This window comes from Pseudomonas sp. C8002, from assembly GCF_013385765.1.
Lineage (GTDB): Bacteria > Pseudomonadota > Gammaproteobacteria > Pseudomonadales > Pseudomonadaceae > Aquipseudomonas.
The window spans coordinates 1-115,343 of record NZ_JACAPJ010000011.1; the positions used below are offsets into that span (position 1 = coordinate 1).

General features: G+C 59.7%; 85 protein-coding genes, 1 other RNA gene and 1 pseudogene (1 of these 87 running past the window's edge). 45 read left to right on the top strand and 42 right to left on the bottom strand.

Translation table 11 applies throughout. The features are described 5' to 3' along the window. Window positions 1-110: 110 nt before the first annotated feature. The 6 genes from recC to HX814_RS17045 all read left to right on the top strand — a co-directional run bounded on the left by recC (window position 111) and on the right by HX814_RS17045 (window position 11,774). Complete coding sequence (gene recC, locus HX814_RS17020) at window positions 111-3,560, top strand: exodeoxyribonuclease V subunit gamma (RefSeq protein WP_177010076.1); 3,450 nt, start codon at window positions 111-113, stop codon at window positions 3,558-3,560. Then, entirely contained in the window at window positions 3,557-7,234 is a 3,678-nt protein-coding gene (recB, locus tag HX814_RS17025) for an exodeoxyribonuclease V subunit beta (protein WP_177010075.1), read from the top strand. The genes recC and recB overlap by 4 nt, the downstream gene beginning before the upstream one ends. Beyond that, window positions 7,231-9,282, top strand: coding sequence for an exodeoxyribonuclease V subunit alpha (recD, locus tag HX814_RS17030; RefSeq protein WP_177010074.1), 2,052 nt, complete (start codon window positions 7,231-7,233; stop codon window positions 9,280-9,282). The genes recB and recD overlap by 4 nt, the downstream gene beginning before the upstream one ends. A gap of 161 nt (window positions 9,283-9,443) precedes the next feature. Then, window positions 9,444-10,013 carry a YfiR family protein gene (locus HX814_RS17035; RefSeq protein ID WP_177010073.1) on the top strand — a complete coding sequence of 190 codons (570 nt, stop codon included), beginning with the start codon at window positions 9,444-9,446 and terminating at the stop codon, window positions 10,011-10,013. After that, the gene (locus HX814_RS17040; RefSeq protein WP_177010072.1) at window positions 10,010-11,278 is read left to right on the top strand and encodes a diguanylate cyclase domain-containing protein; all 1,269 of its coding nucleotides are present in this window, start codon (window positions 10,010-10,012) and stop codon (window positions 11,276-11,278) included. Before HX814_RS17035 ends, HX814_RS17040 begins: the two co-directional genes overlap by 4 nt. 4 nt (window positions 11,279-11,282) lie before the next feature. Further along, entirely contained in the window at window positions 11,283-11,774 is a 492-nt protein-coding gene (locus tag HX814_RS17045; RefSeq protein ID WP_003214188.1) for an OmpA family protein, read from the top strand. A 136-nt stretch (window positions 11,775-11,910) separates the two neighbouring features. On the opposite strand, the gene HX814_RS17050 is transcribed toward HX814_RS17045, so the two are convergent. After that, window positions 11,911-12,858: a LysR family transcriptional regulator gene (locus HX814_RS17050; protein ID WP_177010071.1), complete on the bottom strand. Its 948-nt coding sequence runs from the start codon at window positions 12,856-12,858 to the stop codon at window positions 11,911-11,913. Window positions 12,859-12,989: 131 nt separating this feature from the next. On the opposite strand from HX814_RS17050, the gene HX814_RS17055 reads away from it, so the two are divergent. From HX814_RS17055 to HX814_RS17105, 7 genes are all read left to right on the top strand, one after another. Beyond that, a complete protein-coding gene (locus tag HX814_RS17055) occupies window positions 12,990-14,507 on the top strand; it encodes a CoA-acylating methylmalonate-semialdehyde dehydrogenase (protein WP_177010070.1) in 1,518 nt (505 codons plus the stop codon). 14 nt (window positions 14,508-14,521) lie between these two features. Next, complete coding sequence (gene mmsB / locus HX814_RS17060) at window positions 14,522-15,409, top strand: 3-hydroxyisobutyrate dehydrogenase (RefSeq protein WP_003214181.1); 888 nt, start codon at window positions 14,522-14,524, stop codon at window positions 15,407-15,409. Between the two features lie 868 nt (window positions 15,410-16,277). After that, window positions 16,278-21,011, top strand: coding sequence for a BapA/Bap/LapF family large adhesin (locus HX814_RS31335; protein WP_218175024.1), 4,734 nt, complete (start codon window positions 16,278-16,280; stop codon window positions 21,009-21,011). Between the two features lie 182 nt (window positions 21,012-21,193). Then, complete coding sequence (locus tag HX814_RS17090; protein WP_173883061.1) at window positions 21,194-22,591, top strand: TolC family outer membrane protein; 1,398 nt, start codon at window positions 21,194-21,196, stop codon at window positions 22,589-22,591. Next, a complete protein-coding gene (locus HX814_RS17095) occupies window positions 22,588-24,771 on the top strand; it encodes a type I secretion system permease/ATPase (RefSeq protein WP_177009247.1) in 2,184 nt (727 codons plus the stop codon). Before HX814_RS17090 ends, HX814_RS17095 begins: the two co-directional genes overlap by 4 nt. A gap of 26 nt (window positions 24,772-24,797) precedes the next feature. After that, window positions 24,798-25,988 carry an HlyD family efflux transporter periplasmic adaptor subunit gene (locus tag HX814_RS17100; protein ID WP_087693464.1) on the top strand — a complete coding sequence of 397 codons (1,191 nt, stop codon included), beginning with the start codon at window positions 24,798-24,800 and terminating at the stop codon, window positions 25,986-25,988. 35 nt (window positions 25,989-26,023) lie between these two features. Further along, window positions 26,024-26,887, top strand: coding sequence for a S9 family peptidase (locus HX814_RS17105; protein WP_177009251.1), 864 nt, complete (start codon window positions 26,024-26,026; stop codon window positions 26,885-26,887). Here HX814_RS17105 and HX814_RS17110 read toward each other — a convergent pair. From HX814_RS17110 to HX814_RS17120, 3 genes are all read right to left on the bottom strand, one after another. Beyond that, window positions 26,884-29,937: a UDP-N-acetylmuramoyl-tripeptide--D-alanyl-D-alanine ligase gene (locus HX814_RS17110; protein WP_177009246.1), complete on the bottom strand. Its 3,054-nt coding sequence runs from the start codon at window positions 29,935-29,937 to the stop codon at window positions 26,884-26,886. The genes HX814_RS17105 and HX814_RS17110 overlap by 4 nt on opposite strands. Window positions 29,938-30,176: 239 nt before the next feature. Beyond that, window positions 30,177-30,377 carry a hypothetical protein gene (locus HX814_RS17115; RefSeq protein WP_003212332.1) on the bottom strand — a complete coding sequence of 67 codons (201 nt, stop codon included), beginning with the start codon at window positions 30,375-30,377 and terminating at the stop codon, window positions 30,177-30,179. Between the two features lie 557 nt (window positions 30,378-30,934). Beyond that, entirely contained in the window at window positions 30,935-31,279 is a 345-nt protein-coding gene (locus HX814_RS17120; protein ID WP_003212331.1) for a cupin domain-containing protein, read from the bottom strand. Between the two features lie 389 nt (window positions 31,280-31,668). On the opposite strand from HX814_RS17120, the gene kynB reads away from it, so the two are divergent. Further along, entirely contained in the window at window positions 31,669-32,319 is a 651-nt protein-coding gene (kynB, locus tag HX814_RS17125) for an arylformamidase (RefSeq protein ID WP_023659373.1), read from the top strand. After that, window positions 32,316-33,173 carry a tryptophan 2,3-dioxygenase gene (gene kynA, locus HX814_RS17130; protein WP_008436669.1) on the top strand — a complete coding sequence of 286 codons (858 nt, stop codon included), beginning with the start codon at window positions 32,316-32,318 and terminating at the stop codon, window positions 33,171-33,173. Before kynB ends, kynA begins: the two co-directional genes overlap by 4 nt. Before the next feature lie 177 nt (window positions 33,174-33,350). Here the strand turns inward: kynA and HX814_RS17135 are convergent, their stop codons facing one another. The 4 genes from HX814_RS17135 to antA all read right to left on the bottom strand — a co-directional run bounded on the left by HX814_RS17135 (window position 33,351) and on the right by antA (window position 37,883). Beyond that, window positions 33,351-34,751 carry an amino acid permease gene (locus HX814_RS17135; protein ID WP_003212324.1) on the bottom strand — a complete coding sequence of 467 codons (1,401 nt, stop codon included), beginning with the start codon at window positions 34,749-34,751 and terminating at the stop codon, window positions 33,351-33,353. 71 nt (window positions 34,752-34,822) lie between these two features. Next, window positions 34,823-35,830: an anthranilate 1,2-dioxygenase electron transfer component AntC gene (antC, locus tag HX814_RS17140; protein WP_177009245.1), complete on the bottom strand. Its 1,008-nt coding sequence runs from the start codon at window positions 35,828-35,830 to the stop codon at window positions 34,823-34,825. 170 nt (window positions 35,831-36,000) lie between these two features. Beyond that, a complete protein-coding gene (gene antB, locus HX814_RS17145; protein ID WP_177009244.1) occupies window positions 36,001-36,492 on the bottom strand; it encodes an anthranilate 1,2-dioxygenase small subunit in 492 nt (163 codons plus the stop codon). Then, window positions 36,492-37,883 (bottom strand): anthranilate 1,2-dioxygenase large subunit, encoded by a 1,392-nt coding sequence (antA, locus tag HX814_RS17150; protein WP_003212318.1) that lies wholly within the window; start codon window positions 37,881-37,883, stop codon window positions 36,492-36,494. The genes antB and antA overlap by 1 nt, the downstream gene beginning before the upstream one ends. A gap of 312 nt (window positions 37,884-38,195) precedes the next feature. On the opposite strand from antA, the gene HX814_RS17155 reads away from it, so the two are divergent. After that, a complete protein-coding gene (locus tag HX814_RS17155) occupies window positions 38,196-39,194 on the top strand; it encodes a helix-turn-helix domain-containing protein (protein ID WP_008436676.1) in 999 nt (332 codons plus the stop codon). A 139-nt stretch (window positions 39,195-39,333) separates the two neighbouring features. On the opposite strand, the gene HX814_RS17160 is transcribed toward HX814_RS17155, so the two are convergent. After that, entirely contained in the window at window positions 39,334-40,209 is an 876-nt protein-coding gene (locus tag HX814_RS17160; protein WP_003212314.1) for a LysR family transcriptional regulator, read from the bottom strand. Between the two features lie 114 nt (window positions 40,210-40,323). Between HX814_RS17160 and HX814_RS17165 the strand changes: the two genes are divergently transcribed. The 3 genes from HX814_RS17165 to catA are packed head-to-tail and all read left to right on the top strand — an operon-like array spanning window position 40,324 to window position 42,727. After that, on the top strand, window positions 40,324-41,448 hold the full coding sequence (locus HX814_RS17165) for a muconate cycloisomerase family protein (RefSeq protein ID WP_003212312.1): 1,125 nt from the start codon (window positions 40,324-40,326) through the stop codon (window positions 41,446-41,448). A gap of 16 nt (window positions 41,449-41,464) precedes the next feature. After that, window positions 41,465-41,755: a muconolactone Delta-isomerase gene (gene catC / locus HX814_RS17170; protein ID WP_008436679.1), complete on the top strand. Its 291-nt coding sequence runs from the start codon at window positions 41,465-41,467 to the stop codon at window positions 41,753-41,755. Between the two features lie 42 nt (window positions 41,756-41,797). Further along, window positions 41,798-42,727 carry a catechol 1,2-dioxygenase gene (gene catA / locus HX814_RS17175; RefSeq protein ID WP_177009243.1) on the top strand — a complete coding sequence of 310 codons (930 nt, stop codon included), beginning with the start codon at window positions 41,798-41,800 and terminating at the stop codon, window positions 42,725-42,727. 124 nt (window positions 42,728-42,851) lie between these two features. Here catA and HX814_RS17180 read toward each other — a convergent pair whose 3' ends face one another. Then, on the bottom strand, window positions 42,852-43,325 hold the full coding sequence (locus tag HX814_RS17180; RefSeq protein ID WP_003212305.1) for an Lrp/AsnC family transcriptional regulator: 474 nt from the start codon (window positions 43,323-43,325) through the stop codon (window positions 42,852-42,854). A 142-nt stretch (window positions 43,326-43,467) separates the two neighbouring features. Here HX814_RS17180 and kynU point away from each other — a divergent pair, with 142 nt between their 5' ends. Together kynU and HX814_RS17190 are read left to right on the top strand one after the other, a co-directional pair. Further along, window positions 43,468-44,718: a kynureninase gene (gene kynU, locus HX814_RS17185; RefSeq protein ID WP_177009242.1), complete on the top strand. Its 1,251-nt coding sequence runs from the start codon at window positions 43,468-43,470 to the stop codon at window positions 44,716-44,718. 165 nt (window positions 44,719-44,883) lie between these two features. Beyond that, window positions 44,884-46,290 carry an amino acid permease gene (locus HX814_RS17190; RefSeq protein WP_177009241.1) on the top strand — a complete coding sequence of 469 codons (1,407 nt, stop codon included), beginning with the start codon at window positions 44,884-44,886 and terminating at the stop codon, window positions 46,288-46,290. Here HX814_RS17190 and HX814_RS17195 read toward each other — a convergent pair. Further along, complete coding sequence (locus tag HX814_RS17195; RefSeq protein ID WP_177009240.1) at window positions 46,236-47,132, bottom strand: LysR substrate-binding domain-containing protein; 897 nt, start codon at window positions 47,130-47,132, stop codon at window positions 46,236-46,238. The two genes, HX814_RS17190 and HX814_RS17195, sit on opposite strands and share 55 nt — an antisense overlap. 190 nt (window positions 47,133-47,322) lie before the next feature. On the opposite strand from HX814_RS17195, the gene HX814_RS17200 reads away from it, so the two are divergent. From HX814_RS17200 to HX814_RS17220, 5 genes are all read left to right on the top strand, one after another. Continuing rightward, window positions 47,323-48,087 (top strand): sulfite exporter TauE/SafE family protein, encoded by a 765-nt coding sequence (locus HX814_RS17200; RefSeq protein WP_177009239.1) that lies wholly within the window; start codon window positions 47,323-47,325, stop codon window positions 48,085-48,087. Window positions 48,088-48,204: 117 nt separating this feature from the next. Then, a complete protein-coding gene (locus HX814_RS17205; RefSeq protein WP_008436691.1) occupies window positions 48,205-48,795 on the top strand; it encodes an NAD(P)H-dependent oxidoreductase in 591 nt (196 codons plus the stop codon). 41 nt (window positions 48,796-48,836) lie between these two features. Then, a complete protein-coding gene (locus HX814_RS17210; protein ID WP_177009238.1) occupies window positions 48,837-49,733 on the top strand; it encodes a LysR family transcriptional regulator in 897 nt (298 codons plus the stop codon). Window positions 49,734-49,837: 104 nt separating this feature from the next. Next, window positions 49,838-50,731, top strand: coding sequence for an NAD-dependent epimerase/dehydratase family protein (locus HX814_RS17215; RefSeq protein WP_177009237.1), 894 nt, complete (start codon window positions 49,838-49,840; stop codon window positions 50,729-50,731). Between the two features lie 207 nt (window positions 50,732-50,938). Beyond that, on the top strand, window positions 50,939-52,384 hold the full coding sequence (locus HX814_RS17220) for a SulP family inorganic anion transporter (protein WP_008436699.1): 1,446 nt from the start codon (window positions 50,939-50,941) through the stop codon (window positions 52,382-52,384). 129 nt (window positions 52,385-52,513) lie between these two features. On the opposite strand, the gene HX814_RS17225 is transcribed toward HX814_RS17220, so the two are convergent. Then, window positions 52,514-52,906 (bottom strand): lysozyme inhibitor LprI family protein, encoded by a 393-nt coding sequence (locus tag HX814_RS17225; RefSeq protein ID WP_003212286.1) that lies wholly within the window; start codon window positions 52,904-52,906, stop codon window positions 52,514-52,516. A gap of 193 nt (window positions 52,907-53,099) precedes the next feature. Between HX814_RS17225 and HX814_RS17230 the strand changes: the two genes are divergently transcribed. Genes HX814_RS17230 through HX814_RS17245 form a run of 4 tightly spaced genes read left to right on the top strand, consistent with a single transcriptional unit; the run spans window position 53,100 to window position 57,238 of the window. Further along, window positions 53,100-54,503, top strand: coding sequence for a gluconate:H+ symporter (locus HX814_RS17230; RefSeq protein ID WP_017478510.1), 1,404 nt, complete (start codon window positions 53,100-53,102; stop codon window positions 54,501-54,503). Between the two features lie 11 nt (window positions 54,504-54,514). Further along, window positions 54,515-55,375, top strand: a complete 861-nt coding sequence (locus HX814_RS17235) for a MurR/RpiR family transcriptional regulator (protein WP_177009236.1) — start codon at window positions 54,515-54,517, stop codon at window positions 55,373-55,375. A gap of 1 nt (window position 55,376) precedes the next feature. After that, window positions 55,377-56,840 (top strand): amidohydrolase family protein, encoded by a 1,464-nt coding sequence (locus HX814_RS17240; RefSeq protein WP_177009235.1) that lies wholly within the window; start codon window positions 55,377-55,379, stop codon window positions 56,838-56,840. A 29-nt stretch (window positions 56,841-56,869) separates the two neighbouring features. Next, entirely contained in the window at window positions 56,870-57,238 is a 369-nt protein-coding gene (locus tag HX814_RS17245; protein WP_177009234.1) for a glyoxalase superfamily protein, read from the top strand. 651 nt (window positions 57,239-57,889) lie between these two features. Here the strand turns inward: HX814_RS17245 and HX814_RS31720 are convergent. The 6 genes and pseudogenes from HX814_RS31720 to HX814_RS17270 all read right to left on the bottom strand — a co-directional run bounded on the left by HX814_RS31720 (window position 57,890) and on the right by HX814_RS17270 (window position 70,069). Continuing rightward, on the bottom strand, window positions 57,890-58,753 hold the full coding sequence (locus tag HX814_RS31720; RefSeq protein WP_371132985.1) for a methyl-accepting chemotaxis protein: 864 nt from the start codon (window positions 58,751-58,753) through the stop codon (window positions 57,890-57,892). Next, window positions 58,745-59,842 (bottom strand): annotated as a pseudogene (locus tag HX814_RS31725) (methyl-accepting chemotaxis protein); the annotation flags it as partial. The pseudogene HX814_RS31725 and the gene HX814_RS31720, both read right to left, overlap by 9 nt. A 151-nt stretch (window positions 59,843-59,993) precedes the next feature. Next, a complete protein-coding gene (locus HX814_RS17255) occupies window positions 59,994-65,738 on the bottom strand; it encodes a membrane-targeted effector domain-containing toxin (protein WP_177009233.1) in 5,745 nt (1,914 codons plus the stop codon). Between the two features lie 64 nt (window positions 65,739-65,802). Then, the gene (locus tag HX814_RS17260) at window positions 65,803-67,605 is read right to left on the bottom strand and encodes a CocE/NonD family hydrolase (protein ID WP_177009250.1); all 1,803 of its coding nucleotides are present in this window, start codon (window positions 67,603-67,605) and stop codon (window positions 65,803-65,805) included. Between the two features lie 19 nt (window positions 67,606-67,624). Then, window positions 67,625-69,064 (bottom strand): YfcC family protein, encoded by a 1,440-nt coding sequence (locus tag HX814_RS17265; RefSeq protein WP_177009232.1) that lies wholly within the window; start codon window positions 69,062-69,064, stop codon window positions 67,625-67,627. A gap of 108 nt (window positions 69,065-69,172) precedes the next feature. Then, a complete protein-coding gene (locus HX814_RS17270) occupies window positions 69,173-70,069 on the bottom strand; it encodes a LysR family transcriptional regulator (protein ID WP_177009231.1) in 897 nt (298 codons plus the stop codon). A 172-nt stretch (window positions 70,070-70,241) separates the two neighbouring features. On the opposite strand from HX814_RS17270, the gene HX814_RS17275 reads away from it, so the two are divergent. Further along, window positions 70,242-71,465 carry an OprD family porin gene (locus HX814_RS17275; RefSeq protein WP_177009230.1) on the top strand — a complete coding sequence of 408 codons (1,224 nt, stop codon included), beginning with the start codon at window positions 70,242-70,244 and terminating at the stop codon, window positions 71,463-71,465. Between the two features lie 6 nt (window positions 71,466-71,471). Here the strand turns inward: HX814_RS17275 and HX814_RS17280 are convergent, their stop codons facing one another. From HX814_RS17280 to HX814_RS17325, 10 genes are all read right to left on the bottom strand, one after another. After that, the gene (locus HX814_RS17280) at window positions 71,472-72,929 is read right to left on the bottom strand and encodes a glycosyltransferase family 39 protein (RefSeq protein WP_177009229.1); all 1,458 of its coding nucleotides are present in this window, start codon (window positions 72,927-72,929) and stop codon (window positions 71,472-71,474) included. Between the two features lie 111 nt (window positions 72,930-73,040). Next, window positions 73,041-73,595, bottom strand: a complete 555-nt coding sequence (locus tag HX814_RS17285) for a nucleotidyltransferase family protein (RefSeq protein ID WP_177009228.1) — start codon at window positions 73,593-73,595, stop codon at window positions 73,041-73,043. After that, on the bottom strand, window positions 73,592-74,101 hold the full coding sequence (locus tag HX814_RS17290; protein WP_177009227.1) for a hypothetical protein: 510 nt from the start codon (window positions 74,099-74,101) through the stop codon (window positions 73,592-73,594). The genes HX814_RS17285 and HX814_RS17290 overlap by 4 nt, the downstream gene beginning before the upstream one ends. 110 nt (window positions 74,102-74,211) lie before the next feature. Continuing rightward, window positions 74,212-74,499 (bottom strand): DUF6124 family protein, encoded by a 288-nt coding sequence (locus tag HX814_RS17295; protein WP_102368051.1) that lies wholly within the window; start codon window positions 74,497-74,499, stop codon window positions 74,212-74,214. A 589-nt stretch (window positions 74,500-75,088) separates the two neighbouring features. Next, complete coding sequence (locus HX814_RS17300; protein WP_177009226.1) at window positions 75,089-76,903, bottom strand: hypothetical protein; 1,815 nt, start codon at window positions 76,901-76,903, stop codon at window positions 75,089-75,091. A gap of 219 nt (window positions 76,904-77,122) precedes the next feature. Then, on the bottom strand, window positions 77,123-78,973 hold the full coding sequence (locus tag HX814_RS17305) for an AIPR family protein (RefSeq protein WP_177009225.1): 1,851 nt from the start codon (window positions 78,971-78,973) through the stop codon (window positions 77,123-77,125). Continuing rightward, a complete protein-coding gene (locus HX814_RS17310) occupies window positions 78,973-80,040 on the bottom strand; it encodes a PD-(D/E)XK motif protein (RefSeq protein ID WP_371318526.1) in 1,068 nt (355 codons plus the stop codon). The genes HX814_RS17305 and HX814_RS17310 overlap by 1 nt, the downstream gene beginning before the upstream one ends. Beyond that, window positions 79,970-82,801 (bottom strand): Z1 domain-containing protein, encoded by a 2,832-nt coding sequence (locus HX814_RS17315; RefSeq protein WP_177009224.1) that lies wholly within the window; start codon window positions 82,799-82,801, stop codon window positions 79,970-79,972. Before HX814_RS17315 ends, HX814_RS17310 begins: the two co-directional genes overlap by 71 nt. Before the next feature lie 13 nt (window positions 82,802-82,814). Beyond that, the gene (locus tag HX814_RS17320) at window positions 82,815-84,260 is read right to left on the bottom strand and encodes an ATP-binding protein (RefSeq protein WP_177009223.1); all 1,446 of its coding nucleotides are present in this window, start codon (window positions 84,258-84,260) and stop codon (window positions 82,815-82,817) included. Window positions 84,261-84,348: 88 nt separating this feature from the next. Further along, window positions 84,349-85,950, bottom strand: a complete 1,602-nt coding sequence (locus HX814_RS17325; protein WP_177009222.1) for a DNA cytosine methyltransferase — start codon at window positions 85,948-85,950, stop codon at window positions 84,349-84,351. Between the two features lie 29 nt (window positions 85,951-85,979). On the opposite strand from HX814_RS17325, the gene HX814_RS17330 reads away from it, so the two are divergent. Further along, on the top strand, window positions 85,980-86,393 hold the full coding sequence (locus HX814_RS17330; protein WP_069077034.1) for a very short patch repair endonuclease: 414 nt from the start codon (window positions 85,980-85,982) through the stop codon (window positions 86,391-86,393). 41 nt (window positions 86,394-86,434) lie between these two features. Here HX814_RS17330 and HX814_RS17335 read toward each other — a convergent pair whose 3' ends face one another. The 10 genes from HX814_RS17335 to HX814_RS17380 form a co-directional block, all read right to left on the bottom strand. Beyond that, on the bottom strand, window positions 86,435-87,427 hold the full coding sequence (locus HX814_RS17335; RefSeq protein WP_177009221.1) for a hypothetical protein: 993 nt from the start codon (window positions 87,425-87,427) through the stop codon (window positions 86,435-86,437). Window positions 87,428-87,449: 22 nt separating this feature from the next. Further along, a complete protein-coding gene (locus HX814_RS17340; protein ID WP_371318527.1) occupies window positions 87,450-87,809 on the bottom strand; it encodes a hypothetical protein in 360 nt (119 codons plus the stop codon). Then, the gene (locus HX814_RS17345; RefSeq protein WP_177009249.1) at window positions 87,806-88,786 is read right to left on the bottom strand and encodes an integrase domain-containing protein; all 981 of its coding nucleotides are present in this window, start codon (window positions 88,784-88,786) and stop codon (window positions 87,806-87,808) included. The genes HX814_RS17340 and HX814_RS17345 overlap by 4 nt, the downstream gene beginning before the upstream one ends. Next, window positions 88,764-89,123 carry a hypothetical protein gene (locus HX814_RS17350; RefSeq protein ID WP_177009220.1) on the bottom strand — a complete coding sequence of 120 codons (360 nt, stop codon included), beginning with the start codon at window positions 89,121-89,123 and terminating at the stop codon, window positions 88,764-88,766. Before HX814_RS17350 ends, HX814_RS17345 begins: the two co-directional genes overlap by 23 nt. Next, window positions 89,107-90,507 (bottom strand): YfjI family protein, encoded by a 1,401-nt coding sequence (locus HX814_RS17355; protein WP_177009219.1) that lies wholly within the window; start codon window positions 90,505-90,507, stop codon window positions 89,107-89,109. Before HX814_RS17355 ends, HX814_RS17350 begins: the two co-directional genes overlap by 17 nt. 963 nt (window positions 90,508-91,470) lie before the next feature. Further along, window positions 91,471-92,727: an integrase domain-containing protein gene (locus HX814_RS17360; protein WP_177009218.1), complete on the bottom strand. Its 1,257-nt coding sequence runs from the start codon at window positions 92,725-92,727 to the stop codon at window positions 91,471-91,473. Between the two features lie 188 nt (window positions 92,728-92,915). Continuing rightward, window positions 92,916-93,309, bottom strand: a transfer-messenger RNA (tmRNA) gene (ssrA, locus tag HX814_RS17365). 103 nt (window positions 93,310-93,412) lie between these two features. Next, window positions 93,413-93,697: a hypothetical protein gene (locus HX814_RS17370; RefSeq protein ID WP_008436825.1), complete on the bottom strand. Its 285-nt coding sequence runs from the start codon at window positions 93,695-93,697 to the stop codon at window positions 93,413-93,415. Window positions 93,698-93,883: 186 nt separating this feature from the next. Then, complete coding sequence (locus HX814_RS17375) at window positions 93,884-96,694, bottom strand: FAD-binding and (Fe-S)-binding domain-containing protein (protein ID WP_134325712.1); 2,811 nt, start codon at window positions 96,692-96,694, stop codon at window positions 93,884-93,886. Window positions 96,695-96,764: 70 nt separating this feature from the next. Beyond that, complete coding sequence (locus HX814_RS17380) at window positions 96,765-98,459, bottom strand: lactate permease LctP family transporter (protein ID WP_134325713.1); 1,695 nt, start codon at window positions 98,457-98,459, stop codon at window positions 96,765-96,767. Window positions 98,460-98,720: 261 nt separating this feature from the next. Between HX814_RS17380 and HX814_RS17385 the strand changes: the two genes are divergently transcribed. Continuing rightward, a complete protein-coding gene (locus HX814_RS17385; protein WP_003212240.1) occupies window positions 98,721-99,488 on the top strand; it encodes an FCD domain-containing protein in 768 nt (255 codons plus the stop codon). Window positions 99,489-99,543: 55 nt separating this feature from the next. Here HX814_RS17385 and smpB read toward each other — a convergent pair whose 3' ends face one another. Further along, the gene (smpB, locus tag HX814_RS17390; RefSeq protein ID WP_003212238.1) at window positions 99,544-100,026 is read right to left on the bottom strand and encodes an SsrA-binding protein SmpB; all 483 of its coding nucleotides are present in this window, start codon (window positions 100,024-100,026) and stop codon (window positions 99,544-99,546) included. Between the two features lie 168 nt (window positions 100,027-100,194). Here smpB and HX814_RS17395 point away from each other — a divergent pair, with 168 nt between their 5' ends. Both HX814_RS17395 and HX814_RS17400 read left to right on the top strand, forming a co-directional pair. Beyond that, on the top strand, window positions 100,195-100,629 hold the full coding sequence (locus HX814_RS17395; RefSeq protein WP_003212236.1) for a type II toxin-antitoxin system RatA family toxin: 435 nt from the start codon (window positions 100,195-100,197) through the stop codon (window positions 100,627-100,629). Beyond that, window positions 100,622-100,936 (top strand): RnfH family protein, encoded by a 315-nt coding sequence (locus HX814_RS17400; RefSeq protein WP_177009217.1) that lies wholly within the window; start codon window positions 100,622-100,624, stop codon window positions 100,934-100,936. Before HX814_RS17395 ends, HX814_RS17400 begins: the two co-directional genes overlap by 8 nt. Before the next feature lie 62 nt (window positions 100,937-100,998). Here HX814_RS17400 and HX814_RS17405 read toward each other — a convergent pair whose 3' ends face one another. Next, a complete protein-coding gene (locus HX814_RS17405) occupies window positions 100,999-101,526 on the bottom strand; it encodes an outer membrane protein assembly factor BamE (RefSeq protein WP_003212232.1) in 528 nt (175 codons plus the stop codon). 98 nt (window positions 101,527-101,624) lie between these two features. Between HX814_RS17405 and fur the strand changes: the two genes are divergently transcribed. After that, window positions 101,625-102,029, top strand: coding sequence for a ferric iron uptake transcriptional regulator (gene fur, locus HX814_RS17410; protein WP_003212228.1), 405 nt, complete (start codon window positions 101,625-101,627; stop codon window positions 102,027-102,029). 96 nt (window positions 102,030-102,125) lie between these two features. On the opposite strand, the gene recN is transcribed toward fur, so the two are convergent. Beyond that, window positions 102,126-103,799 (bottom strand): DNA repair protein RecN, encoded by a 1,674-nt coding sequence (gene recN / locus HX814_RS17415; RefSeq protein WP_177009216.1) that lies wholly within the window; start codon window positions 103,797-103,799, stop codon window positions 102,126-102,128. 253 nt (window positions 103,800-104,052) lie between these two features. Between recN and grpE the strand changes: the two genes are divergently transcribed. The 8 genes from grpE (at window position 104,053) to HX814_RS17455 (ending at window position 114,519) form a co-directional block, all read left to right on the top strand. Further along, complete coding sequence (gene grpE, locus HX814_RS17420) at window positions 104,053-104,613, top strand: nucleotide exchange factor GrpE (protein WP_003212224.1); 561 nt, start codon at window positions 104,053-104,055, stop codon at window positions 104,611-104,613. Window positions 104,614-104,715: 102 nt separating this feature from the next. Further along, the gene (gene dnaK / locus HX814_RS17425; protein WP_003212222.1) at window positions 104,716-106,632 is read left to right on the top strand and encodes a molecular chaperone DnaK; all 1,917 of its coding nucleotides are present in this window, start codon (window positions 104,716-104,718) and stop codon (window positions 106,630-106,632) included. Window positions 106,633-106,948: 316 nt separating this feature from the next. Next, window positions 106,949-108,073, top strand: a complete 1,125-nt coding sequence (gene dnaJ / locus HX814_RS17430) for a molecular chaperone DnaJ (RefSeq protein ID WP_003212219.1) — start codon at window positions 106,949-106,951, stop codon at window positions 108,071-108,073. Between the two features lie 10 nt (window positions 108,074-108,083). Then, on the top strand, window positions 108,084-108,890 hold the full coding sequence (gene dapB, locus HX814_RS17435) for a 4-hydroxy-tetrahydrodipicolinate reductase (protein ID WP_003212216.1): 807 nt from the start codon (window positions 108,084-108,086) through the stop codon (window positions 108,888-108,890). A 259-nt stretch (window positions 108,891-109,149) separates the two neighbouring features. Continuing rightward, window positions 109,150-110,286: a glutamine-hydrolyzing carbamoyl-phosphate synthase small subunit gene (carA, locus tag HX814_RS17440; protein WP_003212214.1), complete on the top strand. Its 1,137-nt coding sequence runs from the start codon at window positions 109,150-109,152 to the stop codon at window positions 110,284-110,286. Window positions 110,287-110,391: 105 nt separating this feature from the next. Then, window positions 110,392-113,613 (top strand): carbamoyl-phosphate synthase large subunit, encoded by a 3,222-nt coding sequence (carB, locus tag HX814_RS17445; RefSeq protein WP_003212212.1) that lies wholly within the window; start codon window positions 110,392-110,394, stop codon window positions 113,611-113,613. After that, entirely contained in the window at window positions 113,610-114,086 is a 477-nt protein-coding gene (greA, locus tag HX814_RS17450) for a transcription elongation factor GreA (RefSeq protein ID WP_003212209.1), read from the top strand. Before carB ends, greA begins: the two co-directional genes overlap by 4 nt. A gap of 28 nt (window positions 114,087-114,114) precedes the next feature. Beyond that, complete coding sequence (locus HX814_RS17455; protein WP_003212207.1) at window positions 114,115-114,519, top strand: hypothetical protein; 405 nt, start codon at window positions 114,115-114,117, stop codon at window positions 114,517-114,519. Window positions 114,520-114,527: 8 nt separating this feature from the next. On the opposite strand, the gene yhbY is transcribed toward HX814_RS17455, so the two are convergent. Beyond that, entirely contained in the window at window positions 114,528-114,836 is a 309-nt protein-coding gene (gene yhbY, locus HX814_RS17460; RefSeq protein WP_003212205.1) for a ribosome assembly RNA-binding protein YhbY, read from the bottom strand. Between the two features lie 105 nt (window positions 114,837-114,941). Here yhbY and rlmE point away from each other — a divergent pair, with 105 nt between their 5' ends. Next, a protein-coding gene (rlmE, locus tag HX814_RS17465; RefSeq protein WP_003212203.1) for a 23S rRNA (uridine(2552)-2'-O)-methyltransferase RlmE crosses the window boundary here: on the top strand, window positions 114,942-115,343 show its 5' portion. The gene runs 249 nt beyond the window's last position; 402 of the gene's 651 nt are visible here — the first part of the coding sequence; it begins with the start codon at window positions 114,942-114,944; its stop codon lies beyond the right edge, outside the window.

A 115,343-nucleotide genomic window follows, 5' to 3' on the forward strand; every position in this document is an offset into this window, starting at 1 on the left:
GGCGGTCGGAAAGTATGGCGAGCGTCTCCAAGTGTTCCTCACTTGCAGCCTACGATTGTCTTCAATGCTAAAGTCCATCCCTCGATTTTGCTTTTCCCAAGGAAGCCGTTATGCCGGATGCGACGTCCCTCAGTGCTGGATTCATGGTGGTTCACGGCAACCGCCTGGATGAACTGCGCAGCCTGGTTGTCAGCTGGATGCGCCGTTACCCGCTGGCTCCCCTGGAAAACGAAATCGCCCTGGTACAAAGCAACGGTATTGCCCAGTGGCTGAAACTGGCGCTGGCTGAAGACCCTGAAGACGACGACATGGGCGGTTGCGGCATCGCTGCCGCTATTGATGTGCAGCTTCCCGGCAGCTTCATGTGGCAGCTCTATCGCATGGTTCTGGGCAAAGACGAGATCCCGCCCAAATCCCTGCTGGATAAAGCCCCACTGACCTGGCGCCTCATGCGCCTGCTCCCCGAGCTGATCGATCAGCCCCATTTCGAACCCCTGCAACGCTTCCTGACCCACGATACGGATTTGCGCAAACGCTACCAACTCGCGGAACGCCTCGCCGACCTGTTCGACCAATACCAGGTCTACCGTGCCGACTGGCTGGAAGATTGGGCCGCCGGTCGCCATCAACTGCGCAATGGCCGTGGCGAATCCAAACCCTTGAGCCCGGCCAACTGCTGGCAAGCCGAACTGTGGCGCGCCCTGCTGTTGGACGTAGGAGAGGAGGGCATGGCTCAAAGTCGCGCCGGAGTTCACCAACGCTTTATCGAGCGCATCAATAGCCTGGAGCAGGCACCGATAGGCCTGCCCTCCCGCGTGATCGTCTTCGGCATTTCCTCCTTGCCAGCCCAAGCGCTGGAAGCCCTTGCCGGCCTCGCCCGTTTCAGCCAGGTGCTGCTGTGTGTGCACAACCCTTGTCGCCATCACTGGTCCGACATCGTCGCCGACAAAGACCTGCTCCGAAACGAATACAAGCGCCAGGCACGCAAGGCCGGAATGCCGGTCACCATCGACCCGCAAACCCTGCATCAGCACGCCCACCCGCTGCTCGCTGCCTGGGGTAAGCAAGGTCGCGACTACATCAACCTGTTGGACAGCTACGACGACCCCAACAGTTACCGCTCGGCATTCCGTGACGGTCGTATCGACCTGTTCAGCGAGAGCGAGCCCACCACCTTGCTCAACCAACTCCAGGACGACATCCTCGAACTGCGCCCCCTCAACGAAACCCGCGACCTCTGGCCAAGCGTCGACCTGGCGCGCGACACTTCCATTCGCTTCCACATCTCCCACAGTGCCCAACGCGAAGTTGAAGTTCTTCACGACCAGTTACTGCAGCGCTTCAGCGCCGACCCCACGCTGCGCCCACGGGACATCATCGTCATGGTCCCCGACGTCGACAGCTACGCGCCGCATATTCGCGCCGTATTCGGCCAGCTTGAAAGAAGCGACCTACGCTTCATTCCGTTCACGCTCACGGACCAGGGCCAGCGCGGCCGCGATCCGTTACTGATCGCCGTCGAGCACCTGCTCAAGCTCCCGGACAGCCGCTTTCCGGTCAGCGAAATCCTCGACCTGCTCGACGTCCCGGCACTGCGGGAACGCTTCGCCATCAAGGAGCGCGACCTGCCGACCCTGCACCGCTGGATCGAAGGCGCCGGTATCCGCTGGGGCCTCAACGCCGAACAACGCGCCGGCCTCGGCTTGCCCCAGGAGCTGGAGCAAAACAGCTGGCGGTTCGGCCTGCGTCGCATGCTCCTGGGCTACGCCGTCGGTACGGGCTCTGCCTGCGATGGCATCGAGCCGTACGATGAAATCGGCGGCCTCGATGCTGCCTTGATAGGACCGCTGGTCGCACTGCTCGATGCGCTGCACGACGCCCACCAGGCACTTTCGCAACCTGCCGCGCCGACAGAGTGGGGCGAGCGCCTGCAAAACCTGATGCAGTTGTTCTTCCTCCCGAGCAACGAGCACGACGACTACCTGTTGGGTCAACTCGAGCAACTGAGAGAAACCTGGCTGGAGACCTGCGAGTCCGTCGGCCTGCATGACGAATTACCCCTGACCGTAGTCCGCGAGGCCTGGCTGGCAGGCCTCGACCAAGGCCGACTGTCCCAGCGCTTCCTCGCGGGAGCTGTCAATTTTTGTACCTTGATGCCCATGCGCGCGATCCCATTCAAGCTGGTTTGCCTACTCGGCATGAACGATGGCGACTACCCACGCGCGCAACCGCCGCTGGACTTCGACCTGATGGGCAGCGACTACCGCCCAGGCGATCGGTCACGCCGCGAAGACGACCGCTACCTGTTGCTCGAAGCCCTGCTCTCCGCCCGCGACCAGCTCTACATCAGTTGGGTCGGCCGCAGTATCCGCGACAACAGTGATCGCCCGGCATCGGTCCTGATCGGGCAGTTGCGCGACCACATTGCCAGCGGCTGGCACACCACCAGTGGCGAACCACTCCTGGAAGCCACCACCCAGGAACACCCGCTCCAGCCCTTCAGCGCCCGCTACTTCCATGAAGGTGACAAGCTGTTCAGCTACGCCCGCGAATGGCAGTTGCTCCACGCAACCCCGGACAGCGTGCCCGATACCGGCAGCCTCGCACCCTACACCCAGGAAGAACCGTTGAGCCTTGGCCAACTGCAAGACTTCCTGCGCAACCCGGTCAAACACTTTTTCAGCCAGCGCCTGAAAGTGTTTTTCGAAGCCGCCGAAGTCCCGCTGGAAGATGAAGAACCCTTCGTCCTCGATGCACTGCAGCGCTATAACCTGAGCGACAGTTTGCTCACGGCGGCACTCACCCGCCCCGACAACCTCGACGAAGCCCTCAACGCCCAGGCCTTGCGTTTGCAAGGCAGTGGCTTGTTGCCGATGGTTGGTTTCGGCGAATGCCTGCGCAAAGAACTGATCGAGCCTCTGCCCGACCTGTTGCAGCGTTACCAGCAACTCCTGGCACTCTGGCCCACTGCGCACACCAGCGCCGAACCGATCAGTTTTGAGCATCAAGGCATCCAGCTGGAAGGTTGGATCAGTGGCCTGCATCAACGCAGTGATGGCGGCTTTCTAAGCGTCACCGCCATCCCCAACAGCATCGGCTCGATCAAGACCCGTAAGTGGCATCGCCTGATTCGCCCATGGGTCAACCACCTGGTGGCCTGTGCCTGCGGCCTTCCGTTAAGTACCGGCCTGGTCGGCAGCGACGACACACTGCTATTGGCCCCACTTGAGCAAGCCACAGCCCGGGAGCTCCTCGGCAACCTGCTGCTCGCCTGGAAAACCGGCATGAGCGAACCACTGCCGGTCGCCGTTAAAACCGCATTCGCCTGGCTCGGTCAAACCGACCCGGCCAAAGCGCAAGCCGCCGCCAGCAAAGCCTACGAAGGCGACGGCCAAACCAGCGACGGCGAGCGCCGTGAAAGCCCTGCGCTCATCCGACAGTTCCCCGACTACGCCGCCTTGATGGCCAGCGAAGAGTTCGAAGGCTGGTGCGAAACCCTCTATCGACCGTTGATCAACGCTCCCTGGCGATCACTCACCAGCGCGGAGGCCAGCGCATGAGCGGTACAAAACCCCTGGCCCTGGCCTTCCCGCTCAAGGGCAGCCAACTGATCGAAGCCAGTGCCGGCACAGGCAAGACATTTACCATCTCGGCGCTCTACCTGCGTCTGGTACTCGGCCACGGAGGGGACGAATCGGGCTTCGGCCGCGAGTTGCTGCCGCCGCAAATTCTCGTCGTGACCTTTACTGATGCCGCCACCAAAGAGCTGCGTGAACGCATCCGAATCCGCCTGGCAGAAGCCGCGCGTTTTTTCCGCGAAGAAATCGAAGAACCCGACGCGTTGATCGCCGAACTGCGCGACCAATACAGCCCCGCACAATGGCCCGGCTGCGCCAATCGCCTGGACATCGCCGCCCAGTGGATGGATGAAGCCGCCGTCTCGACCATTCACAGCTGGTGCCAGCGCATGCTGCGCGAGCACGCCTTCGACAGCGGGAGCCTGTTCACCCAGACCCTGGAGACCGACCACAGCGACCTGCTCGGCGAAGTGCTGCGCGACTACTGGAGGCTGTTCTGCTACCCGATGCACGACGATGCGCTGAACTGGGTGCGCAACAATTGGGGCGGCCCGGCGGCCCTGATGCCACGGGTACGCGCGCTGTTCGGCAGCGAGCGGCCCACGGATGAAACGCGTGACCCCGCCGAGCTGATCAACGAATGCCTGCAAGAGCGCCGCCAAGCCCTCGTCGCGCTCAAGGCACCCTGGCAACAATGGGCAGAAGAATTGCGCAACATTTGCCTGCAGGCCGTCGCCGCCAAAGCCGTCGATGGTCGCAAGATGCAAGCCCGTTACTTCGAACCCTGGTTCGAAAAAATCAGCGCCTGGGCAGCTGACGAGTCTCTCGAACAACTGGACATCGGCACCGGTTTCACCCGCCTGACCCCCGACGGCATGGCCGAAGCCTGGAAAGGCGAACCACCACGCCATCCGGGTATCGACGCCATGGCCAGTCTCAAGGCCAGCCTCGACGCCCTGCCAACGCCCGATGCTGCTGTACTGCAACACGCCGCCGGCTGGGTGGGGAAACGCTTCGAAGAAGAAAAGCGCCGTCGCGCCGAAATGGGCTTCGACGACATGCTGATCCGCCTCAACGCCGCCCTGCAAGCCGACGGCGGCGAGCGTTTGGCCAGCGTGATCCGCGAGCAATTCCCGGTCGCCCTGATCGACGAATTCCAGGACACCGACCCGGTGCAATACAGCATCTTCGACAGTATCTACCGCATCGAAGAAAACCACCTCGACAGCGGCCTGTTCCTGATCGGCGACCCAAAGCAGGCGATCTACGCCTTCCGTGGCGCCGACATCTACACCTACCTGCGCGCGCGCCAGTCCACCACCGGCCGCCATCACACCCTGGGCACCAACTTCCGTTCGAGCCACGCCATGGTCGAGGCGGTAAACCACGTATTCCAGCGCGCAGAAAAAGGCCGTGGAGCGTTCCTGTTCCGTGAACCAGACGGTACGAATCCGGTGCCGTTCCAGTCGGTATTGTCCCAAGGCCGTAAGGAACAACTGCAGGTCAACGGTCAGACGTTGCCTGCGCTGAATCTCTGGCATCTACCCACCGACCAGCCGATCTCCGGCGTGCTCTACCGCCAACAGTTGGCCGCGTCCTGCGCCAGTCAAATCGTCGCGTTACTCAATGGCGGCCAGCAGGGAACTGCCGGATTCCTCGGCAAAGACGCTAGCTTCAAAGGCGTGCTGCCGTCAGACATCGCCATCCTCGTGCGCGACGGCAAGGAAGCCCAGGCCGTGCGCGGTGAACTGGCTGCCCGTGGCGTGCGCAGCGTTTACCTTTCCGATAAGGATTCCGTGTTCGCCGCCCAGGAAGCCCACGACCTGCTGGCCTGGCTCAAGGCCTGTGCCGAGCCGGACGTCGAGCGCCCACTGCGCGCCGCCCTGGCTTGCGTCACCTTGAACCTGTCGCTGCCCGAACTGGAGCGTCTGAACCAGGACGAACTGGCGTGGGAACAACGCGTAATGCAGTTCCGCGATTACCGTACGATCTGGCGCACCCAAGGCGTGCTGCCGATGCTGCGGCGCCTGTTGCACGACTTCAAATTGCCGCAAACCCTGATCACCCGCAGCGATGGCGAGCGGGTATTGACCAACCTGTTGCACCTCTCGGAATTGCTGCAACAGGCGGCCGCAGAGCTGGACGGTGAACAAGCGCTGATTCGCCATCTGGCCGAACATCTCGCGCTTTCCGGCCAGGCCGGTGAAGAGCAGATCCTGCGCCTGGAAAGTGATGAACAACTGGTCAAAGTGGTAACGATCCACAAATCCAAGGGGCTGGAATACGACTTGGTTTTCCTGCCGTTCATTTGCTCGGCAAAACCGGTTGATGGCAGCCGCCTGCCGTTGCATTACCACGACGCAAACGGCAAATCCCAGGTCAGCCTCAGGCCCACCGCCGAGTTGATCGCCCAAGCCGACGATGAGCGCCTGGCCGAAGACTTGCGTCTGTTTTACGTGGCGCTGACCCGCGCCAAACACGCCTGCTGGCTGGGCATCGCCGACCTCAAGCGTGGCAATAACAACAGCTCGGTGCTGCACCTGTCGGCCCTGGGCTACTTGCTCGGCGGCGGCGCCGCACTTGGCGAGTCCGGCGGCCTGGCCCGCTGGTTGCTTGACCTGCAGGAAGGTTGCCCGGCACTGCATTACGCAGAAATGCCCGAGGCCGATGCGGTCGTATTCCACCCGCCGCGTAACGAAGCCACCTTGCTCGCGCCGCTGCTGCCCAAGCGCAAGGCGGCAGAAAACTGGTGGATCGCTTCCTACAGTGCGCTGCGTATCGGCGAGAGCATGAGTGCGGCGAGCCTCGAAGCGCCGGAAAGCCCACAAGCGCAGAAGCTGTTCGATGACGAACGCCTCGACCCGGATGCCCCACGCGAAGTGCCGGCTTCCGGTGGCGATATTCACCGTTTCCCACGCGGGCCGAATCCCGGCACCTTTCTCCATGGCCTGCTGGAATGGGCGGGCGGCGAAGGCTTCAATGTTACCCCGGAGGCCATCGAAGATGCGGTCGCCCGCCGCTGCAACCGACGCGGCTGGGAAGGCTGGATCGGCACACTCGGCGGTTGGCTCGGGCATCTGTTGCAAGCCCGGTTGCCGCTGGGCAACGGGCAGGTGGCCCTTAGCGAGTTGCGGCAGTACCAGATCGAAATGGAGTTCTGGTTTGCCAGCCACAAGGTCGACGTCCTCGCACTCGACAAACTGGTGTGCCAGCACACTCACAATGGCGTATCCCGCGTGGCCGCCGAACCGGTGCTGCTCAACGGCATGTTCAAGGGTTTTATCGACCTGACCTTTGAACACGAAGGCCGCTACTACGTGGCCGACTACAAATCCAATTGGCTTGGTCCCGATGATTCGGCCTACACGCAGCAGGCCATGGAACTGTCGATCCTCGACCATCGTTACGACCTGCAATACGTACTTTACCTGCTGGCCCTGCATCGCCAGCTGAAGGCGCGGCTGCCGGATTACGACTACGACCGTCACGTCGGCGGCGCGTTGTACCTGTTCCTGCGGGGCACCCATTCCGCGAGCCAGGGCGCGTATTTCACCCGACCACCCCGGGAATTGATCGAAAGCCTGGACCTGCTGTTCCAGGGCAAACCGCTGCCACCCAAGGCCGAGCCCGCCTGGGAACAAGGAGAGCTGCTATGAGCCTGTCGCCGTTACCGCTTGAGGAGCTGACGCCCCTCAGCCGCGCCGCCGACCTGGTGCAACTGCTCGATCTCTGGGTGCAGCGCGGCTGGTTGCGCGCGCTGGACAAGGCCTTTGTCGGCTTCCTCCACGAACTCGATCCGCAGGCTGATCCTTTAGTCCTGCTGGCCGCGGCCCTGACCAGCCACCAACTGGGCCATGGCCATGTATGCCTGGACCTGTTCGAAACCCTCAAGGCCCCGGATTTCGCTCTGTCGCTGCCACCCGAAGGCGATGTGCAAACCGGCGTCATGCTACTGCCATCACAGTTGCTCGACGGCCTGGACGGCGCCCATTGGTGCCATGCCCTGGCCGCCAGCCGTCTGGTGGCACTGGCCGTCGACGGCAGCGAGGAGGCGCAAAGCCGGCCACTGGTGCTGTCGGGCAAACGCCTGTACTTGCGCCGCTACTGGACCTACGAACGGCGTATCGACAGCGCTTTGCGCCTGCGACTCGCCACCCGGGAAAGCGTTGCCGCCGATCTGCCCGAACGCCTGAATCGCCTGTTCGACCAGGCCCCGCCAGACGGTGTGGTCGACTGGCAAAAACTCGCCTGCGCCTTGGCCACCCGCGGTGCATTCAGCATCGTCACCGGCGGGCCGGGTACCGGCAAGACCACCACGGTGGTGCGTTTGCTTGCGCTGTTGCAGGCCCCCGCCGTGGAAGCGGGCAGCGCGTTGCGCATCCGTCTGGCGGCGCCCACCGGAAAGGCGGCCGCGCGCTTGACCGAGTCCATCAGCCAGCAAGTGCTGTCGCTGAAAGTGCCTGATGCGGTGAAGGAAAAAATCCCGACCCAGGTCACCACCGTTCACCGTTTGCTCGGCAGCCGTCCCGGCACCCGACACTTCCGGCATCACATCGGCAATCCGTTGCCCCTGGACGTGCTGGTGGTAGACGAAGCCTCGATGATCGACCTGGAAATGATGGCCAACCTGCTGGACGCCTTGCCACCCCATGCTCGCCTGGTACTGCTGGGTGACAAGGACCAGTTGGCCTCGGTTGAAGCCGGGGCGGTGCTGGGGGATTTGTGCCGCGACGCCGAAGCCGGTTTCTACAGCCCGCAAACCCGCCAGTGGCTGCAACAGGTCAGCGGCGAAGACCTCGGCGCCAGCGGCCTGCAGGAAGACCTCGACGGTAGCCATCCCTTGGCGCAACAAGTGGTGATGCTGCGTTACTCGCGGCGTTTCGGCGAAGGCAGCGGCATTGGCCAACTGGCCCGCTGGGTCAACCAGCAAAACCCTGAGCAGGCCCGCAAACTGCTGGCTGCCCGCAGCCATGCCGACCTGTTTTGCGTCAGCCTCAAGGGCGAGCACGACCATGCCCTGGAGCGCCTGGTGCTGGATGGCCACGGTGACGGTGCCCACGGTTATCGCCATTACCTGAAACTGCTGCAGACCGCGCGTCCGTCCCTGGAGACGCCACGGGATGACGAGGCCTGGACTCTGTGGGCGCAGAAGCTGTTGAAAGCCTTCGACGCCTTCCAGCTGCTCTGCGCCGTACGCAAGGGCCCATGGGGCGTGGAGGGCCTGAACCTGCGCATCACCGCCGCGCTGCTCAAGGCTCGGCTGATCGACAGCGACCAGCAATGGTACGAAGGGCGCCCGGTGTTGATGACTCGCAACGATTACGGCCTGGGCCTGATGAACGGCGATATCGGTATCGCCCTCAAGCTGCCCGAAAGCGACGGCGGGCCGCAGGTTCTGCGCGTCGCGTTCCCGCGCAACGATGGCCAGGGCGGCGTACGGTTTGTGTTGCCCAGCCGGCTCAACGACGTCGAAACCGTCTACGCGATGACGGTGCATAAATCTCAGGGCTCTGAATTCACCCACACCGCACTGATTTTGCCGGACGCCTTGAACCCGGTGCTTACCAAAGAGCTGATCTACACCGGCATCACCCGCGCCAAGGACTGGTTCAGCCTGATCGAACCCCGGGGTGGCGTATTCGAAGAGGCGGTGAGCCGCAAGGTGAAACGCTTGAGTGGGCTGATGCTGGAACTGGGCACTTGATCGTCAAAGAAGCTGACCAATGAGTCATCTAAATTTTCTGATCCAAATGTGTGATTTTTCTTAATAAAATGTCGGAATCCTCCTGGGTGTCGCCTCGGGGGTTTTCCGCCGTTGTGCTATCGTTGCGGCATCATCCCGAGAAGATCAAAGAGAATCGCTGCATGAACGTGGCTGTCTCGCCCACAGAGCGAAGTTTGAGCTGGAGACGAATGCTGCTGTTGGCGCTTCTGTGCGTGTTCACGCCCCTCGTTTTTGCCCAGCCGCCTGCCGGCATGGCCGATCAGCGGGCCAAGGCCGTCACCCAAGTGGTCCTGGGTATTCTCAGTTACGCCCGCTGGCCGGTAGAGCCCGCGCAATTGCGTTTGTGCATCGTCGGGCCAACCCAATACACCGATGACCTGGTCAAAGGCACCACCCAGGCTACCGGCCGTCCGGTAGTGGTGCAGCGTTTGCTGGCCGACCATCCAGACATCGCCAATGCCTGCGATGCCGTGTACATCGGCCAATTGACCAGCGACGAGCGCAGCCGCCTGTTCGCATCACTGATCGGCCATCCGGTGCTCAGCATCAGCGAAGGCGGCGACCAATGCACCGTGGGCAGCCTGTTCTGCCTGCGGGTGGCCGACGAGCAGGTGTCGTTCGAGGTCAACCTGGATTCCGTTGCCCGTAGTGGTGTGCGCATTCATCCGAGTGTGCTGCAACTGTCCCGACGTCGAGCGCCGGGGTCATGAGTGTCGATAAGGCGCCAGTGCGTCCTACCTTGCGTTCAGTGATCGGGCGCGGGCACCTGAGCCTGGCGCTGATGGCGGTCAGCATGGCCAGTATCTCCCTGACCCTGCTCGGCGTGCTCGCGCTGCGGGTGTATGCCGACCACAACCTGCACCTGATCGCCCGCTCCATCAACTACACCGTGGAAGCCGCGGTGGTGTTCAACGACAGCGCGGCGGCCACCGAAGCCTTGGCCGTGATTGCCTCGGAGGAAGAAGTGGCCGAGGCGGAAGTCTTCAACGTCGACGGCAAGCAACTGGCCCATTGGGAGCGCCCTGAAACCGGGATGCTGTCGATGATTGAGCTGCAGTTGGCGCATGCCCTGCTCGAACAACCCATCACCCAGCCGATCCTGCATCAGGGCCAGGTCATCGGCAGCGTGCACCTGACCGGCCACGGCGGCAGCCTGTTGCGCTTCCTGCTCAGCGGCCTGGCCGGGATTCTGGTGTGCACCGCCCTCAGCGCCTGGGTTGCACTGTACCTGGCGCGGCGTTTGTTACGCGGCATCACCGGGCCGTTGCACAGCCTGGCCTCGGTGGCCCACGCCGCCCGAAGCGAGCGGGCCTTTGACCGACGCGTACCGCCGGCGAAAATCGCCGAACTCGACAGCCTGGGCAATGACTTCAATGCCCTGCTCGACGAACTGGAGGCCTGGCAGACCCACCTGCAAAGCGAAAACGAAACCCTCGCCCACCAGGCCAGCCACGACAGCCTGACCGGGCTGCCCAACCGTGCGTTCTTCGAAGGTCGGCTGATCCGCGCCCTGCGCAGCGCCGCCAAGCTCAACGAGAAAGTAGCGGTCTTGTTCCTCGACAGCGACCGCTTTAAAGATATCAACGACAACTTCGGCCACGCCGCCGGCGATGCGGTATTGGTGGCAGTGGCTAAGCGCATTCGTGCGCAACTGCGTGAAGACGACCTGGTGGCACGCCTGGGCGGCGATGAATTCGCCATCTTGCTGTCGCCTCTGCACCGACTTGAGGACGCCCAGCGCATTGCCGAAAAAATCATCGCCAGCATGGACGCGCCCATTGCGCTGCCCGGCGACGCCCACGTATTGACCTCACTCAGTATCGGCATCGCCGTCTACCCCGATCATGGCGCCACCCCCGGTAACCTGCTCAACGCCGCCGATGCGGCGATGTACCAGGCCAAACGGCTTTCCCAGGGTGGCCAGCAAACGGCGGAATCGGAGTCCCCCGCCGCCGACGTTCAACACAGGAGTTGATCCCTTGTTCTCGACCGCACGCTTTTTATTCATCACCTTGCTCGTGGCTCTGCTCGCCCTGAGCGGCTGCCAGACCCCGCCGCCAAAAGGCCTGACACCGGCGCAAATCGCCGTGCTCAAACAGCAGGGTTTTGAACTGACTGACGAAGGCTGGGCCTTCGGCCTCTCGGGCAAGGTGCTGTTTGGCAGCGACGTCGAAAGTCTGAATGCCCCCAGCACCGAGATCGTCCAGCGCATCGGCAAGGCGCTGCTGGGCGTGGGCATTGAGCGCGTGCGGGTCGACGGCCACACCGACGCCTCGGGCAAGGAAACCTACAACCAGCAACTGTCCCTGCGCCGAGCCAAAAGCGTTGCGCACGTGTTGGCAGGCGTTGGGATGAAAGAAGAAAACGTACAACTGCGCGGGCTGGGCAGCAGCGAGCCGGTGGCGTCCAACGCGACAGCGGCGGGGCGCACCGAGAATCGCCGGGTATCGATTGTGGTGATTGCGGACTAAGCCGACGCCCTCGTTCGCTCTATGGAATGCGTTCAAAAATGTGGGAGCGGGCTTGCTCGCGAAGGCGGTGGATCAGTTGATGTATTGGGTGACTGACACACTGCTATCGCGGGCAAGCCCGGCTCCCACATTTTATTTAATCCGCAAACCTCATCTCCCGCGTTTCCCCCATCAACAACGGCTGATTCTGCTCCGTCACCTCACGGATGTAATCCCACAGCAGGGTGATCCGTTTCAACTTCCTCAAGTCCTCGCGGCAGTACATCCAGAACTGCCGCGTAATGTTTATCTCCTTCGAAAGCACCGGCAGCAACCGCGGGTCCTGTGCCGCCAAAAAGCACGGCAGGATCGCCAGCGAGCGCCCTTGCTGCGCCGCCACGTACTGCGCAATCACGCTGGTGCTGCGCAAACTGGCGCTGGCGCCGGGCACCACATTGGCCAGGTACAGCAGCTCCGAACTGAACGCTAAATCATCCACGTAGCTGATAAACGGATGCTCGGCCAGGTCCGCCGCCCGGCGGATGGGCGGGTGCTGGTCCAGGTATTCCTGCGTCGCGTACAGCTGCAGCTTGTAGTCGCACAGCTTGCAGCACACGTACGGCCCGTGTTCCGGCCGCTCCAGGGCGATGACGATATCCGCCTCGCGCTTGGACAGGCTGATGAAGTGGGGCAGGGGCAGGATGTCCACCGAGATCGCCGGGTAGGTGTCGACGAAGTGGCTCAGTTGCGGGGTGACGAAGAAGCTGCCGAACCCTTCGGTGCAGCCCATGCGCACGTGGCCGGACAGCGCCACGCCGGAGCCGGAAACCTGTTCGCAGGCCATGTGCAACGTGCTTTCGATGGACTCGGCGTAGCCCAGCAGGCGCTGGCCTTCGGTGGTCAATACGAAGCCGTTGGTCCGGGACTTTTCAAACAGGAGAGTGCCCAACGATCCTTCAAGGGAACTGATGCGCCGCGACACCGTGGTGTAGTCCACCGCCAGGCGCTTGGCAGCGACGCTGGCCTTGCGGGTACGCGCGACTTCGAGGAAAAACTTCAGGTCATCCCAGTTCAGGGAGCCCAGTGACGTGATGTTTTTTTGCATATTGGACCGGCTTTTATGTGCGTTCTTATTAGAAGTTTGCACATCTATACTCCAAAAACAGTCCGAACGCCTCATCCTCAAGGCGATTCAACGCCTTGGTTCTCTGCATACCTACAAGAATTGGAGACCACATGAACGCATCTGCCGATATTTCCGTAAAACAGGTCAAGCTGCTGATCAACGGTGAGTGGGTCGAATCCAGGACCACCGAATGGCAAGACATCGTCAACCCCGCTACCCAGCAAGTGCTGGCCCGCGTACCGTTTTCCACCCCTGAAGAAGTCAACGCTGCCATCGACGCCGCCCATCGCGCCTTCCAGACCTGGAAGCTGACGCCGATCGGTGCGCGCATGCGCATCATGCTCAAGCTGCAAGCCTTGATCCGCGAGCACTCCAAGCGCATCGCCGTGGTCCTGAGTGCCGAGCAGGGCAAGACCATTGCCGACGCTGAAGGCGACATTTTCCGTGGCCTGGAAGTGGTCGAGCACGCGTGCTCCATCGGCACCCTGCAGATGGGCGAATTCGCTGAAAACGTCGCGGGCGGTGTGGACACCTACACCCTGCGCCAGCCGATCGGCGTGTGCGCCGGCATCACCCCGTTCAACTTCCCGGCGATGATTCCGCTGTGGATGTTCCCGATGGCCATTGCCTGCGGTAACACGTTCGTACTCAAGCCATCGGAACAGGACCCGCTGTCGACCCTGCTGCTGGTTGAACTGGCGCTGGAAGCCGGGGTGCCAGCCGGTGTGCTGAACGTGGTTCACGGCGGCAAGGACGTGGTGGATGCGCTGTGCACCCACAAAGATATCAAGGCCGTGTCCTTCGTCGGTTCGACCGCCGTGGGGACTCACGTCTACGACCTCGCCGGTAAACACGGCAAGCGCGTGCAATCCATGATGGGCGCCAAGAACCACGCCGTGGTGCTGCCGGATGCCAATCGCGAACAAACCCTGAACGCCCTGGTCGGCGCCGGTTTCGGTGCGGCGGGTCAGCGTTGCATGGCAACTTCCGTGGTGGTGCTGGTGGGCGCGGCCAAGCAATGGCTGCCGGACCTCAAGGCCCTGGCGCAAAAGCTCAAGGTGAACGCCGGCAGCGAAGCCGGTACCGATGTGGGTCCGGTTATCTCCAAGCGCGCCAAGGCACGCATTCTCGACCTGATCGAAAGCGGCGTAAAAGAAGGTGCCAAGCTGGAGCTGGATGGCCGCGGCATCAAGGTGCCGGGTTTCGAGGACGGCAATTTCGTCGGCCCGACGTTGTTCTCCGGCGTGACCACCGACATGCAGATCTACACCCAGGAAATCTTCGGCCCGGTGCTGGTGGTGCTGGAAGTCGACACCCTCGACCAAGCCATCGCCCTAGTCAACTCCAACCCGTTCGGCAACGGCACCGGCCTGTTCACCCAGAGCGGCGCGGCAGCGCGTAAATTCCAGAGCGAAATCGATGTGGGCCAGGTCGGCATCAACATCCCGATCCCCGTGCCGGTTCCGTTCTTCAGCTTCACCGGTTCCCGCGGTTCGAAACTCGGCGACCTGGGCCCGTACGGCAAGCAAGTGGTGCAGTTCTACACCCAGACCAAAACCGTCACCAGCCGCTGGTTCGACGACGACAGCGTCAACGATGGCGTCAACACCACCATCAACCTGCGCTGATCGAGGAGACGACCATGAAGATTGCATTTATCGGCCTGGGCAACATGGGCGCGCCGATGGCGCGCAACCTGATCAAGGCTGGCCATGCGCTGAACCTGTTCGACCTGAACCAGACCGTGCTCAAGGAACTGGCGGAACTGGGCGGCACCATCAGCGCTTCACCGCGCGCGGCAGCCGAAGGCGCCGAGTTGGTGGTGACCATGCTCCCGGCTGCGGCCCATGTGCGCAGTGTGTGGCTCGGTGAAGACGGCGTGCTCGCCGGCATCGGCAAAGGCGTGCCGGCGGTGGATTGCAGCACCATCGACCCGCAGACCGCCCGCGATGTAGCGGCGGCGGCAGCGAAACAAGGCGTGGTGATGGCGGATGCTCCAGTGTCCGGCGGCACCGGCGGTGCCCAGGCCGGGACGTTGACCTTCATGGTCGGCGCCACCCCGGAACTGTTCGCCACCCTGCAACCGGTGCTGGCGCAGATGGGCCGCAACATCGTCCATTGCGGCGAAGTCGGCACCGGGCAAATCGCCAAGATCTGCAACAACCTGCTGCTGGGTATCACCATGGTCGGCGTCAGCGAAGCCATGGCCCTGGGCGATGCGCTGGGCATCGACACCCAAGTGTTGGCGGGAATCATCAACAGCTCCACCGGGCGCTGCTGGAGTTCGGACACCTACAACCCATGGCCCGGGATTATCGAGACGGCGCCGTCGTCCCGGGGTTATACCGGTGGGTTTGGTGCGGAACTGATGCTCAAGGATCTGGGACTGGCCACTGAAGCGGCCCGCCAGGCACACCAGCCGGTGATCCTCGGCGCAGTGGCGCAGCAGTTGTATCAATCGATGAGCCAACGTGGGGAAGGGGGCAAGGACTTCTCGGCGATCATCAACAGCTATCGAAAACCAAAGTAGGGCGATTGTCCTTCTTCACTGTGGGCCCCTGATTTTTACTGCGTAGACCTTCCAGCACCAGCTCACTACTGGTGCTTTTTTTTGACCTGAATAAACCCCTTCGCGACGTTTGTGGGAGGGCGGTATTACTTATCGACTAATGCCTAGGGATAAGGTTTTTTTGCATTGTTATAGTTGTGAAATAAACTTTTACAAGTTTCAGGTGTGACGCTGAAATATCATGTTTTTGATCATGGGTTATTCATTAGGTGAGTGTCCATGGGGCGCTCGATTATCATGCCGTTATAATTGATTTCTCGGTTATGTGTGTTCGGTTTGTCGTGGCTTCCCTCATTAAACACCCATGTTTATTGCGTGTTTACATTTCTCTTTGATGTTGACTATTGCCTCGCTAGTATCGGTTTTGCGAGCGTTGTCATGGTTGCTGCGTCTCGATAACTTCCGCCGAAGCGTTGTACTTTCAAAGTTGTGCAGGTGTGTCAGAGATGGCTAGCGAATGGATGCGTACATCGGGTTTCCCAGGGCTATCGGCCTCATCGAACGAGGCCGCCCTGGAACTTGAAAAAGCCCGCATCCTGGCCCGTCACCTCTCCCGGTTGCTCGACCTCTGGGCTGCGATGCAGTCCAGCCCAAGGCCCGGGCAGGCTTATTCTGACGCCAAGGATGTGCCACCTCATTCGGTGTCAGCGTGTTGCAAGCGCACGCGTGTGGGTCTGCAATGTCGTGAAGAAACCGGCGTCGGTTGATCGCTGTAAATCCTGACCAGTCCTATATAAACGCAAAAAGAGTTTCGTGCTCGGCGGTAACTACCGTCGTGGGCATTCGCTCGCGCTGAAATACGTGTGTCCATATAAAAAACGGGTGAGAGATGAAAAACATAACTATTGTCGACAAGGCAACGGGGACGGCGACAGAGCATGCTTTTGGCAACGCCAGCCTCAAGGGAACCAGCATTGTAAAACTGCCGTTCGGACAAGAAAGCGTTCAATCGTTTCAACAGTCCGGCCAAAACCTGGTGGTCACTCTGAAGTCTGGAGAAACCATCACCATTCAGAACTTTTTTGTGGTGGGAGCCGACGGCGCCGCTAACCAACTGGTACTGGAAAATGCCGACGGAACATTGTTGCTCGGCAACTATTCCACGCCGTATTCGGGTTTCAACTTCACCGAAATCTCGACCCTGGACGACCTGGGTGTGGCAGCCATTGCCGCTGACAGTGCGGTGCCGGACTGGGTGCTGTGGGGCTTGGGCATCCTCGCCGTCGGCGGTACCGCCGCGGCATTGAGCGGTGGTGGCGGTGGTGGTGGCCATCATCATCAAACGCCAGTTCCTGCACCCGGTGCTGCGACCGGTTTATCGGTCAACAGCGCGGGCACGGTGGTCAGCGGTAAAGGTCAGCCTGGCACCACAGTCACCGTCAAGGATGCCGCCGGTAACGTACTGGGCACAGGCACTGTGGGTACCGACGGCAACTTCCAGGTCAACCTGGACAAGCCGCAAACCAATGGCGAAACCCTGCAAGTCGTCCTCAAGGATGCCGCGGGTCAGGAATCGCAACCTGCGTCTGTGGTAGCGGGTGATACAACCGCCCCCGCCGCACCGAACGGTTTGGCCGTCAGTGCAGACGGTACAACCGTCAGCGGTAAGGGCGAGCCTAATTCGACCGTGATCATCAAGGATGCCAATGGCGAGGTCCTCGGCACCGGCACCGTGGATGCTGAAGGCAACTTCCAGGTCACCCTGGGAACTGCGCAAACCAATGGCGAAACCCTGCAAGTCACCCTCAAGGATGCTGCCGGCAATGAATCGTCCGCCAGCCCCGTGGTGGCTGGCGACAGCACCGCCCCGGATGCGCCGACCAACCTGGTGATCAGTGCCGATGGCGCAACTGTCAGCGGTAAAGGTGAACCGAACGCTGCCGTGAGCATCAAGGATGCCAGCGGCAATGTGATCGGTACGGGCACCGTCGGCGCGGATGGCAATTTCCAGGTTTCGCTCGACACACCCGCGTCCGAAGGCGAAAGCCTGGCGATCACGCTCAAAGACGCTGCCGGCAATGAGTCGGCTCCGGGTGCGCTGGTTGTTGCCGATATTGAGACACCGCTTGCGCCGCGCAACCTGGCAATCAGTGACGTGGGTGACACGCTCAGCGGTGAAGGCGCCGCGGCCCACAAAGTCATCATCCTCAACGATGCTGGTGAAGTGGTCGGCAGCGGAACAGTGGCAGATGACGGAACATTCCTGGTGCAACTGAACTCGCTGCACATCAATGGCGAGCGGCTACGCGTGTTCCTGCGCAACTTCTCGGGCAAGGAATCCCTGCCAGGCATCGTCATCGCGGGGGACACCATCGCCCCGGATGCCCCAACAAACCTGGTGGTTGGCGAAGATGGCAGCACCGTCACCGGCAAGGGCGAACCGCGCGCGACCGTTACCGTGAAAGACGCCGATGGCAACGTGATCGGCACTGGCACGGTCGGCGACGACGGTAATTTTCAAGTCACCCTGGATCCGCTTCAGGTTAACGGCGAAACACTGGCTGTCACATTGACCGATGCAGCAGGCAACGAGTCTGTTCCGGCTTCTGTGATCGCTGTTGATATTGATGATACGGACGCTGATGCGGATGCGGATGCGGATGCCGACGCTGATGCTGATGCTGATGCTGATGCGGATGCGGATGCTGATGCGGATGCCGATGCCGATGCCGATGCTGACGCCGACGCCGACGCGGATGCCGATGCCGATGCGGACGCTGATGCGGATGCGGATGCCGATGCCGATGCCGATGCCGATGCTGATGCTGATGCTGATGCTGATGCTGATGCTGATGCGGACGCTGATGCGGATGCCGATGCCGATGCTGATGCTGATGCTGATGCTGATGCTGACGCTGATGCTGATGCTGATGCTGATGCTGATGCTGACGCTGATGCTGATGCTGATGCTGATGCTGATGCTGATGCCGATGCCGATGCCGACGCTGATGCTGATGCTGATGCTGATGCTGATGCCGATGCTGATGCGGACGCCGATGCTGATGCCGACGCTGACGCTGACGCTGACGCTGACGCTGATGCGGATGCTGACGCGGATGCCGATGCCGATGCCGATGCGGACGCTGACGCTGATGCGGATGCGGATGCCGACGCGGATGCCGACGCTGACGCTGACGCTGACGCTGATGCTGATGCCGATGCGGATGCTGACGCGGATGCCGATGCCGACGCGGACGCGGACGCGGATGCTGATGCCGATGCCGATGCCGATGCCGATGCCGATGCGGACGCTGACGCTGACGCTGACGCTGACGCTGACGCTGATGCCGACGCCGACGCCGACGCTGATGCCGATGCCGATGCTGATGCGGACGCCGATGCTGATGCCGATGCCGATGCCGATGCCGATGCCGACGCGGATGCGGATGCGGATGCTGACGCCGATGCCGATGCCGATGCCGATGCCGATGCTGACGCTGACGCTGACGCTGACGCTGATGCGGATGCGGATGCGGATGCGGATGCGGATGCTGATGCGGACGCCGACGCCGACCTCGAAGCCTTCGACGACCTCGCCACCGGCGAAGTAACCATCAAACCCGTAACATCCAACACCGGCCTGGCCGATATGCGCGTGTTCACCCTGTTGGGTGTCGGCGGCATCATTCTGGGCGATCACACCAAGCAGCAGGAGTTCTCGGTTGCCGAGGGTTCCAGCGGAACGCTGAACCTGCAGTTTGCCCAGGCCGACCTGGTCTCGCTGTTGGGCGGTGGCTTCACTGCGACGCTGGAAGTGAGCGACGGTGCCGGTGGATGGTTGCCGGTGCAGCAAGGCAGCAACGGTTCGGGCTTGCTCGACCTGTTGGGGCTGTTCGGACAAAGCTCCAGCGCCAAAATCGAAGGCCTGGAAGCCGGGCAGTATCGCTTTACCCTCAAGCTCGACCCCAACCTGGTCAGCGTTGGTGCAGGGGCCACGGCCAAGTTGAGCGTCACCAATGACAGCCTCACCGACTTCACCGGGGAAGCAGGGCCGGATGTCACCGGCAACGTCATCACCGACCCGGGCATTGGCGGTAAACCGGATGAACCGGGAACCGGCGGGCCAGTGAAGGTGCAGGTCGAGGTCAACGGCGAATTCGTCGATGCCGACGCCACCACCGGCACGGTGCTGCAGGGTCAATATGGTCAGCTGACCATCTTCGCCAACGGCGAGTACAAGTACACCCCGAACGGCGATGTCGCCAGCATCGGCAAGGTGGATGCCTTCGAGTATCACCTGGTCAATGGTGCCGGTGCTTCGGCCTCGGCAACCTTGTATGTGCGTATCGACAGCCCGAGTGTCAACGTGGACTGGAGCGCTACCGATCCATCTGCGCCCGGCGTGATCAACACGGTTGCCAATGATGACCTGGGTTCGGCACAGATCGACATCGTCAACCTGGTCACCCAGGCCGACCTGGCGACCCTGAGCTACAACCTGGCACTGCTCGGCAGCAGTTCGGGTACGGGTGCCGAGATCAACGTTGCCACGGGCACGACCGCAGAGCTTGCGATCAACGTCACCGTCACCGGCATTGCGTTGTTGCCAGGCACGACCGTCAATCTGCAGAAGTTCATCGGTAACGAATGGGTCACGCAGCAGACCACTACCCAGGCGAACCACACGTTCCAAGGGTTGGATGCCGGGACCTATCGCGTGACCGGGACGACCGGTGCCGTGCTGTCGCTGAGTGCGCTGCACATTGCGCAGAAGCTCACTACCACCTCCCTCACGGAGTTCGTGACCGGTGCAATGAGCAATGCGACTGGCAACCTGCTGTCCGACAGCTTGTCCGGGCCGGATGTCCTCGGTTCGCCGCTGACGGTACTCAGTGTGCTGGTCAACGGGGTCTATGTGATTCCTGGGCAAACGGGGACGAAAATCAACGGTGACCACGGCACATTGACCGTGTTTGCCGATGGTAAGTACGTCTACACCCCGCATGCCGGGCTGACGCTGGACGAGATTGGCCAGGTGGATAAATTCACCTACAAGCTCACCACGCCAACCGGCCAGGAAGACACCGCCGACCTCTACGTGCGCATCGACTCGCCGGATCGCGACCTGGTCTGGGACGACGCCAACCCGGGTGCGCCAGCCACTGAAGGTGCCGGCATTGCCGCTGCCCACAGTGCGGTGGACCAGGCGGCGGATGACGGCGCCAACGTTGACGGCGATCACCACGATGCCGTGGTGGCCGACGACACCGACTTCACCCATGTCGATGCTGGCGCGGGTGCAGACGGGTTGTTGTGGGAAGGCGGCGATGCAGCCATCAACCTCACCGACCTGATTGGCACAGTCAGCGGGGTGCACAGCATCGACCTGAACGATGTCAGCGCCGTCGACCTGACCCTGAGCCTCGAAGACCTGGTGTCCATCACCGGGCCTGAGTCGGATCGCTTGATGATCCAGGGCGACGATCAGGACAGCGTGCACCTGACAGGTGACTGGAGCGCCGGTGCGACCCAGGTAGAGAACGGTCTTGAGTACGTGATCTACACCAGTCCGGAAGATGAAACCCATCAGCTCTGGGTACAGAGCGGCATCAGCGTGGTGTAACGCCACCCCTGCCGGCCGGGCCGCAAGGCCCGGTTTTCCCTACCAACGGTAATGCAGCGATGGGCCGTGACGTCAGTCACGGTCCGTTGTTGTACTCATCAGGTTTGACAACAGTCAGGTGACTAGCAGTGAGGCAAAAGAGTTTGGCCAAGCAGCTGTCTGCCGTAATTCTGGCAGTCGCAATGATCGCGCCCGAGCGTGCGCCGGTCATGGCAGCGTCGTATATCGACGATGAAGAACGCGTCAACATCATCAGCCCGAGCAACCTGGGCACACATTTACCCGGCGGGCCAACGGGCGTCAGCGCACCGGTGGCACCCGAGCACGTCATACCGAGCAACCTTGACCTGACACGCGCCATTCAACTGGCGGTGGAATGGCACCCGGCAATTTCCGAGGCGATCGGCCAGCTGTACCAACAAAACGAGAACGTGAACATCGCCCGTTCCGGTTATTACCCGCAAGTCAGCGGCGGCTTCAACTCCGGCTACGACAGCGGCCTCAGGGGCAACGGCCAGAGCCGTGCGTTTTCGTTGTCGGCGTCGCAGATGCTCTATGACTTCGGCAAGGTCTCAAGTTCTGTCGACAGTGCGCTGGCGCGGGTCAGTGCCAGCCAGGCGTCGGTGTTGCTGTCGATCGATCAGGTGGCGCGCGATACCTCGTTCGCCGTGATCGAACTGCAGCGCTCGCAGTTGCTGGTGCAACTGGCTCGCGAGCAAATCGACGGCATTTCGGCGATTGCAGAGCTGGCCAAAAAGCGCAGCGACATGGGCGCCAGCACCCGTTCGGACCTGATCCAGGCCCGCTCGCGGGTCGAGGCCTCGGTGGCGACGCAATTGCAATTCACCGCGCAATTCAATCGCTGGCGCAGCACGTTGAGCAGCCTGCTCGGGTCGCAGGCGCCAGTGAGCGTGGCGAATGGTTTTCCGGCAAGCCTGGAGCAATCCTGCGTGGGCGTGGTACCCGATGCGGCAGTCACGCCGACCCTGCTGATCGCCCAGGCGCAGCGTGTCGATGCGCTGGCGCTGATTGCACAAGCCCGTGCCGAGGCGTTGCCGACCGTGTCACTGGACCCGTCCATCACGCACTACCTGGACAACAACGACGACAGCAACGTCCCCGGCGGCCGCGACCGTACCCGTTATGGCGTATTTCTCAACGTGAAAATGCCGCTGTACCAGGGCGGCGCAATCACCGCTCGCAAATCCGCCGCGCAACAGGCCCTGCGTTCCGCCGATGCCGCCAACGACGCCGCGCGCCTTGCGGTTCGCCAGGGGTTGCTGGAAGCGCGGGATCAAATCTCAAGCCTCAGCCAGCGGCTATCCACCCTGGATTTTCGTGAGCGCAGCATCTCCGAAACCCGCGACCTGTATCGCCAGCAGTACCTCGAACTGGGCACACGGCCGTTGCTCGACCTGCTGAATGCCGAGCAGGAAATTCACCAGGCACGCATGGACCGGGAAAACACCGCCGCTGACCTGCGCCGCCTGAAAATCGATTGCCTCTACAACACGGGCGCACTGCGCACGGCGTTCCACCTGGACAACAGCACCCTGCAAGGTGTGGAGATTCGGCCATGAATGATGCTGTGATGCTTGCGGACGAAACCAACGCAGTACAAACACCGCTGAACCCGGCGCGCGCAGTGGATTATGAAGTGTGGCTGGAGGCCGTCCTGAGCGTGGCCCGGCATTACCGCCTGGAATGCTCCGCCCAAAGCGTGCGCATCGCCGCACAATGGACCGAAGGCGCTTCGGTGGAAGAGGTGGTACGGCAGATGGCCCGCCAGGCGGGGTTGAACTGCGTGATTGCCGACTTCAGCGAAACCACGCTGATGCAGCGCCAATTACCGGTGGTGCTGCAATTTGCCGACGGCCAGGTGGGTGTGCTCGAAACCCTCGGCGACGGCGACAACCTGGGCATCGCCTACAGCGGCGACGGCGGCCTGCAAAGCCGGCTCACCCGCCAGGACCTGTTGGAGCAAGCGCGCAAGAGCGTGATTCTGCGACCCATGGCGGCAGTGCGTGACCGGCGTGTCGACGACTACATCAAGCCTTACGAGAAGGCGTGGTTCAAAAACATCGTGCTGCGCGACCTGCGGCCCTATGGCTATGTGATGCTCGCTTCGCTGGTCACCAGCGTGCTGGGGTTGGCCGGGGTACTGTTTTCGATGCAGGTGTACGACCGGGTGATCCCGGCCGAATCCATGCCCACCCTGTATGTGCTGTTTGGCGGGGTGATGCTGGCGCTGGTGTTTGATTTCATCATGCGCATCACCCGTGTGCGCATCACCGACATGCTCGGCAAACGCGCGGATCTGCGCGTTTCCGACCTGGTGTTCGGGCATGCCATTCGCTTGCGTAACAGCGCCCGGCCGAAGTCCACCGGCTCGTTCATTTCGCAGCTCAAGGAGCTGGAGCAACTGCGTGAGCTGATCACCTCCAGCACCGCCACGGCGCTGGCCGATCTGCCGTTCTTCCTGCTGTTTCTGGTGATCTACTGGTTGATCGCCGGCCCGCTGGTGGCGGTGCCAATGGTGGCTGTGCTGTTCCTGATAGTGCCCGGGCTGTTGGCGCAGAAAAAACTCGCGGCACTGGCGAATGAGTCGATGCGTGAAAGCTCGTTGCGCAGCGCCATGCTGGTGGAGACCATACAAGGCCTGGACGACATCAAGGCGTTGCAGGCCGAACAGCGCTTCCAGCAACAATGGAATCACTACAACGCCACCTGCGGCGACGCCAGCCTGCGCCTGCGCATGCTCACCAACAAACTGGTGGCCTGGAGCAACAATGTGCAGGGCTCGGTGTTTGCCGTGGTGGTGGTGTTCGGTGCGCCCATGGTCATGGCCAGCGACATGACCACCGGTAGCCTTGTCGCGGCGTCGATCCTGGCGTCGCGGATGATGGCGCCGATGTCCCAGATCACCCAGGTGCTGACGCGCTGGCAGCAGGCCAAGGTTGCGCTGCAAGGCCTGAACCGGATCATGGAATTGCCGGTGGACCATCCCGAGGGCAGCAAACGCGTGCACCTGCCGGTGATCAAAGGCCAATACGCGCTGAGCCAGGCCACATTCCAGTATTCCGACGATGCCCCCGTGCCGGCGCTGCGTGTGGCCGACCTGAAGATCCAGCCGGGCGAGCGCATCGCGATTCTGGGGCGTAACGGCGCGGGTAAATCCACGCTGTTGCAGGCATTGGCCGGGATGCTCGACCTCAAGGCTGGCACCATCAGCCTGGATAGCGTTGCCCTCAGCCACATCGACCCCGCCGACGTGCGCCGCGACGTGGGGCTGATGACACAAAACTCGCGGCTGTTTCACGGCACGCTGCGCGACAACCTGATCATGGGGGCGCCGCATGCCAGCGATCAGGAAATCCTCCAGGCCCTGGCGCTGACCGGTGCGGGCGACTTCATCGGCAAGTTCGCCGACGGCCTGGACCACATGATCCTGGAAGGTGGCCTGGGCCTGTCGGGCGGGCAGCGTCAGTCGCTGCTGCTGTCGCGGCTGATGATTCGCCAGCCGCATATCGTGTTGCTCGACGAGCCCACCGCGTCCCTGGATGAAGCGACCGAGCGCCAGTTGATCCACAACCTCGACCGCTGGGCAGCCCACCGCACGCTGATTATCGCCACGCACCGCATGAGTGTATTGAGCCTGGTGAATCGGGTGATCGTGGTCGATAACGGCCAGATCATCGTCGATGACAGCAAAGCCAACGCGATTGCGCGCCTGTCCAAACCGAAGGGGAAAACCCAGTGAAAAGCCCTGCGCCGAAAACCATACCCCTGCTCGCCACCGAAGACGAAGGCGCCCGGCATACCCACGACGGCGTGGATGAACGCACCGTGGTGCGCGCCACGCGCGTGGTGGGCTGGGTGTTTGTCATGCTGATTGCGTTTGGTGCCTGGGCCTACTTTTTTGAAGTGGACGAAGTCTCGACGGGCAGCGGCAAAGTCATCCCGACCTCGCGTGAGCAAATCATCCAGTCGCTGGAAGGCGGCATCGTCACGGAGTTGAATGTGGGGGAGGGCGATATCGTCAAAAATGGCCAGACGTTGGCCAGGCTTGACCCGACCAAGACCGAATCCAACTTTGATGAAAGTGCCGCCAAGTACCGGGCGTCGCTGGCCAGCGTCGCGCGTTTGCAGGCCGAGGTAGACGGTAAACCGTTACTGTTCCCCCCGGAGCTTGAGCGTTACCCCGCACTGGTGCGCGCCGAAACCGACCTGTTCAACACTCGGCGCAAGGGCCTCGAAGAATCGTTGGCCGGCGTGCGTTCGTCGCTCGGGCTGGTGCGTAGCGAGCTGGAAATCACCGAAAACCTGGCCAAGGTCGGCGCCGCCAGCAACGTTGAGGTGTTGCGCCTCAAGCGCCAAAAGGCCGAGCTGGAGTTGAAACTGACCCAGGCCCGCTCCGAGTATATGGTGCGGGCCGGTGAGGACCTGGCGAAGGTCAATGCCGACGTCGAGACGCTGTCGTCAGTCATGCGCGGGCGCTCCGACTCGGTGACCCGCCTGACCCTGCGCTCGCCGGTGCGCGGTATTGTCAAGGGGATCGAGGTCACCACCATCGGCGGGGTTATCCCGCCCAACGGGCGCCTGATGCAGATTGTGCCCCTGGATGAGCAGTTGTTGATCGAGGCGCGTATCTCCCCGCGAGACATCGCCTTTATCCATCCCGACCAGGTGGCCAAGGTCAAGATCACCGCCTACGACTACGCCATTTATGGCGGCATGGACGGCAAGGTCGTGACCATTTCTCCGGACACTATCCAGGACGAGGTCAAGCCAGAAGTTTTTTACTACCGAGTGTTCATCCGCACCGACGCTGACACCTTGAAAAACAAGGCCGGCAAGTCGTTTTCGATTGTGCCTGGGATGATTGCCTCGGTGGATATCAAGACCGGCCAGAAAACCGTGCTCGACTATTTGATCAAGCCCATGAACCGTGCGCGGGAGGCCTTGCGAGAGCGTTAGGCGAGGTGGCTGTGGCCAGGTTTGCGTTGTGGTGGATGCTGTTGTGGGCCGGCGTGCCGGGCGCGTGGGCCCTGAGTGAGGGGTCGACACCGTTGCTTTGGAACACCCCGGCCGACCAGTCGACCTGCAACCAGGTCGACTCTGCACTCTGGGTCGAGTTGGCCGGGGGCGATGAGTGCATTCGCTATTTTCCCGGGGCGGTGCTGAGCCGTGCGCCCGTGGTGATCGTGATGTTTCATGGCGACCGCAACGTGGAAATGCACCGCTCGCCCGAGTCGATCCGTGGCAATACCCTGGCCGCCAAGGCCAGGCAGGCCAAGGCCCTGAGCCGGCGTGCGGGCGTACCGGTGGTGATTGTGGCGCGACCTGGCACCTACGGTTCCAGCGGCAACCATGGGCAGCGGCGCCAGGCGCGGGAATTCATTGTGCTGGACGCTGCGCTCAACGAGCTGCGCAAGCGTTACGGCATCGGGCAGTTTGTGTTGCTGGGGCACAGCGGCGGCGCCACGGTGGCCGCGGCGTTGTTGACCTTGGGGCGTACCGATGTGAAGTGTGCAGTGATGACTTCCGGCGCGTTTGCCCTGGTGCAGCGCGCGCAGATGTTGCGTCAAAGCAAAGGCCTGCCTTCGCGTCCGGGACGCGACACCAATGGTTTATTGCACCCCTACGATCCCCTGGAGCACATGGCCGGCATTGCCGTTGCGCCTGCGCGGCAGTTGTTCGTGATTGGCAGCGTGGATGACCAGGTAACCCCATTTGTGTTGCAGGAGCGTTTTTACCGGGCGTTGATTCGCGCCGGGCATCAGGCGCAGTTGGTCAAGGCGCAGGGTGTGCCTGCGATGTTTCACCAACTGCGCAATGACATTGGCCTGAAGACAGCAGCGGGCTGCGCGGGCTAACCCGCCGGCACCGCCTGTTCGGTCGTGTTCAGCCAATCACAGATCTGCGACAACCCGGTACCACCGGAGCTTTTCACCAGTACCCAATCCCCCGCCTGGAACCACTGGCCGGGGTGGCGCGCCAACGCCTGGCCTAATGCCGTGGCATCCTCGAACCACTGCACTGACAGTTCACTGCGCAGCACCCGGTACACCTCACGCATCAGCGGCCCGCACAGCACCAAATGCCGGGGCGCCGCCGCGCGCAGCGAGTCAGCCAGTTCCAGGTGGTAGCGCTGGGCGTCGGGGCCCAGCTCCAGCATGTCGCCCAACACTACTACCCGGTGCCGCGAGGCCACGGGCAGGTCGGCCATCGAGCGCAAGGCCGCAGCCATCGAGCCGGGGTTGGCGTTGTACGCATCGTTGATCAGCTGGAAATGCCCGTCGGTGCATTTGATCGAGCGGATATTGCCGCGACCTTCCACCGGTTGGAAGCCGGTCAGCACTTCCAGTGCCTGGTCGGCGTCAAGCCCGGCGGCGAACAGCGACGCCAGCACCCCCAGCGCGTTGAGCACCATGTGTCGGCCGCGAGCACTCAGGCTGAAATCCAGCCGTTGCGTGTCACGTTGCGCGGTGACGTAGACCCGGTCGGCCTCGCTGCACACGTCGAGCAGGCGCACATCGGCATCGGCGTGTTCGCCATAGCTGGTCACGTGCAAGCGCGCGACTTCGGCGGCCTGGGCGAACACCTCGTAGTGCGGCATATCGCGGCACAGCACCGCGTGCCCACCCGGTGCCATCGAGCGGAAGATCGCGCTCTTTTTACGCGCCAGGTTTTCCAGGGTGCCATGGTATTCCAGGTGCGCCGGAGCCAGCCCGGTCACGATAGCAATGTGTGGGCGCACCAGCTCCGAGTTAATCGGCATGCGGCCCACGGCCATTTCCAATACCCAGAATTTGGCCAGCCGGGGCATGCTCGCCAGGTTCCAGGCGATCCCATGGGGCAGGTTGGCGTTGGCCTCGGTGTGGCCCACTTCGCCCCAGTGTTTCAGGGCGTGGCCGAGCATGGCGACCACGGTGGTTTTACCGAAGCTGCCGGTGACGCCGAACACCTGGCCAGTGAATCGCTGCCTGGCGTATCGACCCATTTGCAGCATGGCCTCGCTGGTATCGGCGACCTGTAACACCGGCAGGCCGCTGTCCAGGTAGGGCGTCGGGTCTACACACAAGAACGCCGAGGGGCGTCGCTCAGGAATGGCCTGGGCCCAGCGCAGCGCCGACTGCACTTCGTTCGGTCCCACCTTGCTGGGGTGCCGATTGAGCATGCGCTGGGGTTTGAAAAACTGCATGGACGGCGTCAAACCCGACGTGTACCAACCGGGCGGCGGCTGTTTGGCCCAGGTGCCGTGTGTCACCCGAGCCAGGGTGTTGGCGTCCCAGACCCAGCCGAGGGGCGCTGCGTCCTGGGCCAGGCTCACTTGCGGCGCGCCGTCGAGCAGGTAGCGGTGGTAGGCAATCAGCCCCGAGAGGTAATGCTCCACGTCGTCGATGCGCACCCTGAACGCGTGGTGACGGATAAAAAACGAACCGGCAATGCGCGCAGGATTGGCGAAATACATCGCCGTTTCCGGCCAGAAATACCCGTTGAACAGATAGCGCGCACGATGATGCAGGGCGCGGTAAAACGCGTGCAGGTCGATCTCGGTGAGCAGGTGGCGCAATTGCGCTTGCTGGGCGATGCGTTCGAGCATCTGCTGCGCAGCCATCATCAATTCCAGTAGCGTCGGAAAGGTGGTGATGCGCTGTTGCACGAACCCCAGATAACCGGCGACGTTATTCAGGCCGAAGCGGAAATACTTTTCGTCAGGTCGGTAGCGGGTCAGTTCGTTCACGCAATAGCTGAGCCAGTGATCGTGCTCGCGCCAGTGCTGTTTTTCGATGAAGTAGTCGAAGGCTTTTTCCACCACGGTTAACCAGCGCTCATCGCCGGTGAGGCCGTAGAGGCGGATCAACCCGAACGCGGCCTCGCCGTCGTAGTAGATGATCCGGAACGCCTCTTTGACGGTAAGGTCACGGCCATGCAAGACGTGCACGAAGGCGCCGGTGGTCGCGTCCTGCATCCAGGCCATGCCATTGGCCAGGGCTTCCAGCACGGGTAGGTAGTGGCGGGTGCCGGTGACTTCGCTGTATTTGACCAGCGCCAACAAACACACGGCATTGCCGCCCAGTTTGATCTCGTCACCGGTGTCCAGCAGATACGCCGCCACACTGCCGTCGGGCAGCACGTAGGACTTGATCAGTTCCTGGGTAAGGTAGGCCAGCGAGCGGTCGATGGCGGATTTAAGCGCCTCATCGCCGGTCAGTGCCCAGGCCTCGATCATCGAATAGGTGGTACTGGCGTGGCGCAGGGTGTTGTAGTTTTTTATCGCCCGGTCAAAGCACGGGAAGTAGCCGTAGACGAACTGGCCGCTGCCCTGCACCTGAGTGCTCAGGTAGCTTGCGGCGCTGATGATGCTCGCCTTTACCATGCCGGGCTCCAGCGCTGCGAGGGTGCGCCAGCCGGTTTCTGTCGGGCCAAGGTTCAGCGGGTGGGGCACGCCGTCTTCGGCACAAAAAACGCCCTTGGTGTCGAACAGGAACACGGGGGTCTCGGGTTCAAGTGTGGCGATCAGGTCGGCTGTATTGAGCCCGGTAAAACGGCGCCTGGCGTACACCGAAAAATTGCCGGCATTGAAGGTCGCGTGATTGATAGCGTTGCCGCCATACAGGATCGCGTTGGCGTTCAGTTCCTGTTCGGTGATCGCGATGTGCAGCGCCGCATCGAAGGCGATGCCGCGCCGGAAGTAATTACGCTTGTGGCGCTTGAAGCGCGCATTGAGTTCGGCCCAGGTGATGGCGGTGACGTTGATCGCGCATTCGACGCGTATCCATGAACGTTCGACGATGTTGCCTGACTGCGCACGGTCTCGTTCGTAGGCTCCCTGCAAGCGCTGCACACCGGTTTGCCAGGCGGCTTCGAAGTTATCTGCCGTGATATGAAAAACATGCGCGCGCTGGGTGCCGTCGCTCATGGAGAAAAACAAGGTACAGGGCTGCGCGGTGTCTGATGATACAGCAGGCCCATTCATTTCTTTGCTTAGATGAGCATAACAAGCAAGCCATTGCTGTTTCACAGGCATAGTTCATCACCAGTTTTTAACTTGGAGAGGGGTGGCGCGCAGTGTTCATGATTAAACTGCGCGCCAGTTGATAAATAAGCAGAAAGTTATGCCGCACAGTTTTATAAAGGCAAATTAACCAGGCTTATATATCAAGAGCAGAGCGATGAATCCTCTTTCTCCGGCTCCAGCACGGAGGGCGGGACTTGGCTCTCGTATTGCTGGAGATGGTCACGAATCAGCTTGCGAATAACCTGAGAAATAGTAAGGTCAACTTCCTCGGACAGCGACTCCAGACGCTGCTTGGTCGGGAAGTCGATGAGAATGGTCAGACGTGTTGTTTTTTCAGGCATTTTCTTGATCCTTTTACAAAAGCGCGGTCTCGACTGCCGCGTGCAGTAAGTGCTGGAAGACGTGTGGAGTCCTTAGAACAAACCAATGGGGTAATCAATTGATTCATTGGAGTCTAATTCAAATCGCTGCGCGTTTTCCATCAATGTGCAGTGAAGGTTGCGATTATGTGAAGTTCTGCACCTTCTCCGTACCTCTTATTATCATCGGGTTATAATGCTATGAGATTCGAGTATAGACCGGTTGCAAGAAAGCTATCTCAAAGTGTAGGGGGTGTCAAAAGTCAATCTTATCTATAACTAAAGTAGTGGTTGTACTGTTTGGTGAGTTTGATTATGTATTTTGCGCATTACGTCATGAGATTTTTTCAAGAACTTGGTGCTCACAATATTCTGTCACAAAATACTAATTGATTGTTTTCGAATATCAAGGGTTGTTGTCACGAATAACAGCGATTGTTGTTGGAAGAGGGGCAGGGAGGTGCTGCTTTTATCAGAAGGGCGCGACGGTCGTCGTTGAGGTAAAAGGGGCCAGGGCGACCCCTTTCCAGGAGGTGGGATCAGGCAAACACAAAATACTTACGCACCGTCTCGACCACTTCCCACGTCCCCTTCATCCCCGGCTCCACCACAAAGATATCCCCAGCCCGCAAATGGATCGGCTCCAGGCCGTCCGGGGTGATCACGCAGTAGCCTTCCTGGAAGTGACAGTATTCCCACTTCACATACTCCACCCGCCATTTGCCGGGGGTGCAGATCCAGGTGCCCATGATCTTGCTGCCGTCTTCGCTGGTGTAGGCGTTGAGGTTGACGGTGTGCGGGTCGCCTTCGAGTTTTTCCCATTTGCAGGCGTCCAGCACCGGCAGTGGATGGGTGTCGCGCAGTACGGTGATTGGCTTGGACATGATGATTCCGAGGCAGTGGAAGGGAAGTCCAAACCCTATCGCCTTGGGCGGCCCGCCAGTGGTCTGGACTCGACATCGGGATGCCCAGAAGCGCAGTCATTTGCACAGCCGTGAGTCACCGCCAACCCCTGTGGGAGCCGGGCTTGCCCGCGATGGCGGAGTGTCAGGCGATGGAAGGGCACGCTGTGCCGACCTCATCGCGGGCAAGCCCGGCTCCCACAGGGAATATTTGTTGTTTGAAGGATTGAGTCGGTACGAAATATCTGTGCGCCAATCAGCCATTTCCTCGCAGTAAGTGCGAAAGATTTCCCGCTTTGCGCTGGAATTCGCAAGAATATTTACAGCCGGCCCTCGTATCATTCACCCCAGTAACGACCGAGAGCCTTGAAATGAATCCAATAAAAACGTGGTGGGACATCAGCCCGCCCTTGAGCACCGCGACCCCGACCTGGCCGGGTGATACGCCGTTTCAGGAAGAGCGGGTCTGGCAGTTCGGCCCCGAGTGCCCGGTGAATGTCGGACGCATCACCCTGTCGCCCCACACCGGCGCCCATGTGGACGCGCCGTTGCACTACAGCGCGGACGGCGCGCCGATTGGCGAAGTGTCTCTGGATGTGTACATGGGCCCGTGCCGGGTGCTGCATTGCCTGGGCAGCGGCGCGCTGGTGCAGCCGCATCAGTTGGAGGGCCGCCTGGAAAACCTGCCGGAGCGTGTGCTGCTGCGCACTTATCAACAGGCGCCACTGGATACCTGGGATTCGAATTTCACCGCCGTCGCTCCGCAAACCGTCGAGCTGCTGGCCAGCCTCGGTGTGCGCCTGATCGGTATCGACACACCGTCCCTGGACCCGCAGCAGTCCAAGACCATGGACTCCCACAACGCCGTCGCCCGGCATGGCATGGCGATTCTCGAAGGCATCGTCCTCGACGACGTGCCGGAGGGCGATTACGAGTTGATCGCGCTGCCGCTGCGTTTTGCCAACCTCGATGCCAGCCCGGTACGAGCCATTCTCCGCCCGCTCAAGGAGCCCACGCGATGAGCCAGTGTCCTTTCTCCCCTGACTACCAGCCGCCGGAAGAATGGCATAACGCCGAGCTGAATTTTTCCGAGTCCATGAGCTACGGCGACTACCTGGACCTGGGCAAAGTGCTCAGCGCCCAGCACCCGCTGTCGCCGGACCACAACGAGATGCTGTTCATCATCCAGCACCAGACCTCGGAGCTGTGGATGAAGTTGATGCTCCACGAACTCAAGGCCGCCCGCGAACACGTGCGCCTGGGTGAGCTGCCGCCGGCGTTCAAGATGCTGGCGCGGGTGTCGCGGATCTTTGACCAGTTGGTGCACGCCTGGGCGGTACTGGCGACCATGACGCCGTCGGAGTACAAGTCGATCCGCCCGTACCTGGGGCAGTCGTCGGGTTTCCAGTCGTTCCAGTACCGGGAAATCGAATTCATCCTCGGCAACAAAAGCGCGGCGCTGTTGCGGCCTCACGCCCACCGGCCGGAGTTGTTGAAGGAGCTGCAGGTGGCGATTGCCACGCCGTCGCTGTATGACGAGGCGATCAACCTGATGACCAAGGCCGGGCTGGCGATCGACCCCAAGCGCGCCGAACGCGACCCGACGGCGCCGACGGTTCACGATGATTCCGTGGAGGCGGCGTGGCGCGAGGTTTATCGCGATCCGAGCCGGTATTGGGACCTGTACCAATTGGCCGAAAAGTTTATCGACCTGGAGGATTCGTTCCGCCAATGGCGCTTCCGCCATGTCACCACGGTGGAGCGGATCATTGGCTTCCAGCCTGGTACGGGCGGCACCGAAGGCGTGGGTTACCTGCGCAAGATGCTCGACACCGTATTGTTCCCCGAGCTGTGGCGAGTGCGTTCCACGCTGTAATCAAGGCCCAACAAAAAGCCCCGGTACTCATCAGTACCGGGGCTTTTCATTTGGAATACGATCAAAATGTGGGAGCGGGCTTGCTCGCGAAAGCGGTGTGTCAGTCAATACATCAGGTGACTGACACGACGCCTTCGCGAGCAAGCCCGCTCCCACACAAGCCCGCTCCCACATGGGTTATTGCGCTGTTACTGCCTTCGCGTTATTCAACCGCAACCGGTACGCCACATAGATAATCCCGACCCAGACCGGAATCGCATACACCGACGCCCGCACACCCGGAATCGCCAGCATCACGCAGATGATCATCAGCATGAACGCCAGGCACAGGTAGTTGCTGAACGGGAACCAGAAGGTCTTGAACGACGGCACCACGCCTTGCTCGCCCATGGCCTTGCGGAACTTGATGTGGGTCAGGCTGATCAGCGCCCAGTTGATCATCAACGAGGCAACCACCAGCGCAAACAACAGCTCCAGTGCGTCATGCGGCGCGACGTAGTTGATCACCACACACAGCAGCGTCACCAGGGCGGAGATGCCCAGGGCACGCAGCGGCACGCCTTGCTTGTTCAACTTCATCAGCGCTTTCGGCGCGTCGCCTTGCTCGGCCAGGCCGAACAGCATGCGGCTGTTGCAGTACACGCCGCTGTTGTACACCGACAGTGCCGCGGTCAGGACCACGAAGTTGAGGATGTGGGCGGCGGTGTCGTTACCGATCAAGGAAAAGATCTGCACGAACGGACTGCCGCTGTAGGCATCGCCCGACGCGCCGAGGGTTTGCAGCAGTTGGTCCCATGGGTACAACGACAGCAGCACGGTAAGGGCGCCGACGTAGAAAATCAGGATCCGGTACACCACCTGGTTGATCGCCTTCGGGATCACCTTGCGGGGTTCGCTGGCTTCGGCGGCGGTAATACCCACCAGCTCCAGGCCGCCGAACGAGAACATGATGAACGCCATGGACATCAACAGCCCCATGCCGCCATTCGGGAAGAACCCGCCGTGGCTCCACAGGTTGCTCACCGAGGCCTGCGGGCCGCCGGTGCCGCTGAACAGCAGGTAGCAGCCGAGCACGATCATGCCGACAATCGCCACCACCTTGATGATCGCGAACCAGAACTCGGTCTCACCGAAGAACTTCACGTTGAGGGTGTTGATCAGGTTGACCAGCACAAAGAACACCACCGCACTGACCCAGGTCGGAATTTCCGGCCACCAGAACTGGATGTACTTGCCCACCGCTGTCAGCTCGGCCATGCCCACCAGCACGTAGAGTACCCAGTAGTTCCAGCCGGCGAGGAAGCCTGCGTAACCGCCCCAGTACTTGTGGGCGAAGTGGCTGAAGGAGCCGGCCACCGGTTCCTCGACGATCATTTCGCCCAGCTGGCGCATGATCAGGAACGCGATGAACCCGGCTACCGCATAGCCCAGGATCATCGACGGCCCCGCCGACTTGAGCACGCCCGCCGAGCCGAGGAACAGCCCGGTCCCGATCGCCCCTCCCAAGGCAATCAACTGAATATGCCGGTTCTTCAGGCCACGCTTGAGGCCCACCGGGTTAACCATGTCATCCGCCATTAACATTCCCTTCTACTTGTTTTTTTCAGGGTTGATCGCACACCGAACCAGCCCCTCAAACCGCTGAGGGGTCAGATATTACTCTCGGTAAACTTTTCGTAATACAGCTGAACGCCATCAAGTGCCTGATCCAGCAGCCATTGTTTGATGGATTCGACCATCGGAGGGGGGCCGCAGACGTACATATCTGCCGATTGATCCCGCAATTCGGCCAGGTCGAAATGCTCGGTGAGGTAGCCGCGTTTGCCGGCCCAGTCCGAAGGTGGGTCGCTGAGTACCTCGGTGTAGCGAAACCCCGGGATCGTATCGGCGTAGGCTTTTATGCGTGTTGCCTCGCATAAATCGGCCGCACCCCGCACGCCGTAATACAGGTGCACCGGCTGTTGGCAGGTGCTGGCGGCCAGGTCGTCAAGCATGCCCAGCAGCGCCGATAAACCAGTGCCACCGGCCACCAACACCAGCGGTCGGGTGACATGCCGAAGGTAGAAGGCACCCAATGGCGCTTCCAGCAGCAACTCATCACCGACTTGGCAGCGTTCGCGGATGTAGTTGCTCATCACGCCATCGGGCAGCAGGCGGATCAGGAACTGCAACTGATTGCCCGGGCGGTTGGCGAAAGAGTAGGAGCGCCAACTGTCGGTGCCGGGAATCGACAGGCGGGCATATTGGCCCGGCAAAAAGTCCAATGGGTGTTCAAGCTGCAGGTGCAGGATCGCGGTGCTGGCCGAGACCTGTTGCACTTGGCTCACCGTACTGCGGATTTGTACTGGCCCCGGCGCGTTGCACAGGCTGGAATCAAAATCGAAATAAAACGCCGCGTCGGATTGGACCCGGGTCTGGCAGCTGAGCATTTTGCGTTGTTGCAGGTCGAGGCTGGAGAGGGCTTCCTCGTCTACGTAGTCCTGGCTGTAGTCGCCGGACTCGCAGCGGCCCTGGCAAGTGCCGCAAACGCCTTCGCGGCAGTCGAGCGGGATCTTGATGCCGTTGCGCAACGCCGCATCCAACAGGATCTCATTGGCGCCCACCGGGAAAAACAGGGTCTTGCCGTCGGCAAAACTGAAGGCCACTTTGTGATTCATTCGCAGAACTCCGCGAGTTTGATTTTCTATGCCTGCGATTTACCTGTGGCGAGGGAGCTTGCTCCCGCTGGGCTGCGCAGCAGCCCCAAAAAGCCGGGAGCGCTACGCACTGGAGCGCCAACCCGGTCCAGCGGGAGCAAGCTCCCTCGCCACAGGTGTAATGCATCAGGTCACAGGTGATAGAAATCCAGCACCGAGTTGATGGTGTCGTTGAGCAGCAGCGCATGCTTGCGGGTGATCAACCAACTGTCGCCATCGGGCTTGAGGCTGTAGGTGGCGCTGCCATAGAACTGCTCCGACGTCGCCAGCCGATAGAACAACGTATGCCAGTTCAACTTCACCTCCAGCAGCCCGTCCGGTTGCTCGGTAATCCGCACGTTGTTGATCAAATGCAGCGTCCTCGGCATCGGCGTGGCCGACGCGGCCTTGCCCGTGCGCAGGCGAAACACCCGATCCTCCAGCCCCGAGCGGTTGGCGTAGTAGATCAACGACATTTCGCGCTTCGGGTCGCGGGTGTAGACATGTTCCGAATCCCACTGCGGCAGGTGGAATTCACTCTGCGGGTCGAACAGCTGCACGTAGGCGTCCCAGTCCTGGGCATCGCACAGCTCGGATTTACGATAAAAAAACTGCTCGATCCGGTACTGCAATTGCGCATTCATCATTCCACCTCCCGCAGTTTCAGGGCTTGCTGGTCGAGTCCGTCCAGCAGGAATTTCTGCCAGTTGCGGTGCTGGTTGACGTACAGCCCTTCGTGGGTGAATTCGGTGCCGGTCATCGCCGGCTGGATACCGATGGATTCGCTATTGGGGGTCGGCCCGGTTTCCCAGCGGTGGCTGCCACGGGAAATATCGCTCCAGCGTTCCAGGCGGCCCTGGAAGCCGCGCTGGGCTTCGCGGAACTCCACCAGGTCATCCGGCGTGCCCATGCCCGAGACGTTGAAGAAATCCTCGAACTGGCGAATACGGTTTTCACGGTCGGCGTCAGACTCGTTCTTCACCCCCAGGCACTGGCTGATGATTTCGGTCTTGTTCCACGCGATGGGCCGGATGATCCGCAGCTGCGAACTGATCTGGTCGAGGAAGAACAGGCTCGGGTAGATGTTCAGGTTGCGCAGGCGGTGCATCATCCATTCGGCTTTTTGCTGGCCGTGTTCTTCGATCAGGCGCGGCATGATGGTGGCGTAGCCCGAACGCACGGTGGGGTTGGGCATGTCGCTGAACAACAGGCTGTGGCCATTGTTGAAGGCGAACCAGCCGTCATCGGTGTTCGCGTCGCCGGCGCCGAGTTTGCTGTAGTCCAGTGTCGTGCCCGAGCCGGTGCCGTTTTCCGTATTGACCTGCTGGCGATGCTGCACCGTGGCCACGTAGTTGTAGTGCACGGTGCTGACGTGATAACCGTCCAGGCCGTTCTCGTTTTGCAGTTTCCAGTTACCGTCGTAGGTGTAGGCGGACTTGCCCGGCAGCACTTCCAGCTCACCGGTGGCCGATTGGGCGACCATCATGTCGAAGAACACTTTGGCGTCGCCGAGGAAGTCTTCCAGGCTGTTGGTGCCGTTCACGTCGAGGCTGATGAAGACGAAGCCTTTGTAGCTCTCGATCCGTGCTTTTTTCAGGCCGCGAGTGGCCTTGTCGAAGCCTTCCGGGTATTCCCCCGGCGCCTTGACCTTCACCAGCCGGCCATCGCTCTTGTAGCACCAGGCATGGAACGGGCAGGTGAAGGTGGACTGGTTGCCCTTACCGACTCGGGTCAGGGTGGTGCCCCGGTGCTGGCAGGCGTTGATCAGCGCGTTGAGCTGGCCTTCGCCGTCGCGGGTGATGATCATCGGCTGGCGCCCGGCGCGCATCGTCACGAAGTCGTGCTTGTTGGCCAGTTCGCTCTCGTGACAGGCATAGATCCAGTTTTTTTCGAAGATCAGTTCCATCTCCAGCTCGAACAACTCCGGCTCGGTGAACATGTCCCGGGCGATGCGGAACACCTCATCCACCGGACGGAAGTCCAGGCAGCCTTCGATAAAGCTTTTCCACTGCTCGACGCTTCTTGCACCACTCATGGGAGGCACCTTTTTGATAATGGCTAGACGGGTAGGCCATTAAGAGGCTGCGGCGGGGCACCGGGCTATCCGGTTAATGGGGGAAGGTGGGCCACTTAGTTGGGCACGAAATACCCACGGCGGTGCAGGGCGGTGGCGGAATGCGCTACTGTCTTGCAAGGCGATTGTCGGAAAAGTCTGCTTGTTATCCACTTAGTCGACGGTTGCTATCCACCCAGTGGCGATCCCGCTGGCGTGGCGCAAAACTTGCTGTCGATCTACCAGGACGCGCCGTCAGAGCGCGCCGGCCACAATTGCCGTGGGTGCCCCGTGATGAGTAGCAATACACGCGATATACGTATCGAGCGCTTCGACCTTGAAGGCGCCTGCAGCTGGATGTCCGGCATTTGCGGGCCGCACCGCCTGCAAACCGCGACGCCGGAGCGCATCCGCTTTCACCACAGCGCCAATGTGTTCAAGTCCCGCGCCACGACGCTGGGGATTATCGAATACGGCACCGATGTCACCATCGACATTGAAGACGCCGAGCACTTCAGCAGCTACAGCCTGACCTTGCCGCTGGTGGGCGAGCAGGAGCTGAGCAAGAACGGCGTACGGCTCAGCTCCAACCGTGACCAGGGGGTGATCATTTCGCCCAACGAACATCAGGTGCTGGAGATCTCGGGCGACTGCCGCAAGTTGCAGGTGGTGATCACCCGCGCGGCGATGAGCGAATCCCTGGAAGGCCTGCTGCAGCGGCCGATTGAAGCGCCGCTGCGCTTCGAATCGGCGATGGACGCGGTGGACGGCGCTTCCGCGTCGTGGTGGCGCATGGCGCGGTATTTCATCGCCGAACTGGAGCGCAGCAGCGAGCTGTATGACCAGGTGGCGTTTACCCGGGACCTGGAAAGCTCGCTGATCAAGGGCCTGATCCTGGCCCAGCCGAACAACTATTCCGAAGAGCTGCGGGACGTGCTGGGGGTGAAGCTGCCGCACTATTTGATTCGTGCCCGACAGTACATCCACGACAACGCTCGGGAAGCGGTGCACCTGGAGGATCTGGAGGCGGCGGCGGGCGTGTCGCGCTTCAAGCTGTTCGATGCCTTCCGCAAATACTTCGCCCTGTCGCCCATGGCCTATCTGAAGAAGTACCGCCTGGGTGCCGTGCGCCAGCAAATCCTCGAACATGGCTCCACGCGCACCATCTCCGAAATCGCCCTGGGCTGGGGCTTTACTCACCTGGGGCGATTCTCGGCCGAATACCGCAAGCTGTTCGACGAATCCCCCAGCCAGACCCTGCAACGCAACGACGCCCGGCGTATGCGTGGATGAACACCTTACGCAAAAACAACGGAGATCAACTGTGGGAGCGGGCTTGCTCGCGAATGCGGTGCATCAGCCAACTCATTCGGTGACTGACACTGCGCATTCGCGAGCAAGCCCGCTCCCACATTGGATGTGTGGTGTTCTTTTAAATCAACTCTTCCACCAGTTGCAGGCAATGACTGAGCCCCGGCGACTGGTCATTGATTCGCCGGCTGAGAATGATCGGCGACGTGGCGGTGGCCTCCACCACCGGTGTGTAGCCAATGTCTGCGCGGTGCAGCACCTGCACCGAGGCGGGTACCAGGGTCACGCCCATGCCTGCGCCGACCAGACCAATGGCGGTCTGCAATTCGTTGGTCCACTGCGAAACCTTCAGGCTCAAGCCATGGGCATCGAACAGCGCGATCACATGGTCGGCGTAGCTCGGCCGCGGGTTGCCGGGATACAGCACGAAGGGTTCAGCGGCCAATTGCGCCAGGGTGGCCGGGGCGCCCAGCAGGGGATGCCCGGCGGGCAACACCGCCACCAACCGGTCCTCCACCAACACCCGCTGCACAATGGCCGGGTCGTCGATGCGAATCCGCCCGAAGCCCACGTCAATCCGCCCGGCCTTGAGAGCTTCAACCTGTTGCAGCGTGGTCATCTCCGACAGGCCCAACTCCAGCTCCAGGCCATCGTGGCTGCGCAGCCGGCGAATCAACTCCGGCAGCACGCCGTACAGCGTCGACGGCGCAAAACCGATGCCCAGCCAGGTTTTCTGCCCAAGGCCGATGCGCCGGGTGTTGTCACACACCTTGCCCAGTTGCTCCAGCAGCACATTGGCGTGCTCATAGAAAAACCGCCCGGCTTCGGTCAGGCGCAACGGGCGCCCACGCTCCAGCAGGACCACACCCAGTTCGTCCTCCAATTGCTGGATCTGCCGGCTCAGCGGCGGCTGGGCAATGTGCAGGCGTTCGGCGGCGCGGGTGAAGTTGAGGGTTTCCCCCAGCACCTGGAAGTAACGCAGATGGCGCAGTTCCATAAGGACTCCATTCATACCTTAAGGGTATTGTTCGAGACTCATTCTATATTGGAAGCCAGCAGAGATCCGGAACAGAATCAGGCCAAATCTATAAAGAACCCAACGGGTATTGCCATGCCGATTTGCGCCATCGAGTCGATCGAGACCATCATCGTCGATCTCCCTACCATCCGCCCGCACAAACTGGCGATGCACACGATGCAGAACCAGACCCTGGTGATCATCCGCGTGCGCTGCGCCGACGGTATCGAAGGCATTGGTGAATCCACCACCATCGGCGGCCTGAGCTACGGCAATGAAAGCCCCGACAGCATCAAGATCAACATCGACCGGCACTTCGCGCCGCTGCTGCTCGGCCAGGACGCTAGCAACATCAATGCCGCCATGTTGCGCCTGGAGCGCAGCATCCGGGGCAACACCTTTGCCAAGTCGGGTATCGAAAGCGCCTTGCTCGACGCCCTCGGCAAACGCCTGAACCTGCCGGTCAGCGAATTGCTCGGCGGCCGCGTGCGGGACGCCTTGCCGGTGGCCTGGACCCTGGCCAGCGGCAACACCGAAAAAGACATCGCCGAGGCCGAGAAGATGCTCGACCTGCGCCGGCACCGCATTTTCAAATTGAAGATCGGCGCCGGTGAAGTCAGCCAGGACCTGGCCCACGTCATCGCGATCAAAAAAGCCCTGGGCGACCGCGCCAGTGTGCGGGTCGACGTCAACCAGGCCTGGGACGAAGCCGTGGCCCTGCGCGCCTGCAAGGTGCTGGGTGACAACGGTATCGACCTGATCGAACAACCGATCTCGCGCAACAACCGCGGCGGCATGGTGCGGCTCAACCTGTCGAGCCCGGCGCCGATCATGGCCGACGAATCCATCGAATGCGTGGAAGATGCCTTCAACCTGGCCCGCGAAGGCGCGGCCTCGGTGTTCGCCCTGAAGATCGCCAAAAACGGCGGGCCGCGTGCGGTATTGCGCACCGCTGCGATTGCCGAGGCGGCGGGTATCGGCCTGTACGGCGGCACCATGCTTGAAGGCGGTATCGGCACCCTGGCCTCGGCCCATGCCTTTCTCACCTTGAACAAACTGGCGTGGGACACCGAACTGTTCGGCCCGCTGCTGCTCACCGAAGACATCCTCGCCGAGCCGCTGGTGTACCGCGATTTCCACCTGCATGTCTCCACCGCTCCGGGCCTGGGCCTGGCCATCGATGAAGAGCGCCTGGCGTTCTTCCGTCGCGATAACTAACAAGAGGACACCTGCGATGTTGTTCCACGTAAAAATGACCGTGAACCTGCCCGTCGACATGAACCCCGAGCGCGCTGCCAGCCTCAAGGCTGAAGAAAAAGCCTTCTCCCAGCGGCTCCAGGAGCAAGGCAAATGGCGCCACCTGTGGCGCATCGCCGGGCTGTACGCCAACTACAGCGTGTTCGATGTCGACAGCGTGCAGGAACTGCATGACCTGTTGATGCAACTGCCGCTTTATCCTTACATGGCCATCGAAGTGAATGCCCTGTGCCGGCATCCATCGTCGATCCGTGAGGATGATCGCTGAGTCTGTTTTTTCACCTAATAATTACAAGATGAGGATTGCACCATGTCCATCCGACTTTCCCAGACTGCTCACGCCCAACAGTTTCTCGAAGAAGCCAGCGGCAACCTTAACGACGGCGGCAACCCACGGGCCAAGGCGCTGATCTACCGGATCCTGCGGGACACGGTGAACATCATCGAAGACCTGGAAGTGACCCCGGAAGAGTTCTGGAAGGCGGTCAACTACCTCAACGAACTGGGCAAGAACCAGGAAGCCGGCTTGCTCGCGGCAGGGTTGGGCCTGGAGCATTACCTGGACATGCTGATGGACGCGGCGGACGAGGAAGCCGGCAAATCCGGCGGCACCCCGCGCACCATCGAAGGCCCGCTGTATGTGGCCGGTGCGCCGCTGTCCAAGTTCGAGGCGCGGCTGGACGACGGGCAGGACCCGGGCGTGCCGCTGTTCATGCAGGGCCAGGTGCGCGACACCAATGGCAAGCCGTTGGCGGGGGCGATTGTCGATGTATGGCAGGCCAATACCGGTGGTACGTATTCGTGGTTTGACAGCACGCAGTCGGAGTTCAACCTGCGTCGGCGAATCGAGACCGATGCCCAGGGCAACTACCGTTTTCGCAGCATCGTGCCGTCGGGGTATGGCTGCCCGCCGACCGGGCCGACCCAGCAGTTGCTGGACCAGTTGGGGCGCCATGGCCAGCGGCCGGCGCATATCCACTTCTTCATCTCGGCGCCGGGCCATCGGCACCTGACCACGCAGATCAACCTGTCGGATGACCCGTACCTGCATGATGATTTTGCCTATGCGACGCGGGATGAGTTGATCGCCGAAATTCGCTTCAGCGAGGACGCAAACCTGGCGAAGGAATTTGGTGTGGAAGGGCAGTTTGCGCAGATTGATTTTGACTTTGAGTTGCAGCCTGCGGTTGCGCCGGTAGAACAGAAGCGCATGCAGCGAGTGCGCGCCCTCGAAGACTGAACGCGGTAAAAAAATGTGGGAGCGGGCTTGCTCGCGAATGCGGTGGATCAGTCAATATTTCCGGTGACTGACACTCCGCCTTCGCGAGCAAGCCCGCTCCCACATTGGCTCTGTATCGTTTGGCCTATTTGCGAACAACCAGGTCGAGCAGATCATCCCGATCCTTGATCTTCTGCAGCACGATCTCCGAGCGAATATCCATCACCCCCGCCGTGCGGTTCAAGTGGTTCACGATAAAGTCAGAAAAGTGCTTGAGGTTGCGCGCCTGCACCCGCAGCACATAATTGCTCGCCCCGGTAATCACATACGCACTGGCCACCTCCGGCCACCCCTGCACCTTCTTGATAAACGTCTCGTGCCAATCCTCCACATCCTGGCGTAACGACAGGTGGACGATGGCCTCCAGCTCGATCCCCAGTTGCTCGGCGTTCAACACCGCCCGATAACCACTGATGATTCCCTCGCTTTCCAGCAGGCGCAAACGCCGCAGGCAGGCCGACGGCGACAGGGCGACTTTCTCGGCCAGTTCCTGGTTACTGATACGGCCATCCTGTTGCAGGAAATGCAGAAGGCGCAGGTCGGTGGCGTCGAGAATCATGGTTAGAATAAATCCGCGTGTTTGGGGGTTAAATTCGAATTTCCTACAGCTTAATTAGCCTGTTGCCCACCACTTTGCACGAAAATTCTCTAAAGCTTCGTTCATTATTTGGCTCATTGTTACTACAACAACAGGACTGACCATGACCACCCGCACCCATTGCCTGACCCTCGACGCCCAGGATCCGCTGGCGCCATTGCGCAACCAATTCGCCTTGCCGGCCGGGGTCATCTACCTCGACGGCAACTCCCTCGGTGCGCGCCCGGTAGCGGCACTGGAACGGGCGCAAGCGGTGATCGCCGAGGAGTGGGGCAATGGCCTGATTCGCAGTTGGAACAGTGCCGGCTGGGCCGACCTGTCCCAGCGCCTGGGCAATCGTCTCGCACCGCTGATCGGTGCCCGCGACGGTGAAGTGGTGATCACCGATACCACCTCCATCAACCTGTTCAAAGTGCTCAGCGCCGCGCTGACCGTGCAACGCGAACGCGCGCCAAGCCGCAAGGTGATCGTCAGCGAAGCGAGCAATTTCCCCACCGACCTGTACATCGCCGAAGGCCTCACCGAACTGCTGCAACAGGGCTACTCCCTGCGCCTGGTCAACAGCCCGGACGAACTGCCGAAAGCCATCGACCAGGACACGGCCGTGGTGATGCTCACCCACGTCAACTACAAGACCGGCTACATGTACGACATGCAGGCCCAGACTGCCTTGAGCCATGAATGTGGCGCGCTGGCGATCTGGGATCTGGCGCATTCCGCGGGCGCGGTGCCGATCGACCTGCATCAGGCCGGTGCCGATTATGCGATTGGTTGCACTTACAAATACCTCAACGGCGGGCCCGGCTCCCAGGCGTTTGTGTGGGTCAACCCGGCGCTGGTGGATGTGGTTACGCAGCCGCTGTCGGGCTGGTTCGGGCATACCCGACAGTTCGCCATGGAATCGCGTTATGCCCCGAGCCAGGGCATCGCCCGCTACCTGTGCGGCACCCAGCCGATCACCTCGCTGGCGATGGTGGAGTGTGGCCTGGATATTTTCGCCCAGACCGATATGGCCAGCTTGCGCTCTAAATCCCTGGCGTTGACCGACCTGTTCATCGAGTTGGTGGAAAGCCGTTGCGCCGCCCACGACATGACCCTGATCACCCCGCGTGAGCATGCCCGACGGGGTAGCCACGTCAGCTTCGAACACCCGGAAGGCTACGCGGTTATCCAGGCCTTGATCGCTCGTGGCGTGATTGGTGATTATCGCGAGCCGCGCATCATGCGTTTCGGGTTTACCCCGCTGTACACCAGCTTTGCTGAAGTGTGGGATGCGGTGGAAATCCTGGGTGAGATTCTCGATCAGAGAACCTGGGACCAGCCGCAGTTCAAGGTTCGCCACAGCGTCACCTGAGTAAACGCAGAGCAAAAAATGTGGGAGCGGGCTTGCTCGCGAATGCGGTCCATCAGTCCCTGATGTATTGACTGGCACACCGCATTCGCGAGCAAGCCCGCTCCCACAGGGAACAATGTTTCAACCAGAAAGCAGTGCAATCACAATAATAAAGGGGCACGCCACGTGACCACGCCAGACCAAGGCTTTGCCGAAATCACCAATCGCGAACTGGGCCTCAGGCGCCAGCTCACTTCCGGCCAGATGAGCATGATCGCCATCGGTGGCGCCATCGGCACCGGGCTGTTCATGGGCAGCGCCTACGCCATCGGCTATGCCGGGCCCAGCGTGCTGGTCAGCTATGCCATCGGTGCGCTGATCACTTTGCTGTTGATGGGCTGCCTGGCGGAGATGACCGTGGCGCATTCCACCTCGGGCTCCTTCGGCGCGTATGCCGAATTTTACGTCAGCCCGCTGGCCGGTTTCCTGGTGCGTTATGCGTACTGGGCGGCGATTGTGCTGGCGGTGGGCGCCGAGGTCACGGCGGTGGCGATGTACATGAAGTACTGGTTTGCCAACGTGCCGGAATGGGTGTGGATCGTCTCGTTTTCCAGCGTGCTGATCGTACTCAACGCCATCAGCGTCAAGACCTTCGGCAACTTCGAGTACTGGTTCTCCACGATCAAGATCAGCGCCATCGTTGGCTTCATCATCCTCGCGGTGTACGTGGTGTTCGGCTCCGGCAATCCGGATTACGGTGTGCAGAACTACACGGCCCACGGCGGCTTTTTCCCGAACGGGTTGAGCGGCATGTGGATCGCGGTGATCGTCTCGATCTTCAGTTACCTGAGCGTGGAAATGATCGCGGTGGCCGCCGGTGAAGCGGCCGACCCGGAGCAGGCGGTGAAAAAAGCCTTCCGCGCGACCATCGTGCGGCTGGTGGTGTTCTACCTGCTGACCCTGGCGCTGATGTTGGCCATCGTGCCATGGAACCAGGCCGGCCACGCCCAGAGCCCGTTCGTCACGGTGATGCAGACCATCGGCATTCCCGGCGCCACCGGGGTGATGAACTTCGTGATCCTGATCGCTGCGCTGTCGGCGATGAACAGCCAGCTCTACATCACCACCCGCATGATGTTCAGCCTGTCCCGCGCCGGTTTTGCGCCCAAGTCCATGGGCGCCTTGAGCAAGAGCGGGATCCCGTTGAACGCCTTGTTGCTGTCCAGCTCGGGCATTGCCCTGGCGACCCTGCTGAACGTGGTGTACCCGGAAAGCTCGTTCACCCTGATGATGGCGATCTCGATGTTTGGCGCGATCTTCACCTGGTTCATGATCTTCCTCACGCACCTGTTTTTCCGCCGCTACCGCAAGCGTCACGGCGGGGCGAAGCTGTCGTTCCAGCTGGCGCTGTTTCCCTACAGCACACTGCTGGGCCTGGTGCTGATGGGCGCGGTGATGATCACCACGTTCTTCACCGATGCATTCAAGATGACGCTGGTGTTCGGGGTGCCGTTCCTGCTGATTCTGTCGGCGGTGTACTACGTATTCTTCCGCAAGGGCGCGGCCAAGGCATCGAACAAGGCTTTGGCATAACCCGGCAATTGCTCGAACTCGCGGGCGCATAACAGCAGTTTGCGACAGGCCCAATCCTCGCTCAGGGGTTGGGCCGTGAAGCGCCGCTCCAACGGCCAGCGTTCCAGCGCGGCCAGGGGCACGATCCCCAGCCCGGCGCCCCGGGCGACCATGCGAATCAGCCCGTCAAACCCATCTGCGCGGATGCGTGTCTGCAAGCGAAAGCCTGCGTGCAATGCCTGTTCCTCCAGGTACACCGCCAGCGCGCTGTCGGCGGCCAGGCCCACGTAGTCGTGCTGCAAGCTGTCGATAAAACCCACGGTGCGCCCGGCCAGCGGGTGATCCAGCGGCATGATCAGCACCAGCGGGTCGTCGCGAAAGGGCAGGGTTTGCAGGCCGTGGGTGTCTACTGCGTCGGAAATAATTCCCAGGTCTGCCGCGCCCTGGCGCAAGGCGTGGGTGATGCGCAGGCTTGGCAGTTCCTGCAGGTCGATGTCGAGGTTGGGGTGCTCGTGCAGAAAGTCCGCCAACAGTTCCGGCAGGTATTCGCTCAGGGCGGTGGTGTTGCACAGCAGGCGCACTTGGCCCTTGACGCCGTTGGCGTATTCCGCGAGGTCTTGCTGCAGGTGATCGGCCTGCTGCAACAGCAGGCGGGCGTGACGGGCGAGGGCTTTACCCGCAGCAGTCGGGGTGACGCCACGGCGGCCACGTTCAAGAAACTCGATGCCCAGGGAGGCTTCCATCGCCCGGATCCGTGCACTCGCCGCCGCCAGGGACAAATGGCTGCGGCTGGCGCCGGCGGTGATATTGCCGGTGTCGAGGATGTGCAGGTACAGGCGCAGGTCGATCAGGTCAAAGTGCATGTGCTGGGGATCTCAGTGTCTGTACGGGCCTCTTCGCGAGCAAGCCCGCTCCCACATTTAGATCTGTGAACCCTTTCAAAATGTGGGAGCGGGCTTGCTCGCGAAGAGGCCATCTGCCTCATGCAAAACAAGAGGCTGCCTCAGTATATGGCGAATTTTCAGATATCACCCAAACCTGCAAAATCGACCCATGAATACCTTACTCGCGTTCTACCAAAACCTCGGCCCGGCCCTGACATTGCTGGTGGTCGGCACCTTCCTGCTGGCAGGTACGGTCAAGGGCGTCATCGGCCTGGGCCTGCCCACCGTCGCCATGGGCATGCTCGGCCTGGCTATGTTGCCGGCGCAGGCTGCGGCGTTGCTGATCATCCCGTCCACCGTCACCAACCTCTGGCAACTGGCCTTCGGCGGTCACCTGAGCGCGTTGATCAAACGCCTGTGGCCGATGCTCCTGCTGATTTTCCTCGGCACCGGGCTGGGCTCGGTGTGGCTGGGCATGGATGGCGGGCATTGGGTGGTGCGGGCGTTGGGCGGCGCGCTGCTGGTGTATGCCTTGAGCGGGCTGTTGCTGCCGACGTTCAAGGTAAGCCCGGCCACCGAGCGTTGGCTGGGCCCGCTGTGCGGCGTGCTGACCGGGGTCATCACCTCGGCCACTGGGGTGTTCGTGATACCGGCGGTGCCGTATCTGCAAGCGTTGGGCTTGAACCGCGATCAGCTGGTGCAGGCGTTGGGGCTGTCGTTCACCGTGTCGACCCTGGCGCTGGCAGCCGGGCTGTTCTGGCGTGGGAGCCTGGGCGGCGGCGAATTGAACGCCTCGTTGCTGGCGCTGGTTCCCGCGCTGCTCGGGATGTGGCTGGGCCAGGCCCTGCGCCAGCGCATCAGTGCCGTGCTGTTCAAGCGGGTGTTCTTTATCGGCATGGCTGCATTGGGAGGTCATCTGCTGATCAGTGGTTAACAATATGCCGTTGATTCGTGCGATTTGATCAAATGTATTTTGCCGCCGGGACGCTTATTCCAACGGACAGACCCCGTTACCCTGCCTTCAGACATTTTTAATCTTTAGGCACCCCCTATGAAAAAAGTACTCCTGCTCAACGGCGGTAAGAAATTCGCTCATTCCGACGGTCGCTACAACAGCACCCTGCATGAAGCCGCCCTGGCGGTACTGGACCGTGGCGGCATTGACGTCAAGGAAACCCACATCGACGCCGGCTACGACGTGGCCGAAGAAGTCGCCAAATTCCTCTGGGCCGATGTGATCATCTACCAGATGCCCGGCTGGTGGATGGGCGCTCCGTGGATCGTCAAGAAGTACATCGATGAAGTCTTCACCGAAGGCCATGGCAGCCTGTACGCCAGCGACGGCCGCACCCGCTCCGACTCGTCGCAGAAATACGGCAGCGGTGGCCTGATCCAGGGCAAGCAATACATGCTGTCCCTGACCTGGAACGCTCCCCAGCAAGCGTTCGACGACCCCACCGACTTTTTCGAAGCCAAGGGCGTGGACGCGGTGTATTTCCCGTTCCACAAGGCCAACGAGTTCCTCGGCATGACCGGCCTGCCGACCTTCCTGTGCGTGGACGTGATGAAACGCCCGGCCATCGAAGCCGACGTGGCGCGTTATGAACAGCATCTGGCACAGGTGTTTAACCTGAGTCTGTAATGCGGCTAGTATCCGTGCAGCCGCTATAAAGAGGATTCACGTTGAAAGCCCGATCCGATGAGCTACAGATCTTCGTCTGCGTGATTGAATGCGGGTCGATTTCCGCCGCAGCCGAACAGGTCGGGCAGACGCCGTCGGCGGTCAGCCGCACTTTGTCGCGCCTGGAAGCCAAGCTCGACACCACCCTGATCAATCGCACCACCCGGCGCATGGACCTGACCGAAGAGGGCAAGTATTTCTTCGAGCGGGCCAAGGTGATCCTCGAGCAGATGGACGACCTGGAAGAACGCCTGTCGTCGCGCCAGCAAACCCCGTCGGGGCGCCTGCGGATCAACGCGGCGTCGCCGTTCATGCTGCATGCGATCGTGCCGTACATCGCCGAGTTTCGTGGCCTGTACCCGGATATCCAGCTGGAACTGAACAGCAACGACCTGATCATCGACCTGCTGGAACAGAGCACCGACATCGCGATCCGTATCGGTGCCCTGGCCGACTCGACGTTGCACGCCCGCTCACTGGGATGCAGCCCGCTGCATATCCTCGCCAGCCCGGCTTACCTGAAACAGCACGGTACGCCCAGCACCGTTGCCGAACTGGCCGAACACACCTTGCTCGGTTTCACCCAGACCGAAACCCTGAACCACTGGCCGCTGCGCCATGTGCACGGGGATCGCTGGCAGATCCAGCCGGGCGTCGCCGCCTCCAGCGGTGAAACCTTGCGCCAGCTGGCGCTGGAAGGGCAGGGCATCACCTGTCTCTCGGACTTCATGACCGCCCAGGACATCAAAAGCGGGCGCCTGATACCGGTGCTGGCCGAGTTCAACAGCGGCTATCGTCAACCGATCAATGCGGTGTACTACCGCAACTCGCAATTGGCCTTGCGCATCCAGTGCTTCCTGGACTTTATCCAGGGCAAGCTGGCCAGCTACGCCAGCTGATTCGTGACCTCTGCGCAAGATTGAATTGGGCAATACGGACTTATTCGGAATGGATAGGTCCGCAATACTGAGTCCATCAATTACTCACGCAGGGAGACACCTCCATGAACGTATTCATCACCGGCGCTGCCGGTTTTATCGGCGGTTCCATCGCCACTGGCCTGGTCAAGTCCGGCCATAACGTCACCGGCCTGGTGCGCAGCACCGAACAGGCTGCGGAAATGACGGCACTGGGTATCACGCCGGTGATCGGTACGCTGGATGACAGCGCGCTGTTGACCGAGCAGGCGAAGAAAGCTGACGCGGTGATCAACGCCGCCAGCAGCGACCATCGCGGCGCCGTGGAAACCTTGCTGGCCGCGCTGCGCGGTTCCAACAAAACCTTCCTGCACACCAGCGGTTCGAGCATCGTTGGCGATGCGTCGGGCGGTAAGTCCAGCGATGTCATCTACTTTGAAGACAACCTGCCGGCGCCGACTGTCGACAAGGCTGCTCGCGTGGCCATCGACAACCTGATCCTGGCTGCAGCCAAAGATGGCGTGAACTCGGCAGTGATCTGCAACACCCTGATCTACGGTCACAGCCTGGGCGTCAAGCGCGACAGCGTGCAGTTGCCACGCTTGCTCAAGCAGGCACGCAAAAGCGGTGTAGTGCGGCATGTGGGCACCGGGCAGAACATCTGGTCCAACGTGCACATTGAAGACGTGGTTGCGTTGTACCTGCTGGCGCTGGAAAAGAATGTGCCGGGCACTTTCTACTTTGTGGAGAGTGGCGAAGCGGCGTTTGTCGACATGACCACCGCGATTGCCGAAGCGCTGAAGCTGGGTAAACCACAGGATTGGCCATTGGCGGATGCCGAGTCCGAGTGGGGTTATGAAATGGCCAACTATGGCCTGGGCTCCAACAGCCGGGTGCGCGGCAAGCATGCGCGGGAATTGCTGGGATGGGCGCCGAAGCGGACTTCTGTAGTCGAGTGGATTCGCAACGAGATGGTGTGATGTTCGCTTGAGACCGAGGCGAGCTCTTCGCGAGCAAGCCCGCTCCCACACTTAACCGAGTTCCCACTTTGGAATGCGGTCAAATGTGGGAGCGGGCTTGCTCGCGAAAGGGGCGACTCGGTCCAACGGTCTTACCCAACACTAGCCCCACCCCGCCCAATTCCGTACCATCCCCAGCCTTATCCCCCGCAACTCCCCGGTACTTCAATGAACCTCACCCGTCTGCGCGCCGACGCCCTGGCCGGACTCACCACGTCTTTTGCCTTGCTGCCCGAATGCATCGCCTTTGCCCTGGTGGCTCACCTCAACCCGCTGATGGGCCTCTACGGCGCATTCATCATCTGCACCCTCACCGCGCTGTTCGGCGGCCGGCCTGGCATGGTCTCCGGGGCCGCCGGCTCGATGGCGGTGGTGATCGTCGCGCTGGTGGTGCAGCACGGCGTGCAGTATCTGTTGGCCACGGTATTACTGGGCGGGTTGATCATGGTCGCCTTCGGCCTGTTGCGCCTGGGCAAGCTGGTGCGCATGGTGCCGCACCCGGTGATGCTCGGGTTCGTCAACGGCCTGGCGATCATCATTGCCCTGGCGCAGCTGGAGCATTTCAAGAGCGGTGACACCTGGCTCAGCGGCACGCCGCTGTACGTAATGACCGGGCTGGTCGCGGCAACCATGGCCATCGTCTACCTGCTGCCGCGCCTGACCCGCGCGGTGCCTCCGGCTTTGGTGGCGATCCTCGGCGTGGGCCTGGCGGTGTACCTGCTCGGCCTGCCGACCCGCACCCTGGGCGACATGGCCCACATCGCCGGCGGCCTGCCGACCTTCGCGCTGCCACAGATTCCCTGGACCCTCGAAACCCTTCACATCATCGCGCCCTACGCGATCCTGATGGCCATGGTCGGCCTGCTGGAAACCCTGCTGACCCTCAACCTCACCGACGAAATCACCGAAACCCGCGGCTACCCGGACCGCGAAAGCGTGGCCTTGGGTGCCGCCAACATGGTCTCGGGCCTGTTCGGCGGCATGGGCGGCTGCGCGATGATCGGGCAAACCGTGATCAACCTCAGCTCCGGCGGGCGCGGGCGCTTCTCCGGGGTATTTGCCGGGGTGATGATCCTGCTGTTCATTCTGTTTCTGTCACCGCTGATCGAGCGCATTCCGCTGGCGGCGCTGGTGGGGGTGATGTTTGTGGTGTCCCAGCAGACGTTTGCCTGGGCGTCCCTGCGGGTGATCAACAAGGTGCCGCTCAACGACGTGCTGGTGATCATGGCGGTGACGGTGATTACCGTGTTCACCGACCTGGCGACGGCAGTGCTGTGCGGGATTGTGATTGCGGCGCTGAACTTCGCCTGGCAGCAGGCGCGCGAGTTGTACGCGGATGAACATATGGAAGCGGACGGCAGCAAACTCTATCGGGTGCACGGCACGCTGTTTTTTGCCTCGACCACGCCGTTTTTGAATCGCTTCGATCCGGCCAACGACCCGGCCCAGGTGACGCTGGATTGCCGTCACTTGAGCTTCGTCGACTATTCGGCGATTGCCGCGTTGATGACCTTGCGGGAGCGCTACGCCAAGGCCGGCAAGCATTTGCGGGTGCTGCACCTGTCCGAGCGCTGCCGCAAACTGCTCAAGCGTGCACGGGTGCAGCACGACTGACCGTTGTTGAAGTGCGATGATCGTTCCCACGCTCTGCGTGGGAACGCCGCTTTGGACGCTCCGCGTCCGCTCTTAAAATCGTGACGCGGAGCGTCACAGGATGCATTCCCACGCAGAGCGTGGGAACGATCATGGCCCGACCAGGTTTTCCAGTTCCTGGGCGCGGGTCTGGGTCATGTCCAGCACGCAGCCGGAGCCGTTGACCTGATCAATAGTGCCGCCGGTGGCTGAGCCGATGAAGCCGCAATTGGCATCGCGAAACTTGAGCCACTGGCGTTGTACGTCCTGCAGCTGCTGCTTGCGGTTGCCTTCCATCGCCGTCATCGCGGTTTTGTAGGCGGTGTTCAGGCGCGCGTCCTGCACCTTGGTTTCCTTGGCGTTGCAATCGACCATGTCGGCGGTGGTGTTGGCGCCGTCCATGCATTTTTTCAGTGCCGGGTTCTCATCGGCCGAGGCCGTGCCGCACAAGGCCAGCAACAGTGCGCCGGCGGCGAAAGGAACAAGCAGGGGGTTACGATTCATTCTGGGTTTTCCTGGTCATGAGTCGGTGTGCAGTCTAAGACTCGGCCTGCGCAGTTGAGTTTCCAGCCCCGGCGATCTTCATGTAAAAACGCCCCCCGAATTTTCATCCACTGACCCTGGGCATATCCCTGCGCGACAGGGCTTGTCTGTGGGCGAAAATTACTTTCATAAAAATTGAAAATACACCTGGGTAATGATTTATGACTTTCACAACCTATTCGACGTGACCCTTTCCGAGGAGTACCGCATGGCCGCATCACCGGGGTATTGGCTGTTGATCTACGCCGCCATCGCCATCATTGCATTGATCGTATTGATCGCGCGTTACCGGCTCAACCCGTTTATCGTCATCACCCTGGTGTCTATCGGCCTGGCGCTGTTGGCCGGAATGCCGGCGGACACGATCATGGGCTCCTACGAGGCGGGCGTCGGCAAGACGCTGGGGCATATTGCGCTGGTGGTCGCGCTGGGCACCATGCTCGGCAAGATGATGGCCGAGTCCGGTGGCGCCGAGCAGGTGGCGCGCACGCTGATCAACCGGTTCGGCGAGCGTAACGCGCACTGGGCAATGGTGTGTATCGCGTTCTTGGTGGGGCTGCCGCTGTTTTTCGAGGTCGGTTTTGTGTTGCTGGTGCCGATCGCGTTTACCGTGGCGCGGCGGGTGGGCGTGTCGATCCTGATGGTCGGCCTGCCGATGGTGGCGGGCTTGTCGGTGGTGCATGCGCTGGTGCCGCCGCATCCGGCGGCGATGATGGCGGTGCTGGCCTATAACGCCTCGGTCGGGCAGACGGTGCTGTATGCAATTTTGATCGGCATACCCACCGCGATCATTGCCGGCCCGCTGTACGCCAAATTTATCGTGCCGCACATTCACCTGCCCGCGGAAAACCCGCTGGAGCGCCAGTTCATCGACCGCGAGCCGCGCACCCGCCTGCCGAGTTTCGCCCTGACCATGGGCACCATCCTGTTACCGGTGGTGCTGATGATGATCGGCGGCTGGGCCAACCTGATTTCCACACCGGGCACCGCCTTTAACCAGTTCCTGTTGTTTATCGGTAACTCGGTGATTGCGCTGCTGGTGGCGACCCTCGTGAGCTTCTGGACGCTGGGCCTGGCCCAGGGTTTCAACCGCGAGTCGATCCTCAAGTTCACCAACGAATGCCTGGCACCGACCGCCAGCATCACCTTGCTGGTGGGTGCGGGCGGTGGTTTGAACCGGATTCTGGTGGACGCTGGGGTCACCAATGAAATCCTTGGCCTGGCCCACGCTTTCAACCTGTCGCCTTTGGTGATGGGCTGGCTGTTCGCCGCGCTGATGCGCATCGCCACCGGCTCGGCCACCGTGGCCATGACCACGGCCTCAGGCGTGGTCGCACCGGTTGCGATGGGCCTGGGTTATCCCCATCCGGAATTGCTGGTGCTGGCCACTGGTGCGGGTTCGGTAATCTTTTCCCACGTGAACGACGGCGGCTTCTGGCTGATCAAGGAATACTTCAATATGACGGTGATCCAGACCTTCAAGACCTGGACCGTGCTGGAAACCCTGATTTCGGTGGTTGCCTTCGGTCTGACGTATGGTCTGTCCTGCATCCTGTAACCGGAGACCTCATGGACATCCTCTACCAGATCCGCGCCCGCCAGGATTCCTTCAGCGCCGGCGAAGGGCGTATCGCCAAGTTGATGCTTGATGACGTCGGCTTTGCAGCGTCCGCCAGCCTGGAAGAGTTGTCCCAACGGGCCGAGGTCAGCACCGCCACCTTGTCGCGTTTTGCCCGCAGCGTCGGCTGCCGCGACCTGCGTGATCTGCGCCTGCAACTGGCCCAGGCCAGCGGTGTCGGCAGCCGTTTCCTCGACCCGGCGGGCCTGCCGGAGCAGTCGGCGTTTCACCGGCAGATTCTCAGCGATATCGAGGCGACGTTGCGCCGGCATCTGTCCGGTTTCAACCAGCGCAGCTTTGTCGACGCCGTGAGCCTGCTGGGCAATGCGCGGATGATCCACGCGTTCGGCATGGGCGGGCCGTCGAGCCTGTGCAGCGACGAGTTGCAAGTGCGCCTGGTGCGCCTGGGCTACTCGATCGCCGCTTGCCACGACCCGGTGATGATGCGGGTGACGGCCGCCACCTTGGGTTCGGAGCATGCACTGATTGTTTGCTCGCTGACCGGTATCACCCCGGAGGTATTGGGCGTGGTGGCATTGGCGCGTAACTACGGCGCCAAAATCATCGCCATCACCCTGCCGGATTCTCCGCTGGCGCAGTTGGCCGATGTGCTGCTGCCGCTGCAACCGGCCGAAACCAGTTTTATCTACAAGCCAACGGCGGCGCGCTACGGAATGCTGTTGGCCATCGATGTGCTCGCTACCGAGCTGGCCTTGGCCATGCCGGACGACAACCAGGAACGCCTGCGACGGATCAAGCTGGCCCTGGACGATTATCGCGGCGGCCCTGACAGCCTGCCGCTTGGAGATTGAGATGAAGTACCACACGCTGATCCGCCAGGCGCTGATCATTGATGGCAGCAACACCCCCGGCTATGTCGCCGATGTGGCAGTGCACGAGGGCCGTATCGAGAAGATCGGCGACCTGTCCCGGGACAGCGCCGAGCATGAAATCGACGCTGCCGGGCGCGTATTGGCGCCGGGGTTTATCGACGTGCACACCCACGACGACACGGTGGTGATCCGTCACCCGCAGATGCTGCCCAAGCTGAGCCAGGGCGTGACCACGGTGATTGTCGGCAACTGCGGCATCAGCGCCTCGCCCGTGAGCTTGCAGGCTGATCCGCCGGACCCGATGAACCTGCTGGGCACCGCCGAGGCCTTTGCCTACCCACGGTTCAGCGATTACCGCGCGGCGGTGGAAAACGCCCACCCGGCCGTCAATGTGGCGGCGCTGATCGGCCACACCGCGCTGCGCAGCAACCATATGGACGACCTGCACCGTACCGCCACGCCGGGTGAAATCACCGCGATGCGCGTGCAGTTGCAGGAGAGTCTGGCGGACGGTGCCCTGGGTTTATCCACCGGGCTTGCATACGCGAGCGCCTTCAACGCCGAGACCGTTGAAGTGCTGCAGTTGAGTGAAGAACTGACGGCTTATGGCGCGGTGTACACCACCCATTTGCGCAGCGAATTCGAACCGGTGCTGGAGGCGATGGACGAGGCTTTTCTGATCGGCCGGCATGCCAAGGCGCCGGTGATCATTTCCCACCTCAAGTGCGCGGGCGCCGGTAACTGGGGGCGCAGTCCGCAGTTGTTGGCCTCGCTGGAACACGCGGCGAAGACCCATCCGGTGGGCTGCGATTGCTACCCGTATGCGGCCAGCTCTTCGACCCTGGACCTCAAGCAAGTCACCGATGCGTTTCGCATCACCATCACCTGGTCTGCGCCGCATCCGGAAATGGGCGGGCGGGATCTGCAGGATATCGCCGCCGAGTGGGCGGTGCCGCTGATGGACGCCGCCCGCCGCCTGCAACCCGCCGGGGCGGTGTATTACGGGATGGACGAAACCGACGTGCAGCGCATCCTGGCGCATCCGCTGTCGATGATTGGCTCGGATGGTTTGCCGGAAGATCCGTTTCCTCATCCACGTCTGTGGGGCGCGTTTCCCCGGGTACTGGGGCATTTCAGCCGGGACCTTGGCTTGTTCCCGCTGCACACCGCCGTGCACAAGATGACCGGACTGTCGGCAGCGCGCTTTGGCTTGGCCGAGCGCGGTGAAATCCGTGAAGGACACTGGGCCGATCTGGTGCTGTTTGATCCGTTGCGGGTGCGGGATGTGGCGGACTTCAAAGAGCCGCAGCGCGCGGCGGAAGGGATTGACGGTGTGTGGGTCAACGGCGTGCTCAGCTACAGCGACGGGCAGGCCAACGGGCAGCGTCCCGGACGATTCCTGGCGCGCAGTGGGGATTTGCGAAACGGGTTTGCGGCCGTATAGTGGCCGCTCTCAAACACGGAGCAATCGCCATGCACTTAGGAAAAGTCACCCCCATCTTGCGCAGTTTCGACGAGGCCAAAACGTTGGAGTTCTACGTCGACTTCCTGGGGTTCAAGGTCGATTGGCAGCACCGGTTTGAAGACAACTTTCCGCTGTACCTGCAGGTGTCGCTGGGGGACTGCGTGCTGCACTTGTCCGAGCACCATGGCGATTGCACGCCAGGTGCGGCGGTGCGGATTCAGGCTCAAGGGTTGGAAGCGTACCAGCAACAGTTGCTGGCCAGGAATTACCGCAACGCCAAGCCGGGGATTGAAGACACGCCATGGGGCAGCCGCGAGATGAGCATCAGCGACCCGTCGGGGAACCGGTTGGTGTTTGTTGAAGAAGTCAGCAGATGAGGCTGCGCGCATAAATCGCAGGCAATAAAAAACCGCCTTAGTAGGGCGGTTTTTTATTGCAATCCCAGTTCGCGGCTGGGGTTGCGCCTCACCGGAAGCATTGACCTGCTGACCGGATACTACTGTCGGTTCAGGCATCACGCAAGGCCTGGTGACACTCGGTGTTTTCAGTTCTTTGAGATCTACGCTATTTAAGGACGACTGCAAAAACTGGCAATAAATTCTTGGAGCGTTACCGGTGGATTAGTTCTCCCAGGTCACACCTTTGAGCGGGATGTTGGTTAGTATCGCCCCCGTTCTGTGTATGTCGTTTGTAGGTGGGCTGGGTACGCGCGCGAATTTATGGACCGAACGCCACGGGCTAGTAATCCGTGCCGGATTCATGCGGGAGGACCCAAAGCCCGGCCGCCTCACTGGAAGCATTGACCTGCGTCCGAAGGCTCACGTGTTCCGGTAAGTGCGTTGGAGGTAGGCCCAACTGATGGAGGGCCGAGTATGTCCAAGTTTGCACGACGTACGTGGGACCTCGTAGTGAACTCCCTGCGTGTTTATCACGTGTGGAAATTCCTGCGGGACAGCTTTGATGACCGTTAAGGTCTGAGAAGTGGGCCGCCCCGGTTTCGACCGGGGCGGCTTTTTTGTGCCTGGGATTTACACCCGGAAATGGCTGACCATCTGCTGCAACTGCCCGCCCAAACGCGCCAGTTCCACACTTGACTTGGCCGTCTCGTCACTGGCCGCTGCCGTCTGCTCCGACACGTCCCGTACATTCACGATGCTGCGGCTGATCTCTTCCGCCACGGCACTCTGCTGCTCGGCGGCTGCGGCGATCTGCTGGTTCATCGACTGGATATTCGATACCGTACGGGTGATGTTTTCCAGTGACACACCGGCCTTGCGCGTCAGTTCGACGCTGCTGTCGGTGAGGCTGCGGCTGTTGTTCATCACGGCGGCCACTTGCTGGGTGCCGTTCTGCAAACCGGCCACCAGGCCTTCGATTTCTTCGGTGGATTTCTGGGTGCGCTGGGCCAGGCCGCGCACCTCATCGGCGACCACCGCAAAACCGCGACCGGCTTCACCGGCACGGGCGGCTTCGATGGCGGCGTTGAGCGCCAGCAGGTTGGTCTGCTCGGCCACGGCCTTGATCACGTCCATCACGCTGCCGATCTTGTTGCTCTCTTGTTGCAGGTGCGTCATGGCGTCGGTGGAGCGTGCCACTTCAGCTGCCAGGCGCTCGATCTGGGCGATGGCTTCGGCCACCACCTTGTCACCGGCACGGGCTTCACCGTCGGCGGCCGAGGCAGCCTGGGACGCTTGTTCGGCGTTGCGTGCGACTTCCTGCACGGTGGCAGTCATTTCGTGCATAGCGGTGGCCACTTGATCGGTCTCGATCTTCTGGCTGTTGACCCCGGCACTGGTCTGTTCGGTCACGGCCGACAGCTCTTCGGCGGCGCTGGCGATCTGGGTCACGCCGTCACGGATGCCGCTGATCAGTTCACGCAGGGTGGTGCCCATGCGCTGGATGCCTTGCTGCAACACGCCGAGTTCGTCGCGGCGGGTCACCTGGATGTTGTGGCTCAGGTCGCCGGAAGCGATGCGCTCCACCACGGCGAGGGTCTCGCGCAGTGGGCGGGTGATCTGGCGGGTGATGATCACCGCAGCCACGATGCCCACCAGCAAGGCCAGCAATGTGCTGATCAGTTGCAGGCTGCGGGCCTGGGCGCTTTCGGCGTCGCGGCGTTGCAGCTGGATGTCGTACAGCTTGTCGCTGATGGTGACAATGTCGGTGCCCTGGGTGGTCATTTCTGCCCGGGCCGAGACGATGTTGGCGTTGGCCGCCTTGTAGTTCTGCACCGCGCTGCGATAGGCGCCGAGGGCGGTTTCCAGGGCTGTCAGTGCAGGCTGTTGGCTGGCGCCAAACGCTGCGTGCAGGCCTTTCAAACCGTCGATGGCTTTCTCGATCTGCGCGGCAGCGCGGGCTTCAGTCTCGGCGTTGACGTTACCGGTGTAGCCGCGCACTTCGTAGCGGGCCAACTGGAACTGTTCCTTGGCGCTGGTCACGGCCTCGAACTGGGCAAAGCGCTCGGTGCTCTCGGGCATCTGCCGCACGCTGGCGTCCAGGGCACTGATCTGCGCATTGGCGATGTCAGCCTTGTCGCCCATGACCTGGCGCGCGGCGTTACCGTTGCGGTAGGCCTCGCGCATTTTGTTCAAGGACTGCTGGTAAGCGGTGATGATCGCTTTTTGCTCATTGAGCAGCTTGAGGTTGTCCGGGCTCTTGAAGCTGTCCAGCAGCTTCTGTTGCTGGGCGACAAAACCGTCGAGGTTGGTCTGCACGTTTTGCGCCACGGCTTCGTCGCCGTTGGCCAACATGTATTGCAGGCGCACGATTCGCAGTTTGGTCAGCGAAGCGTTGAGCTGGGTGATGTCGCTCATCCAGTTACTGCGGTCGATCAGGCCGCCCAGGCTGGTCCAGCCGGTGAGCGCGAGGATCGAGGTGAGTACCAGTACCAGGCCGAAGCCCAGGCCCAGTTTCATATTGACGCTGATGTTGCCGAACCAACTATTCATCGCATTCCTCCAGGAACAGATTTGCGGGTACATCCGGTTGCTGGAAGTAGCGACCAGCCGATGGGTAGTCAGGAGGTATCGGCAGCCCTGGCGAGAGCTGAAACGGTTTTTTCGTGAGGGCAGGATTTATGGAACGTGAGCGACGAGCGGTCGCACCGCCCTCATGCAGAGGGCGGTGCGAGGATCAGTGGACTTGGCGCATTCTTTTGCTGGTGGTGATGATGTCGATCAACGCTTCCCTGCTGCTGAAACGGCGGTCATCCAGGTTCCAGCGATTGACGAAGTGCCCCCTGGCATCCTGCTGCAACGCGGTGTGGACCAGTACGCCGTCGCGGTTTTTATGGACCATCTCCAACCCGTCGTCCAGGGTGCGCTGAAGCAGGTAGTCGCCTTTGCGCCGCAGGCGTTGTTCGAGGCTGAGGGGTGGTGCGGGCGTGGCAGGTAGCGGCAATGGCGCACCGGCGACTTCGACGTTTTTCTTGAAGTCGTAGCGCACCAGTGGCCATTGCTGCTCGCGCGGCAGCGCTTGGACGCTGGCGGGCTCACGCACAAAGCCGCTGGCCGAGCCGGGAGGCACATCGTCCAGCAGCAGACTGATGCCGTTGTTGAGCTCGGCAATGCCCGGTACGCCGCGATGGGTATTGGCGTGCGTTTCGCCCACCAGCGCGACCCACTTGTGTGGCCCCTGTTGAAGCTGGTCGGCGCGGATCACCTGGGTCGCAAAGTAGTTGAACATTGATGTCCTGGAGGCGGGCATGCCGTCCACCCGCAAGCTGGCGACACAGTCGAGTGCGCGGATCCGCACGTTATGCTTCATCGCCACCTGCACCAGGCTGACAAAACCGTAGGGGCTGTCGGCCGGTACGCCGTGGCCTTTGTCCAATGCGTTGAGGTAGCTCCACAGTTCATCTGGCATAAAGCCCAGGCTGTGGACGATATCCAGGTCGGCTTGATGCAGCTCGGTGGTGAGTTGCTCCATGTACAGGGTTTTTACTTCTCGCGGGCCCTTCAGGTATTCCATGTGCCGGCTGAGGAAGCCTTTGCTCGACGTACCGGCGTGGGCTTCGCCGACTACCAGGCCATCGGCGGTGTCCAGCAGTTGATCGATAAATTTCGCCTCATCCAGGGTCGGGTCGACCGCAGGCAGTGCTCCCCGAGCAGGCGGTGTGTGTTCGGTAAAAAACGCCTGGGCCTGATCCTGAAGTTTTTTGCGGGTCTGGTCGAAGGTGGTTTGCGCCGCGCGACGGCTGCTGGCGGTCTCCCTGTAGGCGGTGGCGAAGAGCGCTTCACGCGTGCCTATCGGCAAGGTGATTTCCTCGCTGATCAGGCCCAGGTGTTCATGGGGCAGGTCAAAGGTGCTGAAGTGGCGCGGCGCCTCAACAGGCAGAGGGCGCGTTGGCCGTAGCGCGTGTGAGCGCTCCACCGAGGGCCCCGGGTGCGGCGCCGGTTGGCGTGCCGTGTGCAACGACAGCTTCAGGTCGCCCTTGGCCAGGGCATCGCCGGGAATGCCGCCGGCCACATCCGCGATGACTCGGGTGGGTTGGTCGAAGGCGTCGTCGACCCGCAGGGCAATGCTCTTTTGCAGGTCGGCCAGGCCCGGCGTGCCGCGATAGGTGCTCATGCGTTTTTGATCAACCAACGCTATCCAGCGTTCGCCCGGTTTTTTCGCCTGGTCGTCGTTGATGAGGGTGTGGGAGTAAAAGTTGGTCAGCCGGTTGGCGCGAATCGGGGCCGGGCGTGAATCAAACAGGCACAGGGTGTTTTCCAGGTCGTAGGAGCTTGAGGCGTTCAACGGCCGAACCTCAATCCCGTGCTGTTGCGCGGTGTTTACCAGCATCCAGTGGCCGTGCAACCCGTCGGGGTCGCGGTAATTTTCCTTGTCGATGGATTTGAGCTGGCCCTCGGCCCGTTTCGAGAAGCCACTGGAAAACCGTGAGTGGGTTTTCAGGTGATGAATGTCGCGCCACAGTGGCTCGATATAGAGAACCGTCACGTTCAGTTCGCGCAGGTACTGCATGTTTTCGATCAGCACCTGTTTAGCCGCGGTGGAAAACGGTGCCTCGCCTACCACCAGGTTGTGCGCGTCATCGATCAGCAGCTTGAGCAAATCACGCAGGGCGATGTCTGGCGCCGGGTTCAGGGTTTCGGCCCGGGGAACCACGGCGGGCAACCGTGCAAAAAACGCGTCGGCGTCATCCGTCAGGGCCCTGACATTGTCCAGGTGCTGTTTGAGTGCCGGGGCGAGTTGCCGACGCGAGATCCAGATGCTGTGGGTATTGAGGTCTCGATCCAGGTAGGCGATTTGCAGGAACAGCGCCGACCGGTCCTCGGGGGCGATGACAGCCGATACGTCGCGACGAAACTTTTCCGACAACTCATAGGGCTGGCCGAGTCTTTCAGGGCCAGGCATGCCACCGATGACACCGGAGCGCTGCCACTGGCCGTCCACCGTCTGGTTCACCAGCTTGCCGGTGGAGCGCAATTGCCCGCTGGTGTTGTCGTAGCGAAACAACAGGAATCGCCCCAGGCTGTCCGGGGTGTGCGAGGCCCACAGGCTGTCGCCGGCAAACAGCACGGGCTGCATGCCCTGCGGCAATGGGGGCTGCGGTTGCAGTTGCTTGATCAAGGTCATGGCCTGTTGGTCCTTGGTCACCCGGGCAATATGGCGTAACGGCGGACGGGCGAGCTTGACGGGGGCGAACAGCAGGGGCCGCAGGTCGGTCAACAACGTCCCGCCGGCATTGAGCAGCGCACCCAGATAGTGTCCCAGCGCGGCGGCGGTGTCGTTGCGGCTGTAGGCATGCAGGGCGAGCATCGAATCCTTGAACACCAGCAAGCCGCCCAAGGCCAGGCTCAGTGCCGGGAAGGGCGCGGTCAGCACGGCAATGGTGATTTCGCCGATCACGCTGACCAGCTCAATGATCATCTGCAAGCGCCCGGTGGTGGTGCTTTTGACTTCGTCGATACGGTGACGCAGCTTTTTGTCGTAGGTGTGGTAATGCAGGTTCTTGAGCGGCAGTGCGGTGCGAGGCACTTCGTCGAACACCGGCTTGGAATACACCCCCTTGAGCTGTGCCGATAGGCCGGCCACCAACGCATGCAACCTCGGCTCGAACGCCGCGCGCTCAACGCTGGCGACCCGGCTGATGTAGTAGGTGTCCATGCCTTCAAGGTTTTTCAGGCGTTCGTTGAATTCCCGTTGCGGCCTGAAGGCGATGCCATCCGGTGCGTGCGGGGTGTAGAGCAGGGGCAGGTCGTTGGCGTGGTGGAACAGGTAGCAGCCATCGATCACTTGGCCGCTGATGTGCAGGGGATAGAGCCGATACCGATTGCGCACGGCATCGCTGTTATCGGCCAGGCTGTCGATGCTTTTTTCCAGCCAGGCCAGGTCGCCTGTTGCCAGGCAGCCTTGCAGGCAGCACTCAAGCGCGGCGACGTGCATGTGCAGTTGGGCAACCTCCAGGGCCATGTTGCGGCGCCATGCATAGTGGGGGCCTTGCGGGTCCAACAGGGTTTTCTCGACCTCGGCGACATAGCGGTCACCGATCCAGGTGCCTCTGACCGAGTTGCTCACCGTTTGCGCGGTGAGTCGACTCAGGTCGACGCCGGGCGGTCCCTTGAACTGCGCGGTGGTGCTGGCGTCGGGGTTGATAAAGCCCAGGCTGGCGTCGTAGCCGTTGCGGTACAGCGTGGTGTAGCTGACGCGTTCGCGCGGGGTGATCACGCCCACGAGGTTTGGGTCTACCGCCGGGATCGGGTTGCCGAGCAGTTGGTTGAGGGCGGCTTTTGCCGCCTTGTGCAGGTAACTGTCGAAGTCGGGAAACTGTTGTGGGCTACCCGGGCTTGCGGCGTAGGCCTGTGCCGCGCCCAGTGCCTGTTCCTTGAGATCGGCGAGTTTCTGTCGGTCGGCTGCCGATGCCTGGCTCAGCCACTTGGGCATCTGATACAGGTATTCATCGGCCTGCATGGCCAGCGTCGTGGTGCTCATTTCCACCAGGCAGGCGTCATAGGTGGAGGGCGCGCCGAAACTGATCATCAAATACTCAAGGCTGGCCGGGGTAAAACCCAGGGCGGAAAGCATCGCGCTGTATTTGGGCCGGATCCGGCTGACCAACTGTTCAAGCAGGTAGTCTTTCATGCTGCGCGAACCGGGAGCGAACGCTATCTCCTGGCTCCAGCCGAGGATATGCGCCTGCAATTCCCGCTCGCTGCCAAAGGCCTGGAACTGTTCGGCGCGTGGCGCGTGTGGCGTGCACAGCAGCAAGCGTTTGACCGCGCCCGTTGCATCGGTCTGGCGCAGCACCCACAGGTCCTTGAGCGGAGCCTTGTGCAGGAACAGGCAGCAGGCAGTGAGTGTGGGCGAGGGGCCTTCACTCAGGGTTTGCAGCAGTGCGTAGTCGTCCGCGCTGATATGGTTTTGCAACGATGCACTGTAGGCCAGCGCGTGCAGGCGGCTGTCGAGCATCTGCTGCATGGCTTCCTGTACGGCGGGCAAACTGTGGGCGCGCTTTTGTTCTTCGGCGAAGGTCAGGCTTGGTTGAACCTTGGCCAGCAGCTCGGCGAGGTAAGCCGGGGTGACGTCCTGGAACTCGGGCGGCAATGGCTGCTGGCCGTAGGTCAGTTGGGTGTGCTTGAGAAACTCGGAACCGGCGTGTTCATCGCCACGGTGCAAGCCACGTACCGCCAGTTGCACCAGGTTGTTGTGCTGGTTGTACGAGTTGCCCGACTTAAGGGTGCGTTCAGTGCTGATCTGCAGTTGCTCGGGGATCAGGCCCTGGATATCCATGTCGTCGTCCAGGTGCTCAAGCAATTGCAGGCGTGCCATGGCCTCGGGCGAGGCCGCCGGGCCGAGCAGCGCCAGCACTTGCAGGCTGAGGTGTTCGTAAGTGCGCAGGTGTTCGGCGAGGGTTTTGCGCTGGGCCTCATTGGCGCGGCGGTACCAGTCGGGGGCGGATTCGTGGAGCAGTTTTTCCAGTAACTGCTGCGCGCGCAGTTCCAGGCGCGAGGACAGGTCCCAAGGCGAGCAGCGCAGCGCCTGGTCCAGTTCGAGGGTCATTCTGGCGACGTCTGTCGGCGCTGGATGGCCGTCCAGGCCAAGGGCAAACGCGATGTCCTGATGTTGTTTGTCCTGCAGGGCGTTGTAGGTGTGTTCGTTCAGCGGGAGGCTGTCGATAGGCTCTGGCACCAGCGGCCAGATACTTGCCGCGCGCAAGTGCTGGTAACGGCGCGGCAAGTGTTGCAGCAGTTCCTGACGCCAGGCCGACTGCTTCATGCGCTCTTGCAGCGTGCGATCCAGGTGTTTGAGCGAGGTGAAAGCCTCCAGGCCTCTGGACGGGGTGAACAGCAACACATCACCGTCCTCGATTTCCAGGTGGGTGGCCGGTGTCTGGCTGCGCGTGAGGACGAACGCCCCGGCGAACTCGATGGTCTGCTGGCGGTAGCGAAACGTCAGGCGATGGATACCCGGGCGCAGCTCGGGGCCGCTGACGATATTCGTCACCAGCAGCTGGTCGGCAGGGCTGAGCAGGCGATCCTTGACCTTCAGCCTGGCCTCGGCCTCCAGCATCGGCTGGTGGCTGTCGAGTATCCAGTTCTTGCGTAGATGGCCGTTGGGCCGCCGTTCGATTTCCAGGGCGGCCAGCTTCTTGTGCAATGCCTGGCTGATGCGCGTGCGGTTCAACCGGCCGGGTTCGCCCTGGATCACCCAGTCGCCGGGGACGGTGTAATGCACTTGTGCGTTCTGCAGGCTCCAGCGGCTTTCTTCTGCCAGGGCGGTGTGCAATGCCTGCACCTCCAGCAACTCGGTAGAAGACTGCGCTGCCGGTGCGTGGCCGTTGGGGAAAATCTGTAGACGATGACCGATTTGCAGCAGGTAGCCGTTCAGTTGTTCCGGGGTAAGTGGTGATGTGTTCGGGGGCTGGGCGGGCATGGCCGGTCCTCAGGGAGTCAATGGTCCCTGAGGGTGCGCAGTCTCGGCGTGTGGATGGCGGTAGTTAGTTACTCAAGGCCTCGACCACGGTCAGTATCAGGCGTGACGGGCAATCGGTACTCAGGTGTAGCGTGTTGCGCGCCACCCTGGGATGTTCTGCCTGGCCGGGTGCTTCGCCGCTGTTGGGGTTGACGTCAAAGCGCGGGAAGTTGCTGCTGGCGATGTCCAGGCGCAACCGGTGGCCGCGCTGGAACAGATTGCAGGTGGCGAAGGGTTCGATCACCACCTTGACCCGCTCACCCGGGGTCAGCAGGGTGGGGTGCTCCCAGGTGTTTCGGTAGCGGGCCCGCAGGATGCCGTCGGTGATGTTCATGGCGTAGCCGTCCGGGTAGACGTCGACCAGTTTGGCGGTGAAGTCGGTGTCGGGCGCATCGCTGTCGATCCACAGTTCCACGCGCAGCGGGCCTGCGACGATCAGGTCGTGGCTGAGTGGCTCGGTCTGGAAGCTTAAGATATCGCTGCGCTCGGCCAGGGGGCGCTGGTCGCCACGGGTACCGAAGAAGTCCGCCCGCTCGCGTTGGTCGAAAGCGCCGCCGACAAAAATCGGCGCGCCGGAGGTCAGGGCGCCACCGATGGTCGGCACCGGATCGGCCGGGTCGGCGCAGTAGCTGAGCTGGCCCTCGGTGGTCGGCGGTTCAGGTTGCAGTTGGCGTTGTGCGGTGAGGTGCAGGGTGAGTTGCCGGCTATCCGGTAGCGGCCATTGATGACTGTCGATCCAGTGCCCGCCATGTTGCAAGCGCCCCTGTTGATCGCGCTCACCGGTGCCACCGCCCATCAAGAACACCTTCACCGCCGCGGGGGCGGGCAGCGGCGAACCCTTGAGGGTGCGTTCAAACCAGTCCAGGCGGCAGCTCAGCCAGTCTTTCGCCACCTGCCCGTCGAAAGCCGCTGGCGCACCAAATTCCGCATCGCCACTGTGAGTGATATTGCGATCACCATGCAGCCAGGGGCCCATGATCAACTGATGCTGCGCCGTACTGCCGGCGCAAAACGCCGCGTAGTTGGCGAGGGTCGAACTGACATAGGCGTCGTACCAACTGGACATGAACAGCACCGGGATATCCGGCAGATCGTGGTAATGCCCCTCGGCGTAGATGCCCGGCGCTTGCCAGTACGGGCCGAAGTCGCCCTGGGCCCACTGCTCCAGCAGATAGGCTTCGTACTCCGGCACATGCCGCAGGGGCGATTGCCCGGCGTGCCACGGCATGCGCTTGAACCACTGGTGGATGTCTTCCTGTTCGAGGGCTTCGAGGATCTTCGGATCCGCCAGGGCCGCCGGGCTTTCCTTGGCCTGGCGAAACGCCCAGGTGGCCTGCTTGAGCTCCAGCGCGCCGCCCTGGCGAATCCCGCATTGGTAGGCGTTGGCGAAGCCGCCGCTGTCCAGCACCATGCTGGCGAGGCCCGGCGGATGCAGGCAGGCCATCGCCAGTTGCGTGTGGGCGGCGTAGGACAGGCCCATGCTGCCAATCTTGCCGTTGCACCACGGCTGCTCGACGATCCAGGCCAGGGTGTCGCAACCGTCTTCGCCCTCGGCGGTGTATTTGGTGAACACGCCTTCGGATGCATAGCGCCCGCGGCAATCCTGGAAGATCGCGACAAAGCCCTGGGCGGTGAACCGCGCGGCCATTTGCTCGCGGGAGATGTGCTGGCCGTCGAGCTGGATTTCCGAGCGCGATGGTTTGCTCTTGTCGTACGGGGTGCGTTCGATCACCACCGGAAAAGGGCCTGGACCGTGGGGCAAGTAGATATCGGTGGCCAGGTGGATGCCGTCGCGCATGGCGATCATCTGGTTGTGCAACGTCTGCATGGGAAAAACACTCATGGGGTCAGTACCCGGTGCCTACGGCAATGGCCAACAACACCATCGCCAGCACCGCATAGATCAGAAACAGCGGCAGGATGTAGCGTGCCCACTGGCCCCAGCCGACGTTGGCGGTGGCCAGCAATACCAACAGGCCGCTGGAGGTCGGGGTGATCATGTTGGTCAGGCCGTTGCCCATCAAAAACGCGAACACCGTGGTTTGCGGGCTGACGCCGGAGAGCTGTCCCAGCGGCCCGAAGATCGGCATGGTCACCGCCGCCTGCCCCGAGGTGGACGGGATCAGTACATCCAGGCCCAGCTGTGCGAAGAACATGCCGTAGGCCGAGACCACCGGGCCATGATCGCCCACCAGGTTGGCGAGGTTGTTGACGATGGTGTCGAGCACCTGGCCGGTGCTGAGGATGATTTCCACGGCGGTCGCCAGGCCGATCAACACACCGGCGATCAGCACCTTTTTCATGCCGTCGACAAAGGCGCTGGCGGCGGTGCTGGCGCCAAGCCCGGCGATTACGCTGAACGCCACGGTCAGCAGCAGGTAGAACGCCGACAGCTCGTGGTATTTCCACTCCCAGCGGTTAGAGGCGTACACCAGGAAACCAATGCCGGCCCCCAGCACGATCAGGTTCAGCAGATGGCGCAGGGACAGCGGTTTGCGTTCGAAGGTGATCTGCGCGCTGGCATCAAACCCATGCTTGCGGATACTCCACAGTACGAACGCGATGCCCACCAGCAGGAACGTGCAGTAGGCCAGGACGCGCATGCTCAGGCCGCTGAAAATCGGCAGCCCCACCATCGGCTGCGCCACGGACAGCGCCACCGGGTTGGAGATGGAGGCCAGGTAGCCGATCTTCACCGAGATGGCCACGATGGCCAGGCCGATCAGGTTCGACAGCCCCAAGCGGTTGGCCATGGCCACCATCAACGGCACGATCAGGATGAATTCCTTGGCCAGGCCCATGAAGGTGCTGCCGGCGGAAAACACCAGCATCAGGCTGGGCACCAGCACGTAGATATTGCCCCGGGTCAGCCCCAGCAGGCGTTCGAGACCGGCATCAATCACACCGGCCTTGTTCAACACGCCGAACATCCCACCGATGAACAGCACCATGAAAATCAGCGCGGCGCGTTTTTCGATGCCTTGGGGAATGGCCATGAAGCCCTCGACCAACGATACCGGGCGAGCGACCGTATCGCTGGCCTTGCGCGGTTCGAGGGAGAACAGTTGGCCCAGGGAGTCGTGCTTTTCCAGCACCTGATAGGAGCCCGGAACCACTAGGCCGTTCTGGCGCTGGAACTTGCCCGAGTTCACCGCGTAGGTGAAGGCGACAGCCAGCAGCACGATGCTCAGCAGAATGATGGCCGGGTTGATCTGCTTGCGCTGCGCGGGTGTTGCCACCGGCGTATCAGTGGGCGAGTGGGTACGGACGATCTGCGGTTCGGTCATGCTGGTTGCCCCGGTGTGCGCTGTTATTGTTGTGTCGGGTGACACTTGTGGAGCGGACACTAGGGCAAAGTTTTAACGGCGACAACGTTATGCGCGGGCTGGGTTGGGCTATGCGTTTTGTGCGGCCAGGCGGTGCTTGAGGTGCTCGGCAAACGCCGTCACCACCTTGGACCTGGGTTCATCCGCGCGAAACGCCAGGCCGAATGCATAGGGCAATGCCGGTCGAAACGGGCGGGCCACAATCGGCAAATGCATGAAGTGGCTGGCCAGCAAACCATTGACGATCGACACCCCCAGCCCTTCGGCGACAAAGCTGCACGCGGCGCCCACCGAGTGCACTTCCACCCGCACCTGTGGCGTCAGGTTGGCTGCGCGAAACACCTGGTTCAACTCCGCCCGCAGGGCCCGTTGCCGGCCCAGCATTACCAGCGGCACGTCCCGCAAGTGTTGCACTTCGATGCAGGCGTGGCGGGTCAGCGGATGGTCAGCGGGCATCACGCACACGCCTTCGGTTTCCAGCACCGGTTCAATCTCGAAGTCGGGAATCTCGGTAGGCAAGCGCACAAAACCGAGGTCGGCGGAACGGTCGAGCACGGCCCGTTCGATCATGTCGTAGGAACCGGTCAGCAGCTCGACGACGATGTCTTCCCGGCCCTTGAGAAACTCGGCGACGATCCGCGGCAGCAGCTCCTGGGTCATGCTGGTGGGCACCCCGACCTTGATCAGGCTCTTGCGCGAACGGCCCACGCGCATCTCATCTGCCAGGCGCTGGATACGCTGCATGCCGTCGACCAGGCCGGCCACTTCGGCGAGCAGTTCTTCAGCCTCCGGGGTCGCCATCAAGCGGCCCTTTTTGCGCAGGAACAACGCGAAACCCAATGCCTCTTCCAACTGGCTCAACAACCGGCTGACCGCGGATTGCGACAGGCCCATGCGGGTCGCCGCACCGATGGTCGAACCGGTGGACATGATCGCCTTGAAGGCTTCGAGCTGCTTGAGATTCACCGTGATTTTCCTGTGGTTTGAGGGCTTTGCGCATAGCCTGATGCGCTTCTCGCATAACGTTGCCGGGCGTTCGAGGAGCCGTTAGTGTCCGCCGCAATGCGACGCGCCGTCCAGCGTGTCGCAGGCAGCAACTGCCCATAAAAAAACACAATACGGCATTCGGGAGACGGTTATGCGTGAGCTTTTCACGAGGGGAGGAGTGGTGTGCACGGGCTTGCTGGCGAGCCTGTCACCGGCATTGATGGCCCAGGGTTTCTGGGAGGATTCCCACGGCAAATTGACCTTGCGCAATTACTATTTCAACGACGGTTACCGCGACGGCGGCGAGGACCGCAAGGAGTGGGCCCAGGGCTTTTTGCTCAACCTGCAATCGGGTTATACCGAAGGCACGGTGGGTTTTGGCCTGGATGCGTTGGGGCTGTCGGGGATCAGGCTCGACTCCAGCCGCGCCCATGCCGGCACCGGGCTGTTGCCGGTGCACGACGATGGCCGCGCGGCCAGCGAATTCTCAAGCCTGGGCGTGGCCGCCAAGATGCGCATCGGTGAAGCCGTGGTGAAAACCGGCACGCTGCTGCCGAAGATTCCAGTGCTGGTGTACAACGATGGCCGGCTGTTGCCACAAACATTCCAGGGCACTCAAGTCGAGTACAGCGGCGTCCGTAACCTGTACGTGCACGCCGGGCACCTGGACAAGTTCAAGCTGCGAAACTCGACCGACAGCGTGGACATTTATCCCCAGGGCTACAGCGGCAAAAAGGGCAGCGACTTTGATTTTGCCGGCGCCACCTATGCCTTCACGCCCAAGCTAAGCGGTACCTGGTACTACGGCGAAATGCGTGAATTCTATCGCCAGCAGTTCTTTGGCCTGGTGCATAAACAGCCAGTGGGTGCCGGCAGCCTGACCAGTGACTTGCGTTACTTCATCAGCAACGAAGCGGGCGAGGCACGCAATGGCAAGGTCGACAGCGACATGTTCAGCGGGTTGTTCACCTACCGGCTAGGGCCGCAGGCGCTGGGCGTGGGTTATCAGAAAGTCACCGGCGATACCGCGTTGCCCTACGCCAGCGTGTCGACGGTGTATTCCTTCAGCAACGCCGGCGTCGGCAAATTCATCCAGGCCGGTGAGCAAACCTGGATGCTGCGCTATGACTACGACTTTGCCGCCGTGCTGCCGGGCCTGAGTTTCATGACCCGCTACTACAAGGGCCAGAACGGTGACTTCAAAGGGCGCGAAGCCCGCGAGTGGGAGTCGGACACCAACCTGCGCTACGTGATCCAGGACAGCACCTTCAAAGGTGTGGGCATCGAGTTGCGCAAGGCCACGTATCGCTCGACCTATGCGAGCGATCGTGACAACTATCGGGTCTACCTCACGTACGACCTGGCGCTGTGGTGACAGGCCCTACTGCTCGACGAAATAGTACGGCTGACGGTTGATCGCCATCTCCTTGACCACCGTCACCGGGACGTTCAGCCGGTCAGTATTGTCCACCAGGGCCACGTTGCCGGGTTTGGCCGCGAGGTAACTCTTGAGTTCCTCCGGCGTCTGCAGAATCGTCAAATAGCCCTGCATGTAGAACACCCCGGCACCGGCGATTCGCTCGTTGGCCTGATACAGCACCACTTCCTTGCCCTGCGCCTGCATCGCCTGGATCTGGCTGATTACTGGCACAAACGACTGGCGCACATCGGCCTTGGGCGCGAACCAAAAGGCGGCAATCAGGTAGCAGGCCACCACCACGGTAAAGAAGCCACCCAACAGGCCACGGCGATGTGCATAAACGTGTTCGGCAATGTTGGAAACCTGTCCGCGACTTTTCAGCCAGCCCAGCAGCACGCCGCCATACTCGGCGGCCAGCACCGCAGCGGCGGGTGTCAGCGCCATCAGGTAAACCGTGCGCTTGCTGGAGGCGAACGTCAGCAGGGTGAACTGCGCCACCAGCCATATGCTGAAAAACAGCCGGTAGCGGTTACGCACCAGGCTTTTGCGGAAGTGCCACAGCCCCAGGTACACCAGGATATTCCAGGGCAAAAAGGCTTCGGGCAGTTTGACGATGTAGTAATAGAACGGCTCGTAGTGACCGGCTTCGACAAACGAACCGCTGAAGCGCCCGACACTGTTGGTCAGCAGCACTTCACGTACCCCCTGCAACCCGTCGCGCTGGTACAGGAAACCCAGCCAGATCATCAGCGGCACCAGCGCCAGCAGCGTGAACAGCCCGGGCTTGATCCAGTCGCCCAGCTTGAATTGTTTATCCATCAGGCTGGTACTGGCCAGATAGACGAAGATCACCACACCCGGCATGGCCAGGCCCAGAACCCCTTTGCTCAAGGTGGCGATGACCATCCCAAAGGTGAACAGCAACCAGGTGCTCAGGTTGGAACGGTCGCGCTCCGACTCGGGGCGGTTGGCTTGATAAAACGCCAGCAGGGCCATGGTGACCCCGAGGGTGAGCAGCGAGTCCTCACCCACACCGCGCACGTTGCTCCAGTAACTGGCCATGGTCGCCAGCATCAGGCCCGCGACAAACGCCAGCGCCTTGGGCCGGCCAAACTTGCGCAGCATTCCGTACAGCAGCATCACACTGAACAGCCCGGCAAACGCCGACGCCAGACGCACTGCCCAAGTGGTACCGCCAAACAGCCGGATCGCCCCGGCGTCGAGCCACAGGCTCAGCGGCGGTTTTTCCAGGAAGGGTTCACGGAACAGTCGCGGCACCACCCAATCGTTATCCAGGTGCATGGCCATGGCGATCCCGGCCACACGGGCCTCGGTCGAGCCTTGCAACTCGTGATTGCCAAGGGCAAAGAAAAACAACAGCGCGGCGAGCAGGAGCAGCAGAGGAGCGGAACGCGTCATGGATTCTGGCTACCGGGGCAGGGGGCCATTCGGGGGAACGGCCCGGGCGATCGGCGAGTATACGAGGGCGATTCTTAATAATTCGTGAATGGATGTGAGGTTTTTGTGGGGTCAGGGTTGTTTCAGCAGTGGCCAGTGGGTTAGCCAGCGTTTGGAGGTGATGCGTTGTTGGTAGATGGCGTGTTTTTCCTGGGTGAAGCGGGGCGTGGGTTTGAGTTGGAGATTGAACAGGTCTTCCAGGCCGAGTGGGGCTGAAACTTCGCATACGTCCACTGCGGTTCTTCTGACGGCTACTGCGGTGGCGGTCTCGGGCCAGAAGCGCATGGCGTCGCTGGCGTTGCGATAGGGCGCATCGCCGTTGCGCAGGTGCATGCGGGCCTGGTTTTTGACGGACCAGTCGATGGAGGGTTCGGCTGCGTGTAAGAGGGCTTCGAGGCGGCGGTCTTCGTCGGGGCGGGTGCAGGTGGCGTCGAACCACAGTACGTCGACGTCACCGGTCAGTGGTGATAGGGGGCGACCGTGGAGGTGATCCCATACCGCGTTGCGTACGAAGCCGGCGCCGATCCAGCAGTCGGGGAGGGCGAGGGCGAGGGCGCGGACGACGGCCAGTAGGTGCCAGCGTTGGGCATCGCTGCTGATCAGGGGCTGGAGGGCTTTCTCGCTCAAAGGATAACGGCCTCTTTCACAACGATCCCCAGGTCATTGCTGACTTTCACCACCCTCACTTCATCGCGATAACCGATCCACGTGGGGCGGCAGATTTTAATCGTATTATTCAGCTCAGCATCGAAGACCCTGATTCCGCTGCAGCTTTTACTGCCGCCTGACGAATATTCGTAGTGAGCCGTATAGCTGCTGCGGATGCCGCCCGAACATAAAATGGCCAACGAAAACAGCGTCACCGAGGCCAGCGTGCATAGGATGAACATCCCGGCAAACGCCTTAAGCAGGGTCCATTTTTTTTCGAGCCGCAGCTGAGGTTTTCTTACCCGCCAGACAATCACGGACGCAGCCAGGGTCAGGACGAGAGATACGGATAAACAGGCTTTCTCCGCGACCGGTTTGAAGTGGATGGCGGGTGAGATGCTGAACTGCCATATAAACAGCACGGCCAACAGAAGCTGTACGCCCAGCACGACAGGTATCAGGTAGGCGTAGGAATTCTTGTTCATTGCGGCACACATCCTTATGTTTCAACAAAGGTGGGGTTTATCTTAAAAGAAAATAGACCCTCACCTTTTTCTTACTTTTGGGGCGCTCAAACGGATCGTCATGTTTCCTGTCAGGAAACGGACCTTCCCGTAGCTTCTGAATCTGCCGTTGGCACAAGAATGTCCAGTGCGCGCTTCACCAGCAACTCACCGAGGACGCTCAATTGCTGGGTGGCCAGGAGTTTATGGCGAAAGGCGCCATCGAACTCGAAAGCCAGGTCGGTAGTGAGCGCGTTCAGTGAGGCGAGGGTTTCGCAGGCCTGTACGAGCAGGGTTTCGGGGTCGATGTTTTGGGCGATACAGAAGATATCCGTGCCGGATTGGCTGGGGCATGGAGGATTGGGGGTGTGCTTTTTCATGACTGCAACTCCTTGATTGGTGGAGTCGCCAGACATCGCTGCTAAACGAAAAGGGTGGCGACTGTACGCGGGTTAGCAGACCAGGAATCAAGGAACCCAGCGCACTCGAAAGTGCCCCACGCACAGCCGCCATAACGCGGACTAGCGAACGCGGATGCTCGCTTGAACGGATGGTGGCATTGCATGCCTTGATATTAACCGAGCTGCTAAACCCGGTCGCTGATTTTGCAGCGACGTTTCAAGGCTAGTCGTGTCGATTGATGAGCACCAGTTCACCAAGGGCGCGATGTCTTGCGGGAAAAATCCGAAGGGCCATTCGGCGGTGTGTTTTCAGGAGGCCAGAAACGACAAAACCCGCACAAGGCGGGTTTTGGTGGTGCTTCGTATTTGGTGGGCCGGGGTAATTTGAATCCGGCTGGTAAGATATTGATTTATAATATTTATATAGATTTAATTTTTTTATTGGAATACAGCACTCCACGTGACCACCCGTTTTGCAGTCGATCTGACAGCACGCTTCATAACCATGATTGGCAGTAAACTGCCTGCAGCTGCAGATGACGACAAGAAGAAATCGACCAAGAGCAGATCACGCAGACAAGATTCGGGGGGGGCAGTAACTAAAGAACAGGTCTTTGAGTCTCACTTTTATCCCGGGTAGATATAGATCTAAGGACTCTTTTTTTATGTTTTCATCTATGTGTGTTTGTTCTTTTAATAGCTGTTCAAAGATGTCACCAAATACATCAATACTTTTCCCAATGCTGTAGCGAACTCGACGAAACATTGGAAGGTTACAACAGGCTACATGGCTGGCCTCGCGGCTGTAGCCATACCCTTGAACACGGAAGGCCGACCAAGAAATTCCAAAAAGATAAATTCTGGTAATTGACCTTCCTTCTGGAAGCTTCAGTCGCAGCGTTTTTACGAGTTCATCTGAACTTTTATCTTTCAGCCATGATTCTACAGCCTCCCCCCACGAATCTATCTCGGAAGCAAGATTTTTTGCCTTGCTTCGAAGCTTTTTAACATCAAAAACAAAATAGTCCTGCCACTTCAACTGAAAGAGCGCAAGGTTTCCTGAAACAGTATCATAAATAGCGCCGTCTAGATCGGTAATTGTTCGTCCTGCATTTCGTAACTTAATATTTCCTGTTACCCGCTTGTATCGATTTCCCATGAACATGTAATAAATGTGGCTTCTAAGCCAGTCTTCTCTAGGGAGCGCGATAGCGTTGGTTGTATTTATGTCTCTTTGCGTGAGTAGTTCAATCATTGAATGAAATGGGTTTCTGAGTATGCTGGCGACGGGCCGAAGAAACATTCCATTGCCCATGTCAAGTAGTAGTGGTGAAATATAACTGCCGCTTTTGAATGTGGAAAGGTCTGATATTTTAAAAGATATTATGTCGAGAATTTCAGATGTCAGGTCTTTCTCGAAACCTGTATGAGCCATAACTGCATCTATAAGGTCACTTTGCGTGGTCCAGATGGTCAGGCTTTGCGGTATTGATATTTCCTTTATTTTATGGAGTGCTATATCTGCAAATGTAATGTGTTTAGTATGCAGTGCTATGATCACAGCAGTGACGACTATGATGTGTACGGCGCTTATTCCGTTGATTTTTACACTAGGATGAAGCCCTGCTTGGTCTCGTGCCTCTCTTATCCAGTCAAGGGCTAGAGAGAAGAAATGATTATCGACTCGAGGGTCAGCACCGTACCCCATCATGACTCCATGTCCCAAGTCATGAGGGAATATCAATGGTTCCATCAGTATTCTTACATTTTCAATTTTTTTGTCTTTGTGTAGGCTGGAGTTATTGAAGCCATAGAATGCACCAACAGCCTTTATTTCATCGGGTTCTTCATCAAAGCTAAAAACTTTCCATCCATTCGAGAAGCCGGTTGTGTTTTTTCTTACCGCTAGATCGATTTGAGATGCGTATGTGGACTGTAGTGCATCCATAAGTTGATATGTGATCTCTTCTCGTGCGGTCACTGTTATTTGGTCAGTGGAGGTGTGGATATCTATCAGTCCGGTACAGTTTAAGTCTGAAATGTTTTTTAGGAAGGCGATCGCTCCTAGTCGATACAATACTTGAGCTGCAATTTTTCTTGTTTCGGTAGTACTTTCCCTAACTGGTATTCCCGGCTTTCCGATGTCTACAAAAAAATGCTTTATGGCCATTCCCCAGCCAAGTCTATATAGCTCTGACTCTGAGGTCGAAGTTATTTGCTCCTTAGGTAGCGAGTCTTTATATACGGTAAAATAATCTAGAAACCTCATCATGTCTATGAATAAGGTCATTTTTGATATTGGATCTTTAGGGAGTGAATCTAGTATTCGTATTAGCTCTGAGTCGGCTAGGTTTCTTAAATTTTGCTCCGCTGAAAGATCCATATTTAATATTCCTATAAAATTAAACTCGTGTTAACGGAAGTCTTTGGGGTGGCTGTCTGGGTTGTGCTTAATAAAGCTGTTCTACAGATACTTCAAGATTTTTTTCATAAAATTGTATTTGAAAAGGTAAAATTTCAGCGATTTTAGACTATTTTTTTGGGTTATATCTACTGCGTAGTCATCTGTTGCGCCTGCTTCCAAATAGCAGGTTTGTTTTCCTCACTTTAAAGTTTCAGGGATGAAGTGCTCTGGGATGTTTTTCTCTAATTCAGAATAGCGAGTATCGCTTACCTGTCCCCAGCACTCTTGTTTCTTGGCCCATTCGGAGATCATTTTTCCACCAGCGCCGCGATGAAGTGCTTCATTTACCTCATGCGCCCAAGTTGCTAGTTGTCTTTGCAGCTGTAGTGAAATGGCTTGCTCCTGCCAGACACGTTGAAAGTTGAAATTATTACCCATTTTAAGCGCGAGCACCGAGACCGTGTAGACCGTGATGTTGCCTTGGAATGCGGGGAACAAGGGTCTGATAATCTTCTGGGCAGACTTGAAGAGGATTGCCTTTGCAATCATTTCTTTGAACTGCTCTTGGTCCGGGATCACATTTCCCCCAGCGCCCTCTCGTTCGGCTAGCTCATCCATGAATGCCTGAAAATTCTTCTGGCTACCCAGTCCAACAACATGAGGTTTTTGCTCCCAAGTGAGCAGAAACTTCGCTAGATCTGGCTTGGTGATCTTGCGGAATGTCGGGATGGCAACCTGCAGTTTTTTCTTTTGAGCAGGTGTAGTCGCCTCCTTTTCCAGCATCACCTTGTAGCTTCCTGCTGATCGTTCGTAGAACCAGCGGCCCACACCATCCGGACAATATGTGCGCATGGACAGTTTCTCCAACTCACGGTGGAATGGCTTGTTGGCGGAAAGGTCTGACTGCTTGACGACATTCTGGCTGTTGGCATAGCGAGAAATATTCGAGATCAGCTCTTCGTCATCACCTTGCCCATTTCGCAGCACGATGATCTTGGCTGGGACTCGTACGTTACTCAGATCTATCTCAGGATTTTTCTTCTTGGCGAAGTAGATGGAGGCAGTCGTCTGCCCGCCGTTAACTATTTGCATACCCTGCAGCCACAGGATGCCCGTTGATCCATCTTTAGCGCGGTCCAGTTTGGCTGCATCGGCCACAACAACGATGCCATTGTTGTATGCCATGAAACGGTCAGGATTATTCCGCAGACTGTCGCGAATCCCCTTGTTCACTCCTTTGCTGTTTACCCCAAGGAATGAGCGTACGTTGGCTTCAAGAATGCGCGGGCCGTATTTTTCGTAGAGAAAGCGTAGTGCCTCACCAGGTACTGCTGTCAGAGCATAGTCATACTCGTCGTCACCTGAGCCCGGAACCCATACGCTTGGTAGCGCTGTTCCGCAGAGGTCCTGAAAATTGACTATTAGTTCATCGCGCGGTCGGCCTTGTTGCCAATGGTTAAACAAGCGCTGAATATCCATGACTTCAAGTCGGACCTGCTTGCCTTCGACATCATGGGGGGCGTAGGTCCTTGTTTTGACCAGCGCGTCAGTAATTATGAAGATCCTTATGTTGTCGAGTGTCTTGAAGATACGTTCGACTTCCGTTACCAGCGCGTAGGCATCATTGGTTTCATCGAGCTTTCCGGCTAGCTGCCCGGTTGCGCAGAACCTGAGGAACTGCAGGCCTTCTTTTGCCGCCTTGCCTACTTCTTGGTCGGGAAGGGATTCGATTTCGTCCAGTGCCTTATAGAGACTGACAAAAAGATCGAGCCTGTCGGGGCTTCCATTTTCGTCTGTGGTTTCGGACACCGAGTAGCCACTGATTCTGACCTTATAGGCCGCGCTTTTCCCGCCGATGCTGCCTCCGACTTTTGCCTCGTAATGACAGACCGTTGGCTCAAAGGTGATGCCTTCATCTGCCATATGTGTCATTACCTGCTCGGTGAAAACGGCCTCGGCAGGAACCGGCGCTGCACCTGGAGCAACATCTTTCTCTATTTCTTCTCTGATTGATGCCTGCGTTTCTCGCAGAAAGTCCACAAGTTCCATCAAACGACTCCAAGTTTCTCAAGCACATCCGAAAGAGGGCAGTTATCGACCGGAAGCAATGCCAGATCGAGTTCATACTGCGCTCGGCGAATAGGTGTAGGGATGTTGAAAGGTGTCAGCTTAGGAAATTCCGAATCCACGAGATGGATCCTGATCTCGCCTAGCGAAAAACGACGTGTGTAGGTTTCTGCCTGCATGTCCAGATAGCCGACATGAAGGAGTGCCTGCTCGAAAAGTCTTGTCGCTGCAGGATCGGGCTCCAGAAGATGGCGAGTATTCGATACGTACTCGGGAAGAGTTATGCCCGACTCGTTCGATCCAAAGCGGAGCGCTGCAAGGAAGAGTGGCGGGCACTGGGAGTCGTCCAACTGGTCCAAAGAGGCAATCCTTACTGGAAAGCCTTCCGTGGCCATTGTTGATTTGACCTCTATTGCACCTGTCCCCAGTTGGAAGTCATGCAGGCCGTCGAGCGGTCCTTTCCATCCATCAACTGCAGAGAAAAGCGGTACGCCTTCATCAAAAAGGTAGCGCAGCAGGCAGATCTCACCTACAAGCCCCAGTTCGGCCTCGACGCTAAGTCCTTCACGGCCCCTGCGCATGAACTCCTGCCATCCGCGTACCCTTCCAAGCAGCCGTTGATACAGCAGCTCTTCAGGGTAGCTATCGGATGAGTCAATAAGCCCGCAGACATCCGTCACAACAGTGGCAAACAGTTCAAGATTGCCCGCAGATTGGCGAACGACTGCAAGCCATTGATATTCGCCAGCAGTCTCGCCAAGAGTCGCTCTTTCCATGCGAAATCCCTGTCCTTGGGGTAGCTGTGAGGTCGGAGCTAACTTGGCACTCGAAAACCCAATCAGAATGGCCTCTTCATTTCCGGGAGCATGCCTAGCGGCTTTTACTCGACAGGTGCCTGACTGAAAGAGATCTATGGATCTCCATCCGGGGATCGATGCGTTACCGGGAAGCGCCCTCCAGGTACCCAGAATTTCGGTGCTACTCAGCGCCGCCATATTGCTGCTCCCACAGAAGGTTTGTGACGACATAAGGCACTGATTTCCCCGCATGGCTCGAAGGAAAGCTGATAGCAAATGCAATGATAGGAGTTTTAACGCCTGAAACGTCAGATTGCTCCGGGTCGAGAATAGATATCAGCAGCAGCCCTCTTTCGGGGGCGGGGACTACGGTGTCGGCCCCAAGGCCACGGATACGTCTGATGTAGGGGCCGCTTGGAACCTCAGGCAATTCTCTGCCTCTTGAGCGACCCGGGTCGGGTTTCCAGCTTTTCTGCGTCAACTCAAGTGCGGCATTCCATGCCGGCTCATCGATATCCAGCGCCTCGTCCTGAGGTGACAGCAGGCGGCCAATGGAATACTTATCGTCAGTATCCAGAGATTTGTTTTTTCGCTTCATGCGTTTGATCTGAAAGCCCGCAACGTTCTCCGTCTCCGCAACACCACCACCGATTACGGCAACAGTCCAAGAGGTAAGCTCGCCGATGCGGCTCATTTCCTCTATGAAGTTCGCGAGTAGATCGCTTCTAACCTTCCGGGAATCCGGGTGCGTTTGATACGACCTTAGAAAGTCGACTACCGGCTGCACCGGAACATCAACCCAATTCACACCGTTCCAGTTGTCTTTTCGGCCATTTCGGCTCTGAGAAGGGATTAAGGACGGCATTCCCAAGCTATCGGCAAGGAAGTTGAAAGCACCCAGGTTCTGTTCGAGCTTTGCAGGGTTTTTGAAGAAACTGACCGTTTCGACAATGTCACCGCTGAAAGACAGATGCAGGGTTTTTGCCGTCCGCATTTTCAGCGGTGATGTGACCATCAACACGGGATGGGACACTACCTTGAGACCATAGTCGCGTGGCGTAAGGCCGCTATCCATCATGAAGTCGAATTCGGCTCTAAGCTCTTCGGCAGCATCGGCAATGTGTTCGAACCATTCGACTAGATCTTCCGTGGTGTAAAGGCGACACAAATCTAGGTAGCCTGGTCGATAGCCAAACCAGCGGCCCATTTGCATCAGTGTGTCGTACATCTTGGAGGCGCGGAGAAAGTAGCTGACGCATAGTCCCTCAAGCGTAAGCCCACGTGCCAGTTTGTCACCGCCGATGGCAATGACTTTTAGTCCCGTGGCGCTGTCGGCATAGTCCAATGCATCCTTTGCCGTACCATTGATCATGCGCACATCGATCTGCTCCAGCAGATCCGGTAGAGCCTGTTCTATCTCAATCCAGTCTGTAATTGTGCGGTGAGGCGACTCCGACGTTTGCTTTTCAACGCTGTCGCTAGTTGACAGGAAGTCACGGCTCCACAGGCTACGCAGTTCGGATAGAGCGCCCTGATGATCAATGCGTCGTCTGAGACGCTGTTTCAAATGCATCACGTAATCGTAGACTTGTCCGTGTACATGCTGCTGAACAAGGTTGAAGCGGGTAACGTGAACCAGCATGGAGCTGTGCTCTGCTCCCTGACCACGAAGTTGTCGAATTGTGCATGCAAGGATGAATGCCTGTATTGCCTCGATAAGTGAGGGCGGCATGATATCTGGGGGCGTATGACTGCTTTTGTGACTAACAGGCATCCAGCCACTCTTGCCATCTTCCGAGCACTGGTCCGTGACCGGGCGAACCAGATCGAGCGCACCGAGTCGCCCATTTTCGCTAGCCAGCCCGAAGACTCTTGATGGACCTACGTAACTGGATGGGGCTGAGAGATTGGTGATAAATGCTGCCGGGAACAGGTCTGGTCCTTCCTTGGTGGTCTCGCCTTGTTCATGGATATAGATGTTCGCAAACGGCGTGGCGGTGTAGCCGATATAGGCCTTTCTTGAAAAGGAGTGCAATATTTGGCGAATGAGGCTGTTTATTGCCGTTGGCTCGTGTTCAAGGTCCGGCTGGCCGTTGTCGTCGACAACTTTCTCTCCTGTATCCACTGATGCATGGTCCGCTTCGTCGTCAACGATCAGAAGGGGGAGATGCGTTACCAGTGGGCGGCCAGTCTCCGGGTCTGTCGTTTCAGCCACATGTTTGTGAATCCACTTCAAAAGGCGCTGTAGGACTGTCTTGTTCTTCTTTACTACGAAAAGCCACGGCTTCTGTTCAGGTGATACGCCAAGGTTCTTTACGAACTTGGTATTGAAGTCACCTGTCTCTGTCCTATTGGTTACGTACTGCGGGCGTAGAGCCGGTGAAGGATCAATCTTTCCTACTCCAATTGCAACGTTGCCTTCACCCTCAATGGGGCTGGTCTCGTAGCCAAGAAATCCTTCATCCAGTCGCATTTGCGTTTGGGAACGCAGGTTGTTGTGAAGGCCTGCCAGTACGATGATTATCTTGTAGCCAGCATCGGCTGCCTTGCAGATCAGGCCCGTATAGTTCCCTGTCTTTCCTGACTGCACATGACCAACCACCATACCGCGACGATCCCATGAGCCTTCGCGTTTCGGATCTTCGAGCATCGAGAGGATGTTGTCGGTTGTCTTGTCGAGTGCTTCTATAGCGCTCCATGGCAGTTTCTTCTCCTGCCATTCTCTGTATCGCCGCCAGTAGCGCCACTCCTTCTTTCGCTCGCTGGTAAGCCAGGGTATGTGCCCGGCCATATCGACAAGCGACGAATCATCACCAACCCAGATACTGAATCGCCTAATGAGTTCGTCAGTGACAGCGGTGCGGTCGAGCCCTTCTGCCTTGGTCGGCATGATCTTCAGCACCATGTCGATCTTTTGCGAAATCAGGGTCGGAGTAATTGCTGACTTGTCCTGTTCGTCTGCAAGCATTTCCTGGACGATTTTGACCACACTCCATTTGTTGTCCTCGGACATTCGCTACGACTCCTTATAAATTGTCAGGCAGAGCATCTACCAAGTAAGGGAAGGCATGGAAGGGTTCTGTCGCTCGGAGTTGTTCCTTGGCGGAGGAGGCTGAGTATCCCTTCCTCTCGACCATGCCGCGGTACATGACCATCAGAATCTCACTGACCTCGCTGGATGGTGCCTTCTCGAACCCCGTACACGGGGTATCCTTGTTTTCTGCCGTATCAATCCATATCCGCTGGACAGGAACGGTTTCTTCGATAACTCGCAGCATTGCCTTGATCTGGGGGAGCAATGTTCCTGCTTCATCCAGAACGTCTCTTACTGCAGGGTGGTCGCTATCTATTCTGTATCGCATTCCACTGGCGAGCCGTTCGACCTTCCATGCTTCAGCAACCTGCTTGTTGCCAAGCAATGTTGGTCGTCCTCTATGGGCAAAAGCTCGTCTGGCGCGGGCACGGGTCGCTTCGGCTAAGCTGGTCAACCAGTCTCTAAGATAGATGGGGGGCCGTGCTGTGGACTTCCTGATATCGATTTTCCAGTCGGCATCTGCAGAGTTCGGGATATCAATCCGGATTCTGGCCAGGCGATGGGCTTCGTCCTTTGTCCAAGATCTACCGGTTCCCAGCCCAAGCCAGCTGCCTGCTACCAGAAGGCGTTCGTTGCGATAAACGTAGAATCCCTGTTGCGCTGTCCAGCCATCAGGGCCGCCCAAGCGCTCGAAGTCTTCAGGCGAAAGCATGTCCTTGTGCGGTAGAACATGACATTCGGCCTCGATACCTCTGATGGATGGATGTTTGAATACGGGAGGGTTGTATGGCTTTCCCGGATGGTCCGTCATAAAGGGATCCCAAGGCCTTACGGGCTGACCATTGAGCAGAACTCTGAGGCGGGGCCTGCTTCCTTCAAGGTATCGGTGAAAGACCATTCCGAGATGCTGCTCCACCTTGTCGGCAAGGTTAAGAAAGTCCTGAACCGTACTTCCTGGCGTAATAATTCTGTCTAGTTCCTCCCACAGCACCATTGTTCCTTTGCCTGCATCAGAAAGAGGCGCCAGACATTTCTCCGAGCCTGGGTGGGGGCCCTCTAGAAGGTGCCAGCCGCCATCATGGCTATTGGCTAGGTAGTCGAGGTCCCAGCGTAGAGACTGCATGTTGTCGGTGCCGATTGTCGCTACAGTCAGCCTGCGACACTGTGAGAAGGAGGCGGTCTTGAGTCCAAGGCCAAAACGACCAAGATCAGACTTTGATCGCTCCTCTAGCGGGTTTCGCTCGCCCAGTCTCATGGCAAGATCAAGCCCGGCTGCTGACATTCCAGTGCCGTTGTCTAGGCAGGTAATTCGGCTCTCTGTCTCTGCCCAGATTAGTTCGACTCTGACTTCCGACGCACCTGCCGCTACACTGTTGTCGATAATGTCGGCCAGTGCTGTCTGTGTGTTGTAGCCAAGCCCACGCAGTGCCTCGACCATTGCGCTGGCCTTTGGAGGGGCATTTCGACTCTTGAATGACGGTGGCAAGTGAACTCTCCCTGTCGAGCATGTAGTGCCTGGATTGACTCTATCTCGTGTCTTTTCCGTTTCTGATAATGCGCGCTACAACATCTGCAATCTGTCGAGCCAGAAGCGGTGGAACTGCGTTGCCCACTTGATGGAATTGCTGCGTTCTGTTTCCGAGAAAGAAATAGTTGTCAGGGAAAGTTTGCAGTCGGGCGGCCTCGCGGACAGTCAGGCTTCTGCATTGTCTGGGATCATAATGAATAAAGTAGTGACCGTCCTTGGCGATATGGCTGGTTATCGTCGTGGAGGGAATGCCCGATCTCTGTACCCGGAAGCGGTCGCTGAACTTTCCGGTCTTCCAGTTTTTATGGTCTGGTTCGAGTCCTGGCAGGTTGAAGTCATGGTGGCCTTTGGGCGAGTCCTTGTATGTCTCGGCAAAGGCGGTAGCGTAAACGTATCTACGCAGATCGGAGCTCATGTGCCCTCGTGCTTCATGATTGAGCCAATACTTGAGCCGAGGATCCTGCAGCCAGCCATCGAGGTGGGTGCCTGTCACGCCATTCCATGCACTCTTTTTGAGAACACGTAATCCTCCCGAGTTCAGGTCTCTACCATCGTAGCTGCTGGCGAGAATACCGAGTTTTGTGGCTAGACCTAGTCTTTCAGGCATATCGGGTACCTGTAGAAGGCACTCCTGGTTCAGCTCCCTCAGATGCTCACGCACGGTATCTGCCCAGACATCAGGAGAGTCCTTTACTTTGGTAAGAGTGCTTCGCAAGGGCGGTAGGCAGCCGATGACCTTGTCTATTGATGGTCCTTGGACTGGTGATAGCTTGTGATCTCCAAGAGCGTTTAGATACTCCTCGGAAACACCGAGAAGTATCACTCGATGCCTGGCCTGAGGAACGCCGTAGTTCTCGGCCCGAATGATGTAGTTGCTTGGTTCGATGCTGTCCGGGTCAGCTCCGCTTTCGTAGATGTCATCGGCTACCAGCGAACAGATCCTGTACTTTGGCCCGTTTTCGCTTTCTCCCAATGCTGCGTCCGGGTCAGCGAGGTCTCGCAGGATCTGTGGAAACATCTGCTCGCCAGCTACTTTCGATGAAAGAATCCCTTTCACGTTCTCCATCACGAAGACTGCGGGTCTTTTCTTTTGAATGATCCTCAGGTATTCACGATAGAGAAAGTGTCGATGATCGTCCTCTGCTCGATAGTCCAGTTTTCCGCGATTTCTTGCACGCCCGACGATTGAGTAGGCCTGGCATGGTGGGCCGCCGATCAAAACCCATGGTTTGGTTTCGTCGAGGCGATGTTCCAGCATTCTGTCGAGCCGGATGTTGCCTTCTTCTGTACCCAGCTCCAGCAGCTGCGCCTCGTTGTCAGCATGCTTCCAGGCCTCAAGACTTCTGTTTGTGTAGGGCTCCGCTACATCTGCTGTTTCGCAAAAGTTGTAATAATCCTCTAGGGCCTCGGGTTGTTGGTTTTTCAGCAGCCTGTAGAAAGCCCGGAGTCGCAGAGTGGAGCGAGCCGAGATCTCCATCTCGGCTGAGACCTTGATCTCGAAGGTCTCAGCATTGTTGCTGGAGTGAGAGGAAAAGCCCTCTCCGAGACCGCCTGGGCCTGCAAAGAGATCCACGACCTGGATGGGATAGCTACGACTCATGAAACCACGCTGTTTTGAGGAAGTACTAAATGGATGTCGTCGACCGCGCCACAAGATCCCGCATGATGGCTGGCATCAAAGGGAAGGGCACCAAGCCGGAAATGACAGTCAGGCGCTTTCTGCACGCCCATGGCTACCGGTTCCGACTTTATCGCAAAGACCTGCCGGGAAAACCGGATATTATACTGTCTAGACTCAGGGTCTGTATTTTTGTACATGGGTGTTTTTGGCATCGCCATGCTGGATGTAAATATGCTGTCTTGCCCAAGACACGAGTCGATTTCTGGGCGGCCAAGCTTCAATCCAATGTTGAAAGAGACTTGACGGTATTGCAGAGGTTGGAGAGTGATGGATGGAACGTTCTGGTCTTGTGGGAGTGCGAGCTCAGACATCCTGAGACCGCCCTGCTTGCGTTGCTTGAGCGCCTGAGGGCTCTTGAGTAGTGCGGCAGATTGCCAGTGAGCATCCCTGCGATCTGATGCGTTCACAAGGCTTCGTCGAGGGCGGTTAGAATGCTTAAAGCCCACGGGTGGCATTCCCATCCACCTGGCCCGCTTCTCTTCAGGTAGTGGCTTAGGGAGCCCGTAAGTAGTTTGTTGATATCCGCGATAGGGTATCCAAGTACCAATTCAGCGTGGGCAGCTCGGTCCCCCGGGTTGTCTGCAAAGTATCTCAATAGGTCCAATGCGATGGTTCCGAGTTTTGCCGTGCGCTCTAAAAGCGTGTTCTCCCCAAGTGAGGAAGTGCGACCTTGTGGCGGTAGAAGAAGCTCTTCGACCCATACTGATTCGCTCAGAGATTCGGCGAGGCCCGAAATCACTGCGCCACGTTCTATGGTGCGGTAGGCACCTATAGTTTCTTGGGTGGATTCGGCCTGTGTTCTCAGGACTTGGTCATCTACTTCTGGTTTTTGCGCCTCATCTGCTGGTATCCAATCCCAGTCCAGTGTTTTCTCATCTTCGATGGATATGGCTGTATCGATCTCAGACTCTGTATTTTCAGCAGATGGATTTGTATTCGTAGGGGGGAGCGGGGTGCTGGATCTTTCGCTGAAAAGCAGCTGCATCTGTATCAGCTTGCTCAGGCGTTCTGAGTCGTGCTTTTCGCGCAGGAAATCTACTAGCAAGTCGCGCGCTTCATTCTCTAGGCCAACAGATACCAGCGAGGAAGATGCGCGTATAACGCCATGAGGCAGATTTTCCCGGAAGTAGGCACGAAGTAGTTCTGCACACTCATCGATGTGAGTTGGGAGTGACTCTGGTAGTACGCGCGTGACAAGCTCCACCCAGTCGTCAAGCTTCGTACTCACATGGTAGAGGGCCGCATCGTGTTCGGTTTCGATATGGATACAGCCGTCTTCTACTGGCCAGAGCAATTTTCTGTAGGTGACGGCAGGCCGCCCCCCATCCATTCTGAGGGGGCGCATGATGCGGTCGATTTCCTGTCCGCGAGACATCACCCTTATCGCTACTTCCATATCCCTATCGCCTAAACGGAAACTAACAGCACTCGATGTCGTAATGCTGGCCACATGCAGTATCATGCCTAGAAACGACGCTGCTTCCAAGGGCTCTATTCGAGCGTTGGATCAACATTTCTCGGTGATTCCCTAATCGTTTCCAGATCAATAGGGTGGTGAGGCGATAGTAATACCGGGTGGCGTCGGAATGATCCTTCAGGTGCTGAGTGAAAAACCAGCGCACATGCTTGAGCTGCCAGGTCCAGGGATTATCGCGTTGCCATCGCTGTTGTATGGCGGCCTGCATGATTCGGGCTTGGCATAGGTGGCGTTGCTGCGTGATCTTCGAGCCGGTCAGTACGCCGCTCAGGAACAGCGCCATATCGAAGGGCTTGGTCACGCTCTACCTCCAATGTAAGCCGAAACCACATCAATCCGGTTATGCCCGAGCTCAAGGCTGATTTGTTGGCGCGCCCGTTGATCAAGGTCGCGGTCAATTCGATAGCAGTGGTCACCATTGACTGGGGCCGCGTGGCCAGTGAGCTGTTCGTAACGCTCGCAGGCATAGGCCGCTCGCAGTTCATGAAAGCCCTTAAGCGCTTGTTCATGTAGCACTTCGCGGGCGGGGAGTACGGTCTGTTGCAGGAATGCGGCGTAGCTTTCGCCTCGGGCCAGCAAGTTGCGGCTGCGGGGCGGCGACGCATTTCGGGCGAGCTGTAGCGCCACCTTCACCTCTTCATTAGCATTGAGCCATCGCGGCGCTGATGCCCCTGAGCGGCCGCCTTTGGTGCCGTCCTGGATGTTGATACGGCCCAAGTGTTCGGCTTCGCGTTGCAGTCGTGGTAGGTCAGCCAGGATCGCTTCGCGCAGGCGCATACCGGTTGTTCGAGCCAACAGAACAATTGCCGCCACCCGCTCGTGGTGCTGTTCGCCAAGCGCCTCAATCACTCGCTGCACTTGTTGGCGGTCTTGGCCATCCGGCGCGCGGGTGCGTACGTTAGAGCGCTGCTGTCCCAACGCCAGGCTAGGGCTGGCGATCCTCACGTCCTGATCACCGCGCAGCGCAGCGAGGGTTCGGTTGACGCTGCTTAGGCGGTTCTGCGCGGTCGCGATGCAGAGTTCACCTTGCTGGATCTGCAGGCGCAGGTACGCGGCATAGTCTTGCAGCGTCCGTCGATCGATCTGACGTGCATCGTTGTAACCGGGGCCGTCCACTGATCGACACCAACGCACGAACGCTTGCCAGCGATCGCTATGCGCTTTGACCGTGGCGAAGTGGCCGCCGGCAAACAAATCGTTTAGCGCTTGTGGGCCGGCGTAGCTCAGCTGGCGGCCATAGCCAAAGTTGCGACCATCACGCCGACCGACCAGTGCCATCGTCATCACCGTTTTCGTTTGTTTGCAGAAAGAGCAGCAGGGCTTTCCAGTGGGGGCTGAGCCTGTCCACCTGCTGCCAGTGTGTCGGGCGGATCAGGAGGGCGTTCTCCTGGTGTTCCAGCAGTGCCCCTTCCTCACGCAGTCGCTCGATCAGCAGGGCGATGTTGGCGGGGTCAAGTGGTGGGGTGGCGGCTGCGGCGACAGTGGCGACAACCCGCGTCATTCCTGGCCTGGCGCGTGGCGACAAGGTGGCGACAGAAGCGGCGACACGCCGTGTTTCTGGTTGCGATTGATGTTGCGCCTGGTAGCAGCGTACCGAGTCATTGAGGCGAAACATGGCGGACCTCGAAAGTTTTGGCATCGCGACTGTTCAACCAGTTATGCGTGATTAGCTCGACGAGCAGTGTGGCGGTGTGATGGCTACTCTTGCGGGCAAAGCGAGGGCCGTTGCGATTGAGGTCGCGGATGGTGAATTGGGTCCAGCCTTTTTGCGTCAGCCAGCGCAGCAGTCGATCCGCTTCCTCACGTAAAGTGTTGATTGGCTCTTGTTCGGTCAGGCGTTGGATCTCCGCCAGGTAGTAATCCATCAGTGTTGAGGCGCGTTGAATGTGGGCCTCACTCACTACATTCGCATCTTCAATTACCGCGAGCACACCGGCGATGCGCAGCACATTGGCCGCTGCTTTTCCTGCGACGGATTGGACTCCTGCCAGTTCACCGAACTCGCCAGACTGGCATTCGATGGTGTCGTGAATATCAATCCAGGCAGTGCGAGCGCTGGGCGTCAGTTCCAGCCTGGCGGGGTTAAGTGAACTGTCTTTGTGCAGCGACAGTGGCTTATCCAGTAGGGCGGTAATGCGCGTTTGGTAGCGCTGAACCTTGGCATCTCGCGTCAGGTCGACTGCCTTGTACAAGCGCTGACCGACCAGACGTTCGGGCCAGCTGATCAGGCAGCGGCCCAGGATGCCTTGGCCTTTGATCACCGAGTCTTTGAGCAGCTGGTTGGCCAAGTAAGGCTGCAGCATCAAATGCAGGCTGAGGCGGCGGTCATAGGCGCGCAGGCTTTCTCCAGCCATGGAGCGCGCCCGGTCGATCGGGCTGCCATCCCACAGTGTCGACAAGGTGGTAATCGCCTTAAGCAGGTTCTCTTTGCTCATGGTGCTGCTGCCCAAGAGTTGGCCACCTTCATCATTGAACAAGCCCATGCTGGGCAAGCCATGGCACAGGCTTTTGATCAACGCTTCGATGGTGGGCTCGGTAATGATCAGTCTCGGCGGTACCGGCTCGGATAGCTCACCGCCTTCCACCTCCGCGCGTTTCTTTGTTGTTTTGGGTTTGGCCATGATGCTGGTAGCGGCGCGATAAGCTTTGAGCTTTTCCGCATACAGGGTCCACTGCTGTCGTTCCCAGTCGCGCGCCGCCTTCAGTGCCAGGTGATCCACCGCGCTTTTTCGATCACCCGAGGACGCCACCGTCAGTAGGTATAGCGACAACGGATAGGTTCGTCCGTCGAGGTGGACATTGGCATGACCCTGACTTACTAGGGCAGCGCTGGCCAGCATCGATTGTGCAGCCATGGCGCAGGGCACGCCGATCACTTCGGCCAGTCGTTCAACCGCAGGGCCCAAGAGATTCCCGAGTGCTTCGACCGGGTAGGGCAGTGGCGACTGCAGGTATTCCAGCAAGGGTTGTGGTGGCTCGAATGCTTCGCACAGTTGCATCGCTATTCTCCTGAGGTTATCGACTTTGTCCTCACTCATCCCGCCACGGTTGTTGAGTGTTATCAGGGATCAAGGCCCCTGCGACCTGTGAGGTTTGTCCACTAACGCAGGACTGACGGCTCCTTACGACCGGGAGCTTGGGCTTCTCATGATCTGGCCTCCTGAGCTCCGATACCGGTGGGCGGGTGGAGGCTACGCTGGCTGACGAGACCAGCGACGCGAGATCCTGAGCCAGGTGAACGCAGCGATGTGGTGACCGGGGCATGCCTGATTGTCATTCAGGTGCGGCCCATTCCTTGGTCTGCGGCACCATCACCTACAGCGCTGTTGCTGGTGACATCAGCGTTTGTCACGCCGATTGTCACGAGGGGAATTGCCGCAAAGTTACGTACGGTGTGGGCTGCAGCAGTGGTAGGAGCGCCCGTCTCTTTTCTGGAAAAAGAGACGGGCGATAGGTTGGCGCAAAACGTTGGCCGAGCAGGTTCGTTGCTGCAGGGCTAAAGGGTTAGCGGGCAGCCGCACTAGGCGGATTGTTTAGAGGGCGTCCATCATTCTGGCGAATGACCGTGCGAGCCTCCGGGCGCGAATCGCACTTTGGGATGAACCACCGGGTTAGCGGCATGACCTTGAAGGCTCTGGTCATCTGGGGTGCTGCCGAGGGCAGCGCTTTGAGCCTTCGTTCTATCGGTCACCGCGGCCCGGGTCAATTGGTGAAGGGCACATGGAAATACGCCAGATTCCTCCTCTGGCGTGCTTTGGAAGTCGGTGGCTGTCAGTGGCAAAGTGGCCGTTTGTCGCTTTCTAGTGTTAGCCCGTGAGCATGGGGATGCGAAGCCTCCCCGTGCTCACGGGCTTAGCCGGAGAAACCAAGAGCGAGGCGAGTTGGCGACTGTCGCCATCAGCTCAGACGATAAAGACTGAGTTGCCACGCGGGCTGTCGCCAGTGTCGCCGTTGTCGCTGTCCTATCGGATCGGTACTACGTTCCGATCCCTGGCCACATTCATCGCGCTGGCCGAGAGATTGCCCGTCGACGCCTTCAGAATGTACTCGCTCCACCAAGCCATCATCGGCCGCCGGCGCTCGATGTAGTCGGCTCGGTTGTAGGCGCTGCGCACTTCATCCTTATCGACGTGCGCCAACGCCACTTCGATGAGCTCCGGGTCCCACCCATGTTCATTCAAGATGGTGCTGGCCATCGAGCGCATGCCGTGGCTGACCAAGCGGTCCTGGAAGCCCATACGTTTCAACGCCATGTTGGCGGTCTGGCTATTGGCATGAGTACGAGGGTTTCGATCTGCCGGGAAGACGTATTCCCGATGACCACTGTGGGGCTTCAGTATTTCCAGCAATGCCATGGCTTGATCGCTCAGCGGGATGCTGTGGGGGCGGCGCTTTTTCATCCGCTCCGGTGGGATGGTCCAGACACGCTTTTCAAAGTCGATGTCTGCCCAGCGAGTAGTCGCCGCCTCGGCGGGGCGAGTCATCGTGTGCAACTGCCATTCGATCAGGCAGCGGGTCGTGCGCTTGATACTGGCGTTCGCTATTTCCAGCATGAGCTCAGGAAGCTCCTCGGGTGGTAGCGCCGCCATGTTCTCTTTCTTGGGTTTCTTGAACACCGCCCGAATCCCGCTGAGCGGGTTCGCGAAGATCATTCCTGAATTGACCCCGTAGGTCATGATCTCGTTGAGGCGCTGGCTAACCCGTTTCACGGTTTCCAAACTGCCTTTGGCTTCGATAGGCCGAAGGATCTTTATCACCATCGGTGCGCTGACTTCCGAGATCGGTGTCGATTTCATGCTCGGAAAAACGTGCAGCGTGAGTGAGCGCCAGATGTCCTCGGCATAGGCGGGCGTGACCGAGTCCTTTTTAAGCTCGAACCAGGCGGTAGCTACTTTCTCGAACGTATGTTCCGTCTCGGCAAGCTTGGCCTGCGCGAGATCATTGCGCTGAGCCTTGGGATCGATCCCCCGTGCAAGTACTTCCCTAGCATCAACCGCTTTGCGCCGAGCTTGCGCCAGAGAGACCTCGGGATAGGAACCGAGCGCCATGTTGATTCGATTCTTGGTGACTGGATGCCTGTAGTTGAAATTCCACTGCATCGAGCGGTTGACTCGGACGCGGAGCTGGAGGCCGTCGCCATCCGTGAGGACGTAGTCCTTGTCTTTGGGCTTGACAGCCTTGAGCTGGCGGTCGGAGAGGCGAGCTGTTTGAGCGCACATGGGAGGAGCTCCATGACACCTTTTGGTATTCCCAAGATTAGCCCCAAGTAGGCTGGAATACCACCGGGAATACCAGGATGGCTGGAACCCAAAAAACCATTGTGGCCCTCAAAAGAGCTACAAACCCTTAAATTTACTGAATTCAAGGCACAAAAAAAGACGTCCGTGGACGTCTTTAGTTGATCAAATGGTGGAGCCGGGGGGATTTGAACCCCCGTCCGCCAGTACTCCGCTGTCGGTACTACATGCGTAGCCGTTTCTATTAAGTTAACCCTCAGCGACCCGAAGGGCAGGGTGCTTTGGGCGAGTTGTGTAAGTTTTAGCCGCTTCGTCCACAACGTACTGCACGGCGATTCTGTTCTATATGACAATCACTTTGGGTTTACAGACATCCCCTGATGATTGCTGGACCCGAAGGTACCAGGAGGGAAGGGCTAAGGCTGCTTACGCAGCGAGAGCGTATTCCCCGTAGGTTTCGTCATTGGCAACTATAAGAAGTTGCAACAGTGGATTTACGAGTTCTGTTACCAACTCGGCATGCACCTAAAGTTTCGCAACCGGCGTCGAATCCTAAACGGCCCCGTGCTTGTAACTCGTTGTTTCTTAGTGAGTGACAAGCCTGTGCAGTGTACGTCAATCGGTCACAGAAGGCCAACCCGAAGGTTGGCCTCGGGCAATCAGCGAGTTACTGATTGCCGCCTTTGTCCGAGTCTTGCAGGCTTTGCAGGGCCTTGGAGGTGATCTCGATGCATTTCTTGTCATCGCCTGCCGCATGGGCTGCCTTGGCTTGGGAAACGGCGGTGTCGATTTCGCCAGATTTGCCGCTGGTGTCGGTGGCGAGCAACGCTTTACCGTTGTTGATTTTGTCCAGGTTGATTTGGCACAGATCGTCTTTTGTTCCGGCCGCAAACGCGGGGGAGGCCAGCATCGCAGCGGTAATGAACAAACCAGCAAGAGCGGAACGCTTCATGGGTATCTCCTTGTGCAAATAGGGCTCGATGCTGCCGGTTTTCCGTGCAGCCAGCGAGGTCACTGATGAGCCTCGTTTGTCGAGGCCTATGCAGATGACTACGCCGGCGCGCAGGGGTTCTGTTTTGTCGCTGGATTAGTCGAAAAACCCCGAAATCATTAGGTTTTGCACCCAAAGAGTGCGGCCCTAGTGGGCGCGCGCCTGGGTTACTCGATCCACCAGGTACACCAGGCCGTGGTAATCAATTCCACCGTGTTGTGTCAGGCCAATCTCACACGTACGGCTGGTGGAGATACCCTCGCTGCAATACTGCACGGCGTCCTTCAGGCTGCGCAGTGAGTGCGCGTTCAGCTCTGGCGTGGTGAAGCCTTTGTCGCCGGCAAACCCGCAGCAATGAATGCCTTCGGGGATCACCACGTTTTTGCTGCACTGCCTGGCCAGGTCGATCAGCGCCTGGCTCTCTCCCAGGTGTTGGGTGCTGCAGGTGACGTGCACGGCGATCGGGGCTTCCTGGGGGGTGAAGTCGAGGCGGTCCATCAGGTGCGTGCGGATAAAACGCACGGGGTCGTAGAGGTCGAGACGGGTTTCGGCCAGGTCCTGGACCAGGCGCAGGGTGCACGGGCTGGTGTCGCAGTAGATCGGGTCGAGGCCGCCACGGCTGGCGTGGAGCAGGGCGCCGATCAGTTCCTGGCGTTTGTGTTCGGCTTGTTCGGCGTAGCCCTTGGATGCGAATGGTTGGCCGCAGCAGAGGTTGTCCTGATTGTCGGGGAAGACTACCTGATAACCGGCTTTTTCCAGCAGGCCGCGGGTTTTGTCGTACAGCGACATCTGTTCCTTGTCACCGGCTGCTGGGCCCATCGCGCGTGAGACGCAGGCGGCGAGGTACACCACGCGGGGGCGCTCATCGCTCACGGCGGGGCTGAAGCGAATGGCCTTTTCCGGTTGCGGCATGGCGTTGGTCCACTGGGGGATTTGCCCCTTGGACAGCCGGGTTACCGTGGCCGAGAGCTTCGCCAGTCGCGGAGCGCCCAGCAGCATGCGCGCACCGTTGGCCACGTGCAGGGTGAAGCGCGCACCTTGCAGTGCCGTGGCGAAGTGCGTCGACAGCCATTCGGCGGTTTTCGTACGGTCGGCGTCGCGGCTGCGCAGCTTTTTCACCAGGTCGCCGGTATTGATGCCTACCGGGCAGCGCTGGGCACAAAGCCCGGTCGCCGCGCAGGTGTCGATGCCCTGGTATTGATACGCCTCTTCCAGTTCAGTGGTGTCGATACCGGCGCGTTTCCTGGCCTGGATATCGCGCCAGATCACAATGCGCTGGCGCGGGCTCAGGGTCAGCCCCTTCGACGGGCACACCGGTTCGCAGAAACCGCACTCGATGCACTTATCCACAAGCTCGTCGGCGGCGGGCAGTGGCTTGAGGTGCTTGAGGTGGATTTGCGGGTCTTCGCTGAGCACCACGTCCGGGTTGAGAATGCCGTTGGGGTCAAGCAGGCGCTTGAGCTGCCACATCAATTGGTAGGCATCGCTGCCCCATTCCAGTTCGACAAAGGGCGCCATGTTGCGACCGGTACCGTGCTCGGCCTTCAGCGAGCCGCCAAACTCCACGGCCACCAACTGGGCGACGTCGTCCATGAACGCCTGGTAGCGTGCGACTTCTTGCGCGCTGTTGAAGCCTTGGGTGAACACAAAGTGCAGATTGCCTTCCAGGGCGTGTCCGAAAAGGATCGCTTCGTCGTAGTGATGTTTGTCGAACAGCTCGATCAGGCGATTAACGCCAATGGCCAGTTGTTCCACCGGGAAGGTCACGTCTTCGATAATCACGGTGGTGCCGGTTTTACGCACGGCGCCCACGGCGGGGAAGGTGTCTTTGCGGATCGCCCACAGGCGGGCGTTTTCCACCGGGTCTTCGGTGAAGTCGACTTGTTTCTCCACCGGGAAGCTGGCCAGGGAAGCCATGATCAGTGCCAGTTGCTCATGCAGCAGTGAGGGCGAGGCGGCGCGGGATTCGATCAACAGGGCGCAGGCATTTTCCGATAGCTGCTGTACGAAAGCCGGCATGCCGGGTTTGTCCTGCACCGAACGCATGCTGCGGCGGTCCAGTAGTTCAACCGCTGAAACAGGTTGGGTTTTGAGTACGGTCACCGCGTTGCAGCAGGTTTCCACATCGGGGAACACGATCAGGGCCGAGGCTTTGTTCGGGTGGTCGATCACCGTGTCGTAGGTCACTGCGCTGATAAAGCCCAGGGTGCCTTCGGAGCCGACCAGCAAATGGCTGAGGATATCCAGTGGCTCGTCGAAATCCACCAGGGCGTTGAGTGACAACCCGGTGGTATTTTTCAGACGGTATTTGTGGCGGATTTTTGCAGCCAATTCGGCGTTGGCCCGGGTTTCTCGACCGAGTGCCGCCAGGCGGTCAAGCAGCTCGCCATGGCGTTGGCGAAAGGCCGCAACGCTGGCCGGATCTTCCGTGTCCAGGCGGCTACCATCGGCCAGCACCAGGCGAATGCCCGCCAAGGTGTGGTAGGTGTTCTGGGCCGTGCCGCAGCACATGCCGCTGGCATTGTTGGCGACGATGCCGCCAATTTTGCAGGCATTGATCGACGCCGGATCCGGACCGATTTTGCGCCCGAATGGCGCCAGCCAGGCGTTGGCTTGCGCCCCGATCACGCCGGGCTGCAAGCGGATTTGTGTGCCCTGGCCGCGAATCTCGCGCCCGTTCCAATTGTCCCCCAGCACGATCAGTACCGAGTCGCTGATGGCCTGTCCCGAAAGGCTGGTGCCCGCCGCACGAAAGGTCACCGGCACGCGGTCGCGCTGGGCCAGTTGCAGCAAGGCCACCACTTCATCTTCCGATTCAACCCGGATTACCAGTTGTGGGATCAGTCGGTAAAAGCTGGCGTCGGTGCCGAAGGCGAGGGTGGAAAGTGGATCGTCGAAACGACGATCTTTCGGGATCAGTTGTGCGGCGTCGCTCAGAAAAGCAGCAGGCAGGCTCATCGGTCCTCCAGAAATAGCAGACGCCGGAATCGCTGCCCGGCGTCGGTTCTTACCCTATCGCGTGCAGGTCTTAGTGCACCAGCATACCGGTGAACCAGTAAGCCTGGGCCAAGGTGATCAGCCCGACGATCGTCGCGAAAAACAGGCTGTGCTTGAGGGTAAAGCGGAACAGGTCGGATTCCTTGCCCACCAGGCCAGTGGCGGCGCATGCCACGGCAATCGACTGCGGCGAGATCATCTTGCCGGTCACGCCGCCGCTGGTGTTCGCCGCTACCAGCAAGGTGTCGTTGACGCCGATCTGGTGCGCGGTAGTGGCTTGCAGCGAGCTGAACAGCGCGTTGGACGAGGTGTCGGAGCCGGTCAGAAACACGCCGAGCCAGCCAAGGAATGGCGAGAAGAACGGGAATGCCGCGCCGGTAGCCGCCAGCACCAGGGCCATGGTTGATGACATGCCCGAATAGTTGGTGACGAAGGCAAAGGCCAGCACCATGCCGATGGAAAGGATCGGCCAGCGCAGCTCATAAAAGGTTTCTTTCAAGGTGGTCAGACCAGTTTTGAAATCAATCTTCAGCACCAGCATCGATACCAGGGCGGAGAAGAAAATCGCCGTGCCGGTGGCGGAAATCGGATCAAGCTTGAATACCGCCGGGATGGCTGTCGGGGTGGCAACGATGGGCGCAACCTTGATCACCAGTTGATCCAGGTGCGGGATCGCAAAGTTGAATACCGAGCTGTACATCGCGCCGCCGGCGGCGAACATCGCCTTGAACGGCTTGAGGGTCCAGATGGTGACCAGCACGGTCAGGATCAGGAACGGCGACCAGGCCTTGAAAATTTCCCCCAGGCTGTAAGGCGAAGCCAGGGTGTTGCGAGGCAGGCCAAAGCCACCGGCGCTGGCAGTGACGGCAGTGCCGGACGTTGCGCCAACGATTTGCGCGCCGGCACTACGCTTGGGCTGCCAGACTTTCAGGAACAGGGTCAGGGAAATCAGGCTGGCCAGGGCCGAGGTGATGTCCGGCAGTTCCGGGCCGATGAAGTTCGAGGTGAAGAACTGGGTTACGGCGAAGCTCAGGCCCGCAACCAGCGCGGCAGGCCAGGTTTCCTTGACGCCGCGCAGGCCGTCCATCATGAACACCAGCCAGAACGGCACGAACAGCGACAGCAGCGGCAGCTGGCGACCGGCCATGGCGCCGATCTTGAATGCATCGATCCCGGTCACCTGCCCGGCCACGATGATTGGAATCCCCAGTGCGCCGAACGCAACGGGGGCGGTATTGGCAATCAGGCACAGGCCGGCGGCATACAGCGGGTTGAAACCCAGGCCTACCAGCAGTGCGGCAGTAATCGCCACCGGTGCGCCGAAACCGGCGGCGCCTTCCAGGAACGCGCCGAAGCAGAAGCCGATCAGCAGCACTTGCAGGCGCTGGTCGTCGGTAATCGACAGCACGGAGCTGCGGATGATTTCGAACTGGCCGCTCTTGACCGTCAGTTTGTACAGGAATACGGCGGCGACGATGATCCAGGCGATTGGCCATAGGCCGTAGGCAAAGCCATAACCGGCGGCGGCGAGCGCCATGTCGACCGGCATCTGGAAGGCAAAGATCGCCACCAGGATCGACAGTGCCAGGGTGATGCTGCCCGCAACGTGGCCTTTGAGGCGAAACACCGCCAGGGCCAGGAAGAAAAATACGATGGGAATGACGGCGGCCAGTGCGGACAGGCCGAGGCTGCCGAGCGGGCTGTAGAGCTGTTGCCAGGTTTGCATATGGGGTGGCCCCTAATTGTTGTTGGTCAGGCACTGCTTGGATGATTTGGGTAATTGGTATTACCAATTTATAATCACCGTTGGCTAGGTTAAAAGCCTTCTGGGGGATGTGTCAATTTGCCGCTTGTGAATCTTTGGTCGTAGGTCGGGGTTGGTGGGGGCTGATTGGCTTAAACGAGGGCGTTCTGATAGGTGCCGGATACTCGGCGATAGGCCAGAATAGGGGCCCCGGCGAGTGGTCGGGATGGTGGAGAGTGAGTTATGGGGTTTGATCAGGTGCGTCAGCGCCGTTTGTCTGACGACATCGTCGAGCAGCTTGAGGGCATGATCCTTGAGGGCACGCTGAAGTCGGGCGAGCGCTTGCCGGCCGAGCGCGCACTGGCCGAGCAGTTCGGGGTGTCGCGGCCGTCGTTGCGTGAGGCGATCCAAAAGCTGGTGGCAAAAGGTTTGCTGATCAGTCGCCAAGGTGGTGGCAATTATGTGGTGGAGTCGCTGGGTTCAACCTTCAGTGATCCGCTGCTGCATCTGCTGGAAAATAATCCGGAGGCTCAGCGTGATCTTCTGGAGTTTCGTCAGACCCTGGAGGCCTCTTGCGCGTATTACGCAGCGTTGCGTGCCACTGAGGTGGACCGCGAGCGGCTGACCGCGGCGTTCGAGGAGTTGCAGGATTGCTACACGCGGTCGGATGAAGTGAGTCGGGCGGAAGAGGGTGCGGCGGATGCGAGGTTTCACCTGGCCATCGCCGAGGCCAGCCATAACGCGGTATTGCTGCACACCATTCGCGGCCTGTTCGACCTGCTCAAGCGTAATGTGGTGACCAATATTGGCGGCATGTACCAGCAGCGTACGGAGACCCGCGACATGCTGATCAATCAGCATCGGGACCTGTACCTGGCGATTATCGAGGGGCGTGCCGAGCAGGCACGGGAAGTCTCAACACGTCACCTGCTGTATGTGCAGGAAGTGCTGGAGGAAGTGCGGCAGGAGGTTCAGCGCATGGCCCGGGCGGAACGGCGCAAAGGGATGTAGCAAATGCTGTGGATGAGGGAGCGGGCTCCGTCATCCACATCAAGTCACAAGAAAGTCAGTCTTCCTTGCCCTTGTTGCGCACGGCACGCTGCAATTCCCGGTTGGAATCGCGCTCGCGCTCGGTATCACGCTTGTCGTATTCCTTCTTGCCCTTGCCCAGTGCGATCTCGCACTTGACCAGGTGCTTGCTCCAGTACCACGACAGGCAGACACAGGCGTAGCCCTTTTGCTGCACGGCGGCGTGGAGCTTTTCCAGCTCGCGGGCATTGAGCAACAGCTTGCGCGTGCGCACCGGGTCGGCGATTACGTGGGTGCTGGCGGTCATCAGCGGCGTGATATGACTGCCGAGCAGCCATGCCTCGCCGTCTTTGAGCAGCACATAACTGTCGACCAGCTGCAGCTTGCTGGCACGCAGACTTTTTACTTCCCAGCCGGCCAGGACCAGACCAGCCTCGAAACGATGTTCGATGAAGTAATCGTGTCGCGCCTTTTTATTTTGCGCGATGGTCCCTGTTGGGTGTTTCTTTTGTTTAGCCATAGGGGCGGCATTATAGGGAGTTGCGAGCGCGTCGGCTACGGTCAACCTGCGTGCTTGAGCGTGTTGAATGAATCCCGGACAATGCAGGCTGGTTTTTGATTTTTTTCTTTCGCGAATCCTGTTGTCCTTTCGCGATGTTTGCCGCTCAGCTGTGGAAATAACGCTCACATGACGACGCATATTCAACGTTCGGCCCTGTTGCCTTATCCGGCACAGGCGCTCTATGACCTGGTCAACGACGTGGCGCGTTACCCGGAGTTCCTGCCTTGGTGTTCGACTGCCGAGGTGTTGGAGAGCAGTGATGAGCACATGGTTGCCAGCGTGGGGGTGGCAAAGGGCGGCTTGAGCCAGCACTTTGTCACGCGCAACACGCTGGTGCCCGGGCAGTCCATCGAGATGAATCTCGAAGAAGGGCCGTTCACTCAGTTGCACGGTGTGTGGGTGTTCAAGGCGTTGAACGAGAAAGCCTGCAAGATCAGCCTGGACCTGTCGTTCGACTATGCCGGCCCTATCGTGCGTGCCACCCTGGGGCCACTGTTCAATCAGGCGGCGAATACTCTGGTGGACGCGTTTTGCCAGCGCGCCAAGCAAATGCATGGCTGAGCCATTGGTTGAAATCGAGGTGGTGTACGCCGCGGTGGATCGCCAGGTGTTGATGAGCCTGGCAGTAGCACCGGGCTCAACCCTCAGGGCCGCAGTGTTGGGCTCGGGGATGGCTGCGCAATTTCCGGAGCTGAATCTGCAGGATTGCCCCTTGGGGATTTTCGGCAAGGTGGTGGCAGACGCTGACGTGCGTGTGGTGCAGGCTGGAGACCGAATCGAGATCTATCGGCCATTGCTCGCAGATCCGATGGAGATACGTCGTTTGCGTGCGGCCAAGGCCGCCAAGGCAAAACAGCAGAATTCATAGCTTGCGAAACAGCAGGCAACAAAAAGCCCGGCATGCCGGGCTTTTTATCGAGCGCTGCAAACTTATTGCGGGCTGGCATCCAGGGGTTCTGGAGTCGGCACCGGAACGGTTTGTACGCCGTCGACGCCTTTCTGGATCTCGTCCAGCAAGGAGCCGGGCTTGGCCGGTACCTCGGACTTGGGCTTCTCCTCGTTCTGCGCGGGCGCAGGAGCGGTGGTGCCGTTGTCCTTGCCCAGCAAGGCTTCATCGCGGCTTACGCCCGGTTTGAAGTCCCCCGACAGGCTGACGAGCTGGTCATTGCCATTGAAGATGACACTGACCCGCTCCTGCTGGCGTTCACCGCCACCAGGTTGGATGCTATAGAGATAATCCCAGCGATCGGCATGGAATGTGTCGGTCAGCAGGGGATTGCCCATGATAAACCGTACTTGCCGTCGGGTCATTCCCGGGCGTAACTGGTCTATCATGTCCTGCGTGACGACATTGCCCTGCTGGATGTCGATTTTGTAAACCCCGGGGAATGAACAACCGGCGAGTGCGAGCAGTCCCACAAAGGTGAAACTGGTTAGCAAGAGCTTGGTGTTTTGCATCGGTGGGCGACTTCCACTATCTTGGCTGGGACAACGTAAACGCCGATCATACCCGTATTAAGAGAAGCTGCGAAGCAGCATCCGCGAGAAAGCTAACCATGGTTGAAAATAGCGAACTACGCAAAGCCGGTCTTAAAGTGACTCTGCCACGAGTCAAGATTCTACAAATGCTCGATTCTGCTGAGCAGCGCCACATGAGTGCCGAGGATGTATACAAGGCGCTGATGGAGTCTAACGAGGACGTCGGCCTGGCCACGGTTTACCGTGTTCTGACCCAGTTTGAAGCAGCAGGACTGGTGGTTCGTCATAATTTCGACGGCGGTCATGCAGTGTTCGAATTGGCCGACGGCGGTCATCACGACCACATGGTTGACCTGGATACCAATGAGGTTATCGAGTTCACCAGTCCGGAAATCGAGAAGCTCCAGCACATGATCGCTGAGCAGCATGGATTCGATTTGGTGGACCACAATCTGGTTCTCTACATACGTAAGAAAAAGTAAGAAAGCTACGCAGATTCGCTCTGCGAAACGATCGAAGGCGACCCTAGGGTCGCCTTCGTGCTTTCTATAGAAAGAAAATACTCAGTAAGCCAGGCTTCAGACCTTCGCGGTTACCACCATTTTCTTCGCGTGAGCCAAGGACTCCTTGGTCAGGTCGATGCCGCCGAGCATCCGCGCCACTTCTTCTACCCGTTCAGTCTTGTTCAGCTTGGACACGGCGGTATGGGTCGCATCGCTGCCTCGCACCTTGTGCACGAACAAGTGCTGATGCCCTTGGGCGGCTACTTGTGGCAAGTGGGTGACGGTCAGTACCTGGCCGCGATCGCCCAGCCGGCGCAGCAACTGGCCCACGATCTCGGCCGTCGGGCCGCCGATCCCTACGTCCACTTCATCGAATACCAGTGTTGGCACGCGAGAGGTCTGGGCGGTGATCACCTGAATCGCCAGGCTGATCCGCGACAGCTCGCCGCCGGAAGCTACCTTTGCCAGTGCCTTGAGTGGCTGGCCCGGGTTCGCGCTGACCAGCAGTTCTACCTGTTCAAGGCCGTTGGGCAGCAGTTCATTGCTGGTGTTGGTGTGCAACTCGATGGTGAAGCGCCCGCCGGGCATGCCCAGGCGCTGGATTTCCTGCTCTACCGCACTGGCCAGGCCGGTCGCTGCCTGATGGCGCAGGTCACTGAGCTCTCGGGCTTTCTCGTGATAATGATGAGCAAAGGACGCCAGCTCTTCACCCAGTCGCTCGATGGATTCGTCGTTGGCGTTCAGGGTTTCAATTTCATCCAGCAGCTTTTGTTGCATGGTTGCGACTTCGGTCGGCTGGATCCGGTGTTTGCGCGCCAGGGTGTAGATGGTGTCCAGGCGCTCTTCTATATCCTGCAGGCGTGCTGGGTCGGCATCGAAGTGATCGAGAAAGCGGTTCAGTTCGCCCACGGCTTCTTCTACCTGGATTTGCGCGCTGGTCAGCAAGGTGGTGGCTTCGTTCAGCGAGCCCGAAGCGTTATTCACGCTGGATAGCCGGTTCAGGCTGGCAGTCAGGGCGTTGAGCACATTGCCGGAATCACTTTCGCTGCACTGCTCCACCACTTGCCGGCAGATACCCAGCAGGGTTTCGGCGTTGGTGAGGTTCTTGTGTTCCTGTTCCAGTTGCTCCAGTTCCGTCTCGCCGAGCCCCAGGCTTTCCAGTTCTTCCAGTTGGTAGCTGAGCAACTGGTGACGGGCGCGCTGCTCGTCGCCGGAGTTGGAGAGGCGCTCCAGCTCCTGGCGGGTCTGGCGCCAGCGCTGCGCAGCCAATTGCACCTGGCGCGCAAGATCGGTGGCACCGGCGTATTCGTCGAGGAGTCGGCGATGGGTGTCGGTTTTCAGCAGGGACTGGTGTTCATGCTGGCTGTGGATATCGATCAGCAGTTCGCCCAGGGCTTTCAAATCGCCGAGCGGGCAGGGCGTGCCATTTATATAGCCGCGGGAGCGCCCTTCGGCCGTGATCACCCGGCGCAGGATGCACGGGCCTTCATTGTTAAGGTCGCGCTCGGCAAGCCAGGCCTCGGCTTCCGGGATATCGGCCAGGTCAAAGGTGGCGAGGATATCGGCCTTGTCGGCGCCCGGCCGTACCACCCCGCTGTCGGCGCGATCACCCAGGGTCAGGCCCAGGGCGTCGAGCATGATCGACTTGCCGGCGCCGGTTTCGCCTGTGATTACGCTCATCCCGCGATCCAGTTCAAGATCCAGATGTTCAACGATGGCGTAGTTATGTACGGACAGGTGCACCAGCATGACGGCCGCTCCCAGGCTTTAGGTCTGGTTATTTATACAGTGTTTTGTTTGGAGGTGACAATCCTGATGCTTAGTCCGATTTGCTTGAATAACTGGCTTTTTAAGCGCAACAGGGAATGATTGATAAGAATTGATCCAGGACAAGTGAAAGACTTTTGGTCACGCCTCAACCCTTGAACCTGAAAATTGTGGCCCCATATACCGGAACAGAAGCGCGAGTCGAGTTCGCGCATGATTTTGAAAGGAGAAATCTATGGCTGACGAACAGACGCAGGATACGCAAAATCCAGACGCCAACCAGGCCGCAGGTGAAGACCTGGCCGCTCGTGTGCAAGTGCTCGAAGAGCAATTGGCAGGCGCACAGGATCAATCGTTGCGTGTTGCCGCTGATCTGCAGAACGTCCGCCGCCGCGCCGAGCAGGATGTAGAAAAAGCTCACAAATTCGCCCTGGAAAAATTTGCCGGTGATCTGTTGCCGATCATCGACAGCCTGGAGCGTGGCCTTGAGCTGTCCAATCCGGACGACGAAAACATCCGCCCAATGCGCGAAGGGATCGAACTGACTCTGAAAATGTTCCAGGACACCCTGAAGCGTTATCAGCTGGAAGCTATCGATCCGCAAGGCGGCGAGCCGTTCAATGCCGAGCATCACCAGGCAATGGCGATGCAGGAAAACGCTGATCTTGAGCCGAACAGCGTATTGAAGGTGTTCCAGAAGGGTTACCAGCTCAATGGTCGCTTGCTGCGCCCGGCAATGGTTGTGGTGAGCAAGGCTCCTGCACCGGTTGCACCTTCTATTGATGAGCAGGCTTGAAATAAGTCGTAACGGCCCCATCTATAAGTCAAGCGTTTAAGTACTGCCGCAGTTAGCCACCACTGCTGCGGCAAAAAAATCTAAGTTTCGGGAGAGTAAATCATGGGCAAAATTATCGGTATCGACCTGGGGACTACCAACTCCTGCGTCTCCGTGCTGGAAAACGGCGTATCCAAAGTTATTGAAAACGCTGAAGGCGCACGCACCACTCCGTCCATCGTGGCTTATGCCAACGACGGCGAAATCCTGGTGGGCCAGTCCGCCAAGCGTCAAGCTGTGACCAATCCGCATAACACCCTGTACGCGGTGAAGCGTCTGATCGGTCGTAAGTTCGACGAAGAAGTCGTACAGAAAGACATCAAGATGGTCCCGTACAAAATCGCCAAGGCTGACAACGGCGACGCCTGGGTTGAAGTGAACGGCCAGAAAATGTCGCCGCCACAAATCTCGGCTGAAATCTTGAAAAAGATGAAGAAAACCGCCGAAGACTACCTCGGTGAAGCCGTGACTGAAGCGGTGATCACCGTTCCGGCCTACTTCAACGACAGCCAGCGCCAGGCGACCAAAGACGCCGGCCGTATTGCTGGCCTGGACGTGAAACGTATCATCAACGAACCAACCGCAGCCGCTCTGGCCTACGGTATGGACAAGGCCAAGGGCGACCACACTGTGATCGTTTACGACCTGGGTGGCGGTACCTTCGACGTTTCCGTGATCGAAATCGCTGAAGTCGATGGCGAGCACCAGTTCGAAGTGTTGGCCACCAACGGTGACACGTTCCTGGGCGGTGAAGACTTTGACATTCGTCTGATCGACTACCTCGTTGACGAATTCAAGAAAGAAAGCGGCATGAACCTCAAGGGTGACCCGCTGGCCATGCAGCGCCTGAAAGAAGCCGCTGAGAAAGCCAAGATCGAACTGTCTTCGAGCAATTCGACCGACGTGAACCTGCCGTACATCACTGCAGACGCTACCGGTCCTAAGCACTTGAACGTGAAAATCTCCCGCGCCAAGCTGGAAGCGCTGGTAGAAGACCTGGTTCAACGCACCATCGAGCCTTGCCGCATTGCGCTGAAAGACTCGGGTATCGACGTTGGCGCGATCAACGACGTGATCCTGGTGGGCGGTCAGACCCGTATGCCACTGGTTCAGAAGCTGGTTACCGAGTTCTTCGGTAAAGAAGCGCGTAAAGACGTGAACCCGGACGAAGCAGTTGCCATGGGTGCTGCCATCCAGGGTGCGGTATTGGCCGGCGACGTGAAAGACGTTCTGCTGCTGGACGTAAGCCCGCTGACCCTGGGTATCGAAACCATGGGCGGCGTGATGACTGCGCTGATCGAGAAAAACACCACGATTCCTACCAAGAAATCGCAAGTGTTCTCGACTGCCGACGACAACCAGGGCGCCGTGACCATTCACGTGCTGCAAGGTGAGCGTAAGCAAGCCGGTCAGAACAAGTCCCTGGGCAAGTTCGACCTGGCCGAGATTCCACCAGCACCACGTGGCGTGCCACAAATTGAAGTGACCTTCGACATCGACGCCAACGGCATTCTGCACGTAGGCGCCAAAGACAAGGCCACCGGCAAGACTCAGTCGATCGTGATCAAGGCTAACTCGGGTCTGTCCGAGGAAGAAATCCAGCAGATGATCCGTGACGCTGAAGCCAACGCTGACGAAGACCGCAAGTTCGAAGAGCTGGCCGCTGCCCGTAACCAGGGTGATGCACTGGTTCACTCGACTCGCAAAATGATCGCTGACGCTGGCGACAAAGTGACTGCCGAAGAGAAAACTGCAATCGAAGCCGCAGTAGTTGCCCTGGAAGCCGCCGTTAAAGGCGACGACAAGGCTGCTATCGAAGCCAAGGTTGAAGAGCTGTCGAAAGTCTCTGCGCCAGTGGCTCAGAAAATGTACGCCGAACAAGGCCAGCCGGCTGATGGTGCTGCACACCAGGCAGAACCTGAAGCCAAGCACGACGATGTTGTCGATGCCGAGTTCGAAGAAGTCAAAGACCAGAAGTAACTTGGTCGCCCGGTTGACCGCTCACAAGCGGTGACTGGTAGGATGTCGCCGCGCGGGAGCTTGCTCCCGCGTTGGCGTGTCTGGGGTACGCGAATTTTTACAGCATGCGACAACGCTCGGATGCTGGCGGTGTGATCGGGAATGCTCCTGCTTTCCGGACGACAGTCACCGCGTTTTTGGCCGGTTTCCGGTTGAAAGCAGTAACGACCAGGATCGTTGAATTGACGTGAGTTGGGTCCGGGCCTGTATTGGGGCTCAACGAGTTTGGCAAGGCTCAGGAGGGTTTTGCCGGACGTCCTTAAGAGTGCAAAGACTTATGGCAAAGCGTGACTATTACGAAGTGTTGGGTGTGGAGCGCGGCTCCAGCGAGGCGGACCTGAAAAAGGCTTACCGTCGCCTGGCAATGAAGCACCACCCGGACCGTAATCCGGATAGCAAAGAATCCGAAGAGCTGTTCAAAGAGGCCAATGAGGCCTACGAATGCCTGTGTGATCCGAACAAGCGCGCCGCTTACGACCAGTATGGCCATGCTGGTGTCGACCCAAGCATGGGTGGCGGCGGTGCCGGTTTCGGCGGGCAGAACTTCTCCGATATTTTCGGCGACGTGTTCAGCGACTTCTTTGGCGGCGGCCGTGGTGGCCAGCGTGGCGGTGCCCAGCGTGGCAGCGACCTGCGCTACACCCTGGAGCTGAACCTGGAAGAAGCGGTGCGCGGTACCAGCGTCAATATCCGTGTTCCGACGCTGGTCAATTGCAAGCCGTGCGACGGTTCGGGCGCCAAGAAAGGCTCCTCGCCGATCACTTGCCCGACTTGCGGCGGTATCGGCCAGGTACGCATGCAGCAAGGCTTCTTCTCGGTGCAGCAAACCTGCCCGCGCTGCCACGGCCAGGGCAAGATCATTTCCGATCCGTGCGACTCGTGCCACGGCGAGGGGCGTGTCGAAGAGTACAAGACCCTCTCGGTGAAAGTGCCGGCGGGTGTTGATACCGGCGACCGCATTCGTCTGTCGGGCGAAGGCGAGGCGGGCACTCAGGGCGGCCCGACGGGCGACCTGTACGTGGTGATCAATGTGCGCGAGCACTCGATCTTCCAGCGCGACGGCAAGCATCTGTTCTGTGAAGTGCCGATCAGCTTTGTCGATGCGGCCCTGGGTGGCGAGCTTGAGATTCCGACGCTGGACGGTCGGGTCAAGCTGAAGATCCCTGAGGGTACGCAGACCGGCAAGCAGTTCCGTATCCGTGGCAAAGGCGTTGCGCCGGTGCGCGGTGGCGGTGCTGGTGACCTGATGTGCCGTGTGGCGGTAGAGACGCCGGTGAACCTGGGGCGTCGTCAGCGCGAACTGCTGGAAGAGTTCCGCAGCTCCCTGGCCGGCGATGACACTCATTCGCCAAAGACCACCGGCTGGTTCGAAGGCGTGAAGCGCTTCTTCGGCGACCTGTAAGGAAGTGAGTATGCGACGTATCGCGGTGATGGGCGCTGCCGGGCGCATGGGCAAGACCCTGGTCGAGGCCGTGCAGGCGCGCTCGCCGGCCTCCGGGCTGACGGCGGCGATTGTTCGTCCCGGCAGCACCTTGATTGGTGCGGACGCCGGTGAGTTGGCGTCCCTGGGGCGGATCGGCGTTTCGTTGTCCGGCAATCTGGAGCAGGTTGCCGACGAGTTCGACGTGCTGATCGATTTCACCCTGCCGGACGTGATGCTGAAAAACCTGGCGTTCTGCCGCAAGGCGGGCAAGGCCATGGTGATCGGCACAACGGGCCTGAGCGCCGAGCAAAAGCAGCTGCTGGTGGAGGCGGGCAAGGATATTCCAATCGTGTTCGCGGCCAATTTCAGCGTCGGCGTCAATCTGTCGCTGAAGCTGCTCGACATGGCGGCGCGGGTGATGGGTGATGAGGCTGACATCGAGATCATCGAGACTCATCACCGGCACAAGATCGATGCGCCGTCCGGTACGGCATTGCGTATGGGCGAGGCGATTGCCGATGCCCTGGGTCGTGACCTGTCGAAGGTGGCGGTGTATGGCCGCGAAGGCCATACCGGTGCCCGCGCCCACGACACCATCGGTTTTGCCACCGTTCGCGGCGGTGATGTGGTGGGCGATCACACCGTGCTGTTCGCAACCGAGGGTGAGCGTCTTGAGATCACCCACAAGGCGTCTAGCCGTATGACGTTCGCCAAGGGTGCTGTACGTGCGGCGCTGTGGCTTGAGGGTCGTGCGCCGGCCCTGTACGACATGCGCGACGTGCTGGACCTGCATTAAGACGTAGCTAAAACGGGGTCTCAGGAATATGCTGAGGCCCCGTTTTTACCCGCTAGGCGACGTCCTGTCGCATTCCCCTGCCTTTAAGGCTCATTAGCGGTGGACCAAAAAAGCCTTTTTCTGTAAGCTACAGCTTTAGTGTGTCCACTAAAAGCGCGCAGAATAATTCAGTGAAGAAGCGGGGTGACGTGTCCATACGTCACTCCGCTTTTTTACAACCTGCGATCGCCCTTTCAGGCTTTATTTACGGGAGGTCTTCTTGACTAAGCCAGCCATACTCGCCCTTGCTGATGGCAGCATTTTTCGCGGCGAAGCCATTGGAGCCGACGGTCAGACCGTTGGAGAGGTGGTGTTCAACACCGCCATGACCGGCTATCAGGAAATCCTTACTGATCCTTCCTACGCCCAACAGATCGTTACCCTGACCTATCCGCACATCGGCAACACCGGTACTACACCGGAAGACGCCGAGTCTGATCGTGTCTGGTCGGCTGGCCTGGTCATTCGTGACCTGCCACTGGTAGCGAGCAACTGGCGTAACACGATGTCCCTGTCCGATTACCTGAAAGCCAACAACGTTGTGGCGATCGCCGGTATCGATACGCGTCGTCTGACACGCATCCTGCGTGAAAAAGGCTCGCAGAACGGCTGCATCATGGCCGGTGACAACATCTCCGAAGAAGCGGCGATCGCAGCGGCCCAAGGTTTCCCTGGCCTGAAAGGCATGGATCTGGCGAAAGTCGTCAGCACCAAGGAAACGTACGAGTGGCGCTCCACCGTCTGGGACTTGAAGACCGACAGCCACGCGACCATCGAAGCTTCCGAACTGCCGTACCACGTCGTGGCCTACGACTACGGTATCAAGCACAACATCCTGCGCATGCTGGTCGAGCGCGGTTGCCGCGTGACCGTGGTGCCTGCGCAGACCCCGGCCAACGACGTACTGGCCCTGCAGCCGGACGGCGTGTTCCTGTCCAACGGCCCGGGTGACCCGGAGCCTTGCGACTACGCCATCAAGGCGATCAAGGAAGTGCTGGAAACCGAGATCCCGGTGTTCGGCATCTGCCTCGGCCACCAACTGCTGGCCCTGGCTTCCGGCGCCAAGACCCTGAAAATGGGTCACGGCCACCACGGTGCCAACCACCCGGTGCAGGACCTGGACACCGGCGTCGTGATGATCACCAGCCAGAACCACGGTTTTGCGGTAGATGAAGCGACGCTGCCGGGCAACGTCCGGGCGATTCACAAGTCGCTGTTCGACGGTTCCCTGCAAGGTATTGAGCGCACCGACAAGAGCGCGTTCAGCTTCCAGGGCCACCCTGAAGCAAGCCCGGGCCCGAACGACGTAGCGCCGCTGTTCGACCGTTTCATCAATGAGATGGCCAAGCGACGCTAACTGAGCGGCCTGAGGGCGGCCCGGGAAACCGGCGGCCCCCTCGGGCTCTTCAAAGATTGTTCAAGACGGCTTGCCGACTGACCTGCGGATTTGAGTGACAAACCCATGCCAAAACGTACAGACATAAAAAGCATCCTGATTCTCGGCGCTGGCCCGATCGTGATCGGCCAGGCCTGCGAATTCGACTACTCCGGCGCCCAGGCCTGTAAAGCCCTGCGCGAAGAGGGCTACCGCGTCATCCTGGTGAACTCCAACCCGGCCACCATCATGACCGACCCGGACATGGCCGACGCCACCTACATCGAGCCGATCAAGTGGCAGACCGTTGCCAAGATCATCGAGAAAGAGCGTCCGGACGCACTGCTGCCAACCATGGGTGGCCAGACCGCCCTGAACTGCGCACTGGACCTGGAGCGCGAAGGCGTCCTGGAGAAGTTCGGCGTAGAGATGATCGGCGCCAATGCCGACACCATCGACAAGGCTGAAGACCGTTCGCGTTTCGACAAGGCCATGAAGTCCATCGGCCTTGATTGCCCGCGTTCCGGTATCGCCCACAGCATGGAAGAGGCCAACGCGGTCCTGGAGCGCCTGGGCTTCCCGTGCATCATCCGTCCGTCCTTCACCATGGGCGGCACCGGCGGCGGTATCGCCTACAACCGTGAAGAGTTCGAAGAAATCTGCGCCCGCGGCCTGGACCTGTCTCCGACCAAAGAGCTGCTGATCGACGAATCCCTGATCGGCTGGAAAGAATATGAGATGGAGGTTGTCCGCGATAAGAAGGACAACTGCATCATCGTCTGCTCGATCGAAAACTTCGACCCGATGGGCGTGCACACCGGTGACTCGATCACCGTTGCGCCGGCACAGACCCTGACGGACAAGGAATACCAGATCATGCGTAACGCCTCTTTGGCGGTGCTGCGTGAGATCGGTGTGGAAACCGGTGGCTCCAACGTCCAGTTCGGCATCTGCCCGGACACTGGCCGCATGGTTGTGATCGAGATGAACCCGCGTGTATCGCGTTCTTCGGCGCTGGCATCGAAAGCTACCGGCTTCCCGATTGCGCGCATCGCCGCCAAGCTGGCGATCGGTTACACCCTGGACGAGCTGCAGAACGAAATCACCGGCGGCGCAACGCCAGCTTCCTTCGAGCCGTCGATCGATTACGTCGTCACCAAGCTGCCACGTTTCGCTTTCGAGAAATTCCCGAAAGCCGACGCCCGCCTGACCACTCAGATGAAGTCGGTCGGTGAAGTCATGGCCATCGGCCGGACCTTCCAGGAGTCCCTGCAGAAAGCCCTGCGCGGCCTGGAAGTGGGCGTTTGCGGTCTGGACGAGAAGCTCGACCTGAGCAACCCGGAAAGCATGAGCGTGCTCAAGCGCGAGCTGACCGTGCCGGGTGCCGAGCGTATCTGGTACGTGGCCGATGCTTTCCGCGCCGGCATGACCGTCGAAGACATCTTCGGCATGAACATGATCGACCCGTGGTTCCTGGTGCAGATCGAAGATCTGATCAAGGAAGAAGAGAAGGTCAAGACCCTCGGTCTGTCCTCCATCGACCGCGACCTGATGTTCCGCCTCAAGCGCAAAGGTTTCTCCGACATGCGTCTGGCCAAGCTGCTGGGCGTGACCGAGAAGAACCTGCGCACCCATCGCCACAAGCTGGACATCTTCCCGGTCTACAAGCGCGTTGATACCTGTGCGGCCGAGTTCGCCACCGACACTGCATACATGTACTCCACCTACGAGGAAGAGTGCGAAGCCGCGCCGTCGGGCCGCGACAAGATCATGATCCTGGGCGGCGGTCCAAACCGTATCGGCCAAGGCATCGAGTTCGATTATTGCTGCGTACACGCCGCTCTCGCCCTGCGCGAAGACGGGTACGAGACCATCATGGTCAACTGCAACCCGGAAACTGTTTCCACTGACTACGACACTTCCGACCGTCTGTACTTCGAGCCGGTAACGCTGGAAGACGTACTGGAAATCTGCCGCGTCGAGAAGCCAAAAGGCGTGATCGTCCAGTACGGCGGCCAAACCCCGTTGAAACTGGCTCGCGCACTTGAAGCTGCTGGCGTGCCGATCATCGGTACCAGCCCTGACGCTATCGACCGTGCCGAAGACCGTGAACGCTTCCAGCAGATGGTTGAGCGCCTGAACCTGCGTCAGCCGCCAAACGCCACTGTGCGCAGCGAAGACGAAGCGATCCGCGCGGCCAGCAAGATTGGTTACCCGCTGGTGGTGCGTCCGTCCTACGTACTGGGCGGCCGGGCGATGGAAATCGTCTACGAAGAAGACGAACTCAAGCGTTACCTGCGTGATGCGGTGAAAGTGTCCAACGACAGCCCGGTGCTGCTGGACCACTTCCTCAACTGCGCCATCGAGATGGACGTGGATGCGGTCTGCGACGGCACCGACGTGGTGATCGGCGCGATCATGCAGCACATCGAACAGGCTGGCGTTCACTCCGGTGACTCCGCTTGCTCGCTGCCGCCATACTCGCTGCCTGCACACATCCAGGACGAGATGCGCGAACAGGTCAAGAAAATGGCCCTGGAACTGGGCGTGGTCGGCCTGATGAACGTACAGTTGGCGCTGCAAGGCGAAGACATCTACGTCATCGAAGTCAACCCGCGCGCCTCGCGTACCGTGCCGTTTGTTTCCAAGTGCATCGGTGTTTCCCTGGCAATGATTGCTGCCCGTGTGATGGCCGGTAAGACCTTGAAGGAAATCGGCTTCACCAAGGAAATCATTCCGAACTTCTACAGTGTGAAAGAGGCGGTGTTCCCATTCGCCAAATTCCCTGGTGTGGACCCGATCCTGGGCCCGGAGATGAAGTCCACCGGTGAAGTGATGGGCGTGGGCGATACCTTCGGTGAAGCATTCGCCAAAGCCCAGATGGGCGCCAGCGAAGTGCTGCCTACCGGCGGTACTGCGTTCATCAGCGTGCGCGATGATGACAAGCCGCTGGTTGCAGGCGTGGCCCGTGATCTGATCAACTTGGGCTTCGAAGTCGTGGCCACTGCCGGGACCGCCAAGCTGATCGAGGCTGCCGGCCTGAAAGTGCGTCGCGTGAACAAGGTAACGGAAGGCCGTCCACACGTGGTCGACATGATCAAGAATGACGAAGTCACCCTGATCATCAACACCACCGAAGGTCGCCAGTCGATCGCGGACTCCTACTCCATTCGTCGTAACGCCTTGCAGCACAAGATCTACTGCACCACCACCATTGCTGCTGGCGAAGCTATCTGCGAAGCGCTGAAGTTCGGTCCTGAAAAAACCGTGCGTCGCTTGCAGGATCTACACGCAGGATTGAAGGCATGATCAAATACCCAATGACCGTCCAGGGCGCAAAAGCCCTGGAAGAAGAGCACGCCCACCTGACCAAGGTCGTCCGTCCAAAGCTGAGCCAGGACATCGGTACGGCCCGGGAATTGGGTGACCTGAAGGAAAACGCTGAATACCATGCTGCCCGCGAGCAGCAAGGTATGGTCGAGGCGCGGATCCGTGACATCGAAGGCCGCCTGCAGAATTCGGTGGTTATCGACGTCACGACCATCCCGCATACCGGCAAGGTGATTTTCGGCACCACCGTGGAAATCGCCAACGTCGAGACTGACGAAAGCGTGGTTTACCACATCGTGGGTGAAGACGAGGCCGACTTCAAACTCGGCAAGATCTCCGTCGGTTCGCCGCTGGCCCGCGCCTTGATTGCCAAGGAAGAGGGTGACGTGGTGGCCGTCAAGACGCCTGGTGGCGTGATCGAGTACGAGATTGTCGAAGTTCGTCACATCTGAAAGACGGCGCCCGCTTCGTGCGGGCGCCATGCTTTGGCAGTTTGCCCAGATGCTTTGGGTTGGCGGCCTATGGCTGTTACATATTGGTGTGCTGCCGGCGCTGGGCCTGATTGGCCTGGCACCGTTGCTGATCGATGAGGTCAGCGGATTATTAAGCGCGTTGCTGGTAGGTTTTGCAGCGGCGTGCGTGACGCTTCAGGCGCTGGTGCTGATCAAGGCCGAAGGCTTGGGGAGTCTGTGGCGGGATATTCGCGGGCAACTGCTGTTGATGGCGCTGTATGCGTGCGCAATGTTTTGCGTGGTGCGTATCTTTCTGCCGGAGGCGTTGCGCTGGCAGCTGTTCAGCTATCTTGTGCTAGGGTTTTCCGGGTTGGTGCTGGTTGTACAGCCGGCGCCGGGATGGAGTGGCAGGGCGTGCGAAGCACGCCCGTGACCCTTGTTTCACTTGAAGCGGTGTACGTTCGACAGTTGCTTGTTGGCGCTGAAGTTCTTGCGATACAGCAGCGCCATCTTGCCGATGACCTGAACCAGGTCCGCTTTGCCAGCCTTGCACAGTTCTGCAATAGCTGCCAGGCGCGCCTCGCGATCAAGGATGCTGACCTTGATCTTGATTAGCTCGTGATCGCCCAATGCGCGTTCAAGTTCGGCTAACACACCTTCAGTCAAACCGTTGTCAGCCACAATCAAAACTGGTTTCAGATGGTGGCCAATGGATTTGTACTGTTTCTTCTGCTCTTGAGTGAGCGGCATAATCTGACCCCTGCGTCTGATCTTGTAAAAAGCGGCGGCCAGTTTACCCGAGCGAGTCCGGGACCGCCCAGTTAATCACGACCCGTTTTATTTTCGAGGTGGCCCGTGGCCCGTTCCAAAACTAGCCTTAAGTGGCTGCAAGAGCATTTCAACGACCCTTACGTCAAAATGGCGCAAAAGGATGGCTACCGTTCCCGGGCCAGCTACAAACTGCTGGAGATCCAGGAAAAGGACAAGTTGATCCGTCCTGGCATGAGCGTTATCGACCTGGGTGCCGCCCCGGGTGGCTGGTCCCAGGTGACCAGTCGTCTGATTGGTGGACAAGGTCGTTTGATCGCTTCCGACATCCTGGAAATGGACAGCATCCCTGACGTGACCTTTGTTCACGGCGATTTTACCCAGGATGAAGTGCTGGCACAGATCCTTGAGGCCGTCGGAAATTCGCAGGTAGACCTTGTGATTTCCGATATGGCCCCCAATATGAGTGGATTACCGGCTGTTGATATG

Bases quoted from the DNA above. Each gene is read 5' to 3' on its own strand.
- recC (WP_177010076.1), top strand. From the start codon at position 111: ATGCCGGATGCGACGTCCCTCAGTGCTGGATTCATGGTGGTTCACGGC.
- recB (WP_177010075.1), top strand. From the start codon at position 3,557: ATGAGCGGTACAAAACCCCTGGCCCTGGCCTTCCCGCTCAAGGGCAGC.
- recD (WP_177010074.1), top strand. From the start codon at position 7,231: ATGAGCCTGTCGCCGTTACCGCTTGAGGAGCTGACGCCCCTCAGCCGC.
- HX814_RS17035 (WP_177010073.1), top strand. From the start codon at position 9,444: ATGAACGTGGCTGTCTCGCCCACAGAGCGAAGTTTGAGCTGGAGACGA.
- HX814_RS17040 (WP_177010072.1), top strand. From the start codon at position 10,010: ATGAGTGTCGATAAGGCGCCAGTGCGTCCTACCTTGCGTTCAGTGATC.
- HX814_RS17050 (WP_177010071.1), bottom strand. From the start codon at position 12,858: ATGCAAAAAAACATCACGTCACTGGGCTCCCTGAACTGGGATGACCTG.
- HX814_RS17055 (WP_177010070.1), top strand. From the start codon at position 12,990: ATGAACGCATCTGCCGATATTTCCGTAAAACAGGTCAAGCTGCTGATC.
- mmsB (WP_003214181.1), top strand. From the start codon at position 14,522: ATGAAGATTGCATTTATCGGCCTGGGCAACATGGGCGCGCCGATGGCG.
- HX814_RS31335 (WP_218175024.1), top strand. From the start codon at position 16,278: ATGAAAAACATAACTATTGTCGACAAGGCAACGGGGACGGCGACAGAG.
- HX814_RS17090 (WP_173883061.1), top strand. From the start codon at position 21,194: ATGATCGCGCCCGAGCGTGCGCCGGTCATGGCAGCGTCGTATATCGAC.
- HX814_RS17095 (WP_177009247.1), top strand. From the start codon at position 22,588: ATGAATGATGCTGTGATGCTTGCGGACGAAACCAACGCAGTACAAACA.
- HX814_RS17105 (WP_177009251.1), top strand. From the start codon at position 26,024: ATGCTGTTGTGGGCCGGCGTGCCGGGCGCGTGGGCCCTGAGTGAGGGG.
- HX814_RS17110 (WP_177009246.1), bottom strand. From the start codon at position 29,937: ATGAGCGACGGCACCCAGCGCGCGCATGTTTTTCATATCACGGCAGAT.
- HX814_RS17115 (WP_003212332.1), bottom strand. From the start codon at position 30,377: ATGCCTGAAAAAACAACACGTCTGACCATTCTCATCGACTTCCCGACC.
- HX814_RS17120 (WP_003212331.1), bottom strand. From the start codon at position 31,279: ATGTCCAAGCCAATCACCGTACTGCGCGACACCCATCCACTGCCGGTG.
- kynB (WP_023659373.1), top strand. From the start codon at position 31,669: ATGAATCCAATAAAAACGTGGTGGGACATCAGCCCGCCCTTGAGCACC.
- kynA (WP_008436669.1), top strand. From the start codon at position 32,316: ATGAGCCAGTGTCCTTTCTCCCCTGACTACCAGCCGCCGGAAGAATGG.
- HX814_RS17135 (WP_003212324.1), bottom strand. From the start codon at position 34,751: ATGGCGGATGACATGGTTAACCCGGTGGGCCTCAAGCGTGGCCTGAAG.
- antC (WP_177009245.1), bottom strand. From the start codon at position 35,830: ATGAATCACAAAGTGGCCTTCAGTTTTGCCGACGGCAAGACCCTGTTT.
- antB (WP_177009244.1), bottom strand. From the start codon at position 36,492: ATGAATGCGCAATTGCAGTACCGGATCGAGCAGTTTTTTTATCGTAAA.
- antA (WP_003212318.1), bottom strand. From the start codon at position 37,883: ATGAGTGGTGCAAGAAGCGTCGAGCAGTGGAAAAGCTTTATCGAAGGC.
- HX814_RS17155 (WP_008436676.1), top strand. From the start codon at position 38,196: ATGAGTAGCAATACACGCGATATACGTATCGAGCGCTTCGACCTTGAA.
- HX814_RS17160 (WP_003212314.1), bottom strand. From the start codon at position 40,209: ATGGAACTGCGCCATCTGCGTTACTTCCAGGTGCTGGGGGAAACCCTC.
- HX814_RS17165 (WP_003212312.1), top strand. From the start codon at position 40,324: ATGCCGATTTGCGCCATCGAGTCGATCGAGACCATCATCGTCGATCTC.
- catC (WP_008436679.1), top strand. From the start codon at position 41,465: ATGTTGTTCCACGTAAAAATGACCGTGAACCTGCCCGTCGACATGAAC.
- catA (WP_177009243.1), top strand. From the start codon at position 41,798: ATGTCCATCCGACTTTCCCAGACTGCTCACGCCCAACAGTTTCTCGAA.
- HX814_RS17180 (WP_003212305.1), bottom strand. From the start codon at position 43,325: ATGATTCTCGACGCCACCGACCTGCGCCTTCTGCATTTCCTGCAACAG.
- kynU (WP_177009242.1), top strand. From the start codon at position 43,468: ATGACCACCCGCACCCATTGCCTGACCCTCGACGCCCAGGATCCGCTG.
- HX814_RS17195 (WP_177009240.1), bottom strand. From the start codon at position 47,132: ATGCACTTTGACCTGATCGACCTGCGCCTGTACCTGCACATCCTCGAC.
- HX814_RS17200 (WP_177009239.1), top strand. From the start codon at position 47,323: ATGAATACCTTACTCGCGTTCTACCAAAACCTCGGCCCGGCCCTGACA.
- HX814_RS17205 (WP_008436691.1), top strand. From the start codon at position 48,205: ATGAAAAAAGTACTCCTGCTCAACGGCGGTAAGAAATTCGCTCATTCC.
- HX814_RS17215 (WP_177009237.1), top strand. From the start codon at position 49,838: ATGAACGTATTCATCACCGGCGCTGCCGGTTTTATCGGCGGTTCCATC.
- HX814_RS17220 (WP_008436699.1), top strand. From the start codon at position 50,939: ATGAACCTCACCCGTCTGCGCGCCGACGCCCTGGCCGGACTCACCACG.
- HX814_RS17225 (WP_003212286.1), bottom strand. From the start codon at position 52,906: ATGAATCGTAACCCCCTGCTTGTTCCTTTCGCCGCCGGCGCACTGTTG.
- HX814_RS17230 (WP_017478510.1), top strand. From the start codon at position 53,100: ATGATTTATGACTTTCACAACCTATTCGACGTGACCCTTTCCGAGGAG.
- HX814_RS17235 (WP_177009236.1), top strand. From the start codon at position 54,515: ATGGACATCCTCTACCAGATCCGCGCCCGCCAGGATTCCTTCAGCGCC.
- HX814_RS17240 (WP_177009235.1), top strand. From the start codon at position 55,377: ATGAAGTACCACACGCTGATCCGCCAGGCGCTGATCATTGATGGCAGC.
- HX814_RS17245 (WP_177009234.1), top strand. From the start codon at position 56,870: ATGCACTTAGGAAAAGTCACCCCCATCTTGCGCAGTTTCGACGAGGCC.
- HX814_RS31720 (WP_371132985.1), bottom strand. From the start codon at position 58,753: ATGGGCACCACCCTGCGTGAACTGATCAGCGGCATCCGTGACGGCGTG.
- HX814_RS17255 (WP_177009233.1), bottom strand. From the start codon at position 65,738: ATGCCCGCCCAGCCCCCGAACACATCACCACTTACCCCGGAACAACTG.
- HX814_RS17260 (WP_177009250.1), bottom strand. From the start codon at position 67,605: ATGCAGACGTTGCACAACCAGATGATCGCCATGCGCGACGGCATCCAC.
- HX814_RS17265 (WP_177009232.1), bottom strand. From the start codon at position 69,064: ATGACCGAACCGCAGATCGTCCGTACCCACTCGCCCACTGATACGCCG.
- HX814_RS17275 (WP_177009230.1), top strand. From the start codon at position 70,242: ATGCGTGAGCTTTTCACGAGGGGAGGAGTGGTGTGCACGGGCTTGCTG.
- HX814_RS17280 (WP_177009229.1), bottom strand. From the start codon at position 72,929: ATGACGCGTTCCGCTCCTCTGCTGCTCCTGCTCGCCGCGCTGTTGTTT.
- HX814_RS17290 (WP_177009227.1), bottom strand. From the start codon at position 74,101: ATGAACAAGAATTCCTACGCCTACCTGATACCTGTCGTGCTGGGCGTA.
- HX814_RS17295 (WP_102368051.1), bottom strand. From the start codon at position 74,499: ATGAAAAAGCACACCCCCAATCCTCCATGCCCCAGCCAATCCGGCACG.
- HX814_RS17300 (WP_177009226.1), bottom strand. From the start codon at position 76,903: ATGGATCTTTCAGCGGAGCAAAATTTAAGAAACCTAGCCGACTCAGAG.
- HX814_RS17305 (WP_177009225.1), bottom strand. From the start codon at position 78,973: ATGGAACTTGTGGACTTTCTGCGAGAAACGCAGGCATCAATCAGAGAA.
- HX814_RS17310 (WP_371318526.1), bottom strand. From the start codon at position 80,040: ATGCGGGGAAATCAGTGCCTTATGTCGTCACAAACCTTCTGTGGGAGC.
- HX814_RS17315 (WP_177009224.1), bottom strand. From the start codon at position 82,801: ATGTCCGAGGACAACAAATGGAGTGTGGTCAAAATCGTCCAGGAAATG.
- HX814_RS17320 (WP_177009223.1), bottom strand. From the start codon at position 84,260: ATGGTCGAGGCACTGCGTGGGCTTGGCTACAACACACAGACAGCACTG.
- HX814_RS17325 (WP_177009222.1), bottom strand. From the start codon at position 85,950: ATGAGTCGTAGCTATCCCATCCAGGTCGTGGATCTCTTTGCAGGCCCA.
- HX814_RS17330 (WP_069077034.1), top strand. From the start codon at position 85,980: ATGGATGTCGTCGACCGCGCCACAAGATCCCGCATGATGGCTGGCATC.
- HX814_RS17335 (WP_177009221.1), bottom strand. From the start codon at position 87,427: ATGGAAGTAGCGATAAGGGTGATGTCTCGCGGACAGGAAATCGACCGC.
- HX814_RS17345 (WP_177009249.1), bottom strand. From the start codon at position 88,786: ATGGCACTGGTCGGTCGGCGTGATGGTCGCAACTTTGGCTATGGCCGC.
- HX814_RS17350 (WP_177009220.1), bottom strand. From the start codon at position 89,123: ATGTTTCGCCTCAATGACTCGGTACGCTGCTACCAGGCGCAACATCAA.
- HX814_RS17355 (WP_177009219.1), bottom strand. From the start codon at position 90,507: ATGCAACTGTGCGAAGCATTCGAGCCACCACAACCCTTGCTGGAATAC.
- HX814_RS17360 (WP_177009218.1), bottom strand. From the start codon at position 92,727: ATGTGCGCTCAAACAGCTCGCCTCTCCGACCGCCAGCTCAAGGCTGTC.
- HX814_RS17370 (WP_008436825.1), bottom strand. From the start codon at position 93,697: ATGAAGCGTTCCGCTCTTGCTGGTTTGTTCATTACCGCTGCGATGCTG.
- HX814_RS17375 (WP_134325712.1), bottom strand. From the start codon at position 96,694: ATGAGCCTGCCTGCTGCTTTTCTGAGCGACGCCGCACAACTGATCCCG.
- HX814_RS17380 (WP_134325713.1), bottom strand. From the start codon at position 98,459: ATGCAAACCTGGCAACAGCTCTACAGCCCGCTCGGCAGCCTCGGCCTG.
- HX814_RS17385 (WP_003212240.1), top strand. From the start codon at position 98,721: ATGGGGTTTGATCAGGTGCGTCAGCGCCGTTTGTCTGACGACATCGTC.
- smpB (WP_003212238.1), bottom strand. From the start codon at position 100,026: ATGGCTAAACAAAAGAAACACCCAACAGGGACCATCGCGCAAAATAAA.
- HX814_RS17395 (WP_003212236.1), top strand. From the start codon at position 100,195: ATGACGACGCATATTCAACGTTCGGCCCTGTTGCCTTATCCGGCACAG.
- HX814_RS17400 (WP_177009217.1), top strand. From the start codon at position 100,622: ATGGCTGAGCCATTGGTTGAAATCGAGGTGGTGTACGCCGCGGTGGAT.
- HX814_RS17405 (WP_003212232.1), bottom strand. From the start codon at position 101,526: ATGCAAAACACCAAGCTCTTGCTAACCAGTTTCACCTTTGTGGGACTG.
- fur (WP_003212228.1), top strand. From the start codon at position 101,625: ATGGTTGAAAATAGCGAACTACGCAAAGCCGGTCTTAAAGTGACTCTG.
- recN (WP_177009216.1), bottom strand. From the start codon at position 103,799: ATGCTGGTGCACCTGTCCGTACATAACTACGCCATCGTTGAACATCTG.
- grpE (WP_003212224.1), top strand. From the start codon at position 104,053: ATGGCTGACGAACAGACGCAGGATACGCAAAATCCAGACGCCAACCAG.
- dnaK (WP_003212222.1), top strand. From the start codon at position 104,716: ATGGGCAAAATTATCGGTATCGACCTGGGGACTACCAACTCCTGCGTC.
- dnaJ (WP_003212219.1), top strand. From the start codon at position 106,949: ATGGCAAAGCGTGACTATTACGAAGTGTTGGGTGTGGAGCGCGGCTCC.
- dapB (WP_003212216.1), top strand. From the start codon at position 108,084: ATGCGACGTATCGCGGTGATGGGCGCTGCCGGGCGCATGGGCAAGACC.
- carB (WP_003212212.1), top strand. From the start codon at position 110,392: ATGCCAAAACGTACAGACATAAAAAGCATCCTGATTCTCGGCGCTGGC.
- greA (WP_003212209.1), top strand. From the start codon at position 113,610: ATGATCAAATACCCAATGACCGTCCAGGGCGCAAAAGCCCTGGAAGAA.
- HX814_RS17455 (WP_003212207.1), top strand. From the start codon at position 114,115: ATGCTTTGGCAGTTTGCCCAGATGCTTTGGGTTGGCGGCCTATGGCTG.
- yhbY (WP_003212205.1), bottom strand. From the start codon at position 114,836: ATGCCGCTCACTCAAGAGCAGAAGAAACAGTACAAATCCATTGGCCAC.